Source organism: Williamsia herbipolensis, assembly GCF_000964005.1.
GTDB classification, from domain to species: Bacteria; Actinomycetota; Actinomycetes; order Mycobacteriales; family Mycobacteriaceae; genus Williamsia_A; species Williamsia_A herbipolensis.
On sequence record NZ_JXYP01000011.1, the window covers coordinates 1 to 115,343 of the forward strand.

The 115,343-nt window shown below is 69.5% G+C and carries 107 protein-coding genes, 1 pseudogene and 1 riboswitch (1 of these 109 running past the window's edge); of the genes and pseudogenes, 61 read left to right on the plus strand and 47 right to left on the minus strand.

The features are described from left to right. Window positions 1-6: 6 nt before the first annotated feature. Both TU34_RS04060 and TU34_RS04065 read right to left on the minus strand, forming a co-directional pair. A complete protein-coding gene (locus TU34_RS04060; RefSeq protein WP_052688719.1) occupies window positions 7-552 on the minus strand; it encodes a GNAT family N-acetyltransferase in 546 nt (181 codons plus the stop codon). Next, window positions 552-1,445 carry a LysR family transcriptional regulator gene (locus TU34_RS04065; protein WP_045821590.1) on the minus strand — a complete coding sequence of 298 codons (894 nt, stop codon included), beginning with the start codon at window positions 1,443-1,445 and terminating at the stop codon, window positions 552-554. The genes TU34_RS04060 and TU34_RS04065 overlap by 1 nt, the downstream gene beginning before the upstream one ends. A gap of 156 nt (window positions 1,446-1,601) precedes the next feature. On the opposite strand from TU34_RS04065, the gene TU34_RS04070 reads away from it, so the two are divergent. Continuing rightward, complete coding sequence (locus tag TU34_RS04070) at window positions 1,602-2,870, plus strand: NAD(P)/FAD-dependent oxidoreductase (RefSeq protein ID WP_045821591.1); 1,269 nt, start codon at window positions 1,602-1,604, stop codon at window positions 2,868-2,870. 9 nt (window positions 2,871-2,879) lie between these two features. Here TU34_RS04070 and TU34_RS04075 read toward each other — a convergent pair whose 3' ends face one another. The 5 genes from TU34_RS04075 to TU34_RS04095 all read right to left on the minus strand — a co-directional run bounded on the left by TU34_RS04075 (window position 2,880) and on the right by TU34_RS04095 (window position 8,290). Then, entirely contained in the window at window positions 2,880-3,245 is a 366-nt protein-coding gene (locus tag TU34_RS04075) for a cupin domain-containing protein (protein ID WP_045821592.1), read from the minus strand. A 32-nt stretch (window positions 3,246-3,277) separates the two neighbouring features. Further along, window positions 3,278-4,609 (minus strand): hypothetical protein, encoded by a 1,332-nt coding sequence (locus TU34_RS04080; protein ID WP_045821593.1) that lies wholly within the window; start codon window positions 4,607-4,609, stop codon window positions 3,278-3,280. Beyond that, on the minus strand, window positions 4,606-4,830 hold the full coding sequence (locus TU34_RS04085) for a hypothetical protein (protein WP_045821594.1): 225 nt from the start codon (window positions 4,828-4,830) through the stop codon (window positions 4,606-4,608). The genes TU34_RS04080 and TU34_RS04085 overlap by 4 nt, the downstream gene beginning before the upstream one ends. After that, window positions 4,827-6,671: a hypothetical protein gene (locus TU34_RS04090; RefSeq protein ID WP_045821595.1), complete on the minus strand. Its 1,845-nt coding sequence runs from the start codon at window positions 6,669-6,671 to the stop codon at window positions 4,827-4,829. The genes TU34_RS04085 and TU34_RS04090 overlap by 4 nt, the downstream gene beginning before the upstream one ends. Window positions 6,672-6,736: 65 nt before the next feature. Continuing rightward, a complete protein-coding gene (locus TU34_RS04095) occupies window positions 6,737-8,290 on the minus strand; it encodes an MFS transporter (protein WP_045821596.1) in 1,554 nt (517 codons plus the stop codon). Window positions 8,291-8,422: 132 nt separating this feature from the next. On the opposite strand from TU34_RS04095, the gene TU34_RS22230 reads away from it, so the two are divergent. Further along, a complete protein-coding gene (locus tag TU34_RS22230; RefSeq protein ID WP_052688720.1) occupies window positions 8,423-9,013 on the plus strand; it encodes a TetR/AcrR family transcriptional regulator in 591 nt (196 codons plus the stop codon). Here TU34_RS22230 and rfbB read toward each other — a convergent pair. Continuing rightward, window positions 9,010-10,014 (minus strand): dTDP-glucose 4,6-dehydratase, encoded by a 1,005-nt coding sequence (gene rfbB, locus TU34_RS04105; RefSeq protein ID WP_045821597.1) that lies wholly within the window; start codon window positions 10,012-10,014, stop codon window positions 9,010-9,012. The two genes, TU34_RS22230 and rfbB, sit on opposite strands and share 4 nt — an antisense overlap. A gap of 93 nt (window positions 10,015-10,107) precedes the next feature. On the opposite strand from rfbB, the gene rfbA reads away from it, so the two are divergent. Beyond that, window positions 10,108-10,977 carry a glucose-1-phosphate thymidylyltransferase RfbA gene (gene rfbA, locus TU34_RS04110; RefSeq protein WP_045821598.1) on the plus strand — a complete coding sequence of 290 codons (870 nt, stop codon included), beginning with the start codon at window positions 10,108-10,110 and terminating at the stop codon, window positions 10,975-10,977. A 1-nt stretch (window position 10,978) separates the two neighbouring features. Beyond that, on the plus strand, window positions 10,979-11,605 hold the full coding sequence (locus tag TU34_RS04115; RefSeq protein ID WP_045821599.1) for a dTDP-4-dehydrorhamnose 3,5-epimerase family protein: 627 nt from the start codon (window positions 10,979-10,981) through the stop codon (window positions 11,603-11,605). Window positions 11,606-11,621: 16 nt separating this feature from the next. On the opposite strand, the gene TU34_RS04120 is transcribed toward TU34_RS04115, so the two are convergent. Continuing rightward, on the minus strand, window positions 11,622-12,047 hold the full coding sequence (locus TU34_RS04120; RefSeq protein WP_045821600.1) for a PPOX class F420-dependent oxidoreductase: 426 nt from the start codon (window positions 12,045-12,047) through the stop codon (window positions 11,622-11,624). Window positions 12,048-12,115: 68 nt separating this feature from the next. Here TU34_RS04120 and TU34_RS04125 point away from each other — a divergent pair, with 68 nt between their 5' ends. Next, window positions 12,116-12,616 carry a DUF5709 domain-containing protein gene (locus tag TU34_RS04125; protein ID WP_045821601.1) on the plus strand — a complete coding sequence of 167 codons (501 nt, stop codon included), beginning with the start codon at window positions 12,116-12,118 and terminating at the stop codon, window positions 12,614-12,616. 1 nt (window position 12,617) lies between these two features. On the opposite strand, the gene TU34_RS04130 is transcribed toward TU34_RS04125, so the two are convergent. After that, window positions 12,618-13,973: a M1 family metallopeptidase gene (locus TU34_RS04130; RefSeq protein ID WP_238981163.1), complete on the minus strand. Its 1,356-nt coding sequence runs from the start codon at window positions 13,971-13,973 to the stop codon at window positions 12,618-12,620. A gap of 137 nt (window positions 13,974-14,110) precedes the next feature. On the opposite strand from TU34_RS04130, the gene TU34_RS04135 reads away from it, so the two are divergent. After that, entirely contained in the window at window positions 14,111-14,530 is a 420-nt protein-coding gene (locus TU34_RS04135) for a DoxX family protein (RefSeq protein WP_045821603.1), read from the plus strand. A gap of 3 nt (window positions 14,531-14,533) precedes the next feature. On the opposite strand, the gene TU34_RS04140 is transcribed toward TU34_RS04135, so the two are convergent. Next, entirely contained in the window at window positions 14,534-18,415 is a 3,882-nt protein-coding gene (locus TU34_RS04140; protein ID WP_045821604.1) for a Pls/PosA family non-ribosomal peptide synthetase, read from the minus strand. A 292-nt stretch (window positions 18,416-18,707) separates the two neighbouring features. Here TU34_RS04140 and TU34_RS04145 point away from each other — a divergent pair, with 292 nt between their 5' ends. After that, complete coding sequence (locus TU34_RS04145) at window positions 18,708-19,691, plus strand: alpha/beta hydrolase (RefSeq protein ID WP_045821605.1); 984 nt, start codon at window positions 18,708-18,710, stop codon at window positions 19,689-19,691. A 10-nt stretch (window positions 19,692-19,701) separates the two neighbouring features. Here the strand turns inward: TU34_RS04145 and TU34_RS22880 are convergent, their stop codons facing one another. Then, complete coding sequence (locus TU34_RS22880; protein ID WP_082079830.1) at window positions 19,702-19,884, minus strand: DUF2256 domain-containing protein; 183 nt, start codon at window positions 19,882-19,884, stop codon at window positions 19,702-19,704. Further along, entirely contained in the window at window positions 19,877-20,683 is an 807-nt protein-coding gene (locus TU34_RS04150) for a DUF6882 domain-containing protein (RefSeq protein ID WP_045821606.1), read from the minus strand. The genes TU34_RS22880 and TU34_RS04150 overlap by 8 nt, the downstream gene beginning before the upstream one ends. Window positions 20,684-20,765: 82 nt before the next feature. Here TU34_RS04150 and TU34_RS04155 point away from each other — a divergent pair, with 82 nt between their 5' ends. Then, complete coding sequence (locus TU34_RS04155; RefSeq protein ID WP_045821607.1) at window positions 20,766-21,950, plus strand: acyl-CoA dehydrogenase family protein; 1,185 nt, start codon at window positions 20,766-20,768, stop codon at window positions 21,948-21,950. A 36-nt stretch (window positions 21,951-21,986) separates the two neighbouring features. Next, a complete protein-coding gene (locus TU34_RS04160; RefSeq protein WP_045821608.1) occupies window positions 21,987-22,325 on the plus strand; it encodes a hypothetical protein in 339 nt (112 codons plus the stop codon). On the opposite strand, the gene TU34_RS04165 is transcribed toward TU34_RS04160, so the two are convergent. Next, the gene (locus TU34_RS04165) at window positions 22,322-23,173 is read right to left on the minus strand and encodes an LLM class flavin-dependent oxidoreductase (protein ID WP_045821609.1); all 852 of its coding nucleotides are present in this window, start codon (window positions 23,171-23,173) and stop codon (window positions 22,322-22,324) included. The genes TU34_RS04160 and TU34_RS04165 overlap by 4 nt on opposite strands. Window position 23,174: 1 nt before the next feature. After that, window positions 23,175-24,194, minus strand: coding sequence for an aldo/keto reductase (locus TU34_RS04170; protein WP_045821610.1), 1,020 nt, complete (start codon window positions 24,192-24,194; stop codon window positions 23,175-23,177). 97 nt (window positions 24,195-24,291) lie between these two features. Here TU34_RS04170 and TU34_RS04175 point away from each other — a divergent pair, with 97 nt between their 5' ends. Then, window positions 24,292-24,876, plus strand: coding sequence for a TetR/AcrR family transcriptional regulator (locus TU34_RS04175; RefSeq protein ID WP_045821611.1), 585 nt, complete (start codon window positions 24,292-24,294; stop codon window positions 24,874-24,876). Window positions 24,877-24,892: 16 nt separating this feature from the next. On the opposite strand, the gene TU34_RS04180 is transcribed toward TU34_RS04175, so the two are convergent. Next, on the minus strand, window positions 24,893-25,645 hold the full coding sequence (locus TU34_RS04180; protein WP_045821612.1) for a DUF2127 domain-containing protein: 753 nt from the start codon (window positions 25,643-25,645) through the stop codon (window positions 24,893-24,895). A 221-nt stretch (window positions 25,646-25,866) separates the two neighbouring features. Here TU34_RS04180 and TU34_RS04185 point away from each other — a divergent pair, with 221 nt between their 5' ends. Further along, on the plus strand, window positions 25,867-27,576 hold the full coding sequence (locus TU34_RS04185; RefSeq protein WP_045821613.1) for a TIGR03767 family metallophosphoesterase: 1,710 nt from the start codon (window positions 25,867-25,869) through the stop codon (window positions 27,574-27,576). A gap of 159 nt (window positions 27,577-27,735) precedes the next feature. Here the strand turns inward: TU34_RS04185 and TU34_RS04190 are convergent, their stop codons facing one another. Continuing rightward, entirely contained in the window at window positions 27,736-28,104 is a 369-nt protein-coding gene (locus tag TU34_RS04190; RefSeq protein ID WP_045821614.1) for a DUF4267 domain-containing protein, read from the minus strand. 77 nt (window positions 28,105-28,181) lie between these two features. Between TU34_RS04190 and TU34_RS04195 the strand changes: the two genes are divergently transcribed. The 3 genes from TU34_RS04195 to TU34_RS04205 are packed head-to-tail and all read left to right on the plus strand — an operon-like array spanning window position 28,182 to window position 29,799. Continuing rightward, window positions 28,182-28,736 carry a TetR/AcrR family transcriptional regulator gene (locus TU34_RS04195; protein ID WP_045821615.1) on the plus strand — a complete coding sequence of 185 codons (555 nt, stop codon included), beginning with the start codon at window positions 28,182-28,184 and terminating at the stop codon, window positions 28,734-28,736. A 59-nt stretch (window positions 28,737-28,795) separates the two neighbouring features. Then, on the plus strand, window positions 28,796-29,182 hold the full coding sequence (locus TU34_RS04200; RefSeq protein WP_045821616.1) for a hypothetical protein: 387 nt from the start codon (window positions 28,796-28,798) through the stop codon (window positions 29,180-29,182). Beyond that, window positions 29,179-29,799: a TetR/AcrR family transcriptional regulator gene (locus tag TU34_RS04205; protein ID WP_045821617.1), complete on the plus strand. Its 621-nt coding sequence runs from the start codon at window positions 29,179-29,181 to the stop codon at window positions 29,797-29,799. Before TU34_RS04200 ends, TU34_RS04205 begins: the two co-directional genes overlap by 4 nt. A 49-nt stretch (window positions 29,800-29,848) precedes the next feature. On the opposite strand, the gene TU34_RS04210 is transcribed toward TU34_RS04205, so the two are convergent. The 3 genes from TU34_RS04210 to TU34_RS04220 are packed head-to-tail and all read right to left on the minus strand — an operon-like array spanning window position 29,849 to window position 34,340. Continuing rightward, window positions 29,849-31,744: an ABC transporter ATP-binding protein gene (locus TU34_RS04210; RefSeq protein ID WP_045821791.1), complete on the minus strand. Its 1,896-nt coding sequence runs from the start codon at window positions 31,742-31,744 to the stop codon at window positions 29,849-29,851. Window positions 31,745-31,803: 59 nt separating this feature from the next. After that, a complete protein-coding gene (locus TU34_RS04215; protein ID WP_420835156.1) occupies window positions 31,804-33,018 on the minus strand; it encodes a DUF1501 domain-containing protein in 1,215 nt (404 codons plus the stop codon). 11 nt (window positions 33,019-33,029) lie between these two features. Continuing rightward, a complete protein-coding gene (locus TU34_RS04220; RefSeq protein WP_045821619.1) occupies window positions 33,030-34,340 on the minus strand; it encodes a DUF1800 domain-containing protein in 1,311 nt (436 codons plus the stop codon). A 102-nt stretch (window positions 34,341-34,442) separates the two neighbouring features. On the opposite strand from TU34_RS04220, the gene TU34_RS04225 reads away from it, so the two are divergent. Genes TU34_RS04225 through TU34_RS04235 form a run of 3 tightly spaced genes read left to right on the plus strand, consistent with a single transcriptional unit; the run spans window position 34,443 to window position 37,132 of the window. Next, window positions 34,443-35,078 carry a DUF5666 domain-containing protein gene (locus tag TU34_RS04225; RefSeq protein WP_150116394.1) on the plus strand — a complete coding sequence of 212 codons (636 nt, stop codon included), beginning with the start codon at window positions 34,443-34,445 and terminating at the stop codon, window positions 35,076-35,078. Window positions 35,079-35,108: 30 nt separating this feature from the next. Then, window positions 35,109-35,792, plus strand: a complete 684-nt coding sequence (locus tag TU34_RS04230; protein WP_045821620.1) for a response regulator transcription factor — start codon at window positions 35,109-35,111, stop codon at window positions 35,790-35,792. After that, window positions 35,789-37,132: a sensor histidine kinase gene (locus TU34_RS04235; RefSeq protein ID WP_045821621.1), complete on the plus strand. Its 1,344-nt coding sequence runs from the start codon at window positions 35,789-35,791 to the stop codon at window positions 37,130-37,132. The genes TU34_RS04230 and TU34_RS04235 overlap by 4 nt, the downstream gene beginning before the upstream one ends. Before the next feature lie 3 nt (window positions 37,133-37,135). Here the strand turns inward: TU34_RS04235 and TU34_RS04240 are convergent, their stop codons facing one another. Continuing rightward, window positions 37,136-38,029 (minus strand): SGNH/GDSL hydrolase family protein, encoded by an 894-nt coding sequence (locus TU34_RS04240; protein ID WP_045821793.1) that lies wholly within the window; start codon window positions 38,027-38,029, stop codon window positions 37,136-37,138. 187 nt (window positions 38,030-38,216) lie between these two features. On the opposite strand from TU34_RS04240, the gene fgd reads away from it, so the two are divergent. The 6 genes from fgd (at window position 38,217) to TU34_RS04265 (ending at window position 42,670) form a co-directional block, all read left to right on the plus strand. Beyond that, a complete protein-coding gene (gene fgd / locus TU34_RS04245; RefSeq protein ID WP_045821622.1) occupies window positions 38,217-39,230 on the plus strand; it encodes a glucose-6-phosphate dehydrogenase (coenzyme-F420) in 1,014 nt (337 codons plus the stop codon). A gap of 170 nt (window positions 39,231-39,400) precedes the next feature. After that, on the plus strand, window positions 39,401-39,559 hold the full coding sequence (locus TU34_RS23865; RefSeq protein ID WP_156377917.1) for a hypothetical protein: 159 nt from the start codon (window positions 39,401-39,403) through the stop codon (window positions 39,557-39,559). A gap of 81 nt (window positions 39,560-39,640) precedes the next feature. Then, window positions 39,641-40,441 carry an alpha/beta fold hydrolase gene (locus TU34_RS04250; protein WP_045821623.1) on the plus strand — a complete coding sequence of 267 codons (801 nt, stop codon included), beginning with the start codon at window positions 39,641-39,643 and terminating at the stop codon, window positions 40,439-40,441. Window positions 40,442-40,487: 46 nt separating this feature from the next. After that, a complete protein-coding gene (locus TU34_RS04255) occupies window positions 40,488-41,375 on the plus strand; it encodes a DMT family transporter (protein WP_045821624.1) in 888 nt (295 codons plus the stop codon). 11 nt (window positions 41,376-41,386) lie between these two features. Further along, window positions 41,387-41,950, plus strand: coding sequence for a TetR/AcrR family transcriptional regulator (locus TU34_RS04260; RefSeq protein WP_045821625.1), 564 nt, complete (start codon window positions 41,387-41,389; stop codon window positions 41,948-41,950). Window positions 41,951-41,959: 9 nt separating this feature from the next. Then, window positions 41,960-42,670 (plus strand): enoyl-CoA hydratase/isomerase family protein, encoded by a 711-nt coding sequence (locus tag TU34_RS04265; protein ID WP_045821626.1) that lies wholly within the window; start codon window positions 41,960-41,962, stop codon window positions 42,668-42,670. 62 nt (window positions 42,671-42,732) lie between these two features. Here the strand turns inward: TU34_RS04265 and TU34_RS04270 are convergent, their stop codons facing one another. Continuing rightward, complete coding sequence (locus tag TU34_RS04270; RefSeq protein ID WP_045821627.1) at window positions 42,733-43,236, minus strand: hypothetical protein; 504 nt, start codon at window positions 43,234-43,236, stop codon at window positions 42,733-42,735. Between the two features lie 142 nt (window positions 43,237-43,378). On the opposite strand from TU34_RS04270, the gene TU34_RS04275 reads away from it, so the two are divergent. The 5 genes from TU34_RS04275 (at window position 43,379) to TU34_RS04295 (ending at window position 50,651) form a co-directional block, all read left to right on the plus strand. Beyond that, a complete protein-coding gene (locus tag TU34_RS04275) occupies window positions 43,379-45,442 on the plus strand; it encodes an ArnT family glycosyltransferase (protein WP_045821628.1) in 2,064 nt (687 codons plus the stop codon). Between the two features lie 148 nt (window positions 45,443-45,590). Beyond that, window positions 45,591-46,667 (plus strand): amidohydrolase family protein, encoded by a 1,077-nt coding sequence (locus TU34_RS04280; protein ID WP_238981164.1) that lies wholly within the window; start codon window positions 45,591-45,593, stop codon window positions 46,665-46,667. A 20-nt stretch (window positions 46,668-46,687) separates the two neighbouring features. Continuing rightward, on the plus strand, window positions 46,688-47,326 hold the full coding sequence (locus tag TU34_RS04285) for a TetR/AcrR family transcriptional regulator (RefSeq protein ID WP_045821630.1): 639 nt from the start codon (window positions 46,688-46,690) through the stop codon (window positions 47,324-47,326). 20 nt (window positions 47,327-47,346) lie between these two features. After that, the gene (gene pta / locus TU34_RS04290; protein ID WP_082079838.1) at window positions 47,347-49,428 is read left to right on the plus strand and encodes a phosphate acetyltransferase; all 2,082 of its coding nucleotides are present in this window, start codon (window positions 47,347-47,349) and stop codon (window positions 49,426-49,428) included. 14 nt (window positions 49,429-49,442) lie between these two features. Continuing rightward, window positions 49,443-50,651, plus strand: a complete 1,209-nt coding sequence (locus tag TU34_RS04295) for an acetate kinase (RefSeq protein ID WP_420835159.1) — start codon at window positions 49,443-49,445, stop codon at window positions 50,649-50,651. 3 nt (window positions 50,652-50,654) lie between these two features. On the opposite strand, the gene TU34_RS04300 is transcribed toward TU34_RS04295, so the two are convergent. Genes TU34_RS04300 through TU34_RS04315 form a run of 4 tightly spaced genes read right to left on the minus strand, consistent with a single transcriptional unit; the run spans window position 50,655 to window position 54,685 of the window. After that, a complete protein-coding gene (locus tag TU34_RS04300; RefSeq protein WP_045821633.1) occupies window positions 50,655-51,473 on the minus strand; it encodes a glycosyltransferase family 2 protein in 819 nt (272 codons plus the stop codon). Further along, window positions 51,470-52,492, minus strand: coding sequence for a glycosyltransferase (locus TU34_RS04305; RefSeq protein ID WP_045821634.1), 1,023 nt, complete (start codon window positions 52,490-52,492; stop codon window positions 51,470-51,472). The genes TU34_RS04300 and TU34_RS04305 overlap by 4 nt, the downstream gene beginning before the upstream one ends. Window positions 52,493-52,505: 13 nt before the next feature. Further along, a complete protein-coding gene (locus TU34_RS04310; RefSeq protein WP_045821635.1) occupies window positions 52,506-53,642 on the minus strand; it encodes a glycosyltransferase in 1,137 nt (378 codons plus the stop codon). After that, window positions 53,639-54,685: a glycosyltransferase family protein gene (locus TU34_RS04315; RefSeq protein ID WP_238981165.1), complete on the minus strand. Its 1,047-nt coding sequence runs from the start codon at window positions 54,683-54,685 to the stop codon at window positions 53,639-53,641. Before TU34_RS04315 ends, TU34_RS04310 begins: the two co-directional genes overlap by 4 nt. Before the next feature lie 199 nt (window positions 54,686-54,884). Between TU34_RS04315 and TU34_RS04320 the strand changes: the two genes are divergently transcribed. From TU34_RS04320 to TU34_RS04330, 3 genes are read left to right on the plus strand one after another with little or no spacing between them, the layout of a single operon-like run. After that, window positions 54,885-55,802, plus strand: coding sequence for a WcbI family polysaccharide biosynthesis putative acetyltransferase (locus TU34_RS04320; RefSeq protein WP_045821636.1), 918 nt, complete (start codon window positions 54,885-54,887; stop codon window positions 55,800-55,802). 17 nt (window positions 55,803-55,819) lie between these two features. Continuing rightward, on the plus strand, window positions 55,820-56,857 hold the full coding sequence (locus TU34_RS04325) for a glycosyltransferase family protein (RefSeq protein WP_238981166.1): 1,038 nt from the start codon (window positions 55,820-55,822) through the stop codon (window positions 56,855-56,857). Continuing rightward, entirely contained in the window at window positions 56,854-58,188 is a 1,335-nt protein-coding gene (locus tag TU34_RS04330) for a glycosyltransferase (protein WP_045821796.1), read from the plus strand. Before TU34_RS04325 ends, TU34_RS04330 begins: the two co-directional genes overlap by 4 nt. Here the strand turns inward: TU34_RS04330 and TU34_RS04335 are convergent, their stop codons facing one another. The 3 genes from TU34_RS04335 to TU34_RS04345 are packed head-to-tail and all read right to left on the minus strand — an operon-like array spanning window position 58,189 to window position 63,188. Next, window positions 58,189-60,669, minus strand: a complete 2,481-nt coding sequence (locus tag TU34_RS04335; protein WP_082079841.1) for a serine/threonine-protein kinase — start codon at window positions 60,667-60,669, stop codon at window positions 58,189-58,191. A 36-nt stretch (window positions 60,670-60,705) separates the two neighbouring features. Beyond that, on the minus strand, window positions 60,706-61,686 hold the full coding sequence (locus TU34_RS04340) for a glutamate ABC transporter substrate-binding protein (protein ID WP_045821637.1): 981 nt from the start codon (window positions 61,684-61,686) through the stop codon (window positions 60,706-60,708). Continuing rightward, entirely contained in the window at window positions 61,683-63,188 is a 1,506-nt protein-coding gene (locus TU34_RS04345; protein ID WP_045821638.1) for a hypothetical protein, read from the minus strand. Before TU34_RS04345 ends, TU34_RS04340 begins: the two co-directional genes overlap by 4 nt. Before the next feature lie 161 nt (window positions 63,189-63,349). Here TU34_RS04345 and TU34_RS04350 point away from each other — a divergent pair, with 161 nt between their 5' ends. Continuing rightward, entirely contained in the window at window positions 63,350-63,835 is a 486-nt protein-coding gene (locus TU34_RS04350; protein WP_045821639.1) for an NUDIX hydrolase, read from the plus strand. Window positions 63,836-63,884: 49 nt separating this feature from the next. Here the strand turns inward: TU34_RS04350 and TU34_RS04355 are convergent, their stop codons facing one another. Further along, window positions 63,885-64,337: a hypothetical protein gene (locus tag TU34_RS04355; protein ID WP_045821640.1), complete on the minus strand. Its 453-nt coding sequence runs from the start codon at window positions 64,335-64,337 to the stop codon at window positions 63,885-63,887. Window positions 64,338-64,609: 272 nt separating this feature from the next. Here TU34_RS04355 and TU34_RS04360 point away from each other — a divergent pair, with 272 nt between their 5' ends. Then, complete coding sequence (locus TU34_RS04360) at window positions 64,610-65,983, plus strand: HNH endonuclease (RefSeq protein WP_045821641.1); 1,374 nt, start codon at window positions 64,610-64,612, stop codon at window positions 65,981-65,983. Window positions 65,984-66,012: 29 nt separating this feature from the next. On the opposite strand, the gene thiE is transcribed toward TU34_RS04360, so the two are convergent. Continuing rightward, window positions 66,013-66,684 carry a thiamine phosphate synthase gene (gene thiE, locus TU34_RS04365; RefSeq protein ID WP_045821642.1) on the minus strand — a complete coding sequence of 224 codons (672 nt, stop codon included), beginning with the start codon at window positions 66,682-66,684 and terminating at the stop codon, window positions 66,013-66,015. Window positions 66,685-66,740: 56 nt separating this feature from the next. Further along, a riboswitch (TPP riboswitch) is annotated at window positions 66,741-66,854 on the plus strand. Between thiE and thiO the strand changes: the two genes are divergently transcribed. The 3 genes from thiO (at window position 66,851) to thiG (ending at window position 68,917) form a co-directional block, all read left to right on the plus strand. Next, on the plus strand, window positions 66,851-67,930 hold the full coding sequence (gene thiO, locus TU34_RS04370; protein WP_045821643.1) for a glycine oxidase ThiO: 1,080 nt from the start codon (window positions 66,851-66,853) through the stop codon (window positions 67,928-67,930). It overlaps the preceding riboswitch by 4 nt. Next, complete coding sequence (thiS, locus tag TU34_RS04375; protein ID WP_045821644.1) at window positions 67,927-68,142, plus strand: sulfur carrier protein ThiS; 216 nt, start codon at window positions 67,927-67,929, stop codon at window positions 68,140-68,142. The genes thiO and thiS overlap by 4 nt, the downstream gene beginning before the upstream one ends. A gap of 1 nt (window position 68,143) precedes the next feature. Continuing rightward, window positions 68,144-68,917, plus strand: coding sequence for a thiazole synthase (gene thiG / locus TU34_RS04380; protein WP_045821645.1), 774 nt, complete (start codon window positions 68,144-68,146; stop codon window positions 68,915-68,917). A gap of 15 nt (window positions 68,918-68,932) precedes the next feature. Here the strand turns inward: thiG and TU34_RS22235 are convergent, their stop codons facing one another. Beyond that, a complete protein-coding gene (locus TU34_RS22235) occupies window positions 68,933-70,609 on the minus strand; it encodes a sensor domain-containing protein (RefSeq protein ID WP_160298504.1) in 1,677 nt (558 codons plus the stop codon). 172 nt (window positions 70,610-70,781) lie between these two features. Between TU34_RS22235 and TU34_RS04390 the strand changes: the two genes are divergently transcribed. Then, window positions 70,782-71,741 carry an ABC transporter ATP-binding protein gene (locus tag TU34_RS04390; RefSeq protein WP_045821646.1) on the plus strand — a complete coding sequence of 320 codons (960 nt, stop codon included), beginning with the start codon at window positions 70,782-70,784 and terminating at the stop codon, window positions 71,739-71,741. Continuing rightward, on the plus strand, window positions 71,741-72,508 hold the full coding sequence (locus TU34_RS04395) for an ABC transporter permease (RefSeq protein WP_045821799.1): 768 nt from the start codon (window positions 71,741-71,743) through the stop codon (window positions 72,506-72,508). Before TU34_RS04390 ends, TU34_RS04395 begins: the two co-directional genes overlap by 1 nt. Window positions 72,509-72,529: 21 nt before the next feature. On the opposite strand, the gene thiD is transcribed toward TU34_RS04395, so the two are convergent. Beyond that, window positions 72,530-73,375, minus strand: coding sequence for a bifunctional hydroxymethylpyrimidine kinase/phosphomethylpyrimidine kinase (thiD, locus tag TU34_RS04400; RefSeq protein ID WP_045821647.1), 846 nt, complete (start codon window positions 73,373-73,375; stop codon window positions 72,530-72,532). Between the two features lie 35 nt (window positions 73,376-73,410). Beyond that, window positions 73,411-75,060, minus strand: coding sequence for a phosphomethylpyrimidine synthase ThiC (gene thiC / locus TU34_RS04405; RefSeq protein WP_065973489.1), 1,650 nt, complete (start codon window positions 75,058-75,060; stop codon window positions 73,411-73,413). A gap of 299 nt (window positions 75,061-75,359) precedes the next feature. Here thiC and TU34_RS04410 point away from each other — a divergent pair, with 299 nt between their 5' ends. After that, entirely contained in the window at window positions 75,360-75,704 is a 345-nt protein-coding gene (locus TU34_RS04410; RefSeq protein WP_045821649.1) for a GNAT family N-acetyltransferase, read from the plus strand. Between the two features lie 68 nt (window positions 75,705-75,772). After that, a complete protein-coding gene (locus TU34_RS04415) occupies window positions 75,773-76,531 on the plus strand; it encodes a siderophore-interacting protein (protein WP_045821650.1) in 759 nt (252 codons plus the stop codon). Here the strand turns inward: TU34_RS04415 and TU34_RS04420 are convergent. Further along, window positions 76,501-78,177 (minus strand): (2,3-dihydroxybenzoyl)adenylate synthase, encoded by a 1,677-nt coding sequence (locus TU34_RS04420; protein ID WP_045821651.1) that lies wholly within the window; start codon window positions 78,175-78,177, stop codon window positions 76,501-76,503. The genes TU34_RS04415 and TU34_RS04420 overlap by 31 nt on opposite strands. Before the next feature lie 91 nt (window positions 78,178-78,268). Between TU34_RS04420 and TU34_RS04425 the strand changes: the two genes are divergently transcribed. From TU34_RS04425 to TU34_RS04450, 6 genes are read left to right on the plus strand one after another with little or no spacing between them, the layout of a single operon-like run. Next, window positions 78,269-79,597 carry a salicylate synthase gene (locus TU34_RS04425; RefSeq protein WP_045821652.1) on the plus strand — a complete coding sequence of 443 codons (1,329 nt, stop codon included), beginning with the start codon at window positions 78,269-78,271 and terminating at the stop codon, window positions 79,595-79,597. Further along, the gene (locus TU34_RS04430) at window positions 79,594-80,592 is read left to right on the plus strand and encodes a daunorubicin resistance protein DrrA family ABC transporter ATP-binding protein (protein WP_045821653.1); all 999 of its coding nucleotides are present in this window, start codon (window positions 79,594-79,596) and stop codon (window positions 80,590-80,592) included. The genes TU34_RS04425 and TU34_RS04430 overlap by 4 nt, the downstream gene beginning before the upstream one ends. Beyond that, a complete protein-coding gene (locus tag TU34_RS04435; RefSeq protein WP_045821654.1) occupies window positions 80,589-81,368 on the plus strand; it encodes an ABC transporter permease in 780 nt (259 codons plus the stop codon). Before TU34_RS04430 ends, TU34_RS04435 begins: the two co-directional genes overlap by 4 nt. Then, window positions 81,365-82,180, plus strand: a complete 816-nt coding sequence (locus TU34_RS04440; RefSeq protein WP_045821655.1) for an ABC transporter permease — start codon at window positions 81,365-81,367, stop codon at window positions 82,178-82,180. The genes TU34_RS04435 and TU34_RS04440 overlap by 4 nt, the downstream gene beginning before the upstream one ends. 37 nt (window positions 82,181-82,217) lie before the next feature. Next, window positions 82,218-82,511, plus strand: a complete 294-nt coding sequence (locus TU34_RS04445; RefSeq protein ID WP_275041730.1) for an acyl carrier protein — start codon at window positions 82,218-82,220, stop codon at window positions 82,509-82,511. Next, on the plus strand, window positions 82,508-83,815 hold the full coding sequence (locus tag TU34_RS04450; protein ID WP_082079844.1) for a wax ester/triacylglycerol synthase domain-containing protein: 1,308 nt from the start codon (window positions 82,508-82,510) through the stop codon (window positions 83,813-83,815). Before TU34_RS04445 ends, TU34_RS04450 begins: the two co-directional genes overlap by 4 nt. Window positions 83,816-83,966: 151 nt before the next feature. On the opposite strand, the gene TU34_RS04455 is transcribed toward TU34_RS04450, so the two are convergent. The 6 genes and pseudogenes from TU34_RS04455 to TU34_RS04475 form a co-directional block, all read right to left on the minus strand. Beyond that, complete coding sequence (locus TU34_RS04455) at window positions 83,967-85,316, minus strand: lysine N(6)-hydroxylase/L-ornithine N(5)-oxygenase family protein (protein ID WP_045821657.1); 1,350 nt, start codon at window positions 85,314-85,316, stop codon at window positions 83,967-83,969. Beyond that, complete coding sequence (locus tag TU34_RS24235) at window positions 85,306-86,832, minus strand: pyridoxal phosphate-dependent decarboxylase family protein (RefSeq protein ID WP_045821801.1); 1,527 nt, start codon at window positions 86,830-86,832, stop codon at window positions 85,306-85,308. Before TU34_RS24235 ends, TU34_RS04455 begins: the two co-directional genes overlap by 11 nt. Before the next feature lie 51 nt (window positions 86,833-86,883). Further along, a pseudogene (locus TU34_RS24240) lies at window positions 86,884-88,383 on the minus strand (condensation domain-containing protein); the annotation flags it as partial. Next, window positions 88,266-90,578: a penicillin acylase family protein gene (locus TU34_RS04465; RefSeq protein ID WP_045821658.1), complete on the minus strand. Its 2,313-nt coding sequence runs from the start codon at window positions 90,576-90,578 to the stop codon at window positions 88,266-88,268. The pseudogene TU34_RS24240 and the gene TU34_RS04465, both read right to left, overlap by 118 nt. Further along, window positions 90,575-92,380: an IucA/IucC family protein gene (locus TU34_RS04470; protein WP_052688754.1), complete on the minus strand. Its 1,806-nt coding sequence runs from the start codon at window positions 92,378-92,380 to the stop codon at window positions 90,575-90,577. The genes TU34_RS04465 and TU34_RS04470 overlap by 4 nt, the downstream gene beginning before the upstream one ends. A 38-nt stretch (window positions 92,381-92,418) precedes the next feature. Next, the gene (locus tag TU34_RS04475) at window positions 92,419-96,432 is read right to left on the minus strand and encodes a non-ribosomal peptide synthetase (RefSeq protein ID WP_065973491.1); all 4,014 of its coding nucleotides are present in this window, start codon (window positions 96,430-96,432) and stop codon (window positions 92,419-92,421) included. 90 nt (window positions 96,433-96,522) lie between these two features. Between TU34_RS04475 and mbtM the strand changes: the two genes are divergently transcribed. The 4 genes from mbtM to TU34_RS04495 all read left to right on the plus strand — a co-directional run bounded on the left by mbtM (window position 96,523) and on the right by TU34_RS04495 (window position 101,279). After that, the gene (gene mbtM, locus TU34_RS04480; RefSeq protein WP_045821659.1) at window positions 96,523-98,196 is read left to right on the plus strand and encodes a long-chain-fatty acid--ACP ligase MbtM; all 1,674 of its coding nucleotides are present in this window, start codon (window positions 96,523-96,525) and stop codon (window positions 98,194-98,196) included. Then, window positions 98,193-99,353 carry an acyl-CoA dehydrogenase family protein gene (locus tag TU34_RS04485; RefSeq protein WP_045821804.1) on the plus strand — a complete coding sequence of 387 codons (1,161 nt, stop codon included), beginning with the start codon at window positions 98,193-98,195 and terminating at the stop codon, window positions 99,351-99,353. The genes mbtM and TU34_RS04485 overlap by 4 nt, the downstream gene beginning before the upstream one ends. 92 nt (window positions 99,354-99,445) lie before the next feature. Further along, complete coding sequence (locus tag TU34_RS04490) at window positions 99,446-100,249, plus strand: MTB12 C-terminal domain-containing protein (RefSeq protein WP_045821660.1); 804 nt, start codon at window positions 99,446-99,448, stop codon at window positions 100,247-100,249. 64 nt (window positions 100,250-100,313) lie between these two features. Then, complete coding sequence (locus TU34_RS04495) at window positions 100,314-101,279, plus strand: ABC transporter substrate-binding protein (protein WP_045821661.1); 966 nt, start codon at window positions 100,314-100,316, stop codon at window positions 101,277-101,279. An 18-nt stretch (window positions 101,280-101,297) separates the two neighbouring features. Here TU34_RS04495 and TU34_RS04500 read toward each other — a convergent pair whose 3' ends face one another. From TU34_RS04500 to TU34_RS22245, 3 genes are all read right to left on the minus strand, one after another. Then, entirely contained in the window at window positions 101,298-102,095 is a 798-nt protein-coding gene (locus tag TU34_RS04500) for an exodeoxyribonuclease III (protein ID WP_045821662.1), read from the minus strand. A 46-nt stretch (window positions 102,096-102,141) separates the two neighbouring features. Next, the gene (locus TU34_RS22240) at window positions 102,142-102,642 is read right to left on the minus strand and encodes a CHAP domain-containing protein (protein ID WP_052688728.1); all 501 of its coding nucleotides are present in this window, start codon (window positions 102,640-102,642) and stop codon (window positions 102,142-102,144) included. A 141-nt stretch (window positions 102,643-102,783) separates the two neighbouring features. Further along, the gene (locus tag TU34_RS22245) at window positions 102,784-103,452 is read right to left on the minus strand and encodes a hypothetical protein (RefSeq protein ID WP_052688729.1); all 669 of its coding nucleotides are present in this window, start codon (window positions 103,450-103,452) and stop codon (window positions 102,784-102,786) included. Window positions 103,453-103,563: 111 nt separating this feature from the next. Between TU34_RS22245 and TU34_RS04520 the strand changes: the two genes are divergently transcribed. Beyond that, window positions 103,564-103,857 (plus strand): zinc ribbon domain-containing protein, encoded by a 294-nt coding sequence (locus TU34_RS04520; RefSeq protein ID WP_045821663.1) that lies wholly within the window; start codon window positions 103,564-103,566, stop codon window positions 103,855-103,857. Window positions 103,858-103,891: 34 nt separating this feature from the next. Beyond that, entirely contained in the window at window positions 103,892-105,145 is a 1,254-nt protein-coding gene (fmdA, locus tag TU34_RS04525) for a formamidase (protein ID WP_045821664.1), read from the plus strand. Between the two features lie 6 nt (window positions 105,146-105,151). Here the strand turns inward: fmdA and TU34_RS23870 are convergent, their stop codons facing one another. After that, window positions 105,152-105,520, minus strand: a complete 369-nt coding sequence (locus TU34_RS23870; RefSeq protein ID WP_045821665.1) for a hypothetical protein — start codon at window positions 105,518-105,520, stop codon at window positions 105,152-105,154. Between the two features lie 383 nt (window positions 105,521-105,903). Between TU34_RS23870 and TU34_RS04535 the strand changes: the two genes are divergently transcribed. The 5 genes from TU34_RS04535 to TU34_RS04555 all read left to right on the plus strand — a co-directional run bounded on the left by TU34_RS04535 (window position 105,904) and on the right by TU34_RS04555 (window position 111,052). Further along, the gene (locus tag TU34_RS04535; protein WP_045821666.1) at window positions 105,904-106,251 is read left to right on the plus strand and encodes a hypothetical protein; all 348 of its coding nucleotides are present in this window, start codon (window positions 105,904-105,906) and stop codon (window positions 106,249-106,251) included. A 212-nt stretch (window positions 106,252-106,463) separates the two neighbouring features. Next, on the plus strand, window positions 106,464-107,900 hold the full coding sequence (gene eat, locus TU34_RS04540) for an ethanolamine permease (protein WP_045821667.1): 1,437 nt from the start codon (window positions 106,464-106,466) through the stop codon (window positions 107,898-107,900). 3 nt (window positions 107,901-107,903) lie between these two features. Then, window positions 107,904-109,328, plus strand: a complete 1,425-nt coding sequence (locus TU34_RS04545; RefSeq protein WP_045821668.1) for an ethanolamine ammonia-lyase subunit EutB — start codon at window positions 107,904-107,906, stop codon at window positions 109,326-109,328. Further along, complete coding sequence (gene eutC, locus TU34_RS04550; protein ID WP_275041727.1) at window positions 109,325-110,050, plus strand: ethanolamine ammonia-lyase subunit EutC; 726 nt, start codon at window positions 109,325-109,327, stop codon at window positions 110,048-110,050. Before TU34_RS04545 ends, eutC begins: the two co-directional genes overlap by 4 nt. A 123-nt stretch (window positions 110,051-110,173) precedes the next feature. Continuing rightward, the gene (locus TU34_RS04555; protein WP_052688731.1) at window positions 110,174-111,052 is read left to right on the plus strand and encodes an FAD:protein FMN transferase; all 879 of its coding nucleotides are present in this window, start codon (window positions 110,174-110,176) and stop codon (window positions 111,050-111,052) included. Between the two features lie 71 nt (window positions 111,053-111,123). Here TU34_RS04555 and TU34_RS04560 read toward each other — a convergent pair whose 3' ends face one another. Next, complete coding sequence (locus TU34_RS04560; RefSeq protein WP_045821669.1) at window positions 111,124-112,098, minus strand: GNAT family N-acetyltransferase; 975 nt, start codon at window positions 112,096-112,098, stop codon at window positions 111,124-111,126. Between the two features lie 10 nt (window positions 112,099-112,108). Continuing rightward, window positions 112,109-112,729, minus strand: a complete 621-nt coding sequence (locus TU34_RS04565; protein WP_045821670.1) for a peptide deformylase — start codon at window positions 112,727-112,729, stop codon at window positions 112,109-112,111. A 162-nt stretch (window positions 112,730-112,891) separates the two neighbouring features. Here TU34_RS04565 and TU34_RS04570 point away from each other — a divergent pair, with 162 nt between their 5' ends. The 4 genes from TU34_RS04570 to TU34_RS04585 all read left to right on the plus strand — a co-directional run. Beyond that, complete coding sequence (locus tag TU34_RS04570) at window positions 112,892-113,260, plus strand: DUF3263 domain-containing protein (RefSeq protein WP_045821671.1); 369 nt, start codon at window positions 112,892-112,894, stop codon at window positions 113,258-113,260. Between the two features lie 64 nt (window positions 113,261-113,324). After that, on the plus strand, window positions 113,325-113,849 hold the full coding sequence (locus TU34_RS04575; RefSeq protein ID WP_045821672.1) for a LytR C-terminal domain-containing protein: 525 nt from the start codon (window positions 113,325-113,327) through the stop codon (window positions 113,847-113,849). Window positions 113,850-113,973: 124 nt separating this feature from the next. Then, entirely contained in the window at window positions 113,974-114,693 is a 720-nt protein-coding gene (sodC, locus tag TU34_RS04580; protein WP_082079848.1) for a superoxide dismutase[Cu-Zn], read from the plus strand. Continuing rightward, window positions 114,693-115,343, plus strand: the 5' portion of a protein-coding gene (locus TU34_RS04585; RefSeq protein WP_045821811.1) for a glutamate--cysteine ligase. The gene runs 477 nt beyond the window's last position; only the first 651 of its 1,128 coding nucleotides appear in the window; the start codon lies at window positions 114,693-114,695; its stop codon lies beyond the right edge, outside the window. Before sodC ends, TU34_RS04585 begins: the two co-directional genes overlap by 1 nt.

Here is a 115,343-nt window from a genome sequence, read left to right on the forward strand (position 1 = left end):
CAAGGGTCAGGGGCGGGGGTCGGTGGGGAGGAGGCCGTGGAGGACGACGTCATGGCGGCGGCCGTCGGTGCCGAGGCGCACCGATCGGAGCACGCCCTCCTCGACGAACCCGCACCGCGCGGCTACCCGGCACGACGCCGGGTTGTCGGCGTCGGCGTTCAACGCGATGCGCTGGGCGCCGATCGACCACGAGTAGTCGACGAGCAACACCGTCGCGCGGGTGGCGATCCCGTGTCCGCGCGCCCACGGCGACACCATGTACCCGATCTCGGTGACGGCCGACTCCTCGTCGCGGATGCGCAGGCCGCAGGTACCGATCAGCGCATCGTCGGCGTCGGCGATGGCCACCTCGAACCCCGGCCACACCTTCGATGCCGACGCGTCGACGAACTCGACCGCGTCGGCGCGGGTGTACGGGCTCGGGATCGAGGTGAACGCCGCCGAATCGGGGTCGAGGGAGGTGGCCATCACCGCATCGACGTCGTCGACCTCGAGGGGCCGCAGGGTGATCACGCCGTCGGTGAGGATCGGGATGGTGCGCGGCCAGTCCATCAGCCCACCGCCCCGTCGCCGTGCCCGAGCGATCGCATCAGGTCGGTCATGATCGCCCCCCGCGCACCGGTGGCGTTCTCGTGCCGCGCATCGACGCGCATCAGCGCGCTCACCGGGATACGCAGTCGCCCTTCACGTTCTCGTAGTCGGGCGATCGCCGATCCGGGCGGCTCGTCGTAGAGCACCGTCCACGCGTCGGGCTGGTTGATCAGTTCCAGGGTCGCGGTGTGGTCGGCGGGCACGGGTGGGCCGTAGCGCGGCGTGAGACCGACGTCGGCGAACGCGTCGCGGATCACGGTGTGCAGCAACACCTGCTGCTTCTGCGGCGGCATGATCAGCGGGTGGCGCGCCAGGTCGGCCAACGCGACATCGGCGGTGCCGGCGAGCGGATGCTTCTCCGACATGGCCACCGTCAGCTCTTCCACCCACAGTTGTGACACGTGCAGGCGGCTGTCGACGATGGTGCCACGGATGAGTGCGATGTCGACGTCGCCGGACACCACGGCATCGACCCGCTGCTGGAAACTCTTGATGACGAATTCGATCTCGACGCCCGGGTGACGTTCGCGAACCGCGGCGATGGCGGCCAACGACCGCCGCGCGAAGGTCATGTTGGCCGCCAGTCGAACCCGCGAGCCGGGATCACGTACGGCCGCGTACGCGCGGTTCTCGAGGTCGATGATCTGGCGCGCGATGGGCAGGAGACGTTCCCCGGCCTCGGTCACGCTGACCGCACGGGTCGACCGTTCGAGCAGGGTGGCCCCGAGGTCGCGTTCGAGGCGGGCGATCTGATGACTGATCGCCGACTGCGAGATGAACGTCCGCTGCGCGGCGCGACTGAAGCTCAGCTCGTCGCACACGGCGACGAAATAGGTGAGCTGGCGCAGTTCCATTCGGGCCTCCGGGTGTCGTCCCCTGGGAACGTTACCGCCATTCATGAGTGATCGCGATGAGTTCCATCTGAGAAACGCGCGTGACGACGGGATCAAACCGCAGCACCATGGATGTTGGTCATGAGTAGAAGTGATCGGAAAGCGAGGGAGAACGAGATGCGTACAGACGATGCGACCTACTACGACGTGGTGATCGTCGGTTCGGGCTTCGGCGGACTGGCCGCAGCGCGCCGACTGCGCGGTCGCGGCAAGAGCGCCCTGCTGATCTCGAGCACCCCCGAATACCTCTTCCAGCCCCTGCTCTACCAGGTGGCGACCGGTGTCCTGCACCGCGACGACATCGCGCCCCGCACCGACGCACTGCTGCGCCGGCACCGCGACGTCGAGGTCGTCGAGGGCGAGGTCACCGCGGTCGACGCGATGCCCGCCGTCCTCACCTACCGCGCCGACGGACGTGACCACCGCGTCCGCTACGGCTCGCTGATCGCCGCGACCGGTGCCGCGCAGAGCTACTTCGGGCGCGACGAGTACGCCGATCGCACCTTCGCCCTCAAGACCATCGACGACGCCACCCGTCTGCGCGCGCACCTGCGCGCATGCTTCAACGCTCCCGCTCAGGACACCGCGGCCACCACGTTCGTCGTGGTCGGTGCGGGTGCGACCGGTGTCGAGGTCGCCGGGCAGATCGCCGAGTTGGCGCGCCGGCACGAACACCGCGAGGTGGCCATCACCGTGGTCGAGGGACTCGACGAGGTGCTGCCCGCGTTCGGCGGCGGGCTGAGCGACTACACCCGCGCATCGTTGGAGAAGGCCGGCGTCGAGGTGCTCACCGGATCGATGGTCACCGACATCGCCGACGGCGTCGTCACCATCGACGTCCACGACGGCGCCGCGACCCGCAAGATCACCACCGACACCGTCGTGTGGTCGGCCGGCGTCGCCGCGAGCGGCTTCGCCGGAGTCCTGGCCGAGGCGACCGGGTGCGACACCGACCGCGCCGGACGCCTGCTCGTCAACGACGATCTCACCGTCGGCGGCGTCGCCAACATCTACGCCATCGGCGACATGACATCGCTGCACGACTACCCCGGCCAGAGCCCGGTCGCCATGCAGCAGGGGCGCCACGCCGTCGACATCATCACGCGCAAGCTCTACCCCGGCAGCGCGTTCCACTACCTCGACAAGGGGTCGATGTCGATCATCAGCCGCGGACGCGCGGTCGCGAAGCTGACCGAGCGGATCACCTTCCGCGGCCTGCTCGCCTTCGGCGCCTGGCTCGCGGTGCACCTCTACTACCTCGCGGGCATGGGCAACCGGGCGAAGGCGGTCGTCGCCTGGATCCGGTCGTTCCTCGGCACCGCCCGCCCGGGCTTCGCCGAGGTGACCCGCACGCCGCAGGAGCACCGCGAACGCATCGCCGGCTGACCGGATCGGTCAGAGGCGCACGGCCTCGGTGGTGAGGTCGCCGCCGGCGTCACCGGTGTTGACGACACCCCGAGGTTCGATGAGCAGCGCCCGCACCTCGTTGTCGGCGCGGGGGCAGTGTTCGACACCGCGCGGGACGACGAACAGTTCGCCGGCCTCCACCACGACGTCGCGGTCACGCATCTGGATCGTGAGCGTGCCCTCGACGACGAGGAACAACTCGTCGGTGTCGTCGTGGCTGTGCCACACGAAGTCGCCCTCGATCTTGACGACCTTCACGTCGTAGTCGTTGAGCTGGGCGGCGATCTTCGGCGACCACGTCTCGGACAACTGGCCGAAGGCGGCGGCGAGGGTCACAACAGAGCTGGATGCCATGACACGAGGATGCCACCGAGGTGGCGATCAGGTCAGCCGCCGAACAGCAGATACAGCCCGAGGAACGTGTAGCCGACCATCGTCAGCATCAACGCGAGCTGGCCGGTGAGCCGGTGGCGGCGGGGAAGAAGTCGCAGTGACGCGTCGTGTGCCGCGACCACGGCGGCGATGTGGCCGCCGACGACGAACACGAGCTTGAGCGTCGACGACACCGTGGGGTGCGACGACAGCACGTACTCGGGGTGGATGTCGCCCAACCACAACACGTTCCAGCCGCGGTCGAGGGGATCGGCGAGCGAGGCGAACACCAGCTGGCTGCGCTCGACGATGTAGTTCAGGTAGTGGGCGAGGATGTACCCGACCACGATCGGGATGAGCGTGTGCGTCATCTGCACCGGCAGGCGTCGCCGCTGCTGGGGCGTCACGCCGCCGGTGGCGCGGGTCGACGCCCAGAACGTCACCGCCACCACCGCGATGAAACCGGCGAGCGTCACCGTCGACACCACCGATGCGATCGCGGTGCCCTCGCCGAGATCGTCGATGGTGCGCTGCCACACCGGGAACGACGAGAAGCTGTCGAACGCCGTCGAACCCAGCAGCACCGCCATCACCGCGAGCATGCCGGGTCGTTCGGGCAGCGTCGACAGATGCGCCAGCGGATTGCCCATCACGATCCGGCCCGAGTCGTCACGCCAGAACGGTGCGATGCGTGACGCGACGACGCCGTAGGTCTCGAACGGGTCGGCGCGGGCGAACCACCGCGTGCCGGTGAGCAGCCCACCGACGGCCATGGCCACGACGTACACCACCAACCAGATCCGGATGCCGATCAGCGCATCGGGATCGGGCGAGGCGAGCTCCAGCCACACGAACGCGGCGAGCCCGACCGCGGCGGGCCGGTGCCCCCACGACTCCGGGTATGCGCGCCGCGCCGTCGCACCGATCGGCAGGGTCGAGAGCAGCCGTGTCACGGTCCGGACCGGCGAGATGACCCGCCACACCGGTCCGATCAGCACCGACAGGACCACCAGCCCGACCCACAGCAGCACGTAGAAGACGCCGGGGAGCGGGTTGATCTCGGGATCGTCGCTGCCCGCGACGGCCGCCAGCGCGACCCACACCGTGAACAGCAGCGCGAACCCGGCAACGACCGCACGCACGCCGCGCGAGTCGACCAGTCGCGTCACCGCCGCCGGCAGCCCGATGCCCGAGGTCCGCGGATCCAATCGCGTTGTTTTCCAGGCGAAGGCGACGATCGCGAACGACGCCGTCAACGCCCAGGCACCACCGATCGGGGCGTAGGTGTAGGGCAGCGGAAGGTATTCCGCACCCAGCCCATGCGCCAGGATCGTGCTCTGGCTCAATGCCGTTCGGCCGGATCGTTGTCGGCGGGATCGACACCGGGTGAGTCGATCCCCGCAGAGTCGACGTCGGCCGGGGAGTCGGTCTCGATGTCCTCGTCGTCGCCGCGCCGTCGATCCCGCACCGCGATGAACACGATCACGCCGACCAGCAGGACGGCGGGGACGAACGCGGGCAGCGCCAACAGCAGCGAATGCGACGCCAGCGTCGTCGTGGTCGTCACGGGCGCGGCCCCACCTTCGGCCGCTCGCTCGTCGAGCGCACCGGGGTGGCGTCGTTGCGGTTGATGCGCGCGGCACCCCACGCCATCGCGGTGATCAGCAGCAACGAGCAGACCCCGACGACCAGCGATGCCGCACCGTAGAGCCAGCTGGGGTAGTCGAAGGTGCGCTCGCGCTGCAGGATCGTGATCTCGCGGACGAAGTCGCGGGTCATCCTCGGTTCCGCCGGCACCTCCTCGGCGCCGATGCCCGGGTCGGCGGGCAGATACACCGGGACCGCGGTCATGGTGGTCCCGTCCTGGACGCGCAGCAACGTCTTCCACGAGCCCGACGTCGGCACCGACCGTGTCGAGCGGTACAGCCCGGGCCCGATCTTCTCCAGCGGGTCGATGATGAGCCCGCGGGACTTGTCGAGACCGCCCTGCCAGGCCAGCATGGTCACCCACTCGGGGTCGTCGCTCACCAGATCCTTGGGCGTGATCGCGACGACGGCGGTGGCGCGGGTCTCGCCGTCCACACTCGGAGCCGGGCTCAAGGTGATGGTGGCACTGGCGTTCTCGGGCACCGTGGTCCGCAGACCGTTGGCCACGGCGCCGCCGATCACGAGCACGGTGACCGCGACGGCGACGGTCGCCCACCCCGGTCGCGGCAGGCGTTCGCCGGTGAGGATGATGCCGAGAAGCGCACCGCAGAGTCCCATCCCGACGGCGACCGGGATCGCCATGGCGAGCGCCTCGGGCCACATGCCGACCGGCCACGGGTAGTGGTACACCGCGTCGATCCAGAGCGATTCGAGGTACAGGCCCGCGGTGGCGATGCCGAGGCCGCCGACGACGCCGAACCACACCGGCTTGCGGATGAGGGGTGTGAGAGCGAGGAGCTCGATCACCACGGCCGGGCCGAGGTAGAGAGCGAAGACGTTGATCGGTGCGCCGAGGCCGGGGCCGACGACGAGCGCGACGACGCCCCGGATGACGGCGGCGAACACCGCGGCGATCAGAGCGGCGCCACGGCCCAGGGTGATCCGGGCGGCGATCAGCGCGAAGGCGGCCGCGCCGGCGATCATCATGGGCTGCAACACGAGTCGGAACTGCTCGATGCCGAAGTCGTACTCGATCTGGAACACCGACAGTCCGATGAGCAGGCCACCGAAGGCCAGACACCGGGTCAGCCACATGCCGCGTCCGTCGGCCGGGGCGTCGTCGCCCATGGCGGCGCGGCCCTCGCGCTCGAGGAGCAGCACGCCGATCAGCGACATGCCGGCGCCGCCGATGAGCATGAGGTGGGTGGGACCCCACAGGGTGACGTCCTGGCCGAAGATGCGATGCCAGATGTCGTCGAGGGGGAACCCGATCAGCGCGTACAGGCCGGAGCCCGCGAGCAGGATGCCGCCGACCGGTGCGTGCCAGGTGCGGGTGATGCGGACCGCGGCGCGGCCGGGCTTGTCGTACGGCAGGAAGATCGACAGCATTCCCGCGATGAACAGCAGGAACAGGCCGACGAGGATGAAGTAGTGCGCAGGGTTGGCGAGCGGTCCGGCGTCGCGGCCCTTGCCCACGTGCAGGCTCACGTCCCACAGGAACCCGAACAACGCGCAGATGATCGTGGAGACGAACAGGAACACGGGCAGCGCGGCCCACGGCGGTCGGTTGAGGCGACGTCCGGCCCACTCGCCCAGCGACGTCAGCCAGGTGATCTGACGGGTCCGGTGGCGCCACCCGATCCACAGCAGCGCCACCGAGACCACGGCCGCCGCGACACTCATACCGAAAACCTGGTCGAGGGCCGCGCCGCCACCCTCGGAGCCCTCGACCGCGAGAACCGCATCAACCGGTGTTGTCATGGTCTCAGTATTGAACAACCGCCGTTGTCATGTCCATGAAATCGTGCGTTTCGGGTGAACCACCCTCACCCGTCGACGGGTGTGAGGTCCTCCTGGGGTGTCTGACCTGCCTCGACACGCGCCGCGTGGAAGTCCTTCGAGCGGATGAGGAACGCTGCGCTCACCGCCGCGATCCCGGCGATGCACGCCGCGATCAGCAGGATCAGGTCGAGCGCGTCGGCATATCCGCGTCCTGCGCGTTCGGCGACCATCGCCCGCAGCGGCGCGGGGACGGAGTCGATGACCTGGGCGGCGGCGCCGTTGGCGACGGCGTCACCGATCTCGCGGCCCTTGTCGGCGAGCGGGGTGCCGGCCAGTGCCGACTGCACGTTGTCGCTCAGGCGCGAGGCGAGCAGGCTGCCGAGCAGCGCGACACCGGTGGCGATGCCGATCTGACGGAACGTCGAGTTCATGCCCGAGGCCATGCCGGCGCGTGCCTGCTCGACCACCCCGACGGCGGTCGAGGCCAGCGGCACGTTGATCAGACCGGTACCGACGCCGGCGACGATGAAGCCCGGGATGAACTGGGTCCAGCCGCCGGTGGGGTCGGTGCCGCGCATGAGCAGCAGGCCGATGCCCACGAGGATGAAGCCGGGCGTGATGAGCCACCGCGCGGGGACCTTGTCCGAGAGGCGACCGGCGACGGCGGCTGACACGAAGACCAGTCCGGAGAACGGCAGGAAGTACAGACCCGCCTGCAACGCCGAGTAGCCCATGGTGCCCTGCAGGTAGATCACGATGTAGGTCAGCAGCGAGAACATCGAGGCCGAGATGGCCCACGCGGCGATGAGTCCTCCGGTGAAGGTGGGTACACGGAACAGCGACGCGTCGACCATCGGTTCGGCGACGGTGCGCTCGACCACGGCGAACGCGATCAACAGCACGGCGGCGGCGATCAGCGAACCGGAGACCTGCAGCGAACCCCACCCGTCGGCGTGGCTGCGGATGAGCCCGAAGACCAGGAACGCCAGTGCGGCACTGAAGGTCACGCAGCCGAGCCAGTCGATCTTGTGGGTGCCCGGGGCCTTCGACTCGTCGACGCCGACGATGGTGATGACGAGCGCGATGATGCCGACCGGTATGTTGACGAAGAAGATCCAGTGCCACGACAGACCGGTGGTGAGAACGCCGCCGAGGACCGGGCCGACCGCGACCGAGACGCCGGTGACCGCACCGAAGACGCCGAACGCGATGCCACGCTCCCGCGGCGCGAACGCCTGGGCGAGCAGGGCCAGGGCGGTGGCGAACATGATCGCGCCGCCGACGCCCTGGGCGAGTCGGGCGATGATCAGCGTGAGGATGTTCGGCGCGAGTCCGCACGCCAGCGAGCCGACGGTGAAGACGACGATGCCGGTGGCGAACACCAGTCGGCGGCCGACGATGTCGGCGATGGTGCCCGAGGTCAGCAGCAGCGCGGCCAGCGACAACGCGTAGGCGTCGACGACCCACTGCAGGTCGGACAGGTTCGAGTCCAGGTCCCTCTGGATGTCGGGCAGCGCGACGTTCACGATCGTGACGTCGAGCAGGAGCATGAAGACGCCGGTGCATACGGCGGTCAGGGTCAGCCACTTACGGGCCATGGTGCCTCCAGATCGAATGCGAGCTCAGGAGATGGTCGCACATTCTGAGTGCGCACTCAACAATTGACAATCGGTGGGTAGTGTGGCCCCATGGCGCGACGTGGAAGGCCACCGGCGATCGGACGAGAGGAAGTGTTGTCGTCCGCGCTCGAGGTGCTGCGCGAACGCGGTGTCGCACGGTTGACCACACGCGAGGTCGCTTCGCGCGCAGGGGTTTCCGAGGGCTCGATCTTCTATCACTTCCGTGATCGGCAGGGTCTGCTCACCGCGGTGTTCGACGAGGCGCTGCGGCCGCTGTTCGCCTTCAGGAACGACATGGATCCCACCGTGGTCGGTGAGCTCGAGGACGTGCGGGCGGTGCTCGAGCAGTACGTCGCGGCCGTGCACACCTTCCTCGACGACGGCCTCGAACTGCTGGTCGCCGCACACGGGGACGCCGGTCTACGAGACGAGGTGGGGGCGGTGGTGACGGCCAACGACTTCGGTCCGCATCGCGGTGTCGCCGCGATGGGCGAGTACTTCGGAGCGCTGCAGGAGGCGGGGATCATCACCTCCGACGTCGACACCGGCGCCGCGGCCTACCTGATGGTCAGCGCGACGTTCCTGCGTTCGGCCCAACCCAAGCTCTTCGGCCATTCCCACGGCATCCCGCCGATGTCCGACGTCATCGACGTCGTGCTACGCATGCTGGGCGCCCCAGCGCGCGAGAGCCGGTCGGTCTAGCCGAGGACCTTCTCGGTCTTCGCGTACCCGCTCTCGACGCCGTCCTTGTACGGGCGCCACCAGTCGGCGTTCTCGCGATACCAGTCGATCGTCGCGGTGAGACCGGCGGTGAAATCGACATACCTTGGCGCCCAACCGAGTTCGGTACGCAGCCGGGTGGAGTCGATGGCGTAGCGCATGTCGTGGCCGGGGCGGTCGGTGACGTGGTCGTAGGCGTCGGCGGGCTCGCCCAGGACGGTCAGGATCGACTCGACGACGGTCTTGTTGTCGGTCTCGCCGTCGGCGCCGATCAGGTAGGTCTCGCCGACCGTGCCGCGCTCGATGATGGTCCACACGGCGTCGTTGTGATCGTCGACGTGGATCCAGTCGCGCACGTTCGTCCCCGCGCCGTAGAGCTTCGGCCGCAGGCCGCTCAACACGTTCGTGATCTGCCGCGGGATGAACTTCTCGACGTGTTGGTACGGCCCGTAGTTGTTCGAGCAGTTCGACAGCGTCGCGTGGATCCCGAACGAGCGCACCCAGGCGCGGACCAGCAGGTCGCTGCCGGCTTTCGTGGAGCTGTACGGGCTCGACGGGTTGTAGGGCGTCGACTCGGTGAACCGTGCGGGGTCGTCGAGTTCGAGGTCGCCGTAGACCTCGTCGGTGCTGATGTGGTGGTACCGGGTGCCGTGGCGGCGGACCGACTCCAGCAGCGTGTAGGTCCCGACGAGGTTGGTGTGCACGAACGCCGAGGGGTCGGCCAGCGAGTTGTCGTTGTGCGACTCGGCGGCGAAGTGCACCACCAGATCGGTCGCGGCGACGAGCGGATCGACCACCGCGGCGTCGGCGACGTCGCCCTCGACCAGGGTGATGCGATCGGCGACCGGTGCCAGCGTCGCCGGGTTGGCCGCATAGGTGAGCTTGTCGAGCACGGTGATCTCGACGTCGGGACGCTGTTCAACGGTGCGCAACACGAAGTTGGCGCCGATGAAACCTGCCCCGCCGGTGACCAGAACACGCATCAGGTGGCTCCTTCCCTCGAGGGCGAAGACTACCGGCCCCGTAGCGCGGTCGCGTGACTCACGCGTGTGTGCGCGGTGCAATAGTGTGGCGCCATGCGGGGAATCATCCTGGCCGGTGGCACCGGTTCACGACTCCATCCGATCACTCTCGGCGTCAGCAAGCAGCTGGTGCCGGTCTACGACAAACCGATGATCTACTACCCGTTGTCGACGTTGATGCTGGCCGGTATCCGCGACATCCTGGTGATCACCACTCCCGGTGACGCGGCGGCTTTTTCGCATCTGCTCGGTGACGGATCGCAGTTCGGCATCTCGATCACCTACGCCGTGCAACCGTCGCCCGACGGCCTGGCGCAGGCCTTCGTGCTCGGGGCCGACCACATCGGAAACGATTCCGTCGCACTGGTTCTGGGTGACAACATCTTCTACGGACCCGGCCTCGGCGATCAGCTGATGCGCTATACCGATGTCGACGGCGGATCGATCTTCGCCTACTGGGTGGCCGAGCCGAGCGCCTACGGCGTCGTCGATTTCGACGCCGACGGCAAAGCGATTGCGCTGCAGGAGAAACCGGTGAACCCCCGATCGAACTACGCGATCCCGGGTCTGTACTTCTACGACAACGACGTGATCGAGATCGCGCGGTCGCTGACGCCCAGCCCGCGCGGTGAATTGGAGATCACCGATGTCAACGCGACCTATCTCGAACGCGAGAAGCTGTCGGTGCACGTTCTGCCCCGCGGGACGGCGTGGCTCGACACCGGTACCTTCGACTCGCTGCAGGACGCCGGAAATTTCGTACGAACGGTCGAACAACGGCAGGGCCTCAAGATCGCGGTGCCCGAGGAGATCGCGTGGCGTCGCGGCTTCATCGACGAGGACGGACTGCGGCGCAGGGCCGAGACCCTGATGAAGTCGGGGTACGGCGCCTACCTGCTGACCATCCTGGAACAGGGGAGCTGACATGCGCGTGCGACCGCTGACGATCGCCGGGTCGTGGGAACTGACGCCGGTGCAGCACGGTGACCCGCGCGGGGTGTTCCTCGAGGCGTTCAAGGCGCCCGTCCTCGCCGAGCTGATCGGCCACGATTTCACCCTCGCGCAGGTCAACATCTCGGTGTCGGCGGCCGGGGTGCTGCGCGGCATCCACTACGCCGACACCCCGCCCGGGCAGGCCAAGTACGTCACGTGTCCCCGGGGCGCGATCCTCGACGTCGTGGTCGACATCCGTGAGGGGTCGCCCACGTTCGGTCAGTGGGACAGCGTCGTCCTCGACGACGTCGACCGACGCGCGATCTATCTCTCGGAGGGGCTCGGGCACGCGTTCTGCTCCCTCGAGGACGACTCGACGGTCTCGTACTTCTGCTCGACCGGCTACAACCCGGGCGGCGAACACGGCATCCACCCACTCGACCCCGATGTCGGGATCGACTGGCCCGCGGTGGGTCGCGACGGTGCGCCGCTGGAGTACTCGCTGTCGGACAAGGACACCGCCGCGCCGACGTTGGCCCGGGCCCGCGCCGATGGTGCGTTGCCCCGCCTCGACGACGTCGAGAGGTACCTGCGCGGTCTCGCCGCCCGCGACGCCTGACCCGCGCCGCGCGTGGTCAGCCGGCCTGACCGTAGAGGTGATCGGCGTGCAGGCGCAGGACCAGTCGACGGTCGGCGACCATGGCGCGCCGGTAGTCGTCCCAGTCGGGGTGCTCGCCGCCGATCGCGCGGTACAACTCGACGAGTTCTTCGGTCGCGTCGTCGTCGGGGGCCTGCGCCACGGCACTGAGCTCGGCGGGCCCGTCGGCCACGGCGTACGACCACCCGTCGGGGCTGCTCACGTGCAGCGCCGCCCGCGGGTCGCGCCGCAGGTTCGCGGTCTTGGCGCGGCCGTCGGTGATCGAGACCCGCAGGATCTCGGTGCGGGCATCGAAGGCGTAGTTGACCGTCGACAGCTGCGGACGGCCGTCGCGGCGGATCGTCGCGAGCACGCCCTGGTCGTGGGAGCGGATCAGATCGATGAGTGCAGATCGCGATGCCATGGGTGGACTATGACGGCCGCGGGTCCCGGCGACAACCCCCTCGAGGGCGACGTCGCTAGGGTGGAGAGATGAGTGACGACGTCGAGAGCATCTCCGAGGGTTCGGACAACGAGTACAGCTACGATTCCGACGACCAGCTGCAGCCCGAGGACACCCTCGTGGACCGCGGTGTCGACGACATCCTCGACGAGGGCATCTCCCCGCCGGAGAAGCCGAGCAAGGCAATGCGTTACGGGGTCACCGCGGAGGATCAGCGTGAGGGCGAGTCCCTCGAGGAGCACCTCGCCGAAGAAGTCCCCGATCCCGCCGCCGAGGTGACCTTCCACGAGGACAGCGCCCCCGAGCCCGCGGTTCCCGCCGACGAGGACCTCAGTGACGCCGTCGACGAGATCGACGAATTCGACAACGAGGTCGGCGACGACCGCGCAGGCCGACTCGTCTCGCCCGACGAGGGCGTCAACCCGCACACCACCCACCAGGCCGTCGGCTCCGACGCCGGCATCGACGGCGCCGGGGCATCGGCCGAGGAGGCCGCCGTGCACACCGTCCCCGAGGGTCAGATCCCCTGAGTCAGCGCTGTTCGGGGAAGGCGGGCAACGCCTTCTGCCGCAGCCACTTCTGCCACAGCGGCGTGAGCGGGGTGTCGCTGTGGCGGGCGGCGAGGGCCGTGAAGTCGTCGGTGCTCACCGAGCTGTAGCGGTACTCGCGCGTCCACTCCTTGAGCAGGGCGAAGAACGCGTCGTCGCCCACCGTGGCGCGCAGCGCGTGCAGGGTGAGTGCGCCTCGTTTGTAGACGCGGTCGTCGAACATCTTCTCGGGGCCGGGATCGCCGATCACGATGTCCTTGCGCGACGTCGCGAGCTGCCGATGATGCCGGCGGGCCAGGTTGTCGGCGGTGTCGTCCCCGGCGTACTCGGCCCACAGCCACTCGCTGTAGCAGGCGAACCCCTCGTGCAACCAGATGTCCTGCCATCGGGCCAGGGTCAGCGAATTGCCGAACCACTGGTGGGCGAGTTCGTGGGCGACGAGGCGTTCCGACCCGCCGTTGCCGTCGCAGTGGTTCGCGCCGAATGTCGACATCCCCTGGGCCTCGATCGGGATCTCGAGGTTGTCGTCGGTGACCACCACGGTGTACCCGGGGAACGGATACGGCCCGAACATGTCGCAGAACGCCGTCATCATCTGTTCCTGGCGCGCGAAGTCGGATTCGAAGCCGCTGCGCAGCCGCTCGGGCAGCACCGCGTGGATCTTCACCGGTTTGGTCGCCAGGGTCTTCCGCACGTACGGCCCGATGGAGATGGTCGCGAGGTAGGTCGCCATCGGTTCCACCTGCTCGTAGACCCACGTCGTCATCGCGGCCTTGTTGCGCTTGCGCTGCAGGGTCCCGTTCGCGATCGCGTGGTACGGCGACTCGGTGGTGATGGCGATCCGATACGAGGCCTTCGACGACGGATGGTCGTCGCACGGGAACCACGACGCCGCGCCGTTGGGCTGGTTGGCACACAGTGCACCCTCGGTGAGTTCCTCGAAACCGACCTCGCCCCACGGCCCACGGATCGGCTTGGGTGAGCCCGAGTACTTGATCACCACGGTCATCGACGCGCCCGGCGGCGCCGGCGTCGCCGGGGTGATCGACAGTTTGTTGGACCGCTGGCTGTAGCGCGACGCCCGCTTGCCGTTCACCGAGACCCGCGACACCGACAGTGACGTCGCGAGGTCGAGCGAGAAGCGTCCGAGGTGGTTGATGGCGGTCGCGGTGATCGTGGCGGTGCCGGTCAGGCGGTTGCTGGCCACCTTGTACTCGAGCTCGAGGTCGTACCGACTGACCCGGTATCCGAGGTTGCCGTTCTTGGGCAGGTAGGGATCGATCCCGTCGGTGGGGTCACCGAGTAACGGACCCCCACCCGAAGAACTGCTGTCCGGCACCAAACCTCCACTCGCACATGTGTGTCGTGCGCCCCCGGCGCCCACGATCGTGAAATGAGGTTACCCGGCCACCTGTGGGGTCCGCTCCGGTAGCGTTCGCCCCGGAGCCGGCGAATCGGACATCAGGAGGAACGGTCATGGGCGCATCGAGAAGTCTCACATCGCTGATCGCACGGGTGATCCTGGGCATCATCTTCATCATGCACGGCTGGCAGAAGCTGCACACCAACGGAATCGCCGCCACGCAAAAGGGATTCGCGGCCATGGACGCGCCGTTCCCCGAGTTCAGTGCCCACTACGCGACCTGGGTCGAGTTCGTCGGCGGCATCCTGCTGATCCTGGGCGTCCTCGTGCCGCTGGTGTCGATCCTGCTCATCATCGACATGATCGGCGCGATCTTCGTCGCCCACGTCGACAAGGGGTTCTGGAACTACGACGGCGGATACGAGTTCCCGCTGGCCCTGATCGCGGCGCTCATCGCCGTCGGTCTGGTCAACACCGGCAGGACAGGTGTCGACGGATACGTCATGAGCCGTCGGGGCCGCGCCAACACCTGATCGTCATGCCTTCTCGCTCCAGGGCGCGATGGGGTTGCCCTGCCAGCGGGTGAAGTCGGGGACCACGTCGCCGCGCATCACCAGCGACGCGGGGCCGACGGTCGCCGCGTCGCCGAGGCCGGCCGCCGGTAGCGCGACGCAGTGCGGTCCGAGCGTGGCACCGTTGCCGAGGGTCACGCGGTCCATGGCCATCACGCGATCGTGGAACAGGTGGGTCTGCACCACGCAGCCGCGTTGGATGGTGGCGCCGTCGCCGAGGGTCACCAGATCGGCCTCGGGAAGCCAATAGGTCTCGCACCACACGCCGCGACCGATCTTCGCGCCGAGCAGCCGCAGCCACACGTTGAGGATCGGGGTGCCGGTGGCGGCGTTGGCGAACCACGGGGCCGCGACAGTCTCGACGAACGCGTCCGACAGCTCGTTGCGCCACACGAAGGAACTCCACAGTGGGTGTTCGCCCACCGCGATCCGGCCCACCACCAGCCACTTCGCGGCGGCCGCGATACAGCATGCGGCGGCGCCGGCGACCAGCAGCATCAGGCCGCTGACCAGGCCGGCGAGCCAGAAGTTCGATTGCGAGGCGATGTACTGCAGGCCGATGAGGACGAACAGTCCGAGGCCGAAGGAGATCATCACCGGGATCAACCGCATCGTCTCGACGATCGCGCGCGCGATCTTGAGCTTCCGCGGTGGGTCGAAGGTGCGGCTGGTGTCGGTCTGGGCGACGGCGCGCCGCAGACGCACCGGCGGGCTACCCAGCCAGCTCGATCCCGACTTCGCCTTGTCCGGCGTCGCCGACAGCACCGCGACGAGGCTGTTCTTCGGGACCTTGCGTCCCGGACCGGTCATGCCCGAGTTGCCGAGGAAGGCGCGCTTCCCGATCTTCGCCTCGTCGATGTGCATCCAGCCGCCACCGAGTTCGTAGCTGGCCACCATGGTGTCGTCGGCGAGGAAGGCCCCGTCGCCGACCGAGGTGAACTTGGGGATCACGAGGGCGGTGCTGATCTCGGTGCCCGTCCCGATGTCGGCGCCGAGCAACCGGAACCACGCGGGTGTCAGCAGGCTCGCGTAGAGCGGGAACAGGTAGGTCCGCGCGGAGTCCATCAACCGTTCGGTGGCCCACACCTGCCAGCCGACCCGCGAGCGCACCGGGTGGTACCCGACGGACATGCCGATGGACAGCAGGCGCACACCGATCGCGGTGATCGCCGCGAACACGAGCAGGCTCACGACGGTGGCCGCGGGAAGCAACGCCAGCGATCGCAGGGCCACGTCGCGCAGACGGTCGGCGCGCGCCGCCCAGGTGCCGATCACCGCCAGGCCCGCGGCCAGGGCGATCAGCGGGATGCCCGCCAACAGGATGGAGCTGATGCCGTACACCGGCACCCACCAGCTGGCGCGCGGCGGTCGTTCCGCCGGCCACGGGGTGGTGGCCTTACCGGTCTTCACCGCGGGCGATCCGGCCCAGTGCTGACGCGCCTTCACCTTGCCGAGCACCGCCGATCCCGGCGCGACGACGGCGTCGCGGCCGATGCGGGTGCCGGGCAGGAGCGTCGAGCGGCTGCCGACGGTGGCGCGCTCGGCGATCTCGATGTCGCCGATGTGGACCACGTCGCCGTCGATCCACCAGCCGGCCAGGTCGACCTCGGGTTCCACCGAGCAGCCCTCGCCGAGCGAGATCATCCCGGTCACCGGGGGAAGTGAGTGCAGATCGACACCGGAGGCGATGTCGGCGCCCAGCGCCCGGGCGAAGTAGATCATCCACGGTGCGCCGGCCAGGTTCGATGCGCCGCTGGCCTCGGTGAGGCGTTCGGCGACCCAGAGCCGCAGGTGCACCGATCCGCCGCGCGGGTAGGTTCCCGGCGTCACCCCCGCGAGCAGCAGCCGACAGCCGACGGTGGCGATCACCATGCGGCCCAACGGGGTGATGAACACTATGAACGCGGCGAGCAGCACCCACCAGTTCACCGAGATGAGCCACGGCACGTCGGTGAACTCGGCGGCGACGTTGTTCGCGACCCCGAGCCACGTCGCCCACTGCAGACCGGTGAGGGTCGTCAGCGGGATCGACAGCAGGATCTGCGCGATGCCGGTGATGCGCGGTGTCGGGCGCACCTCGCGGGGCTCGGCGACGATGCCGGGGTTGAGGTCGTCGAGCATCCCGGCGAGTGACCCCAACCGTGGGTGGTCGTAGAGATCGGCGACGGTCACCTCGGGGTAGCGCTCGCGCAGCGCTGTCACCAGCTGCGCGGCGGCGAGGGAACTGCCGCCCTCGCTGAAGAAGTCCGCCTTCTCGTCGACGATGGCCACGCCGAGCACCGCGGTCCACAGGTCGGCGACCCACTGCGCGGTCGGGCCGAGGTCGGCGCGGTCGGCGTCGCCGGTCGTGCCGGGGAGCGGCCAGGGCAGCGCGTTGCGGTCGACCTTGCCCGAGGTGCGGGTGGGCAGTTCGTCGACGAGCGCGAGCCGGGGGACCATCGCCGCGGGGAGTTGTTCGGCGAGGATCTCGTGCGCCCGCGTCACATCGAAAGTGGGATCGGTCGAGGCGAGGTAGCCGACGAGCACCGAGTTGCCGGCGGCGGTCTTGCGGACCGCTGCCGCCGCGCCGCCGACACCCGGAAGGTTCTGCAGCGCGGTGTCGATCTCGCCGAGTTCGATGCGGCGCCCGCCGACCTTCACCTGGTCGTCGGCGCGGCCGGCGAAGATCAGCCCCTCGGCCTCCAGACGGACCAGATCGCCGCTGCGGTAGGCGCGGTCCCAGCCGAGAGTGGGCATGGCCGAGTACTTCTCGGCGTCCTTGGCCGGATCGAGATAGCGGGCCAGCCCCACACCGCCGATGACGAGTTCGCCGGTCTCGCCCTCGGCGACCGGGTTGCCGGTGGCGTCGACGACCGCGAGATCCCATCCGCACAGGGGGAGTCCGATGCGGACCGGTCCCTGGCCGGTCAGCGGTGCGGCACATGCGACGACGGTGGCCTCGGTGGGGCCGTAGGTGTTCCACACCTCGCGGCCCGGGACGGCCAGGCGCTCACCGAGTTCCGGTGGGCACGCCTCGCCACCGAAGATCAGCAGTCGGACCGCCTCGAGCGCCTCGGCGGGCCACAGGGCGGCCAGCGTGGGGACCGTGGAGACCACGGTGATGTCGCGGGCGACCAACCACGGACCGAGATCCATGCCGCTGCGCACCAGGGCTCGGGGCGCCGGGACGAGGCAGCCGCCGTGGCGCCACGCGAGCCACATCTCCTCACACGAGGCGTCGAACGCGACCGACAGCCCCGCCAGCACGCGATCCCCCGGACCGATCGGGTCGTCGACGAGGAACATGTCGGCCTCGGCGTCGACGAACGCGGCGGCGTTGCGGTGGGTGACCGCGACACCCTTCGGGGTGCCGGTCGACCCCGAGGTGAAGATGATCCAGGCGTCGTCGTCGGGTGTCGGGGCCATCGACGACGCCGACGCCGGCACCTCGACGGTGTCGCGGTTGCGCACCGACGCGGTGCGGTGCAGTCCCGACTTGTCGATGACCGCGGCGACCTGGGCCTCGCCGAACACGAGCTGAGCGCGCTCATCGGGGTCGTCGACATCGACCGGGACGTAGGCGGCGCCGGCGGCGAGCGTCGACAGTATCGCGAGGTAGAGCTCGCGGGAGCCCGACGGCATCCGGATGCCGACCCGATCGCCGCGCCCGATGTTCTGCTGCGCCATCCACCGGGCACCGTCGTCGACCGCCTCGATCAGTTCGGCGTAGCCCAGCGACACCTCGCCGTCGTCGATGGCGGGTGCGTCCGGGTGGCGACGAGCGGTCTCGGTGAGGATGTCGATCAGCGTGCGGGCGTCGCCGGCCTGCGACGACAACAGGTACTGCGGCGGGATCGGGTGGGTCACCGACGTCCTTTCCGGCTGTGGTCACGGCCCTGTCGGGCGATGACAGTCTGGCAGCCCCCGACCGGAGAGATGCGGTGAGGTCGGCCACGCCGACGGCCGTGTCGGCGGGGAACTTCGAGCGCGATCAGACGACGACCTCGGACGGTGGGTGTTACGTTCGGTCACAGAGACAAGCGTCACGCAATCCGACGTCACCGTTCGTTCATCGAGCGTCTGCGTCCCGTTCGACTGCATGCGTTCCGACAAGAAGGGGCGGTCACGTGCGTGTCGAGACCCACCGGAGGAGGCCCCCGTGCCGGTGATCACCCACACCCGCCCCAGCCGCGGATCCAAGCCGATCTGGGTGGGCTCCCGTCTCGTCCTCAAGCCACTCCTGCGGCTGTGGCCGGTGACCCCCTCGGGGTTGCGGCTGCTCTACCTCATCGACCGTGCCGCGGCCCGCGGCCCCAAGCCGCGCGGCGTGGTGAGTGAGCAGATGGAACTCGCCGGCCGCCCGGTCGAGATGTCGGTGCCCGCGGGACCGAGTCGCCGCGACAGCGACACCGCCCTGCTCTATCTGCACGGCGGCGCGTTCATCACCTGCGGCCTCGCGACCCATCGTGTGGTCGCCGGCCGCATGGCCCGCGTCACCGGTCTCCCGGTGTTCTCCCTCGCCTACCGCCAACTGCCCGAGGCCGGTGTGGGGACGTCGGTGCACGACGCCTACTACGCCTACCGCGAGCTGCTCCTCGAGCGCGGATACCGCCACGTGGTGGTCGCGGGCGACTCCGCCGGGGGATTCCTGGCCGCGAAGATCGGCGAGTACGCCCACCGCGATGGGCTGTCCATGCCCGCGGCCTACGTGGGGTTCTCGCCGCTGCTCGATCTCGACCTCGCGAACAATCCCGATCGCAGCAGCCGCAGCGACGCCTACCTCCCGATGTCGAAGATGGCCGAGCTGACCCCGATGTTCGACCAGGGTCCGATCGGGCTCGACGGTGTCCGCCGCATCGCGGCTCTCTCGCCCCGGTCGATCCCGCCGCTGCTCATCACGTGCGCGCAGGACGAGATGCTCGAACCCGACATCATCGAACTCGTCGAATCCCTCGACGCCGCAGGTGCGACGGCGGTCGCCCACAGCTTCTCGTGGCAGGTGCACGCGTTCCCGGCCATCTCGGGCAAGCATCGTGAGGCGCTCGAGGCGATCGCGTTGGCCGGCGACTTCGTGCGCGAGGCGCTGCACAGCGCCAAGCAGGGCGACGCCTCGGCCGAGAAGATGCACGGCCAGGCCGGTTAGCTCCGCTCGGTCAGGTCTGGTGTGGGGCACGCCGTTCGCGGCGGGCCTGGGCTCGGCACTTCGCCGAGCAGTATCGGACGTCGTCCCACTGGCCGCGTGCGGCCCAGCGCTTGCGGTTGTCGAACGGTCGACCGCAGACCTCACAGGCCTTGCTCTCCCGCCAGTCCGCGGAGTCGCCTCGCTGCCTACCCATCGCTCCATTCTGCGCCCACAGTTTCCGGGCCGACACTTTCCGGGCCGACGGTCGACTCGATGGCCGAGATGCGGCGGAGGTCGTCGAAGCGCACGATGACGGTCCCGTCGGCGCAGCGGAGCTCGTAGCAGTCGGCGTCGGCGCGGTCGAGCACGATGCCCTCGCGACGGGCGGCGTAGGAATGGACCGCGAGAACGTGGTCGGTCATCATCCCCGAGCTCAGCCCCTCGGTCAGCGTGCGGTTCACCGACAGGCTCCGCGCCGGCGGCAACGCGAAGTCGGCGTCGTTGCGCAAGATGAACGTCGCCTGGTCGTCGGCGGACTCGCCGAACGACCGGAACCAGACCGGCGCCGGGTCGAGCGACAGCGCCTGGGTGAGCAACACGTACTGCGTGGCGACATCGGTGCGGACGGGCAGCCCCTGCGCCGCGCGGGCCTCGGCGTCGAGTGGCTGCAGCGCTGTGGTCAGTTCCGCGATCCCGAGTTGCTCGCCGTTGCCGTGGACCGTGTTGGCGATCGCGACCACCGGCTCGGCGAACTGGTTGATGTTGTGCCACCCCCACATCCACGATCCGTCCGCCGAGGTCGACCCGACGAAGCTCGGCGCGAAACGCGCCGGGGGATCGGTGTGGAAGGTGAAGGTCGGAGGTTCGGTGAGATCGCCCTCCCAGGCCACGCCGCCGAACCGTTCGGCGAACAGCACCTGCGACTCGAAGGCCAGCAGGACGATGTGATCGACGAGTTGGGCGACCACGTCACCCTCGACATCGATCCAGAAGTTGGGCTCGAGATCGGCCACCGTTCTCCCCCTCGGTGAATGCGTGTTCGGAACGAACCCTATCGACCCCTCGGACGTCGGGCGCGGGGCTAGCCTGGGAGACATGACCGCTCAATCCGTCACCGAACTCATCGCGCTCGACGATCTCCTCGACGCCGACGAACGCGAGATCCGCGACACCGTCCGCCGCTTCGGCGAGGAGAAGCTGCGTCCGCACGTGGCCGGCTGGTTCGAGGACGCGAAGCTGCCGGTGCGCGAGCTCGCGGGACAGCTCGGCGAGCTCGGACTGTTCGGGATGCACCTCACCGGCTACGGCTGTGCCGGCTTGTCGGCGACCACCTACGGCCTGGCCTGCCAGGAACTCGAGGCCGTCGACTCGGGTCTGCGCAGCTTCGTCTCCGTTCAGGGCTCGCTGGCCATGTTCGCGCTGCACGCCTTCGGCAGCGACGAGCACAAGGACGAGTGGCTGCCGAAGATGGCCGCGGGCGAGGCCATCGGCTGCTTCGGGCTCACCGAGGCCGACTACGGGTCGAACCCCGGCGGCATGCGCACCAACGCCAAGCGTGACGGCGACGACTGGGTGCTCAACGGGTCGAAGATGTGGATCACCAACGGGTCGGTCGCCGACGTCGCCGTCGTGTGGGCGCGCACCGACCTCGACGAGGGTGCCCGCGGCATCCGCGGATTCGTCATCCCCACCGACACCCCCGGGTTCAGCGCCCCCGAGATCACGAAGAAGATGTCGCTGCGCGCGTCGGTCACGTCCGAACTCTTCCTCGAGGACGTGCGCCTGCCGGCGTCGGCGATGCTGCCGGGCGTGCAGGGACTCAAGGGCCCGCTCAGCTGTCTCAACGAGGCGCGCTTCGGGATCGTGTTCGGTGCGCTCGGCGCCGCCCGCGACTGCCTCGAGACGGCGCTGTCGTACGCCGCCGATCGCGACGTGTTCGACAAGCCGCTCTCGAGCTACCAGCTCACCCAGGCCAAGCTCGCCGACATGGCGCTCGAACTCGGCAAGGGGCAGCTCCTCGCGGTGCACCTCGGGCGTCGCAAGGACCGCGGCGAGATCCGGCCCGAGCAGATCAGCGTCGGCAAGCTCAACAACGTGCGCGAGTCGATCAAGATCGCCCGGGAATGCCGAACCATCCTCGGCGCCAACGGCATCACCCTTGAGTACCCGGTGATCCGCCACATCAGCAACCTCGAGTCGGTGCTCACCTACGAGGGCACCAGCGAGATGCATCAGCTCACCGTCGGCAAGGCGCTGACCGGGTACGACGCCTTCCGCTGACCGAGTCGGACATGTCGGTTCGTTAGGCTGTCGCGCATGGAACAGGGCATGCGTACGTTCTCCAAGAGCCTGACCGTGCTCGGGTCGATCCTGCTGATCGGCTGCGTCGGCTACCTCATGGTCGGGTGGTTCTCCGACGAGCGGTGGGGCTGGGTCGCGATCGGCGTCATCGTGATCGCCGCGAACCTCGGTGTGCTGTTCGTCCAGCTCAAGCCCACCCCGAAGCCCCGCGACTGGACCGTCGACGAGGTGCGGACACTGATCGAGCCGGTGCACGGCGAGATGGCCCAGATCCGCACCCTGCGCCGCGCCGACAAGGGTCTGCCGCTGGCCAAGGCGGTCGAACTCGTCGCCCAGGCCCGGATCGGCTCCTAGCGCACGATCTCGTCGGCCACCCATCGCGCGACACCGTCGGGATAGGGCGCGGGCAGCCCGAGCGTGACGTGGTCGAAGCCCGCGGCGACGGCCTCGGCCACCGCCTCGCGGGTGGCGCCGGGGTCGTCATACGACACCCCGAGGTGGATCGACCGGCTGATCGACGCGGGATCCCGCCCGATCCCGGCGCAGTAGCCGTCGAGCAGTGCACTCCGCTCGGTCACGTCGTCGATGTCGCCGCCGGGGATGTTCCACATGTCGGCGTGCTGGGCGACCAGACGCAGCACGGCCTTCGAGCGGCCGCCGATCATGATCGGCGGTCCGGGTCGCTGCACCGGCTTCGGGTTCCCGAACGCGCCGGTGACGTCGACGTGGTCACCATGGAAATCGAACGGTTCGGATTCGGTCCAGAGCTTCCGGATCACCGTCAGCGACTCCTCCAGACCGGCGACCGCGCCGGTGGCGTCGAGGTACGGCAGACCGTGGGCGTCGTACTCGCGTCGCGCCATCGGCACGCTCGGTCGCGAACCGGCCCCGATCCCGAAGATCAGCCTCCCGCCGGACACCACGTCGACCGTCGTCGCGATCTTGGCCAGGATCGCCGGCGGCCGAATCCGGTTGCTGGTCACCAGGAGCCCGAGCCGCAGCCGTTCGGTCTGCGCGGCCATCGCCGACAGCAACGTCCAGCCCTCGAAGATCGGGCCATCGGGGTCGCCGCCGATCGGCATGAGGTGATCGAAGAGCCACGCGTCGGAAATCTCCTCGACGCCGTCGGCCTCCTGCCACACCCGCACCAGGTCGGCGTAGTCGACGTTCTGTGGGGGAGTGACGATCCCGAAGCGTGTCACCTCAGCGCCGCCGCAGCGACGCGTCGAGGATCGCCGGCGGGGTGTCGAACTTCTCGTCCGGCGCCAGGTCGACACCGGGGGCGACGATCTCGTCGATGGCGTCGAGAACATCGGCCGACAGTTCGGTGTCACCCGCGGCGAGTTGAGAGGTCAGGTGCTCGAGCGTGCGCGGTCCGATGATCGCGCTGGTCACGCCGGGATGTGTGGTCACGAATCCGAGTGCGAGCTGGATCAGTGTCAGTCCGGCCTCGTCGGCGAGTGCGACGAGCTTCTCGACGGCGTCGAGCTTCGCCTTGTTCGCGGGAGCGTCGGGTCCGAAACGCTCGGGCATGAGCTTTGCGCGGTTCGAGGTGTTCTCCTGCCCCGCGCGGATGGCGCCGGAGAGGAAGCCGCCGGCGAGCGGACTCCACACCAGCACCCCCATCCCGTACTCCTCGGTGACGGGAAGGACGTGGGATTCGATGCCGCGCTGCAGGATCGAGTAGGGCGGTTGCTCGGTGGTGAAGCGACTCAGGTGGTTCTCGCGAGCGGCCCACTGCGCCTGCACGATCCGGTACGCGGGGTAGGTCGACGAGCCGAAGTAGCGGATCTTGCCCGCGCGCTGCAGGTCGGTCAACGCCGAGAGCGTCTCCTCGTCGCTGGTCTGCGGGTCCCAGCGATGGATCTGATAGAGATCCACGTGGTCGACGTCGAGGCGTCGCAGGCTGTTCTCCAGCTCGGCGACGATCCAGCGGCGGGAGCTACCGCGGTGGTTGCGCTCGTCTCCCATCGGGTTGAACACCTTGGTGGCCAACACGATGTCGTCGCGGCGCCCCGCGATGGCCTTGCCGACCATCTCCTCCGACTCGCCCTGGCTGTACATGTCGGCGGTGTCGATGAGATTGATGCCGCCGTCGAGGGCGGCATCGACGATCGCGGTCGCGTCGTCCTGCGTGGTGTGGCCGATGGCGCCGAAGTTCATGGCGCCGAGCGAGAGGGTGCTGACCTGGACGCCGGTGCGGCCGAGAGTGCGGTACTTCATGAGGACCCCTGATCTGAGCTATCGTGAACGGAAGCGGAACGTGGTTCCGATTCAAAGATACGGAACACTGTTCCGCTTGTCGAGAGGGGATGCTGCCGTGGTCGAGGCCACCCCGTCACCGACGCGGAAACGGGCCGATGCCCGGCGCAACGCCGAGACACTGCTCGATGCCGCCGCGGCCGCATTCGTGACCGGCGGTGTCGCCGTCCCGGTGCGCGAGATCGCCGCCGTCGCCGGCGTGGGGGTGGGCACCATCTACCGCCATTTCCCGACCCGCGCGGACCTGATCGTGGCCGTGTACCGCCACCAGGTCGACGCCTGCGCGGCGGCCGGACCGGAACTGTTGGCGCGCACCGAGTCCGCGCACGCTGCGCTGGCGTCGTGGATCGACCTGTTCGTCGACTTCCTGGTCACCAAGCACGGCCTCGCCGAGGCGCTGCAGTCCACTGACCCCACCTTCGAGGCCCTGCACTCCTACTTTCTCGACAACCTCGTCCCGGTGTGTGCCGACATCGTCGACGCCGCCGCGCGGGCCGGCGAGATCCGATCCGACGTGCGCCCGATCGACCTGATGCGGGCCGTGGGCAACCTCTGCATCGGTGCCGGGTCGGACACCCAGTACGACGCGCGACGCATGGTCGGAGTTCTCGTTGCGGGCCTGCGGGTGCAGCCGGGCCGCTGACGCCCGCCGGGGTGGGTCAGGCCGCGGCGCGTTCCACGGCCAGCAGGCTGTTGGCGTGGTGCTCCTCGCGATAGGCCCTCGCTCCGCCGTTCGCACCGAACAGGCGTTTGCTCCACACGAGCCAGACCACCGCGGCCACGTTGACCGCGAACAGCAGGACGCGCAGCACGGTGACCTTCTCGGTGAGCTCGTAGATCTCGACGGGCAGGAACACGCTGGTCGCGACGACGGCGAAGTACTCACCCCACCGCTTCATCAGCCACAGTCCGGTCGCCTCGATGAGCTGGGAGACGCCGTAGACAACGATGGCGACCCCGATCCACACGAGCGTGGTGGAGCTCAGGGAGAAGCTCTTCTCGACGAGCCTGATGACCTTCGAGTCGTCGATGTTCCACCCGAGCTGGTTGGCGAGGGGACGCAGCAGCGGCAGCTCGGTGTCGAAGGCGTGGCGGGCCGACTCGCGACTGTCGCGGAAGCGGATGACCGCGCCACCCGCGATCAGCAGCACGATGGCGCGCAGCAGTCGCTCGACGGCGAGCAGTCGCAGCACCACCCGGTCGCGCGCGGCCTTGCCGCCGGCGATGTCGGGTGCCTCGTCGGCCGGTCCCCGGCCGTGTGGCTCGCCGACCGCGAAGTCACCGCAGCGCAGGCACCGCCAGGCGTCGCCGGCCGCGGTCGTCGCCGTCAGTCGTGATCGCAGCCCGGGGTGGTCGGTGGGCTCGTACGTGGCGTGTCCGTGTCGGCTGCACGCACGCAGTGACCAGTCCATCGATGCCGCCGCCTCCCCTCGGAAGAAATGTGCCCACACCATAAGCGGTCGCTGTAAGAGCGGAGTGACCATGCGATCTTTGTCCGATTCGAGCGACGGCCGGGTGAATGGACGGCGTTTCACTGGGCTCGAGCGCGCGTCTGAGGCAAGATTCGACGCGGCACGTCGGTTGATGTGCCGTCGACGCAGACCGCTCGTCTGCCCGGGTCGAGGAGACCACCATGACCGGCTTCGACCGCCACGACATCAGCCGTCGGACCCTGTTCAAGGGGGCGGGAGCGCTCGGAGCGGCGGCCGCTGTCGGCGCGGTGAGCAGCAAGAACACCCCTGTCGCGTTCGCCGATCCGGCCGCCGGGTCGCGCGCGGTGTCGATCGCGGGCACCACCCTCGACACCGTCGGCGTCCCCGCCGCGACCGGACCGAAGTCGTACCGCCGCCTGGTCGCCGGCCCCGCGTGGCCGCTGGTGGTCCGAGGAGAACTGGCCACACCCAAGGCGGGTCGAGACGGTCGACGGACGGGACTCGCGTCGATCGTGCAGACCACCGACGTCCACATCGTCGACGCCGAGAGCCCGGTGCGCGCGGAGTTCGTGCACCAGTACAACGGCTCGGCGTTCCGGCCCCACGAAAAGCTCGGTGCCGCGGCGACCATCAATCTGGTGCAGCGGATCAACGACCTGAAATCGGCCCCGTTCAGTGGGCGCAAGTTCGACTGTGTGGTGTCGACCGGCGACAACACCGACAACCACGAGTTCGTCGAACTCGGGTGGTTCCTCACGCTGTTCAGCGGTGGAACCCTGGCGCAGTCCACCGGTGACCTCACCCGGTACGAGGGCGTGCAGGTGTGGGGTTCCGAGCTGTACTGGCAGCCGGAGTCGGCGGTGAACGACCTGTACAAGCAGAAGGGGTTCCCGCAGATCCCCGGGTTGCTCGCCTCGAGCATCAAGCCCGTCACGAGCCCCGGTCTCGACACCCGCTGGTACAGCGTGTTCGGCAACCACGACGACAGCGTGCAGGGCACCCTGCCGAGTGGGATCGGGGCGCTCGACGCGCTCTACACCGGTTCCATCAAGCCGGATCTGCCGCTGCGTCAGACCGAGGTCGCGCGGATCGCCGATGCCTTCGACAACCGACCGGTCGACGCCGCCCGCATGCTCGCCGCGCAGGCGGTCAGCGGGCCGATCCGCACCATCACCCCCGACCCGCGTCGGCGCCCGTTCACGCCGAGGCAGTACATCGCCGAGCATTTCAAGGACCGCTACACCGGTCCCGGGCCGGTCGGTCACGGATTCGCCCGGGATGCAGCCGAATCCGGCATCACCTACTACTCGTTCGAGATCGCTCCCGGCGTCGTCGGCATCTCGATGGACACCACCAACCACGCGGGATTCACCGACGGGTCGATCGGGCAGGGCCAGCTCGACTGGATGCAGCGACTGTTCACCCGCGACCGCACCACCCTGTTCGTGGCGTTCAGCCACCACACGAGCGACACGATGGAGCTGCCGATCCCCGATCCGGAGCGGCCACTCGAGCGTCGCGCCACCGGGCCACAACTGATCGACTTCTTCCACCGCTTCCCGAACGTGATCGCGTGGGTCAACGGTCACACCCACACGAACAAGATCACCCCGCACCGCGGATCGACTCCCGCGCAGAGCTTCTGGGAGATCAACACCGCCTCGCACATCGACTTCCCGCAGAACGCCCGAGTGATCGAGGTCTGCGACAACGCCGACGGCACCCTGTCGCTGTTCTGCACCCTCATCGAATCGGCCGCGCCCTACTCGGTCGACTACTCCGACCACTCGGTGACGGGGTTGGGCTCGATGTACCGCGAATTCTCCTACAACGACACCGGTTACGAGGCCAAGCGTCTCGGCACCTCGGTCGACCACAACGTGGAACTGTTGCTCCCCAAGCCTTTCTGACCGTCGACGCGGCGAAACTCTGCACGGAGCGGGTCGGCATGGACCATACGTCCACGCCGGGTCCCTGCTTGCAGACTTTCGCCGTCTGCCGCTGAGATCCCTCATCCGGCGACCAGGCACCCACCGTCCGCGAGTAGCAGGCGGCCGACACCTGGCCGCCTACACGAGCAGCAGCACCGCGGCGACCACCATGGCGACGGAGGTGAGGCCGTGGATGGCCAGCGCGGAGGTGGTGGATCCGCGATTGCTCAGGACGATGGCGGCGTCCCCGGTGGGGATGATCGCGAGCACCAGCATCAGCCACCCGAGCTGGGCCGGAGCGAGGAAGATCCACACGATCGGGGCGATCCCGCTGGTCACGTCGCGGACGCCCTTGACCTGCCACCACCCGCGGGCGTCCTCGCTCGGGTAGGTCCGCAGGCCGAATCCTGCCGCGTTCTTCTCGTTCTTCGTCAGGTAGGCCAGGCCGATACCGATGATGCCGAGTGCACCGATCCAGGTGAGGGCGAGTCCGATGAGGTGTGCCACGACGGTTCCTATCCACGGTTGGAGATCTATCAGTGATAGATCATTGCTAGGAAAGCTATCACTGTTAGATTCAGCTCGTGGCACGACAGGACAGAAAGATTCGGGAGCGCGCCGAACGGGAAGCCCGCATCATCGAATGCGCGGCCGACATCGCCGAGCGCGAGGGGTGGGCCGCGGTCACCACGCGCCGCCTGGCCGACGAGATCGAATACAGCCCTCCGGTCCTCTACGGGCATTTCCCCAGCGGTCGCGCCGGCATCGTCGACGCGGTCGCGGTCCGTGGATTCGCGCAGATGGCACAGATGTTGGCCGCCGAACCCGACGCCGGACTCGATCGACGGCGCGGGGTGATCGAGCGCTACCTCGAATTCGCCGCCACGAACCCCGCGACCTACACGGCGATGTTCTCGATGCCGATCCTTGCCGAATTCGCCGCCACCACAACACCGCCGGAGCTCCTCGATGCGTTCGCGACCATCGCCGACGTGGTGGGGGACGGCCCGTCGCGCGACGCGCGGGCCGAGGTCCTGTGGAGCGCACTGCACGGTCTCGCGACGCTCGCGCGCGACGGCCGCCTCCCGTCCGACACCCGCGATGCGCGCGTCGACGCGCTTGTCTCGATGCTCGGCTGAACGTGTGCGCAACGGTTCATCATTGACTTAATGACTACACAGTCATTAGTGTCCTCGGCATGACCACACGTGACATCCGCAACCAGACGATGCTCCCGATCATCGGCACACTGGTGCGTGCCTACGTCGTGATCGCGGTCCTGACGGTGGTCGCGCTGGCGATCCTGTCGGCGGTGGCGCCCGATCAGGCCCCTCGGGACGCGTGGGTCCACGCGGTCGTCGTCGTCGTGTTCGCCGCGCTGCTGCCGCTGCGACTGCGGTCGGCACAGCGGGGGAGCGTGGCGGCCCTCCGCGCCGTCGGGATCATCGCGGCGGTGCTGTTCCTGGCCAACGTCATCGAGGCGATGATCCCGGACTTCGCCCCGGGATGGATGCGCATCGAGATGATCGTGATCGCGTTGGTGATGCTCGGGATCATCGGATCCGTTGTGCGGGAACGCGTGTGACGGTCACTCCCACCCCACGTCGACGCCTGAGCCCCGACGCGCGCAAGGAGCAACTCGAGCGCGCGGCGATCGACCTGATCGGCCGCGACGGCCTGCCCGCGACGACCGCAGAGGCGATCGCGGAGGAGGCCGGGGTGTCGAAGGGTCTGCTGTGGCGGTATTACGAGAACCTCGACGCACTGCTGGTGGCCGCCGCGCGTCGCGCCTTCGTCGCCCTCGAGAAGGCGGTGTCGGTCGATGTCGATCTCGACGCCCCCGCGGCGACACTGTTCACCGCGGCCATCCACCGCGCCGCCGGTCTGCCGACCACCCACCCCGCCGAACTGCGGACCGTCCGCCAGGTCGGTGCGGCCTTCGCGACGGCCGATGGCGACCCTGCCGAGCGAGCCGCCGAATACGCTGCGCTTCACCGCCGTCAGGCCGAGCTGCTGCGACGCTGTCAGGAACGCGGCGACATCCGGCCCGACCTCGATGTCGCCCTGCTCGCGGTCACCTATCAGGGCATGGTCGACACCATGCTCGACCACCTCGACGCCGACCCGACCCTCGACCCCGCCGCGTACGCCGACCACGTCGCGGAGGTGTTCCTCGGTGGCGTTCGCGCTCCGCTTGCGTAGTCGCGCTCCGCTTGTACGTGGAGCGCGACCGGAGAAGTGGAGCGTGGAGTCAGACTGTGACGTCAGCGGGTTGCTGATCGGCGAACTGGGTGCGGTAGAGCTCGGAGTAGCGACCACCCGAGGCCAACAGGGTGAGGTGGGTACCGCGCTCGATGATGCGCCCGTCCTCGAGGACGAGGATCTGTTGCGCGGCGCGGACGGTGGACAGCCGGTGGGCGATCACGATCGACGTCCGGTCGACCAGGGCCTCCGAGAGCGCCTCCTGTACAGCGGCTTCCGACGTCGAATCGAGGTGGGCGGTCGCCTCGTCGAGGATCACCACGGCCGGTTCGGCCAGCAGGAGACGCGCGATCGTGAGGCGCTGACGTTCACCACCGGAGAGCCGGTATCCGCGTTCGCCGACGACGGTGTCGAGCTGACCGGGCAGCGACCGCACCAACTCCTCGAGCCGGGCGCGCCGCAGCGCGGCCCAGATGTCGTCTTCGGTGGCGTCGGGAGCGGCGAGCATCAGATTGGAGCGCACGGTGTCGTGGAACAGGTGTCCGTCCTGCGTGACGAGACCGACCGCGCGATGCAGCGACGCCGACGTCACGTCACGCACGTCGATGTCGTTGACCGTGACGGCGCCGGAGTCGACGTCGTAGAGCCGGGTGGCGAGCTGGGCGATGGTCGACTTACCGGCGCCCGAGCTGCCGACGAGGGCGACCATCGAACCGGCGGGCACCTCGAACGACACATCGTGGATCACCTCGACGCCGCCACGGTTGTCCAGTTGCGCAACCTCTTCCAGCGACGCCAGCGACACCTTGTCGGCCGATGGGTACGCGAACCGGACGCCGTCGAAACGCATCGACACCGGTCCGCGGGGCAACTCGCGCGCGTCGGGCTTGTCGGCGATGAGGGGTACGAGATCGGTCACCTCGAAGACGCGCTCGAAACTGACCAGGGCGCTCATGATCTCGACACGGGCGTTGGCCAGCGCCGTGAGCGGCGCGTACATCCGTGTCAGCAGCAGGGCGAGTGACACCACCGATCCGGCGTTCAGGTGTCCGTGCACGGCGAGATAGCCGCCGACGCCATAGACCAGCGCGAGCGCCAGCGCCGACACCAGCGTCAGCATGGTGACGAACACGGCCTGCAGCACCGCGCGCCGCACCCCGATGCCGCGCACATTGGCTGCGCGGGCGGCGAATTCGCGCGACTCCTCGTCGGGGCGGCCGAACAGCTTCACGAGGGTGGCGCCGGGCGCGGAGAAGCGCTCGGTCATCTGGGTCGACATCATCGCGTTGTATTCGGCGGCCTCACGCGACAGTGCCGCCATCTGCGCGCCCATGCGTCGGGCGGGGACCACGAACAGCGGCAACAACACCAACGCCAACAGGGTGATCTGCCACGAGATGAACAGCATCACGGTCATGGTCAGGATGAGCGTCACGAGGTTCGACACGACGCCCGACAGCGTGTCGCTGAACGCGCGTTGCGCGCCGATCACGTCGTTGTTGAGACGGCTGACCAGCGCTCCGGTGCGGGTCCGCATGAAGAACGCGATCGGCATCGTCTGCACGTGGTCGAACACCGTGCGCCGCAGATCGAGGATCAGGCCCTCGCCGATCGTCGCCGACAACCACCGCACGAGCAGTCCGACGCCCGCCTCCACCAGCGCGATGACGGCGATCGCGACCGACAGCCACACGATCACCGACGTGTGGCCGTTGCCCGTGATCTGGTTGACGACACGGCCGGCGAGCAGGGGGGTGGCGACGGTGAGAATCGCGGTCGCGATGCTCAACACGAGGAAGACGGCGATGCGGGTGCGGTGCGGACGGGCGAACCGACCGATCCGTCGCATGGTGCGACGCCGCTCATCCTTCGGCAGTCGCGACTTCTTCTCCGACCGCGACATCGAGCGGTACAGCGAGTTGTACGCGACGGATTCCATGGACATCATTTGAGCGTAAGACATCAACCAATGTTCAGGTCAACGGAAGCCTGCCCCGTTCGCGCTCAGAGGAATCCGACGGGCTTCCGCCCGGCCCCGACGGCCGGTGTGGGGTCGGTACCGATGCCCCGGGCCAGCAGTTCGGCGTAGACGTCGCGAAAGTCGGTCGTGACCTTGAGATCGCCGTCGTCGAGATCGGTGAGACTCGGTTCGTCGCCGTAGAAGCCACCGCGCACCGGGGCGCCGGCGATGAACACCGGGCCCGCGGTGCCGTGATCGGTGCCCTCGGAGGCGTTCGCCCGCACCCGTCGGCCGAACTCGGAGTACGCCATCACCACGACGTCACGCCCGCGCGGATCGGTGCGCATGTCGGCCAGGAATCCCGACAGTGCGGCATCGAGCTCGCCGAGCAGCTTCTGCTGCGTGCCGCGTTCGTCGGCGTGGGTGTCGAACCCACCCAGCTGCACCGAGTACACGCGCGTCGCGACCCCCGCCTTCACGCACCGGCCGACGACGGCGAGCTGATCGGCGAGCGACTGACCCCCGTGGCCACGCCCGCCCGTCCCGCCGCGCGACGACGAGCCGCCCAGCAGCGGGGAGAAGGTGCCCGAGGCGACCTTCTCGGCCGCGTATGACGCACACACCATCGACTCGGCCGCCGAATCCGATGCCGACCGTGCGCCGAGAGACGCCAGGGTCGCGACCGACGCCGCGGCCAGCGGGGTACCCGAGGTGTTGAGGGCCGCGGCGGTGGCGCGCTCACCGACGGCCAACGGCGGCAGCACCGACCCCACGTTCACCGCCCGCAGAGGGTCGTCGCCCGTCGCGTCGAGCCACCGGCCGATCCACCCCGTGTGCACGGGTTCCGAGGGCGACGCGGTCTGCCAGATGTCCATGGACCGGAAGTGGCTGTGATCGGGCTTCGGGTAGCCGACACCACGCACGATCGCGAGCGACCCCGCACCCCACAGGTCGTGCAACCCCGTCATCGCGGGATTGAGGCCGAGCTGTCCATCGAGATGGAGGACATCGTCCTCGGCGTAGGCGAGCTCGGGCCGGGCGTCGTGATAGGCGTTGTCGGAGTAGGGGATGACCGTGTTGATGCCGTCGTTGCCGCCGTAGAGCGTGACGATCACGACCACCCCGTCGCCGTCCGCGCGCGGATGCTCCACGGCCGTCGCGGTCAGCTCCTCGACCGACCACGCGGTCGCGCCACCCGCGACGCCGAGCGCGGCCACCACCGACGAGCCGATGAGAAATCTCCGTCGATCGACCTGCATCCGTGGGCCTTTCATGCGGTGAGGTATTCGGGACTGTTGAGGCCGATCGCGGTCAGCGCGGGAGGGTGGCCGACGGCGGTCCGCAGCACCGACGCGGTCCGGTCCGACCATCTCCCGACCCCGAGCAGGTGTCCCAGGGCGTCGATCCGGTCGCGCGGTGCGGCGTCGATGACCACCGCCGGTGTCGCGTGTGCGGCGAATCGGGTCGCCACGCCGAAGCGGGTCTCGGCGCCGGCCGTCGAGAGCCACGCCTGCCCCGCGGGCCATCCCCCGACGCTCGGGGGGAAGAACGGCAACTGCCCGAGGGTGCGCAGTGCGGAGGTCATCATCGTGATCTGCTGCGGCGTGACCTGCGGGGTGAGGGCGCGCGCGAGCCCGACCATCCACTCGACGGGGGACATCACGATCGACGTGCCGGATGTGGTGAACGCGGGATCGGTCACGATGGCCGTGACCAGGGCACGCAGGTCGCGTCGGGGGCCGTAGGCGTCGGTGAGGCGGCGCAGCGTGTCGGGCGGCGGCGGGGCGTCACTCGCGAGCTGTCGCCACATGCTCGTCGCGACGTACCCCGACGACGCCGGGTGGCCGAGCACGGCGTCGCAGAACGACGACGCGTCGAGGTCGCCGGTGACGCCGAGCACCGTCTTCGTGCCGGTGTCGTGCGCGCGGGTCCGCAGGGCAGTGGCCCCATCGGTGGTGGTGCGCCACCCGGTGAGCGCCCGGGCGCCCTCACGGACGTCGGTCTCGGTGTAGCCGTTGCCGTGGCCGAGGGCGAACAACTCCATGAACTCGCGCGCCAGGTTCTCGTTGGGGGCCGACTTCGTGTTCTGTGCACCGTCGAGCCACCGCAGCATCGCCGCGTCGGTCAGCATCGCGTACGCGAGCGGCCGGAACTCGCCCAGCCCCATCGACCGCAGCTTCTCGTTCTGCGCCAACATCGCCGAGGCGTCACGCACCTTCTGCGCCGAGGTCGCGAAGTGGTTGTGCCAGACGAACGTGAGTTTCTCGGGGGCGGGATTGTGCACCGACACCATCCGGCGCAGCCACCACGCGGTCAGTTCCGACTGCTGATCGGCGCGCTCGGAATTCACCTGCTTGCGCATCGCGGCCGAGACCGCTCGCCCCGGCGCGGCGATCGCATCGAGACGGGGCGCGGGGGTGGCTATCGCCCCCGGGTCGGCCGCCGGCGGGGCGGCCAACACATCGGCGACCCATCGGTGTACTCCCCGGGCGACGGCCGCGTCGACCTCTATGCCGGTCGCGCCGAAACCGAGTCGGCGCACCACGCGCGCGGCGCTCACCCAGGCTGTGGTGTCGGTCATGCGGCCAGTCTGTGGTCGCACCGAACGAATCGGGAAGGCTCGCGGCCCGACCTTAAGAAGGTCTTCAGCTCCGCGGTCTCCTCCGTCCCTAGCGTGGTCGGCATGACAGAGCCACACGACCCGCACCAGCCGGAACAGCAGCCGCCGACCGAGAGGTTCGACGCGCCCGCGCCGCCCGCGTTCCCACCATCAGCCGGGACGCCGCCGTCCGCGCAACAGCCCCCGCAGCGGGCCTCCTGGTTCTCGGGGACGCGTCGGACCGCGATCGTGACCGGTGTCGCCGGACTGGTGGTCGGTGGTGTGATCGGCGGCAGCATCGGGTGGGCGGCGACCGGCAACGACGACTCCGCGCACACGAACTCGGCGTATTCACGTCAGATGTCGAACGGTGAGGGTGGCGAGAACCAGACCGCACCGGCCAAGCGGCACGCCCGCGGCGCGGTGGCGGGGACCATCACCGCCATCAACGGGTCGTCGTGGACGATCTCGGGCCGCGGTGGACGCACGTGGGAGGTGACCATCGGGCAGAACACGACATTCGGTACGGCGAAGGCGCCTGCGCAGCAAGCGGACTTCCACGTCGGTGACCGCGTCGCGGTCGTGGGCAAGGCGACCGGGGGCACGGACGACTCGGGCACCATCGACGCCACCCGCATCGCCAAGAGGAATGCCCCCGCGGCGTCGTCGACCGCACCGAGCGCCTCGGCGACACCGGGCGCGACGAGCCAACCGAGCTGACGGCCGCACCGACCGGGGCATCATGGACTGATGGGTTCGTCGGTTCTGCTCGTGGAGGACTCGACGTCGATCCGTGTGGCCATCACGGCCGCGCTGACCGATGCCGGGCACTCGGTGCTGGCCCGGGGCGACGGTGCGCGTTTCGAACTCGACCTGGCCGAGTTCCGGCCCGATGTGGTGTTGCTCGACGTCATGCTGCCCGGTTCGGACGGGTTCGCGTTGCTCGAGATCGTCCGACGCCGCAGCGACGCCTGCATCGTGATGGTGACCGCGCGTGACACCGTCGCCGACCGACTGCACGGCCTCACCGAGGGCGCCGACGACTACGTGATCAAGCCGTTCGAGATGGCCGAGCTCGTCGCCCGGGTCCACGCGGTCCTGCGCCGGCGCGGGCGGGGCGCCTCGATCGTCCACGTCGACGACCTGGTGATCGACCCCGACGCCGCCGTCGTGGTGCGCGGTGGGACACCGATCGCGTTGACCGCGACGGAGTTCCGCATGTTGGTGGTGTTGGCACAGCGACGGGGTCGGGTGCTCACCAAGACCCAGATCCTCACGGCGGTATGGGGTTACGAGCATTACGACCCCAACCTGGTCGAGGTGCACATGAGTGCCCTGCGCAGGAAGCTGGAGGAGCACGGACCGCGTCTGCTCCACACCGAACGAGGCCGGGGATACACCCTCGACAGTGCCCGGCCGATGAGGTCGTCGTGACCGAGACCTCGCCGTTGCGGACGCGGTCGTTGCGTTTCCGCGTCACCGCCATCTGTCTCGGTGTCCTGTCCGTCGTCCTGATCGCCGTGATCGTCACCACGGCAACGCTGTTCACCGCGGTCTCCCACCGCGACGTGAACACCCTGTTGACCGACCGGATCGCCTACGCGCGTCAGCTGGCGCGCACCGCGACCGGACCCGAGGCGTTCCTCACCCGTATCGACGGCCGCTCGGTACGTGCTCAGCTGATCCTCGCCGACGGCTCCGTGGTGGGCCGGCCGCTCTCGCCCGGCGAGAGCGAGGAACGACGCGTGGTGCGGTTGCGCGGAGGGCGCGCGTGGACCCGGGGCGCCGAACTCACCCTGTCGGTCGACAACCGCCTCCTCGACCGACTGCAGTCCCGCCTGCTGTGGGGCATGGCGATCGCCGGGATCGTCGCCCTCCTGCTCACCGCGGCGCTGCTGTGGTTCGCGGTCCGCTACGCGTTGGCCCCGCTCGACGCGATGACGGGTCTCGCCCGGTCGATCACCCGCGGCCATCGCGGACGACGGCTGTCCCCGCAACGTCGTGACACCGAACTCGGTCGCACCGCAGCGGCATTCGACGACATGCTCGACTCGCTGGAGGGTGCGGAGGCGCGCGAACGCGCCGCGCAGCAATCGGTGCGACGGTTCGTCGCCGACGCCGCGCACGAGCTGCGCACCCCCATCGCCGGGGTGGCGGCCATCGCCGAGACGCTGTTGCAGTCCGATCGCGACACCCCCGTCGAGGATCGCGAACAGCTGTGTCTGCTGCTGGTCCAGGAGACCCGTCGCGCCGGTCGACTGGTCGACGACATGGTCGACATGGCACGCATCGACGCCGGGTTGACGCTGAGCCCGTCGCCCACCGAGCTGCGCTCGCTGGTCGCCGATCAGGTCGCCCGTGTCTCGGTGATCCACCCCGACATCGCGGTCACCGTGCGGGGCGATGCGACGCCGCTGGTGGCCGACGCCGGACGCATCAGCCAGGTGGTGGCCAATCTGGTCGACAACGCCTGTCAGGCGACGCCGCCCGGTGGCGCGGTCACCGCGTCGGTGTACGCCACGCCGGGGTTGGCGCACCTCGAGGTCGCCGACACCGGACCCGGCGTCGCCCCGGCCGACCGCGAGCGGATCTTCGAACGGATGGTCCGGCTCGACGCCTCACGCGATCGCCGGTCGGGGGGTTCGGGGCTGGGGCTCGCGCTGGCACGCGGCCTCGCCCGCTCGCACGGTGGGGATCTCGTCCTCGTCGATCCGCCGCCGGGTCTCGACGGCGCGGTCTTCCGCCTCGACCTGCCGCTGTCTCCCGCGCGGTGACCGCTACCTCAGCAGCGGCAGGAACGCCTCGGCGATGACGCGGTGGCCGGTGGGATTGGCGTGGATGTCCTTGTACTGCGTGCATCCCCACGTCCACTGACAGATCCGGGCGACGTTCTTCGGGAGCGGCCCGAAGCCGTCGACGGGAACCTGTGTGAGGACGTCGTTGTTGGAGAACGCGTTCAGCACGTCGGCGGTGGCGAACCCGTTGGCGCTGTTCGCCGAGCGGATGGTGTCGGAGAACAGGTTGTCGGCCGCCGCGGTGCCCTGGGCCAACACCTTGCCCTGCGCACTGTCGAGCCACCGCCGCAGCGGCGGCGTGTAGTAGTTCATGCCCACGTAGCGCGGACCGGCACCGCCTGCGGTGCGCAGCCGCCCGTCGATGGTCGACAGGTTGGTGCCGACCGTCTGCAGTGCGCCGCCGATGCAGCCGACGTCGGGGATCCCCAGCGCGGAGGAACCGGTGGTGACCGACCCGTTGAGGCAGCGGTAGAGGTCGTTGGCGCCGATGTCCAGGGTCACGAACTTCACGCGCGCCCGGTTCGCGGCGATGAAACGGGTCGCCTGATCGAGCTGCGACGACGCCCCGGCGTAGGTGCACCGTCCGCCGTTGATCATCGTCGCGGTCGTCTCGCCGCTGCAGCCCAACCGCACGTGCACGAGGTTCGGGTCGGAGACCTTGAGGGCGTCGTAGATGCGGTCGGTGTAGGAGACCGGTTCGTCGGTGTTCGTGTCCGGTTGGTAGCCGGCGGCCAAGGAGTCGCCCAGCGACACGTAGTAGGTCGCGGTCGGTGACGGATCGGGCAGCGGTCCCGGTGCGGCCCACGCCGGCGTGGTGACCAGTGCCGCGAGCGTCAGTGCGGCCGCTCCGACCGCTGCGAGCATCCGTGTGCGCATGAAGAACCTCTCGATACCGATGTGTCCTCCGAACGGGGGACGCCGGTTCGATTCGTACCACGGAAGGTGTTGGCCGGATGAATCTTTCATCGCATCGAGACCGCACCTATGTCCCACCGAAACTCTGGCGCTAGGTTGAATGGTACGTAAGTCGCCTCATGGCGATCCCTCGGACAGGAGCACAGCGATGGCGCAGCAACTGAGACTCGGTTACAAGGCATCGGCCGAGCAGTTCGATCCCCGTGAGCTCGTGGAGATCGCGGTCTCCGCCGAGGAACACGGCATGGACTCGGTCGCCGTCAGCGACCACTTCCAGCCGTGGCGCCACAACGGTGGCCACGCGCCGTTCTCGCTGGCCTGGATGGCCGCGGTCGGTGAGCGCACCAAGCGCGTGCAGATCGGCACCTCGGTGATGACGCCGACCTTCCGCTACAACCCCGCGGTCATCGCGCAGGCCTTCGCGTCGATGGCCTGCATGTACCCCGACCGCATCATGCTCGGCGTCGGCACCGGAGAGGCCCTCAACGAGTACGCCACCGGGTTCACAGGCGAGTGGCCGGAGTTCAAGGAACGCTTCGCCCGGTTGCGCGAGGCCATCGCGCTGATGCGCGAGCTGTGGACCGGCGAGCAGGTCGATTTCGACGGCGAGTACTACTCCACCCAGGGCGCCTACATGTACGACATCCCGGAGAGGCCCGTCCCGGTGTACGTCGCGGCCGGCGGCCCGGTGGTCGCCCGCTACGCCGGACGCGCGGGCGACGGTTTCATCTGCACCTCGGGCAAGGGGATGGAGCTCTACACCGAGAAGCTGCTGCCCGCGGTCGCCGAGGGCGCTGGCAAGGCCGAGCGCGACGTCGCCGACATCGACAAGATGATCGAGATCAAGATCTCCTACGACCCCGACCCGGAGTTGGCGCTCGAGAACACCCGGTTCTGGGCGCCCCTGTCGCTGACACAGGAGCAGAAGCACAGCGTCAACAGCTCGACGGAGATGGAACGTCTCGCCGACGAACTCCCGATCGAGCAGGTCGCCAAGCGGTGGATCGTCGCCTCCGACCCCGACGAGGCCGTCGAGCAGGTCAAGCAGTACACCGACGCCGGGCTCAACCACCTCGTGTTCCACGCACCGGGTCACGATCAGCAGCGGTTCCTCACCAACTTCCAGACCGATCTCGAGCCGCGACTGCGCAAGCTGGGCTGAGCACCTGCTCTCGGCGTGTGTCGAGCTCGTCACAGAGCGGGCGGCCACGGTCGACGCGGACGGTTGCGGTCCCTAGCCTGGGAGGCTCACAACCGTTCGAGTCAATGCCGACTCCACAGGGGCCCGCTCTCGCGAGCTGTGCGCCCCGATCTCCACAGGAGCCGTGACACATGTCGATTCTTCCTCTGCTCATCGTGATCCAGGCCTTCGTGCTGTCGACGTGGTCGATGGTGGTGCTGACCGCCTACCTCGTCACCCGCGACGACGATCACGCCTACGAATCCCTCGATCTCACCGCGGCCAACGTGGCGGGTGCCCGCACCCGGTAGCTGCCCGGCGAGCGATGAGTTCTGCCCTCGGATCGGGTCGGACACGGTGACACCACCGCACCGATCCGAGGAGATCCACCGATGACCGAGTTCGCCACCACCACCCTCGGCGACACCGTCGCGTTCGACCGACACGGCCCCTCCGAGCGCTCCGCCGGTCTCGCCGTCGTGTTCGTCGCCGGCGCGGGCCCGCATCGTGCGGGCGATCCGATCACCACCGCCACCGCCGCGTTGCTCGCCGACAGGGGTGTCGCGTCGATCGTCCACGACCGCCTGGGCCGCAACGAGAGCCCCGCCGACGGGGTCATCACCCTGGAGAGGGAGCTGGCGGCCGTCGCGGCGATGATCACCGCCGTCGGTGGTTCCGCGGTGCTGTGCGGCCACTCGTCGGGATGCGCGATCGCCATCGAGGCCGCGCGCGCCGGTCTCCCGGTCACCGGACTGGTGCTCTGGGAGGCCCCGTTCATGCACTCGGGCGACGAGACCCGTGAATGGATCGACGAGTTCGAACGCCGCCTCGACGCCGGCGACCGCGACGGCGCGCAGCGGCAGTACATGAAGGACATGCCGGCCGAGTTCATCGACCGCGCGCAGGAGGACGGCATCTGGCCCGCGGTGATCGCGCAGGTCGAGAGCCTCCGCCCCGACGGACGTGCGCTGGTCGCGGTCGCCGCCGAACCGCTCACCTCGATCCTCGGCCCGGTGGGGGTCCCGGTGCTCGCGGTCGTAGGCACGGAGACGTTCCCGGGCATGGCCGAGGCGGCCGAGGCGATCGCGGCGGCGGCCGACGATGGGCGCGCCGAACGTGTCACCGGGGCGCACCACTCGTGGGACCCCGAGACGATGGCCGAACGTCTCGCCCTGTTCGTGGGCGGCAGCTGAGGAAACCCGTTTGTCGGCGCGGGGTCTCCTCGCGCAGGCTGTCCCCGTGAACCGTCGACTGGACCCCGCGACCCTTCCCGTTCTCGCAGCCGTCGTGACGGTGCTGCTGTGGTCGTCGTCGTTCGTGGTCATCCGCTCGGTCGGTGACCACTTCTCGCCCGGCGGACTGGCCTTCGGGCGCCTCGCCGTCGGATTCATCGGTCTGGCGGTCATTGCCCTGCGGTATCGCCGGCCGCTGCCGCGCGGGCGGGCGCTGGTGTTGGTGATCGGGTACGGCGTCGCGTGGTTCGGCGGGTACACCGTGCTGCTCAACTGGGCCGAGCAACATCTCGACGCCGGCACCGCGGCGCTACTGGTCAACTTCGCGCCGATCATCGTCGCGGTGTTCGCGGGCCTGTTCATGGCCGAGGGTTTCCCGCGGCCGCTGGTGGTCGGCATGGTGATCGCCTTCGCCGGCGTCCTGCTCATCGCGTTCGGGGGCAGCGGCGGCAGCGGCTCCAACGACACCCTCGGCATCGCACTCGGACTGGTGACGGCCGTGCTCTACGCCGCAGGGGTCCTCATGCAGAAGGTCGCGCTGCGCTCGGTCGACGCCATCACCGCCACCTGGGTCGGATGCCTCGCCGGCCTCCTGGTGACCGTCCCGTTCGCACCGCAGGCCGTCGGCGAGATCGCCGACGCCTCGGCCGGCCAGATCGCGGGCATGGTGTTCCTCGGTATCGGTCCCACGGCGATCGCCTTCACCACATGGGCCTACGCGCTCACCCGCACCGACGCCGGGAAGATGGCCGCCACCACCCTCACCGTCCCGGCCATCGCGATTCTCCTGTCGTGGGTGACCCTCGGCGAGGTGCCGACGCTGCTCGGACTGGTGGGCGGCGCGATGTGCCTCACCGGCGTCGCCATCTCGCGACGACGTGCGCGTACCGCCTAACGTCTCCAGTCATGGATCGCGAGCGCATGGTCGACGTGGCGGTGTCGGTGGTGTCGCGTTTCGGCGCGCAGGCCCTGAACCTGACCTCGGTGGCCCGGCACGCCGGCGTCGGACGCGCGACGGCCTACCGCATGTTCGGAGGTCGGGACGAACTGCTCGCCGCGATCGTCGACCGGGAGGTGTCGGTGCTGCACGAGCGGATGGACAGCTGGATGCTGGCCGTCGATGATCCGCACGACAAGGTCCACACCCTCGTCACGAAGACGCTGACCTACATCCGCGAGCACGAGGCGCTGCAGTACCTCCTGCGCAACGAGCCCGGCGAACTGGTGTCGACGCTGGTCGCGAGCGGGCCCGACCGCGCGACCGACACCACGATCATCGGCGTGATCGTGCAACGCTGCCTACCCGACCTCGACGCCCAGCCCGCCCTCGCCGGCGCGCTGCACCCCGACGGTCGCGGGGCATCGGAGTTCGCGGCGCGGGTCGTGTACTCGCACATGCTCGTCCCGGGGAGTTCGATGACCGACGATCAGGTCGCCGACCTCGTCTGCCGGGCCGTGCTGGGTGGATAGGGTGGGGCCGTGGCCCATCTGACCCGTGACGACAGTGTGTTCGTGCTCCACCTCGGCGACGAGGGCGGTGGTGACGACGAGAACGTCTTCGGACCGCCGCAGGTCGAGGCCATCAACGCACTCCTCGACGAGGTCGAGGCCAGCGAGGGTCCGACCGCGCTGGTCACCACGAACGAGGGCAAGTTCTACTCGACCGGCCTCGACACGGGGTGGGTGCTCACCCACGTCGACGAGGTCGACCCCTACATCCAGAGCGTGCAGGAACTGCTCGCACGCATCCTCGTGTTCCCGATGCCGACCGTCGCCGCCGTCGCCGGTCACGCCTTCGGCGGTGGCGCGTTGTTCGCCCTCGCCCACGACCATGTCGTTATGCGGTCCGACCGCGGCTACATCTGCATGCCCGGTGTCACCATCGGCGCGAGCTACGCCCCGGGCAGCGTGATGCTCGTCGGCGACAAGGTGCCCGCCCGGGTGAACCACGAGATGCTCGTGACCGGCAAGCGGTACGGCGGTCAGCAGGCCCACGATCTCGGGATCGTCGATGCCGCAGCCACTCTCGACGACGTGCTGCCCACAGCGCTGGCCTACGCCCACGCGAACAAGCACACCCGCGGCCGCACCATCGGCGAGATCAAGGCCTCGATGTACGCGCGTACCGCCGCCGGCCTGCGGGCCACCGTCAGCGGTGTCGGTGGCCAGGCCGCCATCGCCGAGAGCTGAGTTCCCGGCTGGGATATGCCACCCAGCGGCTCGGCATCGTCCCCACGGCGATGCCGGTCCGCTCAGTGGCCTTTCTCAGTCATCTCGCTGAGGGCCTTGAGGTTGAGGAGTTGCCGGCGCGCCATCAGGAGGTCGCCGACCGAGACCAGGGGTGCGATGAGGCGGCCGCGGGCCATCACGATCTTGAGGAGCAGTCGGGTGTGCTCGCCGGTCGGCACCAGCACGTACGACATCACCGCACCGGCGATCTCGCCGGTGAGTGCCTCGTTCGGTACCACGTCGAGGATCTGGCCGAGCGGTCGTCCGCCGCAGGACATGAAGTGTTCTCCGACAGCCGGTTCCGGTAGGTCCCTCAACTCGGCGGGCGAACGCCGACCGAGATTGTCGACCCAGTCGTAGGAGTAGGGCGCGAGACGGAGTTGACCGATCCACGGCCACACGCGGTCGGGGGTCGCGTGGACGGTCACACCACGCCACGCCTGCAGCACCGGCCGCGACACGATGTCGTCGCAGGGGAATCGACGCGAGGTCTCCGCGGTGTCGACGCCCCACCGGTCTGCGATCATCACCCGTTCCTACCAGTGCGCGAGGGGTGAGGGGCTCCCAGGGACCTCCCAGCATCCGCCCAGCCGCAGAGGAGACAGAACGGACATCGTGAGGAACGTACCGATCGGCGCCCTGCCGATCGGAGCTACCCACGGAGGCATCATGACCACCCTCGTCGACCGGGCGCGACCGCCCGCCGATCCGGACCCCGATGGTGGTCGCCATCGGATCGTCCACGACACCCCGCAGAGCACCCGCTCGCGCCTGCTGACCCGCGCGCCGCTACCGGTGCTGCTGGTGGTGACCGCGGTGCTCTACCTGTGGAACCTGTCGATGAACGGCTACGCCAACAGCTTCTACGCCGCGGCGGCACAGGCCGGCGGCACCAGCTGGAAGGCGTGGTTCTTCGGCTCGCTCGACGCACAGAACTTCATCACCGTCGACAAACCCCCGGCGTCGCTGTGGGTCACCGGGCTCTCGGTGCGCATCTTCGGGATGAACAGCTGGGCCGTCCTCGTGCCGCAGGCACTCATGGGGGTCCTCGCGGTGTTCCTGCTGTACGCGACGGTGAAGCGCACGGTGTCGAACCCGCGCCACGGCCAGGTCGCGGGTCTCATCGCCGGTACGGTGCTGGCGTTCACGCCGGCCGCCGCGCTGATGTTCCGCTTCAACAACCCCGACGCCCTGTTGGTGTTGCTCATGGTCGCCGCCGGGTACTGCCTGATCCGCGCGATCGCCGCGGGATCGGGGAAATGGCTGGCGCTGGTTGGCATCGCGCTGGGCTTCGCGTTCCTCACCAAGATGCTGCAGGGCCTCCTGGTGCTGCCCGCCTTCGGTCTCGCGTACCTGGTCCTCGCGAACACCGGGTGGCTCAGGCGGATCGGGCATCTCCTGCTCGCGACGGTGTCGCTGATCGCCGGCGCCGGCTGGTGGGTCCTCGTCGTCGCACTGTGGCCGGCCGGGTCGCGCCCCTACATCGGCGGATCCACCGACAACACGGTGATGAACCTCGTGCTCGGCTACAACGGCCTCGGCCGCATCTTCGGCGCCAGCGGCGGCGGAGGTGGCGGCATGGGCGGGAACGGTGCCGCCGGTTCGAGTTTCGGTGGCGCCACCGGCCTGAACCGACTGTTCGGCTCCGAGATGGGCTACGAGATCTCGTGGCTGCTCCCGGTCGCGCTGTTCGTGATCGTCTTCGGCGCCTACCTCGTGGTGCGGCAGTTCATCCGGGTGCGGGAGACCGATCGTCTCTCGCGCACCGAGAAGGCGGGCCTGGTCATGTGGGGCGGCTGGCTCATCGTCACCGGTCTGATCTTCAGCTTCATGAGCGGCACCATCCACCCGTACTACACCGTGGCCCTCGCCCCGGCGATCGGTGCGCTCGTCGGTCTCGGCGGCGTCTACGCCTGGCGGCTGCGGGACCGGTGGGACGGCCGGATCGCTTTGGGCGCCATGATCGCCCTGGCCGCAGGCTGGTCGATCGTGCTCCTGAATCGAGCCGACTTCGGACCGGTGTGGACCCGCTACCTGATCGGCGCGGTCGCGGTCATCACGGTCCTCGTGATCGTGGTCGGCGGGAAACTCGGATTGCGCAAGGCGGTGGCCACGGCGGTCCTCGTCGGCGCGCTCGCCGGGTTCAGCGCCTCGGCGGCCTTCGGTATCGCCACGGCGGCAACCGAACACACCGGATCGATCCCCACCGCGGTGCAGACCGCCGACTCCTCGGGCGGCATGGGCGGGCCCGGCGGTGGTGGCCCCGGTGGTGGCGCGGGCGGCACCAGCGGCCAGCGGCCCTCGGGTGCCCCGGGTGGCACCGCAACCCAGACGCAGGTGCAGGGGCAGTCACAGACCCCGACGTCCACGCAGCGCGCCGGCGGGATGGGTGGCGGCATGGGGGGTTCGACGAGCACCGAACTGACCACGCTCCTCAAGGCCACGACCACGAAGTGGGCTGCGGCGACCAACGGTTCGCAGTCGGCCTCGGGAATCGAGATCGCCAGTGGTACATCGGTGATGGCCATCGGCGGCTGGAGTGGTGACCCCACCCCGACGCTGGCGCAGTTCATCCAGTACGTGAAGGACGGCAAGATCGGTTACTACATCGGCAGCGGTCAGGGCGGTGGTCCGGGCGGATCGAGTTCGAGTGCCACCGAGATCTCCACCTGGGTGGCCGAGCACTACACCGCCACCACGGTCGGTGGGCAGACGGTCTACAAGCTCACCTGAGCGATCCGGTACGACGTGCGGCGCCGGTGGTCACCTCCGTGACCACCGGCGTCTGTCGCTTCTCAACGCCTGTTGTGTTCAGGGGCGCCCCGTGTTTGACTGCAAACTGATCGATTCATCAGAATTGATCGGGCCGTAGGGGATGCTCATGGATGTCACACGCCGCCAGGCGATCACCGCGTTGGCCGCCGGTGGGGTGGTCGCCGGCCTCGCGCACGGGGCGTCGGCGGCGGTGGCCGATCCCGGCCCCACGGGTTCGGGCCGGTACCGCATCGACCTGCACTCGCACTTCCTCCCGCCGCGTTATCGGTCGGCCTTGCAGGCGAGCGGATACACACTGCGGTCCTTCGTCCCCGTGCCGTCGTGGTCGCCGGCCGAGGCATTGGCGTTCATGGACGCTCACGGGATCGGTACCCAGGTGCTGTCGATCTCCGACCCGGGGGTGAACTTCCTCCCGGCCGCGCAGGCCCGCGCGATGAACCGGTACTGCAACGACTACCTCGCCGACCTGATCGCGCGGTACCCCACCCGTTTCGGCGGATTCGCGTTCCTCCCCCTGCCCGACGTCGCCGCGTCGCTGGCCGAGATCACCCACGCCCTCGACGTCCGCGAGCTCGACGGTGTCGCGCTGCTCAGCAACTACAAAGGCATCTATCTCGGCGACACCCGCTTCGAGCCCGTGATGGCCGCCTTGAACGCACGCTCGGCCTTCGTGTTCGTGCATCCGGCCGAACTCGCCCCGAGCAACCGGCCGGAGCTGCCGTTCCCCGCGTTCTACGAGGAATACCCCTTCGACACGACCCGCGCGGCGGCGCTGCTCATGGCCACCGGCACCATCGACCGCTACCCGAACATCCGGTTCTCCCTCGCCCACGCAGGCGGCTGCGTGCCGTTCCTCTCGCAACGACTGTCCACGCCGCGCCAGGCGTTCCCCTCCGCGCCGCGCGTCTCGGTGTTCGGCACCGACGAGAAGATCCGGAACTTCTTCTACGACACCTCGCTGTCGTCGTCACCGGCCGCGATGCGCAGCGTGCTGGAGGTGACCGGCATCGACCACATCGTCTTCGGGTCCGACTGGCCGTTCAGCGCACTGACCTACCGGGGACAGACCGGTGCCGATCCGGCGCCCGCGCTCGCCGAGGTGTTCGATCCACAGCAGCGCTACCGCATCGAACGACTCAACGCGCTGGCACAATTGCCCCGATTGGCATCGCGTCTGTCGTGAACTGAGGTGGAGGAGGGTCAGTGCGACCACCGACGAGGGCACCGGAGAACCGCACCGACCGACGCCGCGCCAAGACGCGCCAGGCCCTCATCGACGCCGCGCGCACGCTCATCGCCGACGGACGCGCCGCGACCGCGAGCATCGCCGACATCACCGCCACCGCCGACGTCGGCTTCGGGACCTTCTACAACCACTTCGACGACAAGAAGTCGCTGTTCGACGCGGCGATCGACCAGATTCTCGAGGCGCTCGGCGACCACCTCGACACCGTCGCCGACCGCACCGCCGACCCCGCCGACGCCTTCGCCACGTCGTTCCGGCACGCGGGGCGACTGGCCATCGCGCACCGGCAGACCGCCGAGATCATCGACTCCTATGGCTTCGTCCTGATGGAGTCGCCGACCGGGCTGGGTCCCCGTGCCCACCGCGACCTGTCCGCCGCGGTCGACGCCGAACGCCTGCAGATCGACAACGTCGACCTGGCCACCGCGATCACCGGCGGCCACCTGCTCGCGCTGGTCCACGCCTGGCTCGCCGATCCGACCTCGGTCACCGAGGCCGATGTCGACGCGTCGGTCGAGACTCTGCTGCGGTCGTTCGGGATGCCTGCGGCGGCCGCCCGCCGGTTGGCCCATCGCACCCTCGAACCACTCGGATGAGTGCCGATAGGCTGAGCGGCATGGCCGCAGGCAGTCCGACCTCGAGCAGCATCTACATCGCCTCACCCGAGGGCGACACCGGGAAATCGACGATCGCGCTGGGGACGCTGCACCTGCTGGCCGCCACCGGCGGTCGCGTCGGCGTGTTCCGACCGATCTCGCGGGCCGCGGCCGGAGAGCGCGACTACATCCTCGACCTGCTGATGGAACACGACTCGGCCGACCTGTCCTACGAGGACTGCATCGGCGTCACCTACGAGCAGGTGCACTCCGATCCCGAGGCGACGCTCGCCGAGATCGTCGACCGTTTCCACGCGGTGGAGGAGCAGTGCGATTCGGTGCTCGTCATCGGGTCGGATTTCACCGACGTCGCGAGTCCCTCGGAGCTGAGCTTCAACGCGCGGATCGCCGCGAACCTGGGCACGCCGATGGTGTTGGCGCTCAAGGCCGCCGACCGCACACCCGACGAGGTGCTCGCGCTCGCCGAACTCTGCCTGGCCGAGGTGCGCGGAGCCCATGCCCAGGCTGCGGCCTTGATCGCGAACCGGTGTGCGCCCGATCTCCTCGCCGAGGTCAAGTCGACCCTCGAGACCACCGGCCTGCCCGCATGGGCGCTGCCCGAGGACCCGGTGTTGGTCGCACCGACGATGAACGAACTGATGGCCGCCCTCGACGGCGAGCTCTACAGTGGCGATCCCGAACTCCTCGACCGCGAGGCGATGAGTGTGATGGTGGGCGGCATGACCGCCGAGCACATCCTCGAGCGCCTCACCGACGGTGTCGCGGTGATCACCCCCGCCGATCGGTCCGACGTCCTGCTCGCACTGGTGACCGCCAATGCGGCACAGGGTTTCCCGAAGTTGTCGGGCATCATCATGAACGGCGGGATCAAACCGCACCCGATGATCTCGTCGCTGGTGGAGGGACTGAAGCCGGCGCTGCCGATCATCACCTGTGAGCAGGGGACCTACGAGACCGCGCGTACCGCCGCGCTGGCCCGGGGCCGGGTCGGCGTCGAGTCGGTCCGCAAGATCGACGCGGCGCTCACGCTGATGGAGGAGCACGTCGACTCCGAATCGCTGCTGGAGAAGCTGCGGCTCTCGGCGCCGACGGTGGTGACGCCACAGATGTTCGAGTACCAGCTGATCTCGCGCGCGAAGTCCGATCGCAAACGGATCGTGCTGCCCGAGGGCGACGACGACCGGGTTCTCCGTGCGGCGGGCCGTCTGCTGCGCCGTGGCGTCGCCGATCTCACGCTGCTCGGTGACGTCGACGACGTGCGTTCGCGCGCACAGGAACTCGGCGTCGATCTCGACGCGGCCGAGGTGATCGACCCGACCACCTCGGATCTGCTCGAGCGCTTCGCCGACTCCTACGCGGAGCTCCGCAAGCACAAGGGCATGGACGTGGCCCGCGCGCTGCAGGTCGTCCGCGACGTCTCGTACTTCGGCACGATGATGGTGCACGAGGGGATCGTCGACGGCATGGTGTCGGGCGCGAAACACACCACCGCACACACCATCCGGCCGGCGTTCGAGATCATCAAGACGCTCGAGGGTGTCTCGACGGTGTCGAGCGTGTTCTTCATGTGCCTCGCCGACCGCGTGCTCGCCGACGGGGATTGCGCGATCGTGCCCGACCCGACCGCCGAGCAGCTCGCCGACATCGCCATCTCCTCGGCCGCCACCGCCGAACAGTTCGGCATCGAGACCCGCGTCGCGCTGCTCTCGTACTCGACGGGTGAATCGGGCTCGGGTGCCGACGTCGACAAGGTCCGCACGGCCACCGAACTCGTGCGGGACCGCGCGCCGGAACTGTTGGTGGAGGGCCCGATCCAGTACGACGCCGCCGTGGAGCCGTCGGTTGCGCAGAGCAAGATGCCCGACTCGAAGGTCGCCGGGCAGGCCACGGTGCTCGTGTTCCCCGATCTGAACACCGGCAACAACACCTACAAGGCGGTGCAGCGCAGCGCGAACGCCGTGGCCATCGGTCCGGTGCTGCAGGGGTTGCGCAAACCCATCAACGACCTCTCCCGGGGAGCGCTGGTGTCCGACATCGTCAACACCGTCGCAATCACCGCGATCCAGGCGCAGGCCCTGTGATGACGGACGCTGGGCTGACGGGCGACGCCACAGGCGCTGTCCTGGTCCTCAACTCCGGTTCGTCGTCGCTGAAATACCAGCTGGTGCATCCCGATTCGGGCGAGGTCGTCGCGTCCGGTCTGGTCGAGCGCATCGGCTCGGAGACCGCGGCGGCCGAACACGAACAGAACGGTGACACCCGCAGGTTCGACGGCCCGATCGCCGACCACCACGAGGCGTTGGCGAAGGCGCTGGACCTGTTCGCCGAGGCCGGTACCGATCTGGCGTCGAGCGGCCTGCAGGCGGTCGGGCACCGGGTGGTCCACGGCGGCCAGGAGTTCTCCGAACCCGTGCTGGTGAGCGACGAGGTGATCGAGACCATCGACGACCTGTCGGGACTGGCGCCCCTGCACAACCCGGTGAACCTGATGGGCATCACCGCGATCCGCGCACTGCTGCCCGACGTCCCCGGCGTCTGCGTGTTCGACACCGCCTTCTTCCACCACCTCCCCGCCCCGGCCGCCACCTACGCGATCGACCGCGACGTCGCCGCCGAGCACCACATCCGTCGCTACGGCTTCCACGGCACGTCCCACGAATACGTGAGCGGCGCCGCCGCACAGTTCCTGGGCGCCGATCCCACCGACCTCCAGCAGATCATCCTGCACCTCGGCAACGGGGCCTCGGCCTCGGCGGTGCGCGGTGGACGCCCGATCGACACCTCGATGGGCCTCACCCCGCTCGAGGGTCTGGTGATGGGAACCCGCAGTGGCGACATCGATCCCGCCATCGTGATGTACCTACGGCGGGTGTCCGACATGGACATCGACGACATCGACCACATGCTCAACTCCGGCTCCGGACTCAAGGGCCTGTGCGGCGAGAACGACTTCCGCACGATCACCTCGATGGTCGCCGACGGTGACGAGGCCGCGCAGCTCGCCTACGACGTCTACATCCACCGTCTCCGTCGGTACATCGGTGCGTACATGGTCGATCTCGGTCGCGTCGACGCCATCGTGTTCACCGCGGGTGTCGGGGAGAACGCGCCCACGGTCCGCCGAGATGCACTGGCCGGGCTCGAGCAATACGGCATCGCCGTCGACGACGAGGCCAACGTCGTGCGGTCGCGTGCGGCGCGCCGCATCTCCACCGCCGACTCGGAGGTGGCGGTGCTGGTGGTCCCCACCAACGAGGAACTGGCGATCGCCCGGAAGGCCGCAGCGGTGGTCGCCGGCGCCTGAGCGTCAGTTCCGGACGACGATCTCCTGCGCGGTGCGGGTGATGAGGCCCGCGCGTTCGAAGTCGTCGAGCCACCCGGTCATCGGCCATCGGCCCCACCGTCGATGGAACACCGAGGCGTTCACGACGATGTCGTCGAGGTGTTCGACCGGCGGCCGCGACACGGGATGGTGCTGGTGGTGGGCGTGCGCGCCGCCGACCCATGAGATTCCGATGCCGGCCACGGCGGCCACGGCGGCGAAATCGGTGTCCTCCCCGCCGTATCCGCGGTAGTCCTCGCAGAAGCCACCGACCCGTCGCCACGTCTGCGGGGTCACCGCGAACGACAGCGACCAGAACAGGTCCGGATCGTCACCGGCGACCACGACGCCGTCGGGTGGGTTCGGTCGAGCCGGGTGCGGGTCGGTCGCGGCGGTCAGTTCAGCGGTGGTCCAGGGGGATTCGCGAGGCGGAAGGTAGGTGACGGGCCCACACATCAGGGTGTCGGGGTGGTCGGCGGCGGCGGAGGCGTAGCGCGCGAGGAGGTCCGGTGTCGGGATGCAGTCGACGTCGAGGAACACCAGCAGCTCGGCCCCGGCGTCGATCGCGGTCGCGGCACCGCGATTGCGTGCGGTCGCCAGGGGCAGGCGGTGATCGTCGGTGCCGACGGTGACCAGGGTCGTCGGCACGGGGTTCTCGTCGAGCACAGCGCCCACCGTCGGATCACCCATGGCGACCACCACGTGCACGGCGGCCGGCGGCATCGCCTCGGCGAGACCGGCGCGTTGGGCCCGCAGGTGGCCGTGTCGACCCGAGACCACCGTCACCACAGCCACTCTCGTCATCGTGCGCGCCCACTCGCCGATGCGAGTTCGGAGATCACCGTGGCGGCACGCTCGGCCGCACCGTCGGTCTGCAGGCGCTTCCAGCGCGTCGCGTCGACGGTGGCGGCCTGTGCAAGCAGGCGGGGCCACGCCTGTGGTGCCGGCCAGGACGGCGTCGTGACCGCGATCCGACCGCGGGACAACGCATCGGCGGTCGCCATCTGTTCGTCGAAGGGACGCTCCTGCGGGATGACGATCGCCGGGGTGGCGGCACAGGCGACGTCGGCCACGGCGTTCTGACCGGCGTGGGTGACCACCACCGAGGCACCGGTGAGCAGTGGCCACACATCCTCGACCCACGACCCCGGGCCCGCGAACCGCCATCGGTGGTCGGGACAAGCCTGTGCCGCGGCCTCGACGGCCCGGGTGTCGACCGCCGAGCCGCCGGCGCCGCCGAGCACGAGGACGGTCGGTTCGGTGGCAGCCGCGTCCGGATCACGGGTGCGGTCGGCGAAGCGACTGATCGACCCGACGTGGTGGGTCTTGTCGGCGAACGGGTGAAGGTGGGCTGGGTCGTAGACGTCGCGAGACCACGGCGCGACGATGCGATCGGCCATCCGGTGGGCGAGGTCGTGTGGGCCGTCGGTGCGGTCACCGGGCATGGCCATCACGACCACCGGGACGCCCATGAGACGCACGAACACCGCGATCTCGACCGACACGTCCACCACCACCACCGACGGCCGCGCCCGGGCGATCCATGCGGCCACGGCCGCCATGCGGTCGGTGAGGCCGTCGACCCCGGTCGGCGCCCAGTGCAGGGTGTCGTGCGCGGTCGGATCCGCGACCGTGTCGACGAGCCGGGGACCGAGCGGATCGGCGGGGACGTCGAGCGGCAGATCGAGCCAGTCGACCGCCGGATGATCGGCCGGCGGACGCCGCGACGACAGCACGGTGACCGGTTCCTCGAGGGCACCGGCGATCGACGCCGACCGGGTCATGTGCCCGACCCCGTGGTGGTGCACGTAGTAGCCGATCACGCGGAGCGTCGACTCAGCATCGCGGCCGGGTGAGCATGCCGTCGTAGAGGTGCAGGTACTCGTCGACCATCCGCGTCTCCGAGCACACATCCTCGGCTCGGCGACGCGCGTCGGCCCGCGACAGCCCCGCGGCCTGGGTGAGCGCCGCGGCGAGCGAAGCCACGTCGTCGGGCCGGGCGAGCCGTCCCGACGAGGGGTCGATGATCTCGGGGATCCCGCCGCGGTCGAACGCGGCCACAGGTGTGCCGCACGACAGCGCCTCGGCCACGACCAACCCGTACGGCTCGTCCCACACCGGTGTCACCAGCGCGACGGCCGACCGGCCGACGAGATCGGCCAGGTCCCGTCGGTGCAGGTGGCCGACGTACTCCACGTCGTGTCCCAGCCGCGGGGCGATCTCGTCGGCGTAGTAGCGGTCGTCCCAGATGGGACCGGCGATGCGGATGGGCATCCCCGCCGCGCGCGCGGCGTCGATGGCGAGGTGCGGCCCCTTCTCCGGGACCAACCGTCCCGACCACACGGCGTGATCGCCGCCGGGGCCCACCGGCCACCGGTCGGTGGCGATGCCGTTGAACACGACGTCGACCGTGCCGGCCACCGGCTCCCACTGTCGCGCCGTGTACCGGCTGACCGCCGCGAACGAGGTCGTGATGCCGCGGGAGACGGCGATCGCCGACTCCAACCACGCGAACGGCGGGGTGTGCAGTGTCGTCAACATGGGGATGTCGAGCATCCGCGACATGGCGATGGGGAGGTAGTGCAGGCTGTGGTTGTGCACGAGATCGTATGTCGTGCTGCCGGTCTCGGCGAGTTCGAGCATCAGTGAGAGGTAGGCGTGATGCTCGTTCACCATGTGTTCGGGGGTCGTCGGATCGGCCTTCGAGATCGCGGAGAGCTCGAGCGTCCGCACCCGGAGCATGCCCGAGGCTATGTCGGTGGCCGATCCGTCGGCGGCGAACAGCGTGACCTCGTGCCCCAGGGCGGTCAGCGCCGTCGCCCACTGGTGGATGTGGGCCTCGAGCCCGCCTGCGAACGGTTCGGAGATGGGGTGACTCGACGACCCGATCAGTGCGATCCGCAGCGGTCTGTCGGTGGGCCGGTCGCCGTTCGCGAGATCCGAGGAGCGCAGCGGGGTGAGAACGCCGGTCATGAGGCACGCGCCGCGACGTCGGTGCGGATGTGGCGCAGTGCCCTGCGGTAGACGGCGTCGTGGGCCGCGGCGACGGCGTCGCGTTCGGACACGCGGTCCGAGCGGGTGGCCTTCGGCGGATGGTCCCGCAACAGGTACGTCGAGCGCACGGCGCGTTCGAGACTGCCGACGTCGAAACGGTCGGGACCGAAACCGAACTGCGTGACCGGGCGTTGGTCGCCGTGGTGGCCGCAGTCGCCGATGATGACCGCGGTGCCGACGTCGAAGCACGCCTCGAGCCATCCCGAATGCGTGCCGAAGCGGTAGGGGAGCACCGACACATCGATCACGGAGAGGTAGTGCCACAGGTCGTCGTCGCTGAAACGCGGGTGGACACGCAGGTCCACGCCGGGCCGACCGGACATCGCCAGCAGATCGCCGGCGCGCGGATGGTCCGCGTCGTCGATGTCGATGCGCAGCGTGACGTCGCCACCGCTGTCGTTCATGCTCGTCACCGTGCGCACGAGGGTGTCGACGACCGCGCCGGGGTCGAGATTGGCGCGAAAGCTCTTGGCGTGCAGCCCGATCACGAAGCCGTCGTGGGCGGTGCGCGGCGCACCGACACGGTCGAGCGGGGCGACATGCGGGTGCGCGATCACGGTGGGGCGTCGTCCCCACCGCTGCTCGATCTCGTCGGCCGCGCCACGGGTGAGGGTGATGAGTTCGTCGACGCCGGGGATCAGCACGTCGAGGCATGCGCGATGTGCCGCGTCGTCGCGGAAGTGGGGATTGTGCAGGTCGTGCGCGGTGAACACGACCGGCTTGCCCGCCGCGTGCACGGTGTCGAGGACCGCCCGCAGGGACGCGGGTGTGGCGGTGTCGAAACCGAAATGCAAGTGCAGCAGGTCGAAGGAGTCGACATGGTCGGCGAGCCATCGTGGTTCGAGCAGACGCGGCGGCCACCAGCGGATGTCACCGGGCCCCGCATCCGCCGGACGCGGGTCGGGGAGTCGGTGGACGGCTGTGTCGACAACAGAGTCGGACAGCGAATCGAGATGTGCCACATAGGGATGCGCGGTGGGCACCGAGGCGACACGGATGGGGTCAGGAGGGGACGACGAAACCGATGGGATCAGGGTCAAATTTTCTCCGAGCGCGGCAGACGTTACAAAGGGGGGAGGGTCACACCCGGCCCGACTGCTCGAGAGGGAGAAGAAACGTGCTTCTCGACAATAGCCCCTCCCCCCGTCAGGCCCCACCCCGGTGACGAACGAACACGATCCGCGAACGATCCACTACGGCGATTTCTACGGGGTGTCGCAGGCCCCGGGGCCTGAGGACCCGCGCCCGCTGTGGGTGGTGTGGGGCAACTGCCAGGCCGAGGCGCTGCGGGTTCTCCTCGACACGGTCGCCGATCGGGCGTTCGTGACGTGCCGGGTCCCGCCGGTGCACGAACTCACCGGCGATGACATTCCTCACGTGCAGGCGCTGCTCGCCCGGGCTCGGGTGGTGCTCTCGCAGCCTGTGCGCTCGGGATATCGAGATCTGCCGATCGGCACCGACGACCTCACCCGGTGGCTGCCCACCGATGCGGTACGCCTCCGGTGGCCGGTCATCCGCTACGGCGGCCTCTACCCCTTCCAGGTCATCGTGCGTGATCCCGCCGCCCCGTCGGTGTCGCCCCCGGTGGTCCCGTACCACGACCTGCGCACGCTGTTCGGCCGCGACGACGTCGAGGTGACCCCGGAACAGATCCGCACCGCGGCGCGGTGGAGCGTCGAACAGCTCGCCGCCCGAGAGGCGCGGCACTGCGATGTCGGCGTCTCCGACACGCTCCTCGGCCTCGGGGCGGCAGCCGCACACACCGTCAACCACCCGGGCAACCCTGTCCTCGCGACGGTCGCCACGCGTCTGCTGTCGGCGGCCGGTCACCCCGGCACTCCCGGTGATCCGGGGCGCACCCTGCTGGGTGGTGTGCGGTCGCCGCTGGAGGAGCGGGTGATCGAGGCCCTGGGTCTCGACGCCGCACCGCGCGAGACGTGGACCGTGGAGGGACGATCCGTCACGAGCGCACACGTGCACGCCGAGCAGGCCGCGTTCTACGCCGAGCACCTCACGTACATCGAATCCGCACGCACCCGCTACGCGGAACTGCTCGAGATCCTCGGGATGGCAGCGTGATTTGCGCCGGCGAGTCCGTGACGCATCTTCTCGTCGGGCCACCCGAACACGGAGTGGTCCGCTACGGCACGGCGGTGCACGCCGCCCTCGCCGCCGACGACCCGGCCGCCGACGACCCGGCCGGCCACGCCCTGGTGGCCGTCCCCGCGGTCGACTCCAGGACCGTGGAGAGTGTCTGCACACCAACGGGTCCCGGGCTGGTGCATCTGCAGTTCACCGACCGACTGTTCGGTGCGTCGGCTCCCGAAGCCGCCGACGCCGCGACCGGCCTGGTCACCGCGCTGCACGATCGGGGCGCACGGGTCACCGCCACCCTGCACGACCTCCCGCAACCGTCCGACGGCACCGGTTTCACGCGTCGCGTCGAGTGCTACCGCCGGGTCGCCGCCGCCCTCGATGCGGTCGTCGTGTCCAGCGACCACGAGAGTGCGCTGTACACAGATCATCTCGGACTGCAGTCCCCTCCCGAGGTGATCCCGCTGATGGTCGAGACCCTCGTGGTTCCGCCCGGCGCCGCCGAGCCCTCGGCCGGGACGGTATCGGTGGGTGTGCTCGGTTTCCTCTACCCGGGCAAGGGACACATCGAGACCCTGCGAGCCATGGACGATCTCGACGCGGACATCGCGTTCGTGGCGCTCGGGGCGCCGTCCCCCGGACACGACGACCTCGTCCACGAGCTCGAGGCGCATGCGACGGCCGTCGGGCGACCGCTGGAGGTGACGGGTTTCCTCGACGACGCCGAGTTGTACCGACGCATGGCGACGATCACCGTCCCCGTGGCGCATCATCGACACATGTCGGCGTCGGCCTCCGTGAACACCTGGCGATCGTTGCGACGTGCGCCGCTCGTGCCGCGCACCCGCTACACCGAGGAGATGGCGACCCGGTCCCCGGGCACGTTGCTCGTCTACGCCGACGCCGACCTCCCGGCGACGATCGCTGCGGCACTCGACGATCCGTCACGCACCCGCATCGGGGACGACATCGCCGTCCATCCGACACCCGCAGAGGTCGCCGCCGCCCATCGCGTCGTGTTCGAGCGGGTGTGCCGATGACCGCGGACCGGGTGTTCCGCTGCGTCGACGGGACGGTGGTCGTCGCCGACAACCGATGGGATCTCGTCGCCGACGATCCGACGCCGGTCCGCTCGATCAGCGTCGTCATCCCGTACTACGAGCAACCCGCCCAGCTGCACCGCGTGTTGACCGCCCTCGATGCCCAGACCATCGGCACCGACCGGGTCGAGGTGATCGTCGCCGACGACGGGTCGACGCACCCGCCCGACGTGCGCGGCCACACCGTCGACGTGACCGTGGTCCGCCAGGCCGACAACGGATTCCGTGCCGCCGCGGCCCGCAACCTCGGCGCGCGCGCATCGAGCGGCGAGGTGCTGTGCTTCCTCGACGCCGACACCGTGCCCGAGCCCGACTACCTCGAGTACGCCGTGCGGCTGCCGTCGGTGATGCCCGATGCCCTCGTGGTGGGGCGCCGTCGCCACGCCGACTTCTCCACCGACCCGCCGACCGAGCTCACCGAACCGCAGTGGCTCGTCGACGCCTACGGCTGGACCGAGAACCTGCTGCGCCCCGGCTGGACCGGGTATCGCTACGTGATCAGCGCGGTGATGACCTGCAGCCGTGCGCTGTTCGACGAGGTGGGCGGGTTCGACGAGTTGTTCACCCGCTACGGCGGCGAGGACTGGGAACTGGCGAACCGGATGACGATGGCCGGCGCCGTACTGGCCCACGAGCCGCGGGCGGTGGCGTGGCACGACGGCCCGGACTGGGCCGAGCGCGACGCCGCGCGGCGAACCGACGCGAAGAACGGCGAGGCGTTGAGCCTGATGCCGGTCATCACCGAACCGGCCGCGCGCACCGCCGGTCTGCACCACGAGGTGCCCGATGTGGCGGCGAGGGTCTCGACCGAGGGTCACAGTCCGGCGTCGCTGTATCGGACGATCGCGTCGATCGTGCGAACCGGCGACGTCGCGGTGTGGTTGGTCGGCGAGGACGGCGAGAGCATGCACGACGTTCTGGCGCTGCAGGATTCACGGATCCGTCGCGGCGTGCCCGGGCGCCACGTCCTCGACCGGTGTCGATTCGTCGCCGACGTGACCGGGCGGGTGGTGTTCGGTGACACCACCCTCCATGCGGTGACCTCTTCACTCGGGCCCGGTGGTGCGGGTGTCGTCGACGTCGCCTTCGGTGATGCCCCCGCCGCCGTGCGGGTGTCGACGACACGAGCTCTCCGCCGTGCGCAGCGCCACCTCGCTCGCCTGGAGATGACGCAGGACGAGGCGACCGCCGCGCTGTTCGGGCATTTCACCGTCGCCGCTCACGACGTGGATGTCGCGGTCGTGCCCGAGGAGCCCTGGCTGAGCTGGTAGTCAGAACAGGGTGTGCGGGCGGATCAGGTTCGCGAGATCAACGAGGTTGAAACGCTGTTTGCGGTCGACGGTCGATCGGGCGAGGCGCCGGAGTGACCGTTCGAGTCCGGCCCGCAGGCCGTGTTCGGTGAACGGGAACCCCAGCAGTGAGATGTTCGGCGACGCCTTGTCGGGGTGGGCGTTCACCCAGCCGAGTGCGGTGCCCAACACCATGATCGACAGGCGCGGCTTGCGCGGCTCGGTGTCGGGCATCGCGGCCAGTCGGCGGGCCGCCTCACGCAGCTGGTCGCCGGTGACCTGCTCGGGGTCACGTCCGTGGACCAGCGCCAGCACCGTGGTGCACGACGCGGTGTTGAAGTGGCGGCTGGTGGCGGGGACGTCGTCGAGTGCCTTCACCGACTCCTCGATCTCGCCTGCGGTGAACAACATCCGGGCCACACCGAACGCGGCGGTGACGATACCGCGGTCGGTCTGCCACAGCGTCGTGTACTCGCGCAGCGCCACCTCGTCCCAGTGTTCTATCGCCGCAGCACGTTCGGGGTCGGCGGTGGCCGTGCCGCCGCGGCGCGACCCGGGATCGGAACCCTCGCTGCGCAACCAGCGTCCGATGAGTTCGGCGGTCGCGGCGACGGCCAGCTTCGGGGCGATCTCGCCGGGCATGGCCGCGAGCACCGTCGAGAACCGTTCGTGCGCGACCTCGGGCTCCCCGTTGATCAACGCGCACAATCCGAGGAACCACTCGATGCGCCAGGAGTGCTGGTGGTGCCGCGAGGTGATGTCGAGCAAGCCGAGCGCGGTGTCGACGTCGCCGAGTTCGATGTAGGCGCGGGCCTCGGCGAGGTCGACCTCCAGCGACGGATGGTCGTCGCCGGGGTCGGTGCCGATCAACGACGACAGGCCGTCCTGCTTCGCGCTGCGGATCGTGTCGAGGGTCTGGTTGGGTTCCGAGAGTGCTGCCGAGGTGAGAAGCCCGGCGGCGGGGTCGGTCTGGTCGACGAGCGGCACGGGCAGCGCCGCGGCGATGTCGTCGGGGTCGAGGAAGGTCTCGGAGTTGATGGGATCGAAGAACCCGTCGACCGGGCCGAGCAGGAGGTCGGTGCCGAAGGTGGTGCGCTGCGGGGTGAACACCGTCGACAGCGCCGGACGGGGCACACCGGTGGAGCGGGCGACGATCTCGCGGAGCACCGACAGCATCTGCGTCGCCATCTCGTCGGTCGACGAGAACCGTTGTGTCGGGTCGGGATCGGTCGAGCGTTGCAGCAGCCGGTGGAACGACTCGTTGTCGGCGAGGATCTGCGCGTCCTCGGGGGAGGGGAGGCCGTCGATGTAGCGGCCGTTCTCCATCGGCATCGGCAGGGTGAGGACGGCGAGCGTGCGTCCGATGCTGTAGATGTCGGTGACGATCTGCGGGCCGGTCTTCACGATCTCCGGGGCCTGGAATCCCGGTGTGCCGTAGAGGTGTCCGTATCCGTTGATGGGCGAGACCGCCCCGAGATCGATCATCTTGACCTCGTCGCCGCCGATCATGATGTTCTCGGGTTTGACGTCGTTGAACACCAGCCCCACCGAGTGCAGGTACCCCAGCGCACCCATCACCTCCAGCAGGTAGGCGATGGCGTGGGAGATCGGGAGGTGCTTGCGGTGGGAGGAGTCGCCGTCGACGGTGGTGAGGCTCTTGAGCGTCGCACCGCCGACGTACTCCATCACGATGTAGCCGAACGTGCGCCCCGAGGTGTCGAGGTGTTCGACGAAGTTGAAGATCTTGACGATGTTCGGGTGCGACACCGACGCCAGGAACTGTCGCTCGGCGAAGGCGACGGCCTGGGCCTCGGCGTCGTTGGAGTTCAGCAGGCCCTTGAGGACGACCGCGCGATCGGACACGTTGCGGTCGAAGGCGAGATAGATCCACCCGAGACCGCCGTGGGCGATGGCGCCGGTGATCTCGTACTGGTCGGCCACCATCGTGCCCGGCGTCAGGCCGGGGGTGAACGAGTAGTGCGCGCCGCAGTGGGGGCAGTCGCCGTTGAGAGGTCCCTCGCCGGGCCCCGACGACCGACCGAGGGGGCGACCGCACTGCCAGCAGTCCCGCTTGCCCTCCGGGATCACCGGATCGGACATCACCGCATCCTCGGGCTCGATGTCACGGACCCAGGTGACGTCGACGAGCCCGGCGCCGAGCCGACGTCGCTTGCGCGTCACCCGACTGGTCAGGGCCTGGAGCGCGGGCGGGACGCGGGTTCCGGCGTCGTCGGTGGTGGCCTCGGTACCCGGACCGCCGATGGGGGTGGCCGCCTGGGTCGCCTGCGTGCCGACGTCGGGGACCGCTGCCTGAGTCGCCTGCGTACCCACCTCGAGCTCCGCGGCCTGGGTGGCGACCTCGATGTCGACGGCCTGGGTCGCGACCTCGGCGGCGTCGTCGGTCCCTGCGTCGGTGCCGACGTCAGAGGCCGGCGCGCTGCCGCGTGCGTCGGTCTCGGCCATCGTGGTTCACCTCCGAAGGGGTCACGTCGATCGTGGTCAGTCGCGGTAGAGCGGCTGGGGCGGGTAGTACAGCGGTCCGAGGATGGAGAGCCACCGAGTGTAGATCTCGTACCAGGTGCCGTCGGCGCGGATCTGGTCGAGCACGCCGTTGACGAATCGCACGAGATCGGGCTGGTCCTTGTTGACCCCGATGCCGTAGGGTTCCTCGCCCAGGCTCGCCCCGACGACATGGACGTAGGGGTCCTGCGCGGCGAGTCCGGCGAGGATCGCGTCGTCGGTGGACACCGCGTCGACCCCGCCTTGCTGCAGCACCACCAGACAATCGGCCCACGTCGACACCGACGCGACGCGCACGCTGGGCACCCGTTGCTGCAGTCGCGCGATGGAGGTGGTGCCGCGGGCAGCGCAGACACGCTTGTTCGCGAGGTCGTCGATGCCGTTGATCGATGACCCGCGTAGCGCCAGGATGCGTTGTGACGCCTCGTAGTACACCGTCGAGAACGCGATGTCCTGCAGTCGGTCGCAGGTGATGCTCAGTGTCTTGACCACGAGATCGACCTCGCGGTTCTGCAGCGCCGAGATCCGTTCGTTGGAGTTGAGTATCCGGTACTCGATGCGGTTGGGGTCACCGAAGATGGCGAGAGCGATCTGCTTGGCGATGTCGACGTCGAAGCCCTCGATGTCACCGCTGATCGGGTCCCGGAAGCTGAACAGGTTCGAGCCGACGTCGAGCCCGACGATGAGCCGTCCGCGCGCGAAGATGCCCTCCATCGCCGAGCCGGTGGGCATCCGCCCGACCGGTGGCATTGGGCCGGGCCGCAGGCTGCCCGTCTCGCAGGAGGCCTGATCGGGGACCTCCTCACGCGGGGCGTCGGTCGTGAGCCCGGGGGGTGTCGGGATGGTCCCCGAGGCCGAGGGGGGTGCGTCGTCGGGGGCGGGCACGCGCAGACATGCCGACGCGGTGAGCGCGACGACGGCGAGGAGGAGCACGGCGAGCAGTCGCCGGCGGGACGTCATCGGTACTCCCGGATGCGCGGGGTCATGCCCAGCGCCGAGGTCGCCGCGGCCAGCAGGCCGAGCACCAGGGCTCCGCTGCCCACGTATCCGATGACGACGCGAGCGGTGTTGATGTCGTCGCGGAAGGCGGTCCGGGTACGCGTGATGCCGTCGATGAGTGCGCGGTCGAGGGTCATGTAGGCCTGCGCGGCGCCGTTCGCGGTGTTGCCGACGGCCATCGCGGTCGCGCCGTTGAAGTCGCCGGCGTTGGACCGCTCGATGGTCGCGGCGTGTGCGGTCTGCCATGTCGACAGTGCCGCCAATGCGCGCTGCACCGATTCGCGAGCGTCGGTGTCGTCATCGTCGTCGGTGTCGGCGAGATAGGAGTTGAGGGTGGCCGCGATCCGGCCGTTCGCGCTCACGAACTGGTTCTGCAGCGTGGCCTCGTCGCCGCGGCGCACCAGCGACAACGTCTCCGCCGATCTGGCCTGCTGGGTGAGGATGCGCGCGGAGGTGAGGTCGCGCAGCGGCTGGGCGCCGCGCGTCTCGGCGCTGTTGGTCGCCGACACCGACAACAGGCTGCCGACGAGCACCCACAGGGCGGCGACGACGGTGAACCCGATCGCGAGCAGCAGACCCAGGTTGAGACGGCGACGGGTCCGTCGGGCCAGGTACTGGTGGGTGGCGATCAGCGCGACGAGCAGAACGGCCAGCGCGGCGTAGACCCCCCACGGCGGATCGGTGAAGCGGTTCTGCGGATCGCTGATCGCCGTCGAACGCGCGGCGTAGAGCCGCTGGGCCGCGGGCAGGATCGTGGTCTGCATGAGGTTCGAGGCCTCGCCGAGGTAGGCCGATCCGACCGGGTTCCCCAGTCGGTTGTTGGTGCGGGCCGATTCGACGAGACCGGTGTAGACGGGTAGTTGCTCGGCGAGCGAGTTGAGGTCGTCGCGGACGGTGGTGTTCTCCTCGGCCGTCCCGCTGGCCGCCTGGATCAGGGCCTGGGATGCCGTCGCGATGGCCGCCGAGTAGCGGCTGCGGAGGGCGGCAGGTTCGAGTCCGCCGGAGATGAAGGCCGCGTTCGCCGACGCGTCGGCGATGGACAGGTCGCTGTAGAGCACCTGTGACGACTCGGCGATCGGCTCGGTGTCGGAGATGGTCTGGGCCAGCGCCGCGGTCCGGTTGTCGAGAGAGGTCGACGCATACCAGCCGGTCGCGATCGCGCCGATCACCAGGATGACCGCGATGAGGAAGAGCTTGCCGGGACTGGTGCCCGCGAGTTGGCGGATGGTGGCCAGCGGTGATCGCGCCTGATCGCGCGCCAGGGCCATCAGTTCGCGTCGTTCGGCGCGCGCCCCGCGGGAGGTGAGCGAGCCGCGTCGCTCGGTGCGGCGTCCGCCTCGCCGGGTCCGGAGCAGTCCGCCGGGCCGGGTCGCGGCGGGCCCGGAGCCGTCGGGTCGGGAGTCGACGGATTCCGATGGCCCGCGGATCAGCCGGGAGCGCAGGGACGCCGCGTCGCCGGTCACTGGTGGGTCCCTTCCGTGCGGACGGTGCAGATGTACCTGTCCGACTCTAATCGCGCAGCGCCTGCCCATGTCCGCAACTCCGACGCCGTCACCTCATCTCGGTACGGTTGTGACAGTGCGGCGACCTGCAGGTCGCCCGGGGAGAGAGACGAGGTTCGACAGTGCGAGGCGACGGTGACGGGTGGGTCTTCGAGTCCGACGGCGCCCGACACTGGGGTCTGCACGGCGCGGCGGGACTGTTGCTGCGGGCTCCCCTCGACGACGGATCGGTCGGCATCCTGCTGCAGCACCGTGCGTTGTGGTCGCACCAGGGAGGTACCTGGGGACTGCCCGGCGGAGCCCGCGACTCCCACGAGTCCGCCCGCGACACCGCGGTGCGGGAGGCCGGCGAGGAGGCCGGCATCTCCCACGACGACCTCACCGTCCGCGACGAGGTGCTGACCCACCAGGCCGCCAGTGGCTGGACCTATCACACGGTGATCGCCGACGTCAGCGCCCCGCTGGAGACCGTCGCCAACGTCGAGTCGTCGGAGCTGCGGTGGGTCGCCGAGCACGTCGTCGACGAACTCCCGCTGCACCCCTCGTTCGCCCAGGCCTGGCCGGCCCTGCGGACCCACATCACCACCGAACTCCCCGAACTGGGCTGATCTCGCAGGTCAGCCAACTGCGGGCTCAGTCCCGTCGGCCCGCCTCTGATCACCGCAGTCGATTGGCCGCGGCGATCATCGCGCCGACGCCGGCGAGCGCCGGATCGGCCGCGATGCCCATGCCCCAGGCCCGACGGCCGTCGATGTCGCATTCGACGAAGGTCACGGTGTCGCCGCAGACCGATTGCTGATGCAGGCCGGTGATCTCGATCGCGACGCCGAGCGAGTGCAACATCGCCGTTGCCGCGCCCAGTGGTCCGACGGCGGTGGCGTCGACGGCGCAGATACGGTCGCCGACGGCGAGCGTGGCGCGGAAGTCGACGAGGTCGTCGTGGGCGGCGACGGCCGACCATGTGCCCAGGCGGATCGATCCGGACACGGCGTGGCCTGCGCAGAAATCGCGCCAGTCGAGGGTCTCGGCCGATGCGCGCAGAGCCCGCGGCAGGGGAGTGGCGAACCGGTTCGACGCCGGCTCGAAGGATGTGGATGTGGTGGCGAACATGAGTGGTCTCTCAGGAAAGAAGGAGGACCGAGAAGACGAGCGCAGAGCGACCCCGCAGCGGGGGGTCGGTCGGATCAGACCCCGCTGCGGCGGGCTACGAGAAGAATGCGCGTCATGATTCGCCGAGAGTAGATCAGGTGCTGGCGTCGTGGCAACGCCCGATCGCCGGATGCCGCCCGATTCGCGCTCCGCGGAGCGCGGTCGACAAGGGTTTGTCGGTGGGTCCCGATATCCTTGCCGCAGTTGATAACTGCAGGTCATCCGGGGGGAACATGACGGTCACAGCGATCGCGTCGAAGCAATCCGATCTGTTCGATCAGTCCAGTCCGGGCGGTCTGTCGGATGCCGCGCTCACCGAACGCGTCGTGGGGTACGCCGGGCAGATCGCGTCGCTGACCGCGCGGTTCCTCGACCTGCTCGTCGAGTTCGACACGCGCGGGGTGTGGAGCGGTGAGGGCGTGCGGTCGTGTGCGCACTGGTTGTCGTGGCGCACCGGGTTGTCGCTGCGCGCCGCGCAGGAACATCTCCGCATCGCCCACGCCCTGCACGAGCTGCCACAGATGCACGCCGCGTTCGCCGAGGGCCGGTTGTCGTACTCGAAGGTCCGCGCCCTGACCCGCGTCGCGACTCCCGACCGCGAAGAAGAACTGGTCACCGTCGCGTTGTCGGCGACAGCGGCGCAGGTCGAACGGATCGTGCGGTCGGTCAGCCACATCGACCGACGCGAGAACGACGTCGACACCGGTCGTGTCGAGTCGAGTGCGCGGTGGCAGTGGAACGACGACGGCACACTCGCGGTCACGATGCGGCTCTCGCCGCTCGATGGTGCCCGGTTCCTCGCCGGGGTCGTGCGCAGCGAATACGAACGCATCCGCACCGCCGACGACCCCGATCTACCGCTCCCCAAGACCGCGCCCGACGCTCCGCGGAGCGCGGCAGGCTCGGCGGATCTGTGGCGTCACGTGCCGTCGAACATCGCCGACGCCGTCGTCGCGATGGCCGACACCATGGCCACGGTGACCGAGATGCCCATCTACGCACCCGGTGCGGAGATCGTCATCCACACCGACGCCGCCGACGCGGGAGCCGAACCGCATCTCGATGCCGGGCCGGCGATATCGGAGGCGGAAGTCGACGAGGCGTCCTGCGGTGGTTCGCGACGTACCGTCACCCACCGCCGCGGACGCAAGAACGTCGTGTTGCGGTGGGGCCGTAAACGACGACTCCCCACGCACACCCTGCTGCGGCTGGTCTCTGACCGTGATCGTGGATGCCGCCATCCCGCGTGTGGCCGCACACGTCATCTGCACGCCCATCATGTGCGGTTCTGGCGCGACGGCGGCACCACCGACCCCGACAACCTGATCATGTTGTGTTCCACCCACCACCGGGCACTACACAACGGCGAGTTCACCATCCGCGCCGTCGGCGATCAGCAGTTCACGTTCCACCACCCCAGCGGCACCGCCATCGACACCGCACCCACGATCACCGTGCCCACCGGTTGGCGACCTGACTCGACGATCGCTGCCGACGCGATAGAACCTGTCGGCGGCGGACCACTCGACCTCGGCTACACCCTCGAAGTCCTCTACGCGGCCTGGGAATGGCGCACCGGACAACAGGCCGGACCCATCGCCGCCTGACCGCGCTCCGCGGAGCGCGGTCGACTGTGTCAGCGGCCGGAGGTGACCAGGGAACGCAGACGCGCAGCCGCGGCGCGGGGGTCGGGAGCAGCGGTGATGGCCCGGACGACGACGATCCGGCGCGCCCCCGCGGCGACCACCTGGGCGACGCGTGTCTCGTCGATGCCGCCGATGGCGAACCACGGCAACCGGGTGGTGCGGCCGGCCGTGGTCTCGACGAGTCCGAGGCCCGCGGCGGGTCGGCCGGGTTTGGTCGGGGTCGGCCAGCAGGGGCCGGTGCAGAAGTAGTCGATGTCGGGATCGGCGTCGGCCGCGGCCGCTTGCGTCGCGTCGTGGGTGGAGCGACCGATGACGGTCTCGCGCCCGACGATCGCACGGGCGGCGGCGGGTGGGAGGTCGTCCTGTCCGAGATGCAGCACATCGGCCGAGGCGGTCGCGGCGATGTCGGCGCGATCGTTGACCGCGAGCAGCGCCCCGTGCCGCCTGGTCAGGGTCGCCAGCTCACCCAGCAGGTCGATCTCCCGGGCGGCCTCGAGCGTCCCCAACTGCTGTTCACCCGGGGACCCCTTGTCGCGCAGCTGCACGATGTCGACGCCGCCGGCGAGGGCGGCGTCGACGAAACCCATCAGGTCGCCGCGTTCACGACGGGCGTCGGTGCAGAGGTAGAGCCGGGCGTCGGCCAGTCTCGCGCGCGTGTCCACCCGCTCGACCCTAGAGGTCGGCTCGCCGGCGGACGACCACCGCGGCGTAGGGTCGAGGGCACACACACGGGGGCCCGAGGGATGAATCGGGCTGAGATCGCGGCTCACCGCCGCCGACCGTCGCACCTGATCCGGGTAATGCCGGCGAAGGAAGGGAGTGGATTGCGTGAGCGCACGTCTGGCCGTCGTCGGCGGTGGTGTCATCGGGTCGATGATCGCCTGGCGCGCGGCCTGGAACGGTTGGCGGACAACGCTGCACGCCCCCGACATCGACGGCGCAGGCACCTCGGTTGCCGGTGGGATGCTCGGCTGCGCGGGAGAGGGTCGGCCCGGCGAGGACGCGCTCCTCGAGTTCGCACTCGCCGCACGTGACCGGTGGCCCGCACTGCTGGCCGACCTCGAGGGGTCCGGCGTCGACACCGCCGACATCATGGTCGCCGCCGACACCCTCCTGGTTGCCGCCGACAGCTCCGACTCCGGGCACCTGCGCGCCGTGATCGATCACCTCGCCGCCTTCGACATGCGACCCGAGCCGGTCGACCGGAACCGGATGCGTTCGGCGGCAGCGATGTTGGGATCGGGAGTGCGCCGCGGGTACCTGGCGTCGGGTGAGGGTGCCGTCGACAATCGCGCCCTGCTGGCCGCGGTGCGGTGCGGTGCGCACAGTGCGGGGGTCACCGTGACGACCGAGAAGGTCTGCCGCATCGACGATCTCGACGCCGACCAGGTCGTCGTGGCCACGGGTTCCTGGGCGCCCGACCTCATCGAGGGCGTACCCGTCACCGCCGAGAAGGGCGAGATCCTCCGGTTGTCGCGGCCGCCGTCCGCGCCACCACCGCCCGACGTCGTGGTGCGCGCCCGATGGCGTGGCCGGTCGGTGTACGTCGTCCCGCGACGCGACGGCGTCGTGGTGGGAGCGACCCAGTACGAGACCGGCGACCGCGCCGACACCGCACCTCGCGTGGGCGGGGTGAGCGACCTGTTGATCGACGCCACCGAACTCATGCCGGGCCTCGCCGAGTACCGCGTCGTCGAGATCGGCTCGGGGCTGCGCCCCACCACACCGGACGGGTTGCCGCTGGTGGGACGGTGCGACGACCGCACCGTCGTCGCGGTCGGGCACGGACGCAACGGCATCCTCACCGCACCGTTGACCGCCGAGATCGTCGCCGACCTGCTCGACGCCGCACCATCGCCGCCGACGTCACCGTGGGTGGCCCGCCTGGACCCCCGGAGGTTCGCATGACCGAGAACGCGCAGGTGTCGATCCGTGTGAACGGCACCGACCGCGACCTCCCCGCAGGTATCACCGCGGCTCGACTACTGGCCACACTCGGACTGCCCGAGCGGGGTGTCGCCGTCGCCGTCGACGACGCGGTGCATCCGCGCTCGGCCTGGGACCGACCGTTGCCCGCCGGCGCGCGTGTCGAGATCCTCACGGCGGTGCAGGGTGGCTGACATGGGCGCTGGTCTCGCGACAGCAGGCCTTGCCATCGGCGGGCACCGGTACTCCTCGCGACTGATCATGGGTACCGGCGGCGCCGCGAATCTCGATGTGCTGGAACGCTCTCTGGTCGCCTCGGGTACCGAACTGACCACCGTGGCGATGCGTCGCGCCGACGCCGGCGGCGGAACGGGCGTCATCGACCTGCTGCGACGGCTGCACATCGCGGTGTTGCCCAACACCGCAGGCTGCCGCACCGCCGCCGAGGCGGTGCTCACCGCGCAGCTCGCGCGCGAGGCCCTCGAGACCGATCTCGTGAAACTCGAGATCCACGGCGACGACCGCACCCTGCTGCCCGACCCGGTGGAGTTGCTCGACGCCGCCGACACCCTCGTCGACGACGGTTTCACCGTGCTCGCCTACACCAGCGACGATCCGATCGTCGCCGCCCGACTCCGCGACGCCGGCGTCGCGGCGGTGATGCCGCTCGGGTCGCCGATCGGCACCGGACTCGGGATCGCCAATCCGCACAACATCGAGATGATCGTGGCGTCGGCCGCGACACCGGTCATCCTCGACGCCGGGGTGGGCACGGCCAGCGACGCGGCGCTCGCGATGGAACTGGGCTGCGACGGGGTGTTGCTGGCGTCGGCGGTCAACCGCGCCGACGACCCGCCGATGATGGCGCAGGCCATGGCCGCGGCGGTGCACGGCGGCTTCCTGGCACGCCGTGCCGGACGCATCCCGCGCCGCTTCTGGGCCCAGGCATCGTCCCCCGCGCGGGACTGAAAACGCCGGGCGACGTCAGACGGCGGTGTCTCGCGTCTGCTTGGCCAGGTACATGGCCCGGTCGGCGTCGCGCACGAGGTCCTCGGGAGCGGCGTCGCGTGACGACGCCACCCCAACGCTGATGGTCAGCGGTCCCGATGCGCCGGTGTCGGCGCTCTGGATCCGCCTCGTCATCTCCGCCACATCGGGTCCGTCCGTGCGGGTGAGGATCGCGAACTCGTCCCCGCCGTAGCGCGCGACGATGTCACCGGGTCCGGCGATGAGGGTCAACGCCGTGGCGACCGCTCGCAGGTACTCGTCGCCGACCGCATGTCCGCGGGTGTCGTTCACCGACTTGAAGCGGTCGACGTCGCAGAACAGCACGGTCACCTCGGGTCCGCCGGCGCGGGCGTCGTCGAGGGCCGCGCCGAGCAGTTCGGTGAAACGGGTGCGGTTGAGCAGGCCGGTCAGCGGATCGGAGATGGCCCTACGGAAGAGGTCGGCCTCGGCGATCTTGCGGGTGGTGACGTCGTGGAGTTGTTCGAGGACCGCCGACGGGCTGCCGTCGAAGCTGTGCAACACCACCGACGTCGCGTCGACCCACACACTCGAGCCGTCGGCGCGCAGGAGCCTGGCCTCGTACGCCGACCCGTCGCCCCCCGCGGTGATCGCGGCCTCGACGACGAGGCGGTCGTCGGCGTGGACGCGGTCGAGAAGTGTGGTGCCGATCAGGTCGTCGTCGGTGACGCCGAGCATGGCCTGCAGGGCGGAGTTGATCCGGCGCACACGCCCGTCGACGTCGCGCAACGCCATCCCGATGGGCGACGACGCCATCACGGTGTGAAAGACCTCGACTGCCGCGTCGCGGGCCTGCTCGGCCTCGATGCGTGCGGTCACCTCGCGAAACGACGACTGCAACTGATGGGGTCGGCCACGCCGGTCCCGGATGAGCTGCCCGATGACCTCGGCCCACAACATCGCACCGTCGGCGCGCCACATGCGGACGGTGACCGTGACGGGGTCGGACCCGTCGAGCAGCGCGGCCAGGGTCGCGTCGGCCAGGTCGACGTCGTCGTCGTGGACGAGCTCGAAGACGTTCGTGCCGAGCAGTTCCGCGGGCGGACGGCCGAAGACGCGACCGGCCGCCGGCGACGCCCACAACCAGGTGCCGTCCAGGCCGTGGATGCCGACGACCTCGTGGGACCGCTCGGTGATCATGCGGAACGTGCGCTCGGATTGGGCCAGACGCAGCTCGGCCGCGCGGGGACCGTCGATGACGGAGAAACATGACAGCACGGCACCGGGCGGTCGCGGCTCGTCGTGCGGGAGCATGTGGGTGTCGACGCGAAGCCACGTGTGTTCGCCGGCCGCGTCGCTGCCGCGTTGCACGCCGAGCAGCACCCCGGACTGGGGTCGACCGGTGCGCAGGGTGGTGTTCGCCGGCAGTTCGTCGCCCGCCACCGGATCGCCGTCGGCGGTGATCGCCGACCAGCGCTGGTCGACGATCGTGCGTCCCAGCAGTTGCTCGACGGTCAGCCCGAGGATGGATGCGGCGGTCGGGGTGCCGGCGACGAACCTCCCGTCGGCGCCGCTGATGATGACGCCGAACTCGGTGACCGGAACACGACCCAGGACGCGCGCGGCCATCGACTCGAGCTCGGAGTTCGTCCACGAGGCCTGCCCGGGGGTGGCCGGAGAACCGGGTGATGTCACTGCGCTGTCTCCGCCTTTCCCGCAACCGAACACCGCCCCGAACCGCACGTCGACGATACCGTCCTCAGCCACCTCGCCCCGACGATTCTCCGACCTTCGACGCCCGCGCCGTCGCGGTTTGTCAATCCATCGACCGATCCGCCGGGATGGTCCGACTGGCATAGTCCGAGGGGTGATCAACGTTCAAGGACTGACCAAGACCTACGGGGCCACCCGTGCGGTCGACGACCTCACGTTCGAGGTGAAACCCGGCATGGTCACCGGCTTCCTGGGCCCCAACGGCGCGGGCAAGTCGACCACCATGCGGATGATGCTCGGACTCGACAACCCGACCTCGGGCACCGCCACCATCAACGGCCGCCCGTACCGCGAACTCACCGATCCGCTCCGCCAGGTCGGTGCCCTGCTCGACGCGAAGTGGGTGCACCCGAACCGTTCGGCACGCTCGCACCTGCGGTGGATGGCCGCGGCCAGCGGTGTACCCGTCAGCCGGGTCGACCAGGTGCTCGAGGACGTCGGGCTCACCGCCGTCGCGGGCAAGAAGGCCGGCGGGTTCTCCCTCGGCATGTCCCAGCGCCTCGGACTCGCGGGTGCGCTTCTCGGCGACCCCGGCGTCCTGCTGTTCGACGAGCCGGTCAACGGTCTCGATCCCGAGGGCATCGTGTGGATCCGCAAGTTCATGCGGGCACTGGCCACCCAGGGCCGCACGGTGCTCGTGTCGAGCCACCTCCTGACCGAGATGTCGCTCACCGCTGATCATCTCGTGGTGATCGGTCAGGGACGTCTGATGGCCGACTGCTCGGTCAAGGAGTTCACCAGCCAGGCCCAGCGCATCGTCACCGTCCGCAGTCCGCAGCTGCCGCAGCTGCACACCGCGCTCGTCGCCCAGGGCCTCGCGCCCGCACCGGCCGCCGACGGCTCGTCGGCGATGACCGTCCCCGACGTCACGACCGACCAGATCGGCGAGATCGCCGCGGCGAACTCGATCGTGCTGCACGAGCTCTCGGGCAGCACCGCCTCCCTCGAGGAGGTGTTCATGGCCCTGACCGCGAGTTCCGTGCAGTACAGCGGGGCGAAGAACACCGCACCGGGATCGGGCGCGCCGACGAACTTCCCCGGAGGACAGCAGTGATCACCAACGCCATCAACGCCGAGCGCATCAAGCTCCTGAGCACCAAGTCGCCGTACTGGTGCGTCGGGATCGTGGTGGTCCTCGGCATCCTCATCGCGGTCCTGGTCGGCTTCGCCGACTCGTCACTGAGCGCGTCCGAACCTCTGCTCGGGGCACCGGGATATCTCATCGGTGTCACCCAGTTCGGCGTGCTGGTCCTCATGATCATGGCCGTCCTCGCGGTGACCAGCGAGTACCGGTTCGGGACCATCCGCACCACGTTCCAGGCCATCCCCGCCCGCTCGAGCGTCATGTACGCCAAGGCTGTCGTCTACGGCGGCGTGTCCTTCGTGGTGACCCTCGTCCTCGCGTTCGTGGCCGTCCCGCTCGGCAAAGCGCTGGCCGGTGACCGGTCGAGTCAGGTCGATCTGCTGGGCGGTGACGCCGTGCGCCAGTACTGGGGCGTGCCGGTGTACATGGCGCTGTGCGTGCTGATCGGCCTCGGTGTCGGCGCGATCGTGCAGCAGAGCGCGGGCGCGATCGTCATCGTCCTCATCTGGCCGCTCGCACTGGAGCTCATCCTCTCGAGCATCCCGAAGGTGAAGGTCGTCGCGCCCTACCTGCCGTTCAACAACGCCAGTCGGTTCCTCGCGGGCGGTTCCGACGTCAACGGCGGCGGCAGCATCGACTACCCGTGGAACGACTACGGCTCGCTGATCTACTTCGCCGTGTGGGCGATCGGCCTGTTCGCGGTCGGCATCGTCCTGACGAACCGACGCGACGCCTGAGCTCTCGCGCTCCCTGCTCGACTACGGACCGGCGACCCGCCACAGCGGGTTGACCGGTCCGTGGCCTTTCCCGAGGGGATAGGACCAGCGGATCGACTCGCTCACCCACGCCTTGGCGAAGGTGGCGGCGTCGGGCACCGACATCCCGTGTGCGAGCGCCGAACACATCGCCGAGGCGAGGGTGTCGCCGGCGCCGTGATCGTGCGGGGTGTCGATGCGCACGTGCTCGAACTCGAGGAATTCGGTCCCGTCGTAGAGGATGTCGGCGCTGCGCGGGCTGCTGCGCAGATGACCGCCCTTCACCATCGCCCACTGCGCGCCCATCTCGTGCAGCACGACCGCGGCCTGCCGCTGGGTGTCGCCGTCGACGACGTCGATGCCGGTGATCAGCCGGACCTCGTCGAGGTTCGGGGTGACCACGGTCGCGATCGGGATGAGCCGGTCACGCAGGGTGTCCATCGCCTCGGGTGCCAGCAGCTGGTGACCGTGCATCGACGCGCACACCGGGTCGACGACCAGGGGGATGGCGCGGTCGCGGCCCAGTCCCACCTCGGCCGCGACGTCGACGATGGCGTCGATGATCGCGCCGTTGGCGAGCATCCCGGTCTTCATCGCCTGCACGCCGATGTCGGTGACCACCGCGCGGATCTGCCCGGCCACGACCTCCGGGGGGATGGTGTGCACCGCGCTCACACCGAGCGAGTTCTGCACGGTGACCGCGGTGACCGCGACGCACCCGTGCACCCCGGACAGGGCGAAGGTCCGCAGGTCGGCGGCCACCCCGGCGCCGCCACCGGAATCGGTGCCCGCGATCGTCATCGCTCGGACCGGGGTGGCGCCCAGGGGCGCCGACGGCAACAGGTTCATCGGTCCATCATCCCCGGGCCGTGGCGGGATCGCCGTCACGTGGCGGTGGCCGGGGTGATGTCGAGATAGACCTGCTTGCCCGCCGCGACGAACTCCCGCGACTTCTCGTCCATCTTCGCCGCGAGCATCGCGTCGATGTCGGCCTGGGTCTCGAGGTTGTTGTCCTCGGCGTACTGCCGCACATCCGCCGAGATCCGCATGGAACAGAACTTCGGTCCGCACATCGAGCAGAAGTGCGCGGTCTTGGCGGGCTCGGCCGGCAGGGTCTCGTCGTGGTACTCGACGGCGGTGTCGGGATCGAGCGACAGGTTGAACTGGTCGTTCCAGCGGAACTCGAAGCGCGCCTTCGACAACGCGTCGTCACGCTCCTGCGCTCGCGGGTGCTCCTTGGCGAGGTCGGCGGCGTGGGCGGCGATCTTGTAGGTGATCACCCCCACCTTCACGTCGTCCCGATCCGGCAGTCCCAGATGCTCTTTGGGGGTGACATAGCAGAGCATCGCGGTGCCGGCCTGGGCGATCATCGCGGCGCCGATGGCGGAGGTGATGTGGTCGTAGGCGGGCGCGATGTCCGTCGCGAGCGGGCCCAGTGTGTAGAACGGGGCCTCCTCGCACCACTCCTCCTCGAGCCGCACGTTCTCGACGATCTTGTGCATCGGCACGTGCCCCGGGCCCTCGATCATCACCTGCACACCATGCGATTTCGCGATCTTCGTCAGCTCACCGAGGGTACGCAGCTCGGCGAACTGCGCCTCGTCGTTGGCGTCGGCGATCGATCCCGGGCGCAGACCGTCACCGAGGGAGAAGGTGATGTCGTAGCGGGCGAAGATCTCGCAGAGCTCGGAGAAGTGGGTGTAGAGGAACGACTCCTCGTGATGGGCGAGGCACCACGCGGCCATGATCGATCCGCCGCGAGAGACGATGCCGGTGACGCGTTTGGCGGTCAACGGCACGTAGCGCAGCAGCACGCCGGCGTGCACGGTCATGTAGTCGACACCCTGTTCGGCCTGCTCGATCACGGTGTCGCGGTACATCTCCCACGTGAGCTTCGTGGCGTCGCCCTTGCATTTCTCGAGCGCCTGGTAGATCGGGACGGTGCCGACGGGCACCGGCGAGTTGCGCATGATCCATTCGCGGGTGAGGTGGATGTCGTCGCCGGTCGACAGATCCATGATGGTGTCGGCGCCCCAGCGGGTGGCCCACACCATCTTCTCGACCTCCTCGGCGACCGATGACGTGACCGCCGAGTTGCCGATGTTGGCGTTGACCTTCACCGCGAAGGCCTTGCCGATGATCATCGGCTCGGACTCGGGGTGGCGGTGGTTGGCGGGGATGACCGCCCGCCCGCGGGCGACCTCCGAGCGGACCAGTTCGACGTCGACACCCTCGCGGGCGGCGATGAACCGCATCTCCGGGGTCACGAGACCCGCACGTGCCCAGGCCAACTGGGTCGCGGCGCCGTCGATGGCCTCGGGTCGCTGCCAGGTGTCGCGGGTCGTGGGCAGTCCGCGGTCGAGGTCGATGGACGCGTCGGTGTCGGTGTACGGACCCGACGTGTCGTAGAGGTCGAGGTGGTCGCCGGTGGACAGGTGCACGCGACGGAACGGCACGGCCATGCCGTCGACGTCGCGCAGGTGCTTGGAGCTACCCCGGATGGGACCGGTGGTGATGGCGGCAGAATCGTGCATCGAGTTCATCTCCCTACGCCGGCATTACCCGGACAGGTTCGGTCGGTCGGCGGCCGCCTGCCGCCATCTCAGCCCTCGGTTCGCGAGAGCCCCCGTGCGTTTTCGGTTGTGTGGTCGTGCGTCGAGCACATGCATCGCGGTGCTCACCGGCAACCGTACGCGATCGTTGCGGTGCTGTGATCGGCTCCAACGCCCTCGACTCGATGTGGTTACGAGTGCCTGAACCTTGGAAAAACTACGCCACCGTAGGTACGAGCCGATGTACTGTGATGGCTGTCACATTCGAGAGGAGGTCGCTGATGCAGGTCCGTCGTAAGAAGAAGCCACCGCAGTCGGCGCAATCGATCCTGCACCAGATCTCCGAGGTGGTGCACAACGCCGACCGCGACCGGTTCGAGCTGTACGTCGCGGGCGACCTCGTCGGTGTCCTCGGCTATCAGGTCGACCAGGTCGACGGTCAACGCGTGATGACGGTGCTCCACACCGTCCTCTACGACGAGTTCACCGGGCACGGTCTGGCCTCGCGTCTCACCACCGGCGCGTTGCAGTACGTCGTCGACACGGGCGCGAAAGTGCGTCCCATCTGCACGTTCACCCGCCACTACCTGGCCACGCACCCCGGCGTCGCACCCATCGCCGCCTAACCGACGGCGCTTCCGGCCTTTAGTTAGGTTACCCTCGCCTCACTGACACTGAGGAAGAGGGAGCAACCATGGGTGAATCCACGACGGCGTCGCCGTCCAAGGGATGGCAGGGCGCGGTCCTCAAGCTGTTCGGCGCCACCGACTTCACGATCACCGTGACCGGGTCGGAGGTCGTCACCGACTCCTACGTCCGGGTGTTCTTCACCGGGGGCGGACTGCTCGAGAAGACGCCCGTCCACCCCACGATGTGGGTGCGGTTGTGGTTCGAGGCCGACGGCAGCCTGCACCAGCGTGGCTACACCCTCGTCGATCCCGACCCCGCATCCGACAGCTTCGCCATCGAGTTCGCGGTCCACGAGGGCACCGCCGCGCGATGGGCCCAACACGTGACGGCCGGCGAGACCATCAACGCGACCGTGATGGGCTCGAAGTTCGCCTACCCCGATCCGGCGCCCGCGGGCTGGTTCCTCGCCGGCGACGCCGCATCGCTCGCCGCGATCAACTCCCTGCTCGACGCGATCTCCGCCTCGGCCGCACCCGAGGTGCCGGTGACGCTGTGGTTCGAGTACCAGCACGCGAGCGACCGCGATCTGCCGTTGCGCGCCCGTCCCGGCGACACCGTGCACTGGATCCCGCGCGGCAACGGGTCGGCGGTGGTCGACGCCGTCCGCGCGGCCGCGACGCCGTCGCCCGATCACCACGGGTGGTTGGCACTGGAGGCCGCGGCCACCCGCGCCGTCACGTCGATCCTCAAGAAGGACTTCTCGCTCGGTCGGAAGTCGGTGACCTCGATGGCCTACTGGACCGAGGGCAAGTCCGCGGGCTGATCCCCGTCGAGTGCATACCCGTCGAGCGCGCGCCGGAGTGCGGCCTTGTCGATCTTGCCGACCGCGGTCACCGGCAGCGACGAGCGCGAACACACCGTGTCGGGCAGCTTGAACGTCGCCAACCCACGCTCGGCGAGGAAGCCGCGGACCTCGCCGAGCGACGGTGCCGCCGAGGGGGCGACCGCGGCCGAGATCACCAACACAGCGCAGATGCGTTCCCCCAGAGCGTCATCGGGCAGGCCGACCACCGCAGCCTGTGCGACGGCGGGGTGGGCGAGGAGGTGTTCCTCGATGTCGTCGGCGGCCACGTTCTCACCCGCGCGCACGATGGTGTCCTTGATACGGCCGGTGACGGCGAGATGTCCCGACGGCAGGCGTCGGACGCGGTCACCCGAGCGATAGAAACCATCCGCGGTGAACGACCGCGCGTTGTGTTCCTCGGCGCGGTAGTACCCGCGGATCGTGTACGGCCCGCGGGTGAGCAGTTCCCCCTCGACACCGTCGGCGACGTCGTGCCCGTCGGGGTCGACGACGCGCACCTCGTCGAGCTCCGACATCGGCGCACCCTGCGACTCGTGGACCAACGCACGGGGATCGGTGAGGCGGGTGTAACAGATCAGCCCCTCCGCCATCCCGAACACCTGCTGGACCACGTCGCCGAGAGCGGCGTCGATCGCGACGGCGTCGGGGTGGGCCAGCTTCGCCCCGCCCACCTGCAGCAGCCGAAGCGACGACAGGTCGGCGGGCTCCCACTCGGTGGCCGCGCACCACACCTGGGCGAGCGCAGGGACCAGCGCGGTCACGGTCACGCCGTGGCGTTCGATGATGTCGAAGGTGTTGTCGGGACTGGGGTTGTCGGTGAACACGGTGTGCGCGCCGACGGTGAGGGCGCCGAACAGGCCCGGGCAACACAGGGGGAAGTTGTGGGCGCCCGGCAGTGCCACGAGGTAGACGTCGCGAGCGATGAGTTCGGCGATCTCGGCGGACCGTCGGGCGTTGTAGCGGTAGTCGGCGTGGGTGCGCGCGATGAGTTTCGGCAGTCCGGTGGTCCCGCCCGACACCAGGAACAGCGCGGGCAACTGTGGATCGACCGCCCCGGTGCCGTCATGGCTCGGCAGGCTCGCCGGGTCGGCGTCGGGCGGGGCGGGGTGGGAACCGCCGCCCTCGACGAACACCGCGGCGACCGCGGGGACGCGGTCGGACAACGCCGACGCGATCGCCGGTGCGTCGCCGACGTAGGCGACCGCGCCCGCGGTCTCGGCGAGGTGTGCGAGCTCGGTGACGCGGTGGGCGGGCAGCGACATCACCGGGGCGAGACCCGCGCGCAGCAGACCGAGGAGGTTGACGGCGAAAGCGGCAGAGTTGTTCTGGTGCAGGATGACCGGTGCGCCGGGCGTGAGACCGGCACCGAGGAACCCGGCAGCACGACGACGGGCTGCTTTGGCCAGCACGGCGTAGGTGAGGCTGCGGTCGGGGTCGCTGACCGCGGGAGCATGCGGGGTACGCGTGGCGGCGTCTTCGAGCAGGCCCCACAGCGGTGCATCGTCCACGACGCCGGCGGCGCGATACCGCTGCAGGGCGTCGGGGTCGTGGGGGACGAAGCCGGTCGCGAGATGTGCCGTGGGGGTGGGTGTGGGCTGGGCCATGACGACATTCAATCACGACTACGTTAGGGTAGCCTTTCCATACTCGGTGGCTCGTCGATCCGGGCCCACATGACTCCAGGGAAGCAGACTCATGTCGTTGACCTTCGACGCCGCACCACTCGACACCCCCACTCTCGACCATTCCGGTGAGGCCGCACGGGTGATCGCCGCGTGGGCGGCGGCAGGGGAGTTCGGCGACCACGTCGCGTACGAACGCGATCGACGGTGGACCTTCGCGGCCGGTGTGCGATCACGGATCGTGCTCACCCGCAACGAGATCCGCATACAGGACGGCGAACACGAGTCGACCGAGACGTGGACCGGCGAGCCGGCAGACGCACTGCGGAAGGCGGTGTCGTCACTGCCCACGGGCGGCGACTGGCGCGTCTACGGCTGGGTGGGCTTCGACTTCTGTGCGGCCCGGCACGGCCTGCTCGACCATGTCGCCGCCGACGCTGTCCTGGCGCATCTGATCGTCCCGGAGTTCGAGGCCCACGTCGACGCCGACGGCATCGACACCGGCACCGCCGATCCCACCCGCGCCGGCCGCCTGCGCGAACTGGCCCGGGCCGCAGCCGATCCCGCGGGGAGCCACGAGGTCGACGTCGACACCGACACCGACGACTACCGCGGCCGGGTCGCGACATCGATCGGCGAGATCGCGGCCGGCCGCTACCACAAGGTCATCATGTCGCGGGAGGTGTCGATACCCTTCGCCGTCGACATCCCGGCCACCTACGCACGCGGCCGTGCCGCGAACACCCCGGCGCGATCGTTCCTGCTGTCGCTCGGCGGGTTGTCCGCGGCCGGGTTCAGCCCGGAACTCGTCGTCGCCGTCGATGCCGAGGGGGTCGTGGTCACCGAACCGCTGGCGGGGACCCGTGCCCTCGGCGAATCGGCCGAGGCCGATCTGGCTGCGCGCGACGACCTGCTGTCGGACGGCAAGGAGATCGCCGAGCACGCGATGTCGGTGCGGGCGTGCGTCGACGAGATCGCCTCGGTGTCGCGCTCCGGCTCGACCACGGTCGACGAGTTCATGGAGGTGCGCCGCCGCGGCAGCGTGCAGCACCTCGCCTCGACGGTCAGCGGCCGCCTCGACGCCGGCGTCACCGCGTGGGACGCACTCGCCGTGTTGTTCCCGTCGATCACCGCGTCCGGCATCCCGAAAGCCCCGGCTCTCGAGGCGATCTACCGTCTCGAACCCACCTCGCGGGGGCTGTACTCCGGTGCGGTGATGACCGCCTCGTCGACCGGGGAGCTCGAGGCCACGCTCGCCCTGCGCACCATCTTCGCCGACTCGGAGCATGCCTGGCTGCGGGCGGGAGCCGGGATCGTCGCCGCCTCGACACCGGACCGCGAGTTCACCGAGACCTGCGAGAAACTCCGCAGTGTCGCCCCCTACGTGGTGCCCGCCCGGTGACGGCCGATTCCGGGGCTCGCGACATCCCTGCGGTCACCGTCACCGACCTGGTGAAGACCTACGGCGGGGTGCGGGCGCTGAGCGGCATCTCGTTCACCGCCGCGCGCGGCGAGGTGCTCGGACTGCTGGGCCCCAACGGGAGCGGTAAGACGACGACGGTGTCGGTGCTGTCGACCCTGCAGCGGCCGACGACCGGGACCGCGCGGATCTGTGGTCGCGACGTCGTCGACGACGCGGGCCGCGTGCGCGAGTTGATCTCGCTCGCCGGCCAATACGCCTCGGTCGATCCCGGACTCACCACCGCGGAGAACCTGGCGGTGTTCGGTCGACTCACCGGACTGCGTGGCCGGCGCCTGGCGCACCGCATCGACGAACTGGTCGAGCAGTTCGACCTCGCCGCTGTCCGCGGACGGCGGGTGGGGCAGCTCTCGGGTGGGATGCGCCGCCGTGTCGACATCGCCGGCGCCCTGGTCACACGACCGGAGGTGGTGTTCCTGGACGAGCCGACAACGGGTCTCGATCCGCGCAGCCGTGCCGCGGTGTGGGACACCGTCGCCGGGCTCCGCGACGCCGGCATCACGGTGGTGCTCACCACGCAGTACCTCGAGGAGGCCGACCGCCTCGCCGACCGCATCGTGCTGCTCGACCGCGGCGCGGTGGTGGCGACGGGGACTCCCGGACAGCTGAAGTCCAGCGTCGGGGGTGCGGTCTGCGAGATCACCGTCGCCGACGGCGAGAACGCCCTCCGCGCAACCGCTCTGCTCGCCGGGTTCGAGCTCATCGACGTCGAGGAGAACCCGGCGGCCCCGTCCTCCGAACCGGGGCAGACGCGGCTCGTCGTGCGCGCGCCCGAGGGCGTGGGCACGGTCGGCGAGGTCATCGCCCGACTCGACGGCGTCGCCGACGACGGGCACCGTGTCGAGGTCATCGACATCGGTCTCCGGCGCCCGTCGCTCGACGAGGTGTTCCTCCAACTCACCGACACCCCGGCATGACCGCTGTCCTCGACCGCTCGTCGGTCGGACTGGTGTCGGCGTCGACGACGTTGGCGGGTCGGAAGATCCGTGCGGCCGTCCGCTCCGGCGACGCGACGTTCGCGCTGTTGAGCCCGGCTGTCTTCTTCGTCTGCTTCTATACCCCGCTGCACCGTCGATTCGAGGCCGGCGGCGGCGACTACGCCCAGTTCCTCACCCCGCTGATCCTGGTGCAGGCCGGGCTGTTCGCCGCCATTGCCGCCACCGAGTCGGCGGGAGCCGACGCACGCGCCGGGACGCGGATGCGGATGATGTCGATGCCGATCTCCCGCCTCGCGCCGGTCGTGGCGCGCATGACGTGGGTGTCGGTGCGGATGGTGATGTCGATCGCCGCGGGTGTGGCGATCGGTGTGGCGCTCGGGTTCCGATTCGACGGATCACCCACCGACACTGCGCTGTTCGTGTTCCTGCTCGTCGTGTTCGCGGTCTCGGTCAGCCTGCTCACCGACGCGGTGGGCACCGTCGTCACCGGATCGGCCGCGATCGCCGGCGTCCTGATGATCCCCCAACTCGTGCTGGTGATGGCCTCGACCGGGCTGGTGCCCGCCGAGGGCTTCCCGGGATGGGCACAACCTTTTGTGCGCAACCAACCGGTGTCGGTGCTCACCGAGGTGCTGCGCGATCTCGCGTCGGGACGTCACGTCGATGGCGTCGCGGTCACCGCGTGGTCGGTGGGGCTGTTCGCGGCCGGCGTGCTCGCCGTCACCGTCGCCGGCCGACGACAGTTCCACCGATGACCGCGGGACACGCTGCGGCGCAGAGCACACCGACCCGCGCCTCGGTGGGCGTCGGACGTCAGGCGGTGGTGCACGCGTCGGCGCTGTTGCGCACGTGGTCGCGTGACCCGGGCATCGTGGTGCAGGCGGTGGTGTTCCCCGTCTTCCTGTTGCTGATGTTCCACCTCGTGCTCGGCAAGACCATCACCTCGATGGGCAGCGGCGACAGCATCGTCGGCACCACCGGGCTCGTCGCGCTCGTCGGCGCGCTCTACGGGACCGTCGCGGCCGCACTCACCGTGATCGCCGACCGCGATTCTGGAGTCCTCGCGCGCCTGTGGACCCTGCCCGTGCACCGCTCGGGCTTTCTCGCCGGACGCCTGCTCGCCGAGGCCGTGCGCACCGCGATCGGGACGGTGGTCCTGTTCGCCGTCGCGATGACGATGGGGTTCGGTTTCGATCAGGGGATCGCCGCCGCAGTCGGTGCCCTCGCCGTCCCGGTGGTGTTCGGTGTGGGCGTGGCCATCCCGGTGATCGCGCTGGCGACCGTCGCCGCAGGACGCGAGGTGGTGCAGCTGCTCGGAGGCGCGTTCCTTTTCCTGCTGTTCTTCACCACCGGGTTCGCCCCGCTCACCGAATACCCGGGGTGGATCCGTCCCGTGGTCGCCCACCAACCGATGAGTCCGGCGATCGACGCCATCGCGGGTCTCACCGACGGCGGACCCATCGCGGTCCCGCTGGCGACGACCCTCGCCTGGGCGCTCGGGTTCGCGATCGTGTTCGGACCGCTGGCGATGCGTGGCTACCGACGCGCTGCCGCAGGGCCGCGATGACCCGAAACCCTCCGTCACGCACTGCCACAACGACCGAATCGTCCCCGCCACCCGAGGAGCATCACCCATGACCGACCGCACCACCGACCGCGTGCACAGCGAACTCCGCGACATCCTCGCGAACGACCTCGACCTGTCCCCGGAACACGTCACAGGCTCCGCGCGTCTCGTCGACGACCTCGGGCTCGACTCCGTCGCCGTCGCGATCGGGGTCGTGGCCATCGAAGAACGGCTCGGTGTCGCGCTCACCGAACGCGAGATCTTCGAGAGTGCCTCGGTGGCCGATCTGGAGCAGGTCATCCGATCGCGCCTGACCGTGGCCGGCCGATGACCGAGACCCGTGACACGACCGAGGCCGTCGACACCGCTGACGTCACGGAGGCCCTCGCCGGCCCCACCGAGTACGGACCGCCCGACTTCACCTACCTCCACATGGACACCGCATCGCGGCCGATGCACTGGTCGATGGTTCTCGAGATCGCCGGTGGTGACACGCTGTTGGGCATCGGCGAGATCCGCGACCGTGTGCGGTCGCGTGTCGGGCGCTACGACGTCTTCGGTGTCGGGGTGAGTGGTGGGCGGTGGCGTCGCCCCGAGATCGTCAGGACACCCGCCGACGCGATCGACATCGACCGCCACGTCGAGGCCGTCGAGGTCGCCGACCCGATGGCGCGTGACCGGGCGATCGCCGAGCTGTGTGCGACCCACCTCCGACGTCCGGATCCGTTCTGGCACATCACGCTGATGACGATCGTCGACTCGGGCGAACAGCTGATGGTGCTGCGCGTGCACCACAGCCTGTCCGACGGTCTGGCGGGCGCCGCGTTCGCGGCGCTGCTCGCCGACGGGACCCCCGAACAGCTCGCCGAGTTCGACCGTTTCGCGACCAGCCCCCGTTTCCGTGTGGGCGACATCGATCCCCAGGTGCTGGCCGACGCCCGCGCCGCACACGACGAACAGTGGAAGGCGGGTCGGTCCGGTCGCGGCTGGCCCGCTCTCACGAAGTCGGGTCGCCGCGAGATCGCGACGGTGTCGGTGTCGACCCGGGACCTCCGTCGTGTGGCGAAACGTCATGGGGCGACAGTGCACGAGTTCGTCCTGGGTGCGGTCGGCGCGACCCTCAGCGCGCATCCGCCGTCGGAGAACGGCCCCGAGACGATCCGGGTGACCCTGCCCGCCACACTCGACCCCACGTTCCGACACACCGGCAACGCGGTGTCGGTGACCCTGCTCAACCTCGCGGGTAGCGACACCGATCTCGATCGTCAGATCGATCGGAGTCGAGAGCAGTTGTCGCTGATCGAATCCCGCCGTGCGGCGCTCGCGCTCGCCGCGACCGGGCATCCGTCGCCGCCCTGGCCGGTGATGCGGGCGATCGTCGGCGCCTCGATGTCGCGGATGGCGCCCGACATCCACATCGGCGTGAATCCCGGCTTCTCCCGGGTGCGGTCGGTCCTGGGTCGGCGGATCGTCGCGCTCACACCGCTGTCGCCGCTGGGCGGGTACTCGTTCTCGGTGACGTCGCTGATCCTCGGCGACCGCACCACCTTCGGCATCGTCACCGATCCGCAGGCTCTCCCCGGTTACGCAGCCCGCTTCGCCGCCGCGTTCGACGAGGTCCTCACCACCCCCTGACCCGCCAGTTGGGCACGTAACGCCCGCAGTTGGGCACCTGAAGACGCCAGTTGGGCACGTAACGCAGCCAGTTGGGCACCGACGCGCTCGCGCTGCCCAACTACGGTCATCAGGTGCCCAACTGCGGGCTTTAGGTGCCCAACTGCGGGCTTTAGGTGCCCACCTGCGGGGCGGCGTCGACGACCTCGTCGTCGTCGGGGCCGAAGGTGGTGAACGCGGTGTGGCCGGGGAGGCGGTAGACCTCCCGACCGGTGACCGCGTTGAGGATCCGGGCGTTGCGGACCGCCCCGATGTCGAGGTTCGGCGACGACACCCCGTGACTGTGCTCCTCGGCGTTCGCGACGAACAGGCGACGCTCGAGGCGCTCGCGCATCACCACCGAGTGGTCGTTGTCGATGACCGGGCGGCCCCGCGAATCCCGCTCCATCAGCCCGTCGAGGGGATCGAGGAACGCCGTGCTGCGCGGTCGATAGCCGGTGGCCGCGACGACGAGATCGGCGGTGTGGGCGATGGTCGCGCCGGTGTCGTCGTGGCGGGCATGGATGCGGAGACGCTCGTCGGGCTGCGCCTCGAGACCGGTGACCGACACCCCCACGCGCAACTGCACCGCGGGTAGCTTGCCGGCGAGCTGGCGGCGGTAGAGCAGATCGTGGAGACGTTCGAGGGTGTCGGCCGAGATGCCCTTGTGGAACTGCCAGTGTCCCGCGCGTACGGTGTCGCGTGTCTGTTCGGGCAACGAGTGGAAGTAGTCCATGTACGCCGGCGTCGTCATCTCCAGCGACAGCTTCGTGAAGTCGAGCGGGGCGAACCACCCGGTGCGGGTCCACCACCGGACGGCGGGTCCGCCGCCGAGGTTCGCCTCGAGCAGGTCGACCACGATCTCGGCGCCCGACTGGCCCGACCCGATGACGGTCACCGCCTCGGCGGCGTGGGCGCGGGCCCGGTGATTCAGGTACTCGCCGCTGTGGATCAGCGACGGGGATCGCGCCTCGCCCGTCGAGAGCGATGGGGGCAGATGCGGTTCGGTACCGACACCGCACACCACGTGGGCCGCGTGGATGGTCGTTCGTTGTCCCCCGGAGGTCACGATCACACGGAACGAGTCGGTCTCGGGGTCGAAGTGCACCTCGGAGACCGAGGTGTCCCAGCGCAGTGATCCCAGTCGCTCGACGACCCACAGCAGATACGCCTCGTACTCGATGCGTGTGGGGAAGAAGTTCTCGCGCACGAGGAACGGGTAGAGGCGGTCGACGTCGGCGAGGTAGGCCAGGAACGACAGCGGGTGCGTCGGCTCGACCAGAGAGACGAGGTCGGACAGGAAACTGACCTGCAGCGTCGCGTCGTCGAACATCAGCCCGGGATGCCACCGGAACTCCGGGCGTGCGTCGACGACGAGCAGGTCGAGGTCGTCGACAGTGGACGCCAGGGCGGCGAGCCCCAGGTTGAACGGACCGCATCCGATCGCGAGAACGTCGACGCTGCGGGGGAACTCAGTGCTCATGGGATGCCTCCAGCGCATCTGCATCAGTGGACAGGGCACGGGTGTTCTCGGCTTCGACCTCCAGCGCCACGCGGATGATGTCGTCGAAGAGCGCGTCGATGTCGGCCTCGTGGGCCTCGGGATTGAGCAGGGTCAGCTTGAGGCAGACCTGTGGCCGGTCGGCGCCGGCGGTCACCACACGGGTGCGGCCGATGAGCGCCGCCCCGGACCGGATGAGTCGGCGGCGGAGCTCGGCGTTCACGGCGTCGAGATCGGCGCAGCGGTAACGGAACACGACCGTCGTGAGGGTCACCGGGGCGATCAGCTCGAGGTGGGGTTCGGTCGCGATCCGTTGCTCGGCGTGCCGTGCGAGCTCGTGGCATCGGTCCAGCATCGATCCCAGCCCGAGCCTGCCGTAGGCGAGGAACGTCGCGGCCACCTTCAGAACATCCGGCCGCCGGGTGGTCTGCAGGGTCTGTCCCAGCAGGCCGCCGTAGCCGGCCTCGATGTCGTCGGTGGGGTTGAGATACGACACCGACCGGTCGACCGCGGCGAAACGCCCGGAGTCGGCGAGCAGCAACACGCTCGCCGCGGCGGGCTGCCACCCGATCTTGTGGAGATCCAGCGTGATCGAGTCGGCGCGGTCGATGCCCTCGACCAGCCCGGCGAGCCGATCGGAGAACAGCGACCCGAAACCGTATGCGGCGTCGACGTGCAACCACACGCCGTGTCGACGGGCGATGGCGGCGATCTCCGGTAGCGGGTCGACGGTGCCGAAATCGGTGGTCCCCGCCGTGGCGACCACGGCGACCGGGGTCCGGTCACCGGCGGCGGCGAGAGCGGCCTCCAGCGCTGCGGGCAGCATGCGGTGGTCGTCGTCGACGTCGATGCCGACCACCGCGGACTCACCGAGCCCCAGTGCGGCGCAGGCGCGATGGATGGAGAAGTGCGCGATCCGCGAGCAGAACACGACCGGACGGGGCAGCGCGCCGGTGCCGTCGGTGCGGGTGTCGAGACCGAGTGCCGAGGCCGCGTGATCGCGGGCGATCAACAACGCCAGCAGGTTCGAGTACGAACCCCCCGGACCGAACACGCCGCCCGCGCCCGCCCCGAGTCCGGCGAGGTCGGCCAGCGCCGCGATCATCCACTGCTCGATCGCCAGGGTCGCCGGACCCGAATCGTAGGTGTCGAGCGAGGCGTTGGTGGCACCGGCGAGGGCGTCGGCGACGACCGCGACCGTGAGCGGTGGTGGCTGCAGATGCGCCGCGGTGCGGGTGTGGGTGAGGTCGAGTCCGTGGCGCGCGACGAGGTCACCGAGGCGGGCCAGCGCCTGCGATTCTCCGACACCGGCCGACGGGATCACCCGCGGACCGAGGGCGGAGTCGACCTCGTCGAGGACGTCGCCCGGCAGTCCGTGAGGCAACGGGGCGCCGTGGTGGGCGGTGTCGGAGACCGATTCGGCCATGCGGATGAGATCGGCTCCGACCTGCGCCCACCCCCGACCGGGGGAGGCGAAACGCGATCGCCGCGTCGGCAACTCGGGGAACGCACACGCCGCGCGCACCGCGTCGACGAGGTCGGCGAGAGTCGAGTCGAGGTTGTCGGGCAGTTCGGCGAGGAGACCCATCGCGACGGCCGGCGCGCGCTGCGTCACCTCGGCCTCAGGGATGTCGGTGCGATGGTCGATCTCGAGATGTATTCCATCGTCGGTGATCTCGAAGGCGTAACTCAGCGGGTATCCGCCGACGCCGGTCGACACCGACCGGTAGTCGACGCCGCTCCCCGTCTCCGTGACACCACGTACCGGCGCGCTGCGGACCGAGGCCATCACGTCGGCGACAGGGAATCGCCCGCCGCGGGCGCGGAGCGCGGTGAGCAGGGTGCCGTAGTCGATCGATGCGAACTCCATGGACGAGTAGATCGCCGACATCATGCGGCGCAACGACTCGCGCACCGACGCCGTCGGGTCGACGGTGCATCGGATCGGCACGACGGTGCCGCAGTAGCCGACCTCGCGGGGATCCTCGTCGGAGCGTCGGTTCTCGCTGGGGACCAGCATCACGAGATCGTCAGCGCCGGTGAGCGAGTGCGCGGCCAGGGCGCACACCCCGATCATGAGCGCGTTCGATGTCGCGCCCACCTCGCGGGCGACCTCGCCGAGTGCGGCGACCACCGCGGGGTCCAGTGCGCGCCGGTCGCGCGTCACCGCACCCTCGTCGAGCGGCGTGATCCAGCTCTGTTCGGCCGACTCCGTGGGCAGGGCCCCGGTCAGCGGATGGCGGATGTCGTCGGCCGCCCAGGTCGACAGGGCATGGCGCAGTGCGTCGTCGACCTGCGGTGCCGCCCGGTCCGCGGCGACACCGGCGACCGGGGTGACGGCGGATGTGCCGGTGACGAGGGGCCCCAACAGCGCCGGCCACGAGGTTCCGTCGACGGCGATGTGGTGGACGACGAGGATCACCGTGCACGTTCCGTCGGGCGCCACGGTGAGGCGCGCGCGGGCCGGCACCTCTTCGGCCAGTCGGAACGGCCGGCGGGTGAGTGAGGTCTCGTCCACATCGCCGGGGGCCGCGGCGCCCTCGGCGTGCGCGGGCCACTCCCAGACGGTGTCGGGCACCGACCATCCGCCCTCGACATCGGCGGATTCCCGTCGCACGACACCCTCGTCGTCGACGATGACCGACGACAGGACCGGGCTGCGCAGCGTCTCCTGCAGGGCGGTGACCACCTCGTCGGTGCTGCGGCCATCGGTGAATGTCAGCACCAGACCGATGTTGTGCGAGACGGAGTCGGGGTCGAGCTGGTGGATCCGCCACATCCGCCGCTCGGCGACACCGAGCTCGCCGTGCAGCCGTGGCGACGGATCGTGTGCGGCGTCAGGGGTCGGGGGTGTACCCGTGGCCGATCCTCCGGCGTCGACACCGGCGAGGCGTCGTCGCATCAGCTCGAGTCGTGATTCGTCCAATACGCTCACGCGTCCTCCATCATCAGGTGGTCGGTCGTTGCGGTCGTGTCGTCGCCCAGCGCGGTGATGGTCGACAGCCGGTCCCAGGAATCGACGACGGGATACAGATCGCCGCGCGCCCATCGGTGCGACTGGTTCTCGTACGTCGGATGGCGCGGGTCGCCGGAGGCGCCGAGGGGGACCACCCATCGACTCGCGGAACGGTCGGCGAGATCCCACACGAACCGCGCGGCCGAACCGACGCTGCAGGCGTGGCTGAAACCGATGGCGCTGCCGTTGGCGAACACCGTCTCGGCGTCGCCGCCGAGTGCATGCGGGTGGGGGCGCAGCCGCGCGGACAGCGCGGGGTGGGCCGTCGTCGCTCCGACGAGGTCGAATCCGTGGATCGGGGTGAGCACGTGCACGTCACCCCACGTGGGGATGTCGTCGAGGTGTTCGAGCCCGGAGGCGACGGCGTCGACGGCCTCGCGCAGGATGGCGCCGACGTCGGCCCCGAGTCCACCCGCGTGCGCGATCACCGATTCCAGCGCCGCCGACACGCGGGGCAAGGAGACGAACCACGGGTCGAACACCGCGGGGAACACGTGCCTCGTCGCCAACGGCTGCAGGGCGGGTGACCGGATCAGTCCGCGGACGAGATGGGCACGGATCTCGGCGAACACGTAGGCCTGCGTGCTGTCGACCGCCATCGATCGGTCCCACCCGTCGAGGCGGGCGACCAGCCGTCGTGCGCGCTCGTCGAGTCCGTCGATCTCGTCGACGAGTCGCAGCACGATGTCCCGCGCGTCGAGCACGTCGTCGCGATGGATGCGTTCGGCATCGGCGACGCTGTGGTGCGCCTTGGCCTCGAGAAGGGCTGCGATCCGGTCGGCGCGATCGGCGCGGACGCATTCGGTGGTGACCGGCTGGAGTGGCGCGGTGGTCATGCGCTGGTTGGCGATGACGGAGAACGACGTGACGTCGGGTGACTCCGCTCCGTCGTGCACGGACGTCGTGCGCATCCCCGTCCACCGGTGGCGGTCGGTCCACCCTGGCACCGGCAGCCAGTAGTTCTCCGGGGTGCGTTCGGGCATCGCCCCCACGAGGTGCGCGACCAGGCGACCGCTCGTGTCGCCGATGACGACGCGGTTGACCGGCTCCACCCAGTCACGCAGGGCGCGTTCGACACCCGCGATCGACGTCGCGAACAGCAGGTCGATGAACGGGTCGGCGGTCGTGGTGTCGTGGTGCAGGATCGGGGTGCGCAGGCTCAGTGCGATGGGTGCGTCGGGTCCGCCGACGATCACCGATCCGTGTGTGGTCTCGATGATCTCGACCGGTACCGGTTCGGCGTCGCGCACCGTGATCGATTCGGTCCATGTGGTGACCGCGACGTCGCCGTGCGGGCCCCGCGCGGTCACCGATCCGTCGCGGCGCGAGAGGTGTTCGATGTAGACGTCCTGGTGGTCGCCCATCGCGTTGGTGATGCCCCACGCGACCGGACCCGCGTGGGCGAAGTGCGGCACCCCCGGGACCCCGGCGAACGCGAACCCGACAACGTCGAATTCCGGTGACGCGAGGTGGGTCTGGAGGTAGATCCCGGGGAGTTCGAGGAAGCGGTGCGGGTCGCCGGCGATCTGCGGTGTCCCGCTCGCCGAGCGTGCGGCGGCGATGCCCCACGCGTTGCTGCCGCTGATCGCGTCGCTGAGCGGCGTGGGTCCGGGAGGCTCGGTCCCGATGGCGCCGGCGGCGAACTCGGCGAGCACGGTCTCGACGAAGGCCGCGTCGGGCAGCGGCGGATCGAAGGGGTCATCCGGGTCGGGGGCGGCCGGACTCTCGAAGTCGAACAGGCGCAGCGCATCCGTGCCGAGATGGGTGCAGGCGTGCACCCTCCACAGCTTGGTGAGGAAGCGGCCGAACAGGATGTTGTGGGTGATGAACACCGCGATCGGTGTCCACGGTCGCCAGGGCAGCGGCCGGTGGTCGAGCTCGGTGAGCTCGAGCGCCTCGGCGGTCGCCAGTGTGCTGTTGACCCCGTCGACATACGCGCCGAACAGTTCTCGTGTCCGGACCGACGAGCGGGCGAGGATCGTGCGTGCGGCACGGTCGATCCCGGCGCGCCGGGCGAACTCGTCCCAGCCGATGGCGTCGGCGCCGAAGACCTCGGCGGTGCGACCCTCCGACCGGAGCCGGAGGAACTCGATCTGCCAGGCGCGGTCCATCCCGCAGGCCTGTCCCTGTCCGTAGAGGGCCCCGCGTGCGGAATCGGCACGGATGTGCGGGATCCCCCATGCGTCGCGGAGGATCTCGACACCCTGGGCGTCGCAGGGAGCGGTCACGGATGCTCCCGGGTCGGCGAGGGGGCGAACCGGGCGATCGGGTTGACGAGGCGGTGGTCGGTGTCGAGGAGTGCGGCGTAGGAGTCGCCGAGATCGACCATGCGGCGGCTGTTGCCGAGCTGCAGCCGGTTCATGTGGATCGCACCGAAGTCGGGTGCGAACAGATGCCACCGGGCGAAGCGGTCGGCGAGCTCGGGGTGGGCGGTGATGTACTCGGTCACGCTGTCGGCGACGGCCGTCCAGAACGACATGTCGTCGCAGAGACCGGCCTGGTGCAGGATGCCCGCGAGTGGGCGGAGGAAATCGTCGAAGACGTCGGACAGGATGCCGAGATTGCCGATGGCGTCGTCGGTGTGCACGACCGCGCGTCGGCACGACTCGGGTAACCCGGGGGCGTCGTCACCGATGGTGACCTCCTCGCCGATGTCCTTGAGGATCGCCCGCACGGGCACGCCGCCGTCGAGCACGAGGATGAGGTTCTCGCCGTGCGGTGAGAACTTCAGCCGGTGGCGGTAGAGGAGATGGATGATCGGGTGGAGGTAGGCCCGCAGGTAGCGCGAGAGCCATTCCGTGGCAAGCAGTCCCGAGCGGCGGATGAGCGCTCCCACCAACGGATCGCCCCGGTGGTCGACGTGGAGCAACGCGGCCATCGTCATGAGCTGCTCGTGCTCGGCGACGAGTCCGACGGGGCTCTGTCGCCACAGCGCCGACATCAGTTTGCGGTACTCCGAACCGGGCGTGGTGACGCTCTGCAGCACAGGGTTGCGGTAGCCGATCGCGACGACCTCGAACAGCATGGCGAAGCCGAGTTCCCGGAGGTGTTCGTCGTCGCCGACCCGGTCGCGCACCCAGTCGTTGATCAGGGGTGTGGTGCGCATGTAGTCGGCCGACATCCCGCGGGTGAAGCCCATGTTGGTGATCGACAGTGCGAGCTTGACGTAGTGCCGACGGTTGTCGGTGGCGTTGAACAGTGTCCGGATCGACTGCTGCGGCCGATGGAGGTCGTCACCCTCCCCGACGAACACCAGTGTCCCGTCGGCGAGTTCCCGCGCGAACACACGTGTCACCTTCTCGTTCCACTGCCACGGGTGCACGGGGAGGTAGAGGTGGTCGGCGGGCTCGAGTCCTCGCGCGAGCAGGACCGCGTCGAAGCGAGCGAGGGTCGCCGCGCCCAGTTCGTCGACCAGGATGTCCCGGTGGTCGTGATCGGTCATCGCCGCGACATCGCAGTGTTCCCGCGGTGCGGCGACCCACACGAGGCGACAGTGTTCGCCGCGCTCGGGCGCATAACGGGCGACGTCGGTGGAGCTGAACCCGATACGGCCGGCGTTGGCGACGATGCAGGGATGCCCTTCGGTCATCGTCTGCTCGATGGTCTGGAAGTCCGCGCAGGCCAGGTCGGCGGCCGGGATGCGCAGGTGCTCGGGTCGATCGGCACCCAGACCGAGCGTGTTCACGAACTCCTCGAGATATGCCGGAACGGCGTCGGGATCGATCCCGAGGCGTTCACGCAGGTCGAGCAGGACGGCGACGGGGTCGACGGGAACCTCGGTGCCGTCGACGAGGCGGCGGATCGAGGGCTCGTCGATCACCCAGTTGTCGAGGAGGAGCACCTCGGCGCGGAAGACGTACTCGGTGCGCTGGTCGTCGGACAGCACCAGGTACATCGAGCCGGGACCCGAGGTGTCCCGATCGTCGGTGTGATCGGGGTCGGCGCCCATCGGGATCGGGTGGATGATCTGTTCGTGGGCGAACTCGGCCAGCACCTTGCGGGCCATACGCCGCCCGTACACCGTCGCCATGTCGGCACGACCGTCGGCCACCGGCGACACTGTCGAGGTCACGAGTCGCCCGACTCGGTCGCCGCGAAATCGTCTGCCGTGCAGTAGCTCAGACGCGCCATCTTTGCACCGACCGGGTGATCGCCCTCGACGCGGAACCCCACCAGCTCGTTGAGTCGGTGCACGGCGGTGTTGCGGACGTCGGGCTCGACCACGACACGTCGCGCCTCGGCCTCGCCGAACGCGGTCCGCATGATGTGGCGCATGACCGACGCGGTGAAGCCCGCCACCGGTGCATCGGTCGGCGCGACGAGCAGGTGCATCCCGATGTCCCCGGGCTCGTGGACGTACCCGGTACCGGCGTCGGCGAGTTCGCTCGTCCGTGGCTCGTAGAGTTCGAACAGGAACTGCGGGTCGCCGTCCACGATGCCGAGTCGCATACCGAAACCGCCTGCGTCTGCGTGGGTGATCAGCGCGACCACCTCCGCTCGGGTGGCGCTCGCCATGTCCCAGAAGTGCGACTTGGGATGGGTGAGCCAGCGGTGCACGAGGTCGACGTCGGTGTCGAGATCGATGCGGCGATGGGTGATCGCCGGGCTCGTCCGGCCCAGTTCGGAGGCGACCTCGCCGGCGGAGAGACCCAGCACGTCGAGCATGACCTCGGCGACCTCGGTGATCGACGCACCGTGCAGCTCGTCCAGTCGTGTCGCGAGACCGGCGACCGTCCGGTGGGTGAAGATGTCGGCGACGGTCACCGACGCCGTGGCGCCGGGAACCGCGAGCCATCGGCGGATCTGCGCCACGAAACGGGTCGCGAGCACCGAATCGCCCCCCAGGGCTACGAATTCGTCGGTGACACCGATCGGTCGCGTGTCGAGGATGGTCTCGAGCACCGTCACGAGGGCCTTCTCGACCGGCATACGCGGGGCGATCGACTCCGCCGACCCGGCATCGCCGAACTCGGCGGCGACGCGGGCGCGGTCGAGCTTGCCGTTGGGCGTCAACGGCAGTCGGTCGGCGACGGTGATCGACCGCGGGATCATGTGCGCGGGGAGCAGATCGCGCAGCGCGTCGGCGAGATCCGTGGGTTCCGGCGTCTCCGCTGCCCCGATGGTGACCGCGGCGCGCAGGTCACGTCCGTCGGTCCAGGCGACCGCGGCCGACACCGGCCCCAGTCGCAGGAGTGCGGCCTCGACCTCGCCGAGCTCGACGCGATGGCCGCGGATCTTCACCATGTGGTCGTCGCGGCCGAGGAAGTCGAGGAACGCCCCCGGCAGATAGCGCGCGACGTCGCCCGTCCGGTACCACCGCACACCGTCGACCTCGACGAACCTCTCGGCGGTGCGGTCGGGGTCGCCGCGATAGCCCGCGGCCACACCGTCGCCGCCGATCCACAACTCACCCGGTACGAAATCAGGTCGGTCGCGGCCGATGGCGTCGACGACCCGGCAGCGCACGCCGCGCAACGGCGTGCCGTACGGGACGAAACCGGTGTGGTCCCCGACGTCGGCCAGTGCGCAGACGGTCGAGTGGATCGCCGTCTCGGTGGTGCCGCCGAGGCCCGCGACACCGACCCCGGGCACCTGCTCGGCGATGCGACGCAGATTCGCGACCTCCACCCGGTCGCCGCCGGTGAGCACCACCCGCAGCGACGCGGGCATGTCGGAGATGTCGAGGAGCATCCCGAGAACCGTGGGGACGCAGTTGAGTACGGTGACCGACTGCTCGTGTAGGGTGCGGGCCCACGAATCGACGCGCGTGGTGGGGTCGTCGTCACCGACGACGACCGCACCACCGACGGCGAGCAGGGCGAAGATGTCGAACACCGACAGGTCGAACTCCAGCGACGACACCATGAGGGCGCGATCGGTGGCGTCGAGTCGGTAGCGATCGGTCAGGTCGGTCAGCGTGGCCACCGCGGCGCGATGGGGGACCTCGACACCCTTGGGTGTGCCGGTCGACCCCGAGGTGAACAGGATGTAGGCGAGCGAGTCGGGACCGCTCGTGTCGTCGGCGGGCTCGAGGGGCGGGTCGGATGCGGTGTCGTCGAACACGACGACGGCGAGCGCGGTGTCGGTCACGCGGTCGGCCCGGTCGGTGAGCACCGCCGCAGGGGTCGCGACCGCGACGATGCGGTCGCGGCGGTCGTCGGGCTGCGACGGGGAGATCGGGACGTAGGTGGCGCCGGCGGCGAGAACCCCGACGGCCGCGACGATCTGAGCGGCACTCTTGGGCATCGTGACCACGACGGTGTCGCCGGCTCCGACACCGGCGGCGCGCAGTGCTCCCGCCACCCGTCGGGCGCGGTCGGCGAGTTCACCGTGCGTCCAGGTGGATTCGCCGTCGATGAGTGCCGGGGTGTCGGCGCGGTGGGTGGCGAGGTCGAGCAGGCGGCGGTGCAGTGTGCCGTCGAAGGTGTCGGTGACGGGCAGCGGATGCTCTACGGCGCGCCGCTCGGCGATCACCTCGGCCGGGACACTCGAGGGTGCCGGCCGCTCCCAGTCACCAGCGATCAGCAGGTCGAGCAGTGCGACGTAGTGGTCGAACATCGATTGCGCGACAGCGGGATCGAGATCGGAGGCGCGGACATCCCAGTTCACCAGCAACCCGCCGTCGATCTCGGTGACCTGAGCGTCGAGAAGGACCTGCGGGCCCTGCGACACGATCCACGTGGGCGTGCCGAACACCTCGGTCACGGCGGGGGAGAACAATTCGCCGAGGCCGAGTGCGCTCGTGAACACCACCGGCGACACCACCGGTTCCCCGCGGCGGCGGCTGAGGTCGCGCAACACGTCGAGTCCGCTCACGGTGCCGTGCGCCGCGGCGTCGTGCATCGCCGCGCGCATGTCCACGGCGCGTTCGGCGAGCGTGCGGGGCGCCGTGAGATCGACGGCGACGACAAGGGATGACGTGAAGTCGCCGACCACCCGTTCGACGTCGGGGTGGGTGGCGTCGCGATCGAAGAGGGGAACCGTCAGCAGGAAGCGAGACGTGGCCGAGTGTGTCCCGACGGCCTCGGCGAACACGGCGGCGACCGCGGTCGCCGGTGTCACGCCTCGCGAATGTGCGTGGGTCTCGAGACGCTCGCGGTCGGCCGCGTCGATCACGTGGTGCAGTCGCACCGTCGCAGCCGTGCCCGCCGGGGTCGACGCCGGGCCGGTCGGGTCGGTACGCGGCAGCTCCGGTGGTCCGGGGAGGTCGTCGAGACGCGCCTGCCACCAGGCGATGTCGGCGTCGCGGGCGGGCCGTGACGTGCGCTCCGCCGACAGGGTGCGGAAGTCGGTACGCAGCGGGGTCAACTGCTCGCCGCGGTACAGGCGGGCCAGGTCGTCGACGAGGACGCGGAAGCTCATGGCGTCGGCGGCGATCATGTCGACATCGAGATGCACACGGGTGCGACCGCGGGGCAGCAGCGTGAGATCGGTACGGACCACCTGACCGTCCTCGACCGGCAGCATCGCGTGCGTGTTCTGGTGCCGCTGCTGCGCGAGGAACTCCTCGACCGCCTGATCGGACCGACGGCGCAGATCGTGCACGCGCACCGTGTCCGGGTGAGCCGATCCGACCCGCTGGGTGCCGTCGGGGGCCACGGCCACCCGCGTCATCGGATGGCGTTCGAGAAGCGCGGCGACCGCCCCGCGGAACCGCTCGGGATCAATTGCCGCGCCGTCGAACTCGACGTACAGATGTGCGGCGACGCCACCCAGGTCGTGGCTGTCGGAACGACCCACCCAATAGGCGTGCTGCATGGGCGCCAGCGGGAACGACGGGTCGTCGTCAGCGGCCGTATCGGCTCGCTGCTCGTCCGCGGGCTGGGCTGCGGCCGCCTGTCCGGCGAGCAGGCGCGACCACGCGTCGATGGTCGGTTCCTGCGCCAGACGCGCGAAGTCGATGTCGTGCCCGCGCTTGCGCCAGTGACCCGCGAGCCGCATCATCCGCAGCGAGTCGAGACCCTGGGCGATGAGGTCGCCGTGCGGATCGAGATCGGCCGGATCGACGCCGAGCGCCTGCCCGACCGTCGACACCACGTCTGCCGACACCTCGTGCGTCGGCACCGCTGTATCGACCACCATGTTGACTCCCCTTCGTTGCCGGCTTCCGTCGAACTTAGGTTAGGTTAGGCTTAATATACAAACGGTGGGGACGTGGAGAGGTGTAGGCCGATGTCAGTCGCTCCGACCGAGCACGAAGTGGCACAACGCGATTGGTACGACAACGACAGCTCTCGCACGAACTGGGCTGAGGTGATCGATGCGTCGATCAGTGCGAGCGACGCCGTGTTGTCGGTCTTCGACACGGCCACCGAGCGGTGGGTGCAGCGTCCGTGGCGCGTGGTTCGCGAGCGCGCGATCGAGATCGCGTCCTGGATCGACGCCACCCGCGGCGGTCGTTCGACGGGCGCGGCCATAGGTCTCGTCGGCGATCCCGGTCCCGACCTGGTCGCCGCGGTACACGCCGCATGGCTGTCGGGGTCGGCCGTCTCGATCCTGCCCGGACCGGTGCGTGGCGCCGACGACGCGCGGTGGGCGGTCGCGACCGCGGCGCGTTTCGCCGGCGTCGGGGTCGACATCGTGCTGGGGTCCGGAGCACAGCTCGAGGCGTTGACCGCGGTCGACTGTGCGCTGCACATCGACCACGTCGACCTCGTCGGTGTCGGCATCGACACCGACGCTCTTCGCCCGGTCGGCCTCGTCGGCGACGCCGCGGCCATCCTGCAGGGCACGGCCGGGTCCACCGGTGACCCGAAGACGGCGGTCCTCACCGCCGAGGCGGTCGCGACGAACACCGCGGCCCTGGTCGATCGCCTGCGCCTCGATGCCGCCGACGACATCGGTCTGAGCTGGTTGCCGCTCTACCACGACATGGGGCTCACGTTCCTGGTCGCGGGGATGTCCACCGGGATCCCGCTGTGGCTCGCGCCGAACTCGGCGTTCGCCGCGTCGCCGTTCCGGTGGCCGCAGTGGCTCACCGATTCCGGCGCCACGGTCACTGCGGCGCCGAACTTCGCCTACGACATCGTCGGTCGGTACGGGACGCTTCTGGCGGGCGCCGATCTGTCACGCCTGCGGGTCGCGCTCAGCGGCGGCGAACCCATCGACCCCGACGCTTTCGACCGCTTCCTCGATCGGGCGGCGGCGGTCGGATTCGATCCGGCTGCCGCGACACCGGCGTACGGGATGGCCGAATCGGTCTGCGCGGTCACGGTTCCGGCGCCGGGGGAGGGTGCTCGCTACGACCGGGTGACCGTCCGCGGTGACGACGGGACGACCATCGAGAGGCGGTATCCGCTGCTCGGCGAACCGCTGGAGGGCATGGAGATCCGCGTCGTGCCCGCCGACGTCGCGGTTCCCACGATCGAGGGACGCGATGTCGGGGCGGTCGAGATCCGGGGCACGTCGATGATGGCCGGTTACCTCGGGCATCCGCTGATCGAACCCGGCACCTGGTTCCCCACCGGCGACCTCGGATACCTCGTCGACGGCCGCCTCGTCATCTGCGGTCGGACGAAGGAGATCGTCATCGTCGCCGGTCGCAACCTGTTCCCGGTGGAGATCGAGCGCGCGGCCGCCGGTGTCGAGGGCGTCAGGCGCGGAGGGGTGGTGGCCGTGTCGCGGGCGTCGGGTCGACCCGGTCTCGTGATCGTCGCCGAGACCCGCACCACGGGAGACGCAGTGGGCCAGATGCGGTCCGCGGTGATGTCGGCCGTCGCCTCCGACTGTGGCGTGGTCCCCAGCGACGTGGTCTTCGTCGCACCCGGATCGGTACCACGGACCACCTCGGGCAAACTCCGCCGCCTCGCGACCCGCGACCTCGTCGAATCGGGGGCGTGGTCGTGACCGTCGTCGCGCCCACCGACACCTACCGGGAACTGCTCGACCGGGTCTTCGACGACGAGGTACGCGGCTGCGTCGACGAGGCCGAGGCCACTGCACACTTCCCGCGCCCGCTGATCGAGAAGCTGGGCGCTGCAGGGGTGTTCGCCGAGAAATGGGGTGACGCGACTACCCCCGACATCGGCAAGCTCGTGGCGTTGTCGTTCGCGCTCGGCGGGCTGGGGTCGGCCGGGATCGGGGTCGGGGTGAGTCTGCACGACTCGGCCATCGCGATCCTGCGTCGGTTCGGTGGCCGTTCGGAGACGCTGCGCGCGGTCGCGGAGGCGGCCATCGCCGGCGAGGCGGTGCTGTGTCTCGCCGCGTCGGAATCGTCGGGCGGCTCGGACCTGCAGATCGCGCAGACCTCGATCACGCCGCAGGACAGCGGCTTCGGAGTCCGTGGGCACAAGAAGTTCGTGTCGTTGTCGCCGATCGCCGATCACATCCTGGTGGTCGCACGGGACACCTCGGCCGACGGTTCGGCGGCCCACGGCAACGTCGCACTCGTCCTGGTGCCCACCCGCGATGTCACGGTGCACGCGCCGTGGGACAAGGCCGGTGCCGCACCACTCGACACCGCGTCGGTCGAGATCGACACCTGGGTACCCGCAGACCACCTCATCGGTCGCCCGGGGACGGGCCTGGCCATGGTGAGTTGGGGACTGGCCCACGAACGACTCTCGATCGCCGGGCAGGTCGCCGCCGCGTGCGAGATGGTGCTGGGTGTCACGGTCGCCCGGATGCAGGACCGGACGCAGTTCGGGAACACGCTCTTCGAGCACCAGGCCCTGCGGCTGCGGGTGGCGGATCTGCATGCGCGCGTGGAGATGCTGCGGTGGTCACTGCACGGCGTCGCGGCGGCGGGCCGTCTCGACGTGCGCACCGCCTCGGCGCTGAAGGTGACCGCCGCGCGTCTGGGCGAAGAGGTCATGGGGGAGTGCATGCACATCTTCGGCGGCTCGGGGTATCTGCTCGACGAGACGCCGCTCGCCCGATGGTGGCGGGACATGAAGCTGGCCAGGGTCGGTGGCGGCGCCGACGAGGTTCTGTGGGAGCTGGTCGCCGCCGGCATGCGGCCCGACGTGGACGGCTACCGCCGTTTCGCCGACTCGATCAGCTGACGTCACCGTTTGGTGATTGAGGTTAGCCTCACCTATATTCTGACCACACCGTGGACGACTGCGTCCACCACGCCACGAGGAGACCACACGACATGACCCAGGGCGACCCCTATTCGGTTGACTCCCACGGGACCGACCCCCGCGACACCGCGGTGACGCCGTCGAAGCGGACCTCCTCGGTGAACCTGCCCACCGTGCTCGCATCTGCCGGTGTCGCCGCTGTGGTCTCGGCCGTCATTGTCACCATCGGCGTGGTGGGACTGGTCATCTCGGGCGACATCGACGGTGAGCCGAGCGCGTCGGCGCAGACGCCGACTGTCGTCAATCTCGGTGCCGCGCAGTCCGCTTTGACCCAGCAGCCCGTCGCGCAGGCGGCCCCCACCTCGGCCGCTGCGACCGCAGCGGCCGCCCCGGCTGCCGAGCAGGTCCCCGAGAGCGGCGGTGGCGCGGGCGCAGGCAGCGCTCCGGTCGCGACCGCCACCACCGGCCCGGCGCCCATCGCCGCGCAGCCCACCGCGCCCCAGCAGGCCGCCACACCGGTTGCGCCCCAGGCACTCACCGCCGGCCAGCTCAACACCAAGGTGCGCATCCTGATGAACACCGGGGCATCCCGCTCCACGCGTGCCGATGAATTGCAGTCCGGCGCGCGGGGTCTCGGCTCGGTCGACGGCGTGGCCAACCTCCTGCGCGTGAGCGGAGCGGGCTTCACCTACCGGATCATCGACCCGATCACCGTCAACGGCACCACCCTGAACGCCACCCTGCAGATGACGCTGGTCGGCCAGGGGTCGAAGACCCAGGCGCTGTCGTGGGTGTGGACCGACGGCAAGTGGAAGCTGTCGAACTCCAGCACATGCGCCGTCGCCGGTCTCGCCCTGCTGCCCTGCACGGTCTGACCGTCGCGTGTCCGCGACCGCCGCACACCACCTCTCGAGGAGAACGATGACATCACGACGCCGCATGACGGCCCTGACAGTCGCGCTGATCGGCGCACTCACGCTGGGGATGTCGGCCTGTAGCGCACCGGCGGAGAACGACGACGCCTCCGGTTCGGTCGCGCCGGTCACGATCAACACCTCGGCCGGGTCGGTCACCATCGACTCGATCCCGAAGCGGATCGTCGCGATCGGTGACCAGTGGACCGACGCCGTCGCGGCGTTCGGGGTGACCCCGGCCGCCTACGGCACCACCGCGCAGATGCAGGGCGGATCGGTGTCGCCGTGGGTGAAGGACAAGCTGGGGTCGGCGAAGCAGATCAACCTCTCCGGTGACCGCGTGTCGCAGATCGCGGCGGCCGATCCCGACCTGATCCTCCTCCCCGGGTTCGGGGTCGAGTCGGCGGAGATCGGCAAGCTCAAGGCGATCGCCCCCACGATCCCCAGCATCACCGGCGCGCAGATCGATCCGTGGCAGGACCAGATCACCCTGCTCGGCACCATCCTGCGGCAGAAGGACAAGGCCACCGAGATCATCGACGGTGTGCAGGGTCAGGTGACCGAGCTGAAGAAGGCCGACCCCGGTCTCGCGGGCAAGACCTTCACCTTCGCCTACCTGTACTCGGCCGATCAGATCCAGGTGTTCGGCGACCCCAAGGACGGTGCAGCGACACTGTTCGCCGATCTCGGACTGACCATCCCGCAGCGACTGCAGACCCTCGCCGCACAACAGAAGATGCCGCGGTTCCCGATCAGCACCGAGAACATCCCCGAGCTGAACTCCGACCTGCTGGTGGTCGCGGCCTCGTCGCCACAGCTCGCGGCGACGCTGAAAGACCTTCCGGGCTACGGACAGCTCGACTCGGTGAAGCGCAACGCGGTCGCCCAACTCGACCTCACGGCCATCACCGCGCTCAATCTCCCGTCGGCGCTGTCGATCCCGTATGCCCTGGACAAGCTGAAGCCGGCACTCGCCGCGGCGGCGGCCTGACGCCGCTTCCGCGCGTCGTCAGTCCAGGTCGACGATCACCGGTGCGTGGTCGCTGGCGCCCTTGCCCTTTCGTTCCTGGCGGTCGATCTCGGCCCCGGTGACGCGGGCCGCCAGGGCCGGGGAACACAACGCGAAGTCGATGCGCATGCCCTCGCGACGGGCGAAGCGCAGCTGGGTGTAGTCCCAGTAGGTGAACACCCCGGGCCCCGGGGTGAACGGGCGGACCACATCGGCGAACCCGGCGTCGACGACCGCATCGAACGCGGCGCGTTCGCGCGGCGAGGTGTGGGTCTTATCGGCGAAATAGGCGGTGTCCCAGACATCGTCGTCGGTGGGCGCGATGTTCCAGTCGCCGGTCAACGCGATCTGCGCCTGCGGGTTGTCGGCGAGCCACGCGGCGCCGGCGGTGCGCAGCGCCTCGAGCCAGGCCAGTTTGTACTCGTAGTGCGGATCGGTCAGGTCCCGGCCGTTGGGGACATACAGACTCCACACCCGCACCCCACCGCACGTGGCGCCGATCGCACGCGCCTCGATCACCTTCTCGGCGTCGGCCTTGCCGAAGGCGGGCTGGCCGTCGAAACCGCGGGCCACGTCATCGATGCCGACGCGTGAGGCGATGGCCACGCCGTTCCACTGGTTGTGGCCGAGCGTCGCGAGGTCGTAGCCCGCGGCCGCGAAACCCATCGCCGGGAACTGTTCGTCGGTGCACTTGGTCTCCTGGATGGCCAGGACGTCGATGTCGTGACGTTCGATCCAGTCGACCACCCGTTCGCTGCGGGCCCGGATCGAGTTCACATTCCACGTCGCGATACGCACGCCTGCGAACGCTACGCGTCGCCGGTCGGGCAGACCCCGGCGAGGTTCAGCCGGTCGCAGCCCGGGGCGCGAGGATGTATCCCATGCCCGGCACGTGTCGGATCCACGTCCACCGTGTGGTGAACGGTCCGCCCGGCCCGTTCATGTCGTACATGTGCAGCCACGTAGACCCACCGATGCGGCGGAGCGCGTCGACCCACCCGACGTGGCCGTATCGGCTCGCCCCCTGCACGCCCGGCGGGAACACGACCATCGCGAACGGGCGCGGGGCGGCCGATGTCGACCAGCCGGTGGCCCGGGCGTTGCGATACCAGTCGGCGGCGTTGCCCGCGAGCGCGGCGTAGCGACCGGAGTAGGCGCGGAACTTCTCCATCGCGCCCCAGGTGCACTGGCCCGGTGCACCGGTGTTGTAGGAGATCGTCTGTCCCACAGCGCGACCGGAGACGACGGTGGCGGGTGCCGCCGACACCGGGGCGGCGGCGACAGCGGCGGGCGCGACCGAGACGACCAGCGCGAGGAGGACGCCGAACAGGCGCGAACGCAGCATCAAGGGCGTGACCTTCGGTTCAGCCGACCCCGAACCGGACGTCTGACGTGGCAGGTGCCGCGACGAAATGTAACGGAACGGTCGCGGTCGTGTCCACGAAATCGCGGACGCAGGATGCGCCGGGCGATCCGCCCCGGGCGATCAGTTCGGGGCGTTGCCGGTGAGTCGGTAGGTCTTCGAGGTGCCGTTCTCGTCGGTCACGGTGACGGTGCCGAAGGCCTTCTTGGTGACGTCGCCGAGCACGACGGTCACCTGCTCACCGACCACCGAACCCTGTGCACAGTTCGGTTCGCACACCTTGCGCACCTCGGTGCCGCTGCCGACCGCTTCGCGCGCACCCCATCGGGTCCACTGCATGTTGGTCAGCGAGACGGCGTTGTCGCCGCAGTAGATGGAGGTGATCTCGGTGGGCCGCACCTGCGGGTTGCCCGCGCAGTCGTACACGGCGGCGTCGCGGCCGTTGCCTGCGGTCTCCGACGCGGTCGACGATGCGGAATCCTCGGTCGACGGCTCCTCGGTGGTGGTGGTGGTCTCCTCGGTCGTGGTGGTCTCGTCGGTGGTGCTGGGGGTGACGGTGACCGTCTCGGTCGTCGGTGTCGACGACGTCGATGCGCTCGCGGCGGTCGGGGAGTCGCTCGAGCCCGAGGTCGCGATGAGGATCGCCGCGATCACGATCGCGACCGCGGCGACGGCGGAGATCGCCAACAGGATCGTGGTCCGGCGGGACGAGGGATCGGGTCCGGCGGCGGGGTCGGATCCGGGTTCGTCAGGCTGGGGATCGTGGGGTCCGGGTGTGAAGGGCTCAGTCATGGCCGTCCAAGGATAGGGGACGTGTCTGAGAGGCCCCGGGCGTCGTTCCGGTGGACAGGTGTCGCGGGTCGCCCTAGCGTTCCCCGTACGTTCCCCACGGAAGGAGCCGCGATGCCGTTGTACGGATTCCGCTGTGACCAGGGATGTGGCGACACCGAGCGTGCGTATTCGATGGCGTCGGTGCCCGATCGGATCGACTGTCCGGACTGTGGTGCGGTTGCCCGTCGACGATTCGACTCGATCGCGGTGAGCCACCGGGGCTCGGTGGCGATGCGATTGCACGACGCCACCGCCGCGACCGCGCAGTCGCCGCGGGTCACCTCGTCGATATCTGCGACGAACTCCGGTCGCGGCCGGCGGCCGGTGTCGACCGATCCGCGTCATCGACGCCTGCCCCGCCCCTGACCTCCTCGAGAACCTTCACGAGATCGGAAACCGCATGCCCGAGTTGATCTTCCCGTTGGATTCCACCAAGCCGTTCACGGCACAGGAGAAGGTCGGGCACAACCGATGGCATCCCGACATCCCCGCCGCGGTGACCGTCAAGGCCGGCGACTCGTTCCGGGTGCACTGCCGCGAATGGTTCGACGGCGCCATCGTCAACGACGACTCCGCCGACGACATCCGCGACGCCCCGTTGGCCGGTGTCCACGTACTCTCGGGACCCATCGCGGTGGAGGGCGCGAAACCCGGCGATCTGCTCATCGTCGACATCCTCGACATCGGGCCCATTCCCCAGGAGGACTCCGGGCCGCTGGCGGGCCAGGGGTGGGGCTACACCGGCATCTTCCCGACCCTCAACGGCGGCGGGTTCCTCACCGAGCAGTTCCCCGACGCCTACAAGGCGATCTGGGATTTCAGCGGCCAGAAGACGACGTCGCGGCACGTCCCGCACGTCGAGTTCACCGGCATCGTGCACCCCGGACTGATGGGTACGGCGCCCTCGAGAGACCTGCTGAGCACGTGGAACACGCGTGAGGCCGCGCTCATCGCGACCGATCCCGATCGCGTCCCGCCGCTGGCGTTACCGCCCCTCCCGGACAGCGCGATCCTCGGGTCGCTCACCGGCGAGGAGTTCGACACCGTCGCCGCCGAGGGCGCGCGGACCGCCCCGCCGCGGGAGAACGGCGGCAACCAGGACATCAAGAACCTGACCAAGGGCAGCCGGATCTTCTACCCCGTGTTCGTCGACGGCGCGAACCTGTCGGTGGGCGATCTCCATTTCTCGCAGGGCGACGGTGAGATCACCTTCTGCGGTGCGATCGAGATGGGCGGGTTCATCGACCTGCGCGTGGAGATCCTCCGTGACGGCATGAGCACCTACGGCGTCAGCGAGAACGCGATCTTCATGCCCGGCAACACCGATCCGCAGTACTCGGAGTTCCTCGCGTTCTCCGGGACGTCGGTCACCCTCGACGGTGAACAGCGCTACCTCGACTCCCATCTGGCGTACCAGCGGGCGTGTCTGCACGCCATCGACTACCTCACGAAGTTCGGCTACTCGCCGGAGCAGGCCTACCTCCTGCTCGGCGCCGCGCCGATCGAGGGTCGACTCTCGGGAGTCGTCGACATCCCGAATGCCTGTGCAACCGTCTACATCCCGACGGCCATCTTCGATTTCCCGATCGCACCGAGCGCGTCCGGTCCGTTCCAGATCGATCCCGGTATCGGAGCCCCGCACTCGGCCTTCTGACCGGTCTCAGCCCGGCTTCTTGTCCGGTCCTCCGGGTCCACCGGCAGGGCCACCCGCGCCGGGACCGGGTTTCGTGTCGTCCTGCTTCTTCTGCTGACCGGGCGGCTCTTTCGGTCCTGCCGGGGCGGGTGCCTGTTCGGTCGTCGGGGGAGTCTGCGTGGTGGTGGTCGTCGTCGTCTCGGACGTCGTGGGCGTCGTGGGCGGCGAAGACGGGACACCCGACGTCACCGCCGGCACCGGCTGGTCGTCACCTCGGCACGACACCCCGATCGCCAGCACGACGACAAGGATCGCGAGCAGCGCGGCGACCGCGACGAGGACACGGGTGCGCCGCGTGCGCTGCTCCTCGGCCGGCGACGGCATCTGCAGGGTCATCGTTGTGAGCCTACGACGGCGTCACCGCTCGAACCGGGCGCCCTCCGGTCGGATTGTCGGTCCTCGAGCCATGTGTCCAGACGCCACAGATGGGAGAATTACGTGATGGCGAGAGGACTGACGTGGCGCCCCCGGCGGCCGAAGGACTTGCGCTGGCTCTGGGTGGTCGGCGTCGTACTCGTCATCGTCGGGGCCGCACTCAACGAAGGACCGAGCGGAGACATGCAAGGCTTGTCGACGCCCCCGGTCTCGAGGGACGTGGTGGCGACGCAGGGATCGCCTGCGGTGGCTGTGGACGACCCGCCCGGGCGCGAATGTGACGTCGCCGGAGGTGCGTCGAAAAGAACGTGACCTGCCGCGGGGCCCGGTTCTAGGGTTCAACCATGCATCCGCCCGCCACCCCGGAGTACTTCCACGTGTCGTCGTCGGTGAACCGCGCCTCGATTACCGAGCACGGCCTCGACGTGGCGCGGATGGGAGCGGCACGAGGCATCGCGGGAAGCCGTGAGCCGGAGGAGCACGGGTGCTTCGTCGCATGCGGTGCATTCGAGCGGGACTGGTTCGTGCGCATGAACAACACCGGAGGACCCGTCGACGTCTGGCGGATTCATCCCCTCGACCCCGACCGCCTGGTCACCCATCGACATGGGCACCGATATGTGCCCGGTGCCATCTCGGTCGACCAGATTTCGCTGCACGAGTCCGACATCCCGCCGTACGTTCGCCACTGACGCGCGGAGTTCGCACGTCAGTGGCGCTGTTCGCGCGCTGTGGCACCGTTCGCATGCCGCCGGCAGGGTGCGAACGACCCGACAGCGTGCGAACGGTGCACGAGCGTGCGAACGCGCAACCAGGCGGGGGAGAAAAGTTCAGAACGGTGAACGAAACATGCCCGAAAAGCCGATATCACCCGTAGTTCTCACAACGGGTCTAGCGTCCGGTCATGACGATCGACAAGTCCGCCCCGCCGGTGTCCGCGGCGCCGAAAGGTGCAGGTGCCGAGAGTGATTACCTCGAGAAACGACAGCTGAAGAAAGGGACCGCGGGCTGGGTCCTGCTCGCCGGTCTCGGCGTCAGCTACGTCATCTCCGGCGACTACGCCGGATGGAACGGCGGACTCGGTGAGGGCGGTTTCGGTGGGCTGCTCATCGCCGCGATCATCATCGCCGCGATGTATCTCGCGATGGTGCTAGGCATGGCCGAGATGTCCTCGGCGCTGCCGGCCGCGGGCGGCGGCTACACCTTCGCGCGCCGCGCGATGGGCCCCTGGGGCGGATTTGCCACCGGCACCGCGATTCTCATCGAATACGCGATCGCGCCGGCTGCCATCGCCACGTTCATCGGCGCCTACGTCGAATCGCTGAACCTGTTCGGCATCACCGACGGGTGGTGGGTGTACCTCGTCGCATACGCGATCTTCATCGGGGTGCACCTCGTGGGCGCGGGCGAGGCCCTCAAGGCCATGTTCGTCATCACCGGCATCGCGCTGGTCGGACTCGTCGTCTTCGCCGTGGCGGCCGCGGGCATGTTCGACGCGTCGAATCTGACCAACATCGCCGCCGACCCCGACGCCGCCGGGTCGTCGAGCTTCCTGCCGAACGGCTACCTCGGTATCTGGTCGGCCATCCCCTTCGCGATCTGGTTCTTCCTCGCCGTCGAGGGTGTGCCGCTCGCCGCCGAGGAGGCCGAGAACCCCGAGCGCAACGTCCCGCGCGGCATCATCGTCGCGATGCTGATGCTGGTGGTCACCGGTGCGGTGGTGCTTGTGCTCGCGACCGGCGCGATGGGCGCCGACGAGATCTCCGGCTCGGGCAACCCGCTGGTCGAGGCGCTCGGCGACGGTACCGCCGCCACGGTCGTCAACTACATCGGCCTGGCCGGACTGGTCGCCAGCTTCTTCTCGATCATCTACGCCTACTCGCGCCAGACGTTCGCGCTGTCGCGCGCCGGGTATCTCCCGACGTCGCTGTCGCTGACCAACAACCGCAAGGCGCCGGTGTGGGCGCTGATCATCCCGGGCGTGATCGGGTTCGGACTCACCTTCATCGGTGAGGGTGCGATGTTGCTGAACATGGCCGTGTTCGGCGCCGCGCTGAGCTATGTGTTGATGATGATCAGCCACATCGTGTTGCGCGTCCGCGAGCCCGACATGCCGCGCCCGTACCGCACCCCCGGCGGCATCGTGACCACTGGGTTCGCACTGGTCATCGCGATCGCGGCGGTCATCGCCACCTTCCTCGTCGACACCACCGCCGCGCTGTGGACACTCGGGGCGTTCGCCGCGTTCATGGCCTACTTCGGTCTCTACAGCCGACGACATTTGGTGGCGGGATCCCCCGACGAGGAGTTCGCCCTGCTGGCCGACGACGAGGTGGCGTGAGGGGTGTCGACCCATCGGCAGACGCTCGGCGGCACCACCTTCACCTTCGACTCGCTCATCGAGCTGCTCGCCAAGGCCACGCCGCGGCGTAGTGGGGACGAGCTCGCCGGATGCGCGGCGCAGACCGACCTCGAACGCGCCGCCGCGCAGTGGGCGCTCGCCGACGTCGCGCTGACCACCTTCCTCGAGGATCTCGTGATGCCCTACGAGACCGACGAGGTGACGCGGCTCATCATCGACACCCACGACACCGCGGCGTTCGCCCCGATCGCGTCGATGACCGTCGGCCAACTGCGCGACCACCTGCTGTCGGTCGCGAGCGCACCCGACGCCGCGAGGACGCTCGCGGCCCTCGGACCGGGACTCACCCCGGAGATGGTCGCCGCGGTGAGCAAGCTGATGCGCAACCAGGACCTCATCGCCGTCGCGAAAGCGTGCCGCGTGACCACGGCATTCCGCACGACCATCGGGTTGCCGGGCACGCTGACGACCCGGCTGCAGCCCAACCACCCGACCGACGACCCGCTCGGTATCGCCGCGGCCACCCTCGACGGTCTGCTGCTCGGCTGCGGCGACGCGGTCATCGGCATCAACCCCGCGACCGATTCCCCGCAGGCCACCTCTGACCTGCTGCACCTGCTCGACGACATTCGCGTCCGGTACGCGATCCCCGTCCAGTCGTGCGTGCTGTCGCACGTCACCACCACGATCGGGCTGATCGAGGCCGGTGCCCCCGTCGACCTGGTCTTCCAGTCGGTCGCGGGCACGGAGGGCGCCAACCGGGGTTTCGGTGTCGATCTCGCCGTGCTGCGCGAGGGCAACGAGGCGGGGAAGTCGTTGCGGCGCGGCACCGTCGGCGACAACGTGATGTACCTCGAGACCGGGCAGGGCTCGGCGCTCTCGGCGGGCGCGCACATCGGTACGGGCGGCAGGCCGGTCGATCAGCAGACACTCGAGGTGCGTGCCTATGCCGTTGCGCGCGAACTCGATCCGCTGCTCGTCAACACCGTGGTCGGATTCATCGGGCCCGAGTACCTCTTCGACGGCAAGCAGATCATCCGCGCGGGGCTCGAGGACCACTTCTGCGGCAAACTCCTCGGACTGCCGATGGGTGTCGACGTCTGCTACACCAACCACGCCGAGGCCGATCAAGACGACATGGACACCCTGCTCACGCTTCTCGGCGCGGCCGGTGTGCCGTTCGTGATCACCGTCCCCGGAGCCGACGACGTCATGCTCGGGTACCAGAGCCTGTCGTTCCACGACGCCCTCTACGCACGCCGCGTCCTCGGGTTGCGGCCGGCACCCGAGTTCGAGGCCTGGCTCGATTCGGTCGGCATGCTCGACGCGGGGGGTCGCATCCTCGACCTCGCCCCCGAGGCGTCGCCGCTGCGTGCCCTCACCGACGCCACGGCGGCCCACTCGTGAGCGATCTCTGGGACATGCTGCGCGAGAACACCGCCGCCCGTATCGGTCTCGGACGGGCGGGCGATTCGCTGCCCACGGCGCGGGTGCTGGAGTTCGCGGCCGCGCACGCCGCGGCCCGCGATGCCGTGCACCATCCGCTCGACGTCGAGGGTCTCGTGGCGGCGATCGCACCGATCGGACTCGGCACGCCCGAGGTCGTCGCCAGTCGGGCGGTCGACCGCAGTGAGTACCTCCGTCGCCCCGACTTCGGACGTACGCCCGGCGACGACTTCTCGGTGGCCACCGCGGACGCCGACATCGGCATCGTCCTCGCCGACGGGCTCTCGCCGATCGCCCTCACCGAACACGCCGTCGGGGTGGTGACCGCGATCAAGGACGTTCTCGCACCCACGTATTCGATCGCCACACCGGTGATCGCCACCCAGGCGCGTGTCGCGCTCGGCGACCACATCGGCGCCGCCCAGAAGGTCGGGACGCTCATCGTCGTGATCGGGGAGCGGCCGGGGTTGTCGGTCGCCGACAGCGTCGGGATCTACCTCACCCACCTGCCGCGACCCGGACGTGCCGATTCCGAACGCAACTGCATCTCCAACATCCACCCGCCCGGAGGCCAGAGCTATGTCGGTGCGGCGCGTGTGGTGGCCGCGTTGGTGGAAGGTGCCCGTGCACTGGGCCGTAGCGGTGTCGACCTGAAGGACACCAGCCGCACCCTCACCACCTGACCGGCGAGCGGGCGTGTCGCGGACGATCCCATAGGCGTCTGTCGGGTGGCTCACAGGAAGCACCCAGGGTCGGCGCACACGATGGTTCTCATCAGCCAACCACCACCGACACAGGAGTCGACGATGATCGCCACCACTTCTCTCACCGGTCTCGACACCGACATCACCGTGTCGGTGACCGAACCCGCCACCCTCGGATCCGCTCGACGGGAGGTCGCGCGTCACGCCGAGAACATCGACCTCACCGTCAACCGCCGCCGCGCCTCGGCCGAGATCCACGCGGTCGATCTGGCGGCGGGCACCCCGGTGATGGTGAGCGTGGTGTTCGAACAGATCCTCACCGACGCCCTGTTTCACGCCGATCTCACCGGCGGTGCGACACAGGCGGTTCGGCGCAGCTCCGTCCCCGATTACCGCCACCTGCCGCACCTGCGGTTCACGACCGACGGCCCGCTGCCCGTCGTCGTGCGGACCGTCTCGCCCATCCCGGCCTGGCACCGACCACGACTGGGCGACGGCTGCGTGACCGTTCCGGCTGACGTCCGGATCGAATTGCTCACGGCCGGGCACGCTTTCCTGGCCGACATGGCCGCACACCTGGTCGCCGAACGCCTCGGCTGCGGGGTGATGGTGGCCGTGGGCGGCGTGGCCGCGTCCGCGGGACATCCCCCGCTCGGCGGATGGCATGTCGCGAGCGCACCGGCGATCGGCGAACTCGAACTCCCGCAGGGACATGCGATGGCCACGGTGTCGGCGGCCGACATCGCGGCACTGCCACGCGGCCCCTTCGACCCGCGGCCCGTCTCGGGCGTCACGTCGGCGACGGTCGTCGCCGACCATGCCGGCACCGCGCAGGCCGCCGCCACGCTCATGCACACCGATCCGACGCGGGCGCGTGCCTGGATCCTGGAGGAACAGATGTCGGCGTGGTCGGTCGACCGCGACGGCACGGTCGACGAATTCGGTTCGCTCGCAGCGCGACTCCACGCTCACGCGGCCTGACCCCGATCGCCATCCGTCCGATCGATGCGAACGGCTGCCCGATCGGCGTCAGTACGCCTGATCGACGGGGGTCAGAGGGGGAGGTAACCGTAGGTGTGGTGTCGGATGAAGCCGAGGCGGCGGTAGAGACGGATGGCCGCGGTGTTGGTCGTCTCGACCTGGAGATAGGCCTGCTCGGCGCCGAACTCGCGACCCCACGTCAGCAGTCGGTCGATCACGGCGGTCCCGACACCGCTCCCGCGTAGCCGCGGGTCGGTCCACAGGCAGGTGATGCCGTTCCAGGCGGCGCCGCGCGATCCGGCGTCGAACGACTCGTCGGTGGTCACCGCGCCGCGGCCGATCGCGACGATCTCATCCGCATCGGTCACCGACGCGAACCCCAGTGAGCCGTCCATCGACTCGGTCACCACCCGTCGCACCAGCTCCGGTGACCCGACCCGGTCCGCACTCCCCAGGTACGCGTGTATCCACGCGTCGGACGGGGTGTCGGTCATCGTGATCTCGACATCGCGCCGGACGCTCATCGTCTCGGCCGAGCGGACCATCGCGATCGCCTCGATCTCGAACCGATCCCGGTCGACGTGGACCGACGGGATGAGCCTCTCCACCACAGCGCATCGCGCGGAGAGATCGCGGTCGGCGTAGAACGCCGACAACGCTTCCGTCACAGTGCCGTCGAGGGTCGCGCCCCGGTCCAGTGGCACCGCCGAATTGGCGCGCCGACTGAACCCGCCGCCGGCGCGCACGAACCACCCGCCGATCGTCGTCGACTCGAGCCCGGGCCACCCGCGGGCGGCGGCCCTCTCGAGCGCGCGAATCTCGGAGTTGCGCACGGGGCGATCCGACAGCACCCGCACCGACATCACCAGATCGGCGGGGACCAGGACGATCTCGCCGTCGCGATCGACCGCCCACGCGCCGTCGTCGGGCGTGGCCACGAGCACGCCGGTCACGTCACTCGCCGTCGCCGACGGGTCGCGCCGCCAGTCGCCGGGTGCGCCCTCGCCCTTGCGGAAACGGACGACGACGCGATCGCCCGGGTTCATCCGTCAGAGGTCATTCGTCGTCGGGGTCGTCGTCGTCGTGACCGAACGGATCCGGACCCTCGCCCGGCGTCCACGTGAGTCCGGGCTCACCCCATCCGTTGCGCTTGATCGCCTTCTTCGCGGCGCGGGCGTTGCGCCCCACGAGGACGTCGACGTACAGGAACCCGTCGAGATGCCCCGTCTCGTGTTGCAGCATCCGCGCGAAGAACCCGGTGCCCTCCACGACGACCTCGGCACCCGTGCGGTCGACCCCGGTGACCCGCGCCCAGTCGGCGCGGCCGGTGGGGAACTGCTCACCCGGCACAGACAGGCAGCCCTCGTCGTCGTCGTCCGGATCGGGCATCGTCTCGGGGATCTCCGAGGTCTCGAGCACCGGGTTGATGATCTCGCCGCGCTCGCGGTCGGTGGACCGTGTCTCGCCGGCCGGGCAGTCGAACACGAAGAACCGCCGACCCACCCCGACCTGATTGGCCGCCAGTCCCACACCGTGGGCGGCGTCCATCGTCTCGTACATGTCGTCGAGCAGCGCGACGACATCGGCGGGCGGCCGACCGTCGGCGTCGAGTTCCACCGGCTCGGTCGGTCGGTGGAGCACCGGCTCACCGACGATGCAGATGGGAAGAATTGCCATGCGGCATAGATTACTCGGCACGCCGAACCCGAAATCCCCATGACTTTCGTGGTTAGATGTTCAACGAACCACACCGATGTAATTCGACCGGTCCGATCGTCGATGCGGGCATTGTTCGCAGGTCACGCGGTGTGTAAGCAGGAAAGACCTCGAGGGAGCGAGATGGACGGCGCAACTGCGCGTAGTCAGAAGGGGTCGGGCCCGGTCGGTACCGGCGAACAGTCTGACACCCCGGGCACCCCCACAACCGGATCCGACGCGAATGTCGTCGGGGCCGACGGCCTCACACGCCGCGAACACGACATCCTCGCCTTCGAGAGGCAGTGGTGGAAGTACGCCGGCGCCAAGGAGGAGGCCATCAAGGAGCTCTTCGGGCTCTCGGCCACGCGGTACTACCAGGTCCTCAATGCCCTGGTCGACCGGCCCGAATCGCTGGCCGTCGACCCGATGCTGGTGAAGCGGCTGCGTCGTCTGCGTGCCAGCAGGCAGAAGGCGCGCGCCGCCCGACGCCTCGGCTTCGAGATCACCTGATTCCTCGATCCGAGGAGTCCCGGACCGCGATGAGGCACCCGACGACCGTAGAGTGGCGGCCGTGATGGCCCCCGAATCTGACAACACGCGGTTGCCGCTGCGCGCCGGGGCGATGCTGCTGTTCTCGATCGCGGTGGTCTGCATCGGGTTGGGCTGGCATTCCGCGGTCACCACCACCAGCAGTCCCGAGGCCGACCTGCGCGCCGCCGCGTCGAGCGCGTCGGAGACCCCGTCGTCGTCCGCGGCGGTGTCGTCCTCGGCAGCGGCCGGCGCACCGGCGAGCGGCACGAGCTCGTCCACCTCGGCCTCGGCGTCGAGTCCCCTTGTGTGCGTCTACAACGCGGGGTCGCAGTCGGGCCTGGCGGTGGAGGTCACCGACACCCTCAAGGCCAAGGGCTACCGCACCAGCGCGCCCGGCAACCTGCAGTCGGCGAGCATCACCGAGAACACCGTCTTCTACACCCCGGCGTTGCGTGACGAGGCCGAGAAGGTCGTCGCCGACCTCGACAACGGTGCGACCGCAGATCCCCGCCCCTCGGCCTTCACTCAGTGTCGCGGCGGGATCGCGGTCGTCGTCATCACCCGGTGACACCGGGCCCGTGATCGCCGTCGGGCGACGAGCGGGCGGCGGGACCCCGCACGGTGCACGCCGGATATGATTCCCACCGACGCGCCCGCCCCGCGCCCGATCACAACAAGGGAGACCTTCCGCGATGATGTTCCAGCCGACCCTCCGCCACGCCGGTGTGCGCCGCGCACTCGTGCTCGCCGCCTCCACGGTCGCCGCCGGAGCAGTCCTCACCGCGTGCAGCCCGGGCGAGGAGCCCAGCTCGCAGCAGGGCACCACGCCCGCCGTCGTCACCGGTGACCAGGCCCCGAACAACCTCGGCATCAACGAGCGGGAGGCCGGCTCGTCGCCGACCGAGTCGGGCAACGCCGAGCCGTCGGGCTCGGGTCTCACCGCGTCGCTGATCAGCCCCGGAGGCGCGCGCGTCGGCGAGGCCACCTTCTCGAACGAGGGCTCGGCGGTCCGTGTCGACGTGAAGGTCACCTCCGGCATCACCCCCGGCTTCCACGGCCTGCACATCCACGCGGTGGGCAAGTGCGAGAACAACTCCGTCGCGCCCACCGGCGGCGCCCCGGGTGCGTTCCTGTCCGCCGGCGGCCACTTCCAGGTCGACGGCCGCACCGGTCACCCCGCGAGCGGCGACCTCGTGTCGATCAACGTCACCGGCGCGGGCACCGGTGAGACGGTCACCACCACCAGCGCCTTCACCCTCAGCCAGATCGTCGGCAAGTCGATCATGATCCACTCCGGCCCCGACAACTTCGCCAACATCCCCACGCGCTACGCGCCCGCCCCCGACCAGGAGACGCTCTCGACCGGTGACGCCGGCACGCGCGTCGCCTGCGGAGTCATCGAACAGGGGTGATCGCCCCCATCGAGTTCCGGGGTTCGCCCGCACCGACGCTGGGTGTCGAGTGGGAATTCGCCCTGGTCGACAAGACCACCGGTGAGCTCTCCAATTCGGCTGCGGCACTGTTCGATCGGGTCGTCGACCTCGCGGATTCGACGCTGGACAACCGGATCCACCAGGAGTTGCTCCGCAACACCGTGGAACTGGTGACCGGTGTCTGTACCACCACCGGCGAGGCCATGGCCGATCTGCGCCACACCCTCGGCGTGGTGCGGGCCATCGCCGACGACATCGGTGTCGATCTCTTCGGTGCCGGCACCCATCCCTACAGCGAGTGGTCGACCCAGCAGCTCACCGAGTCACCGCGCTACGCCGAGCTGATCGAACGCACCCAGTGGTGGGGACGTCAGATGCTCATCTGGGGCGTGCACGTGCACGTCGGCATCGACCGCCGCGACAAGGTGCTCCCGGTGGTGAACGCGCTGCTCGCGTACTACCCACACCTGTTGGCGCTGTCGGCGTCGTCGCCGATGTGGGCGGGCACCGACACCGGCTACGCGAGCAACCGCGCCATGATGTTCCAGCAGTTGCCGACGGCCGGTCTGCCGTTCCAATTCTCCGAGTGGGCCGATTTCGAGGCGTTCGTCGCCGACCAGAAGACCACC

Bases quoted from the DNA above. Each gene is read 5' to 3' on its own strand.
- TU34_RS04060 (WP_052688719.1), bottom strand. From the start codon at position 552: ATGGACTGGCCGCGCACCATCCCGATCCTCACCGACGGCGTGATCACC.
- TU34_RS04065 (WP_045821590.1), bottom strand. From the start codon at position 1,445: ATGGAACTGCGCCAGCTCACCTATTTCGTCGCCGTGTGCGACGAGCTG.
- TU34_RS04070 (WP_045821591.1), top strand. From the start codon at position 1,602: ATGCGTACAGACGATGCGACCTACTACGACGTGGTGATCGTCGGTTCG.
- TU34_RS04075 (WP_045821592.1), bottom strand. From the start codon at position 3,245: ATGGCATCCAGCTCTGTTGTGACCCTCGCCGCCGCCTTCGGCCAGTTG.
- TU34_RS04090 (WP_045821595.1), bottom strand. From the start codon at position 6,671: ATGACAACACCGGTTGATGCGGTTCTCGCGGTCGAGGGCTCCGAGGGT.
- TU34_RS04095 (WP_045821596.1), bottom strand. From the start codon at position 8,290: ATGGCCCGTAAGTGGCTGACCCTGACCGCCGTATGCACCGGCGTCTTC.
- rfbB (WP_045821597.1), bottom strand. From the start codon at position 10,014: ATGCGTGTTCTGGTCACCGGCGGGGCAGGTTTCATCGGCGCCAACTTC.
- rfbA (WP_045821598.1), top strand. From the start codon at position 10,108: ATGCGGGGAATCATCCTGGCCGGTGGCACCGGTTCACGACTCCATCCG.
- TU34_RS04115 (WP_045821599.1), top strand. From the start codon at position 10,979: ATGCGCGTGCGACCGCTGACGATCGCCGGGTCGTGGGAACTGACGCCG.
- TU34_RS04120 (WP_045821600.1), bottom strand. From the start codon at position 12,047: ATGGCATCGCGATCTGCACTCATCGATCTGATCCGCTCCCACGACCAG.
- TU34_RS04125 (WP_045821601.1), top strand. From the start codon at position 12,116: ATGAGTGACGACGTCGAGAGCATCTCCGAGGGTTCGGACAACGAGTAC.
- TU34_RS04135 (WP_045821603.1), top strand. From the start codon at position 14,111: ATGGGCGCATCGAGAAGTCTCACATCGCTGATCGCACGGGTGATCCTG.
- TU34_RS22880 (WP_082079830.1), bottom strand. From the start codon at position 19,884: ATGGGTAGGCAGCGAGGCGACTCCGCGGACTGGCGGGAGAGCAAGGCC.
- TU34_RS04155 (WP_045821607.1), top strand. From the start codon at position 20,766: ATGACCGCTCAATCCGTCACCGAACTCATCGCGCTCGACGATCTCCTC.
- TU34_RS04160 (WP_045821608.1), top strand. From the start codon at position 21,987: ATGGAACAGGGCATGCGTACGTTCTCCAAGAGCCTGACCGTGCTCGGG.
- TU34_RS04170 (WP_045821610.1), bottom strand. From the start codon at position 24,194: ATGAAGTACCGCACTCTCGGCCGCACCGGCGTCCAGGTCAGCACCCTC.
- TU34_RS04180 (WP_045821612.1), bottom strand. From the start codon at position 25,645: ATGGACTGGTCACTGCGTGCGTGCAGCCGACACGGACACGCCACGTAC.
- TU34_RS04185 (WP_045821613.1), top strand. From the start codon at position 25,867: ATGACCGGCTTCGACCGCCACGACATCAGCCGTCGGACCCTGTTCAAG.
- TU34_RS04200 (WP_045821616.1), top strand. From the start codon at position 28,796: ATGACCACACGTGACATCCGCAACCAGACGATGCTCCCGATCATCGGC.
- TU34_RS04210 (WP_045821791.1), bottom strand. From the start codon at position 31,744: ATGTCCATGGAATCCGTCGCGTACAACTCGCTGTACCGCTCGATGTCG.
- TU34_RS04215 (WP_420835156.1), bottom strand. From the start codon at position 33,018: ATGCAGGTCGATCGACGGAGATTTCTCATCGGCTCGTCGGTGGTGGCC.
- TU34_RS04220 (WP_045821619.1), bottom strand. From the start codon at position 34,340: ATGACCGACACCACAGCCTGGGTGAGCGCCGCGCGCGTGGTGCGCCGA.
- TU34_RS04225 (WP_150116394.1), top strand. From the start codon at position 34,443: ATGACAGAGCCACACGACCCGCACCAGCCGGAACAGCAGCCGCCGACC.
- TU34_RS04230 (WP_045821620.1), top strand. From the start codon at position 35,109: ATGGGTTCGTCGGTTCTGCTCGTGGAGGACTCGACGTCGATCCGTGTG.
- TU34_RS04240 (WP_045821793.1), bottom strand. From the start codon at position 38,029: ATGCGCACACGGATGCTCGCAGCGGTCGGAGCGGCCGCACTGACGCTC.
- fgd (WP_045821622.1), top strand. From the start codon at position 38,217: ATGGCGCAGCAACTGAGACTCGGTTACAAGGCATCGGCCGAGCAGTTC.
- TU34_RS23865 (WP_156377917.1), top strand. From the start codon at position 39,401: ATGTCGATTCTTCCTCTGCTCATCGTGATCCAGGCCTTCGTGCTGTCG.
- TU34_RS04250 (WP_045821623.1), top strand. From the start codon at position 39,641: ATGACCGAGTTCGCCACCACCACCCTCGGCGACACCGTCGCGTTCGAC.
- TU34_RS04260 (WP_045821625.1), top strand. From the start codon at position 41,387: ATGGATCGCGAGCGCATGGTCGACGTGGCGGTGTCGGTGGTGTCGCGT.
- TU34_RS04270 (WP_045821627.1), bottom strand. From the start codon at position 43,236: ATGATCGCAGACCGGTGGGGCGTCGACACCGCGGAGACCTCGCGTCGA.
- TU34_RS04275 (WP_045821628.1), top strand. From the start codon at position 43,379: ATGACCACCCTCGTCGACCGGGCGCGACCGCCCGCCGATCCGGACCCC.
- TU34_RS04280 (WP_238981164.1), top strand. From the start codon at position 45,591: ATGGATGTCACACGCCGCCAGGCGATCACCGCGTTGGCCGCCGGTGGG.
- pta (WP_082079838.1), top strand. From the start codon at position 47,347: ATGGCCGCAGGCAGTCCGACCTCGAGCAGCATCTACATCGCCTCACCC.
- TU34_RS04300 (WP_045821633.1), bottom strand. From the start codon at position 51,473: ATGACGAGAGTGGCTGTGGTGACGGTGGTCTCGGGTCGACACGGCCAC.
- TU34_RS04310 (WP_045821635.1), bottom strand. From the start codon at position 53,642: ATGACCGGCGTTCTCACCCCGCTGCGCTCCTCGGATCTCGCGAACGGC.
- TU34_RS04330 (WP_045821796.1), top strand. From the start codon at position 56,854: ATGACCGCGGACCGGGTGTTCCGCTGCGTCGACGGGACGGTGGTCGTC.
- TU34_RS04335 (WP_082079841.1), bottom strand. From the start codon at position 60,669: ATGGCCGAGACCGACGCACGCGGCAGCGCGCCGGCCTCTGACGTCGGC.
- TU34_RS04340 (WP_045821637.1), bottom strand. From the start codon at position 61,686: ATGACGTCCCGCCGGCGACTGCTCGCCGTGCTCCTCCTCGCCGTCGTC.
- TU34_RS04355 (WP_045821640.1), bottom strand. From the start codon at position 64,337: ATGTTCGCCACCACATCCACATCCTTCGAGCCGGCGTCGAACCGGTTC.
- TU34_RS04360 (WP_045821641.1), top strand. From the start codon at position 64,610: ATGACGGTCACAGCGATCGCGTCGAAGCAATCCGATCTGTTCGATCAG.
- thiS (WP_045821644.1), top strand. From the start codon at position 67,927: ATGACCGAGAACGCGCAGGTGTCGATCCGTGTGAACGGCACCGACCGC.
- thiG (WP_045821645.1), top strand. From the start codon at position 68,144: ATGGGCGCTGGTCTCGCGACAGCAGGCCTTGCCATCGGCGGGCACCGG.
- thiD (WP_045821647.1), bottom strand. From the start codon at position 73,375: ATGAACCTGTTGCCGTCGGCGCCCCTGGGCGCCACCCCGGTCCGAGCG.
- thiC (WP_065973489.1), bottom strand. From the start codon at position 75,060: ATGCACGATTCTGCCGCCATCACCACCGGTCCCATCCGGGGTAGCTCC.
- TU34_RS04410 (WP_045821649.1), top strand. From the start codon at position 75,360: ATGCAGGTCCGTCGTAAGAAGAAGCCACCGCAGTCGGCGCAATCGATC.
- TU34_RS04415 (WP_045821650.1), top strand. From the start codon at position 75,773: ATGGGTGAATCCACGACGGCGTCGCCGTCCAAGGGATGGCAGGGCGCG.
- TU34_RS04420 (WP_045821651.1), bottom strand. From the start codon at position 78,177: ATGGCCCAGCCCACACCCACCCCCACGGCACATCTCGCGACCGGCTTC.
- TU34_RS04425 (WP_045821652.1), top strand. From the start codon at position 78,269: ATGTCGTTGACCTTCGACGCCGCACCACTCGACACCCCCACTCTCGAC.
- TU34_RS04435 (WP_045821654.1), top strand. From the start codon at position 80,589: ATGACCGCTGTCCTCGACCGCTCGTCGGTCGGACTGGTGTCGGCGTCG.
- TU34_RS04440 (WP_045821655.1), top strand. From the start codon at position 81,365: ATGACCGCGGGACACGCTGCGGCGCAGAGCACACCGACCCGCGCCTCG.
- TU34_RS04450 (WP_082079844.1), top strand. From the start codon at position 82,508: ATGACCGAGACCCGTGACACGACCGAGGCCGTCGACACCGCTGACGTC.
- TU34_RS04455 (WP_045821657.1), bottom strand. From the start codon at position 85,316: ATGAGCACTGAGTTCCCCCGCAGCGTCGACGTTCTCGCGATCGGATGC.
- TU34_RS04470 (WP_052688754.1), bottom strand. From the start codon at position 92,380: ATGGCGACGGTGTACGGGCGGCGTATGGCCCGCAAGGTGCTGGCCGAG.
- TU34_RS04475 (WP_065973491.1), bottom strand. From the start codon at position 96,432: ATGGTGGTCGATACAGCGGTGCCGACGCACGAGGTGTCGGCAGACGTG.
- mbtM (WP_045821659.1), top strand. From the start codon at position 96,523: ATGTCAGTCGCTCCGACCGAGCACGAAGTGGCACAACGCGATTGGTAC.
- TU34_RS04490 (WP_045821660.1), top strand. From the start codon at position 99,446: ATGACCCAGGGCGACCCCTATTCGGTTGACTCCCACGGGACCGACCCC.
- TU34_RS04495 (WP_045821661.1), top strand. From the start codon at position 100,314: ATGACGGCCCTGACAGTCGCGCTGATCGGCGCACTCACGCTGGGGATG.
- TU34_RS22240 (WP_052688728.1), bottom strand. From the start codon at position 102,642: ATGCTGCGTTCGCGCCTGTTCGGCGTCCTCCTCGCGCTGGTCGTCTCG.
- TU34_RS22245 (WP_052688729.1), bottom strand. From the start codon at position 103,452: ATGACTGAGCCCTTCACACCCGGACCCCACGATCCCCAGCCTGACGAA.
- TU34_RS04520 (WP_045821663.1), top strand. From the start codon at position 103,564: ATGCCGTTGTACGGATTCCGCTGTGACCAGGGATGTGGCGACACCGAG.
- fmdA (WP_045821664.1), top strand. From the start codon at position 103,892: ATGCCCGAGTTGATCTTCCCGTTGGATTCCACCAAGCCGTTCACGGCA.
- TU34_RS23870 (WP_045821665.1), bottom strand. From the start codon at position 105,520: ATGACCCTGCAGATGCCGTCGCCGGCCGAGGAGCAGCGCACGCGGCGC.
- TU34_RS04535 (WP_045821666.1), top strand. From the start codon at position 105,904: ATGCATCCGCCCGCCACCCCGGAGTACTTCCACGTGTCGTCGTCGGTG.
- eat (WP_045821667.1), top strand. From the start codon at position 106,464: ATGACGATCGACAAGTCCGCCCCGCCGGTGTCCGCGGCGCCGAAAGGT.
- TU34_RS04555 (WP_052688731.1), top strand. From the start codon at position 110,174: ATGATCGCCACCACTTCTCTCACCGGTCTCGACACCGACATCACCGTG.
- TU34_RS04560 (WP_045821669.1), bottom strand. From the start codon at position 112,098: ATGAACCCGGGCGATCGCGTCGTCGTCCGTTTCCGCAAGGGCGAGGGC.
- TU34_RS04565 (WP_045821670.1), bottom strand. From the start codon at position 112,729: ATGGCAATTCTTCCCATCTGCATCGTCGGTGAGCCGGTGCTCCACCGA.
- TU34_RS04570 (WP_045821671.1), top strand. From the start codon at position 112,892: ATGGACGGCGCAACTGCGCGTAGTCAGAAGGGGTCGGGCCCGGTCGGT.
- TU34_RS04575 (WP_045821672.1), top strand. From the start codon at position 113,325: ATGGCCCCCGAATCTGACAACACGCGGTTGCCGCTGCGCGCCGGGGCG.
- sodC (WP_082079848.1), top strand. From the start codon at position 113,974: ATGATGTTCCAGCCGACCCTCCGCCACGCCGGTGTGCGCCGCGCACTC.